At 64.1% G+C, this 107,045-nt stretch carries 121 protein-coding genes and 2 pseudogenes; 44 read left to right on the forward strand and 79 right to left on the reverse strand.

Annotated features, from left to right (window positions below):
- Positions 1-26 precede the first annotated feature (26 nt).
- Together dsbD and NDN16_RS13800 are read left to right on the forward strand one after the other, a co-directional pair.
- Positions 27-1,691 carry a protein-disulfide reductase DsbD gene (dsbD, locus tag NDN16_RS13795; RefSeq protein WP_251114165.1) on the forward strand — a complete coding sequence of 555 codons (1,665 nt, stop codon included), beginning with the start codon at positions 27-29 and terminating at the stop codon, positions 1,689-1,691.
- A gap of 1 nt (position 1,692) precedes the next feature.
- Entirely contained in the window at positions 1,693-2,493 is an 801-nt protein-coding gene (locus NDN16_RS13800) for a TlpA disulfide reductase family protein (protein WP_251114166.1), read from the forward strand.
- A 131-nt stretch (positions 2,494-2,624) separates the two neighbouring features.
- On the opposite strand, the gene NDN16_RS13805 is transcribed toward NDN16_RS13800, so the two are convergent.
- Genes NDN16_RS13805 through NDN16_RS13815 form a run of 3 tightly spaced genes read right to left on the reverse strand, consistent with a single transcriptional unit; the run spans position 2,625 to position 4,212 of the window.
- Positions 2,625-3,128, reverse strand: coding sequence for a DUF305 domain-containing protein (locus tag NDN16_RS13805; protein ID WP_012092688.1), 504 nt, complete (start codon positions 3,126-3,128; stop codon positions 2,625-2,627).
- A 22-nt stretch (positions 3,129-3,150) separates the two neighbouring features.
- Positions 3,151-3,918 carry a glutaredoxin family protein gene (locus NDN16_RS13810; RefSeq protein ID WP_012092687.1) on the reverse strand — a complete coding sequence of 256 codons (768 nt, stop codon included), beginning with the start codon at positions 3,916-3,918 and terminating at the stop codon, positions 3,151-3,153.
- Between the two features lie 18 nt (positions 3,919-3,936).
- A complete protein-coding gene (locus tag NDN16_RS13815; protein ID WP_028034411.1) occupies positions 3,937-4,212 on the reverse strand; it encodes a metal-sensitive transcriptional regulator in 276 nt (91 codons plus the stop codon).
- A 178-nt stretch (positions 4,213-4,390) separates the two neighbouring features.
- Between NDN16_RS13815 and NDN16_RS13820 the strand changes: the two genes are divergently transcribed.
- Positions 4,391-4,567, forward strand: a complete 177-nt coding sequence (locus NDN16_RS13820) for a hypothetical protein (RefSeq protein WP_156122387.1) — start codon at positions 4,391-4,393, stop codon at positions 4,565-4,567.
- Positions 4,568-4,671: 104 nt separating this feature from the next.
- Here the strand turns inward: NDN16_RS13820 and copM (NDN16_RS13825) are convergent, their stop codons facing one another.
- Together copM (NDN16_RS13825) and NDN16_RS13830 are read right to left on the reverse strand one after the other, a co-directional pair.
- The gene (copM, locus tag NDN16_RS13825) at positions 4,672-5,076 is read right to left on the reverse strand and encodes a CopM family metallochaperone (protein WP_012092685.1); all 405 of its coding nucleotides are present in this window, start codon (positions 5,074-5,076) and stop codon (positions 4,672-4,674) included.
- A 14-nt stretch (positions 5,077-5,090) separates the two neighbouring features.
- Positions 5,091-5,285, reverse strand: a complete 195-nt coding sequence (locus NDN16_RS13830; RefSeq protein WP_012092684.1) for a heavy-metal-associated domain-containing protein — start codon at positions 5,283-5,285, stop codon at positions 5,091-5,093.
- Between the two features lie 159 nt (positions 5,286-5,444).
- Between NDN16_RS13830 and NDN16_RS13835 the strand changes: the two genes are divergently transcribed.
- Genes NDN16_RS13835 through NDN16_RS13855 form a run of 5 tightly spaced genes read left to right on the forward strand, consistent with a single transcriptional unit; the run spans position 5,445 to position 10,092 of the window.
- Positions 5,445-8,003 (forward strand): heavy metal translocating P-type ATPase, encoded by a 2,559-nt coding sequence (locus NDN16_RS13835; RefSeq protein WP_028034409.1) that lies wholly within the window; start codon positions 5,445-5,447, stop codon positions 8,001-8,003.
- 52 nt (positions 8,004-8,055) lie between these two features.
- Positions 8,056-8,319, forward strand: coding sequence for a glutaredoxin family protein (locus NDN16_RS13840; protein ID WP_012092682.1), 264 nt, complete (start codon positions 8,056-8,058; stop codon positions 8,317-8,319).
- 11 nt (positions 8,320-8,330) lie between these two features.
- Positions 8,331-9,347 (forward strand): 2Fe-2S iron-sulfur cluster-binding protein, encoded by a 1,017-nt coding sequence (locus tag NDN16_RS13845; RefSeq protein ID WP_012092681.1) that lies wholly within the window; start codon positions 8,331-8,333, stop codon positions 9,345-9,347.
- A gap of 20 nt (positions 9,348-9,367) precedes the next feature.
- On the forward strand, positions 9,368-9,883 hold the full coding sequence (gene cueR, locus NDN16_RS13850; protein WP_012092680.1) for a Cu(I)-responsive transcriptional regulator: 516 nt from the start codon (positions 9,368-9,370) through the stop codon (positions 9,881-9,883).
- A 2-nt stretch (positions 9,884-9,885) separates the two neighbouring features.
- Positions 9,886-10,092: a hypothetical protein gene (locus tag NDN16_RS13855; protein ID WP_028034408.1), complete on the forward strand. Its 207-nt coding sequence runs from the start codon at positions 9,886-9,888 to the stop codon at positions 10,090-10,092.
- 106 nt (positions 10,093-10,198) lie between these two features.
- Here NDN16_RS13855 and NDN16_RS13860 read toward each other — a convergent pair whose 3' ends face one another.
- Positions 10,199-10,660 carry a c-type cytochrome gene (locus NDN16_RS13860; protein WP_028034407.1) on the reverse strand — a complete coding sequence of 154 codons (462 nt, stop codon included), beginning with the start codon at positions 10,658-10,660 and terminating at the stop codon, positions 10,199-10,201.
- On the opposite strand from NDN16_RS13860, the gene NDN16_RS13865 reads away from it, so the two are divergent.
- The 8 genes from NDN16_RS13865 (at position 10,659) to NDN16_RS13900 (ending at position 19,867) form a co-directional block, all read left to right on the forward strand.
- Positions 10,659-11,135 carry a hypothetical protein gene (locus tag NDN16_RS13865; protein WP_197057541.1) on the forward strand — a complete coding sequence of 159 codons (477 nt, stop codon included), beginning with the start codon at positions 10,659-10,661 and terminating at the stop codon, positions 11,133-11,135. The genes NDN16_RS13860 and NDN16_RS13865 overlap by 2 nt on opposite strands.
- A 118-nt stretch (positions 11,136-11,253) precedes the next feature.
- Positions 11,254-12,717 (forward strand): multicopper oxidase family protein, encoded by a 1,464-nt coding sequence (locus tag NDN16_RS13870; protein ID WP_435301105.1) that lies wholly within the window; start codon positions 11,254-11,256, stop codon positions 12,715-12,717.
- Between the two features lie 63 nt (positions 12,718-12,780).
- Positions 12,781-13,752, forward strand: a complete 972-nt coding sequence (locus NDN16_RS13875) for a cation diffusion facilitator family transporter (protein WP_012092677.1) — start codon at positions 12,781-12,783, stop codon at positions 13,750-13,752.
- Between the two features lie 105 nt (positions 13,753-13,857).
- The gene (locus NDN16_RS13880; RefSeq protein ID WP_012092676.1) at positions 13,858-16,245 is read left to right on the forward strand and encodes a heavy metal translocating P-type ATPase; all 2,388 of its coding nucleotides are present in this window, start codon (positions 13,858-13,860) and stop codon (positions 16,243-16,245) included.
- 300 nt (positions 16,246-16,545) lie between these two features.
- Positions 16,546-17,034: a DUF411 domain-containing protein gene (locus NDN16_RS13885; RefSeq protein WP_012092675.1), complete on the forward strand. Its 489-nt coding sequence runs from the start codon at positions 16,546-16,548 to the stop codon at positions 17,032-17,034.
- A 178-nt stretch (positions 17,035-17,212) separates the two neighbouring features.
- Positions 17,213-17,623: a hypothetical protein gene (locus NDN16_RS13890; protein WP_251114167.1), complete on the forward strand. Its 411-nt coding sequence runs from the start codon at positions 17,213-17,215 to the stop codon at positions 17,621-17,623.
- A gap of 313 nt (positions 17,624-17,936) precedes the next feature.
- On the forward strand, positions 17,937-19,295 hold the full coding sequence (gene copM / locus NDN16_RS13895) for a CopM family metallochaperone (protein ID WP_231771507.1): 1,359 nt from the start codon (positions 17,937-17,939) through the stop codon (positions 19,293-19,295).
- Between the two features lie 68 nt (positions 19,296-19,363).
- On the forward strand, positions 19,364-19,867 hold the full coding sequence (locus NDN16_RS13900) for a YqaA family protein (protein ID WP_012092672.1): 504 nt from the start codon (positions 19,364-19,366) through the stop codon (positions 19,865-19,867).
- Positions 19,868-19,948: 81 nt separating this feature from the next.
- On the opposite strand, the gene NDN16_RS13905 is transcribed toward NDN16_RS13900, so the two are convergent.
- Positions 19,949-20,164: a heavy-metal-associated domain-containing protein gene (locus NDN16_RS13905; protein ID WP_012092671.1), complete on the reverse strand. Its 216-nt coding sequence runs from the start codon at positions 20,162-20,164 to the stop codon at positions 19,949-19,951.
- A gap of 469 nt (positions 20,165-20,633) precedes the next feature.
- Here NDN16_RS13905 and NDN16_RS13910 point away from each other — a divergent pair, with 469 nt between their 5' ends.
- The 5 genes from NDN16_RS13910 to NDN16_RS13930 all read left to right on the forward strand — a co-directional run bounded on the left by NDN16_RS13910 (position 20,634) and on the right by NDN16_RS13930 (position 24,990).
- A complete protein-coding gene (locus tag NDN16_RS13910) occupies positions 20,634-22,139 on the forward strand; it encodes an MFS transporter (RefSeq protein ID WP_251114168.1) in 1,506 nt (501 codons plus the stop codon).
- Between the two features lie 156 nt (positions 22,140-22,295).
- Positions 22,296-23,342, forward strand: a complete 1,047-nt coding sequence (locus NDN16_RS13915; RefSeq protein ID WP_192388688.1) for a cation diffusion facilitator family transporter — start codon at positions 22,296-22,298, stop codon at positions 23,340-23,342.
- A complete protein-coding gene (locus NDN16_RS13920) occupies positions 23,339-23,653 on the forward strand; it encodes an ArsR/SmtB family transcription factor (RefSeq protein WP_012092668.1) in 315 nt (104 codons plus the stop codon). Before NDN16_RS13915 ends, NDN16_RS13920 begins: the two co-directional genes overlap by 4 nt.
- Before the next feature lie 213 nt (positions 23,654-23,866).
- Complete coding sequence (locus tag NDN16_RS13925) at positions 23,867-24,043, forward strand: hypothetical protein (protein ID WP_012092667.1); 177 nt, start codon at positions 23,867-23,869, stop codon at positions 24,041-24,043.
- Positions 24,043-24,990, forward strand: coding sequence for a LysR family transcriptional regulator (locus NDN16_RS13930; RefSeq protein ID WP_012092666.1), 948 nt, complete (start codon positions 24,043-24,045; stop codon positions 24,988-24,990). Before NDN16_RS13925 ends, NDN16_RS13930 begins: the two co-directional genes overlap by 1 nt.
- Here the strand turns inward: NDN16_RS13930 and NDN16_RS13935 are convergent.
- The 11 genes from NDN16_RS13935 to trbB are packed head-to-tail and all read right to left on the reverse strand — an operon-like array spanning position 24,944 to position 34,590.
- A complete protein-coding gene (locus NDN16_RS13935) occupies positions 24,944-25,183 on the reverse strand; it encodes a DUF2274 domain-containing protein (RefSeq protein WP_012092665.1) in 240 nt (79 codons plus the stop codon). The genes NDN16_RS13930 and NDN16_RS13935 overlap by 47 nt on opposite strands.
- Positions 25,184-25,185: 2 nt before the next feature.
- The gene (locus NDN16_RS13940) at positions 25,186-26,313 is read right to left on the reverse strand and encodes a TrbI/VirB10 family protein (protein WP_012092664.1); all 1,128 of its coding nucleotides are present in this window, start codon (positions 26,311-26,313) and stop codon (positions 25,186-25,188) included.
- Positions 26,310-27,338, reverse strand: a complete 1,029-nt coding sequence (trbG, locus tag NDN16_RS13945) for a P-type conjugative transfer protein TrbG (RefSeq protein WP_039194776.1) — start codon at positions 27,336-27,338, stop codon at positions 26,310-26,312. The genes NDN16_RS13940 and trbG overlap by 4 nt, the downstream gene beginning before the upstream one ends.
- On the reverse strand, positions 27,335-28,024 hold the full coding sequence (gene trbF / locus NDN16_RS13950; RefSeq protein ID WP_012092662.1) for a conjugal transfer protein TrbF: 690 nt from the start codon (positions 28,022-28,024) through the stop codon (positions 27,335-27,337). The genes trbG and trbF overlap by 4 nt, the downstream gene beginning before the upstream one ends.
- A complete protein-coding gene (trbL, locus tag NDN16_RS13955; RefSeq protein WP_012092661.1) occupies positions 28,021-29,379 on the reverse strand; it encodes a P-type conjugative transfer protein TrbL in 1,359 nt (452 codons plus the stop codon). The genes trbF and trbL overlap by 4 nt, the downstream gene beginning before the upstream one ends.
- 3 nt (positions 29,380-29,382) lie before the next feature.
- Positions 29,383-29,670, reverse strand: a complete 288-nt coding sequence (trbK-alt, locus tag NDN16_RS13960; protein ID WP_012092660.1) for a putative entry exclusion protein TrbK-alt — start codon at positions 29,668-29,670, stop codon at positions 29,383-29,385.
- A 16-nt stretch (positions 29,671-29,686) separates the two neighbouring features.
- A complete protein-coding gene (gene trbJ, locus NDN16_RS13965) occupies positions 29,687-30,469 on the reverse strand; it encodes a P-type conjugative transfer protein TrbJ (RefSeq protein WP_012092659.1) in 783 nt (260 codons plus the stop codon).
- Positions 30,466-32,976 (reverse strand): conjugal transfer protein TrbE, encoded by a 2,511-nt coding sequence (gene trbE, locus NDN16_RS13970; protein ID WP_012092658.1) that lies wholly within the window; start codon positions 32,974-32,976, stop codon positions 30,466-30,468. The genes trbJ and trbE overlap by 4 nt, the downstream gene beginning before the upstream one ends.
- Before the next feature lie 8 nt (positions 32,977-32,984).
- Entirely contained in the window at positions 32,985-33,266 is a 282-nt protein-coding gene (locus NDN16_RS13975) for a VirB3 family type IV secretion system protein (protein WP_012092657.1), read from the reverse strand.
- Entirely contained in the window at positions 33,266-33,595 is a 330-nt protein-coding gene (locus NDN16_RS13980; protein WP_012092656.1) for a TrbC/VirB2 family protein, read from the reverse strand. Before NDN16_RS13980 ends, NDN16_RS13975 begins: the two co-directional genes overlap by 1 nt.
- Positions 33,592-34,590 carry a P-type conjugative transfer ATPase TrbB gene (trbB, locus tag NDN16_RS13985; RefSeq protein WP_012092655.1) on the reverse strand — a complete coding sequence of 333 codons (999 nt, stop codon included), beginning with the start codon at positions 34,588-34,590 and terminating at the stop codon, positions 33,592-33,594. Before trbB ends, NDN16_RS13980 begins: the two co-directional genes overlap by 4 nt.
- A gap of 428 nt (positions 34,591-35,018) precedes the next feature.
- On the opposite strand from trbB, the gene NDN16_RS13990 reads away from it, so the two are divergent.
- The gene (locus tag NDN16_RS13990) at positions 35,019-35,384 is read left to right on the forward strand and encodes an ArsR/SmtB family transcription factor (RefSeq protein ID WP_012092654.1); all 366 of its coding nucleotides are present in this window, start codon (positions 35,019-35,021) and stop codon (positions 35,382-35,384) included.
- Between the two features lie 8 nt (positions 35,385-35,392).
- Positions 35,393-36,328, forward strand: a complete 936-nt coding sequence (locus NDN16_RS13995) for a bile acid:sodium symporter family protein (RefSeq protein WP_012092653.1) — start codon at positions 35,393-35,395, stop codon at positions 36,326-36,328.
- 7 nt (positions 36,329-36,335) lie between these two features.
- On the opposite strand, the gene NDN16_RS14000 is transcribed toward NDN16_RS13995, so the two are convergent.
- Entirely contained in the window at positions 36,336-36,752 is a 417-nt protein-coding gene (locus NDN16_RS14000) for a MerR family transcriptional regulator (RefSeq protein ID WP_012092652.1), read from the reverse strand.
- Between the two features lie 66 nt (positions 36,753-36,818).
- On the opposite strand from NDN16_RS14000, the gene NDN16_RS14005 reads away from it, so the two are divergent.
- The 6 genes from NDN16_RS14005 (at position 36,819) to lspA (ending at position 41,981) form a co-directional block, all read left to right on the forward strand.
- Entirely contained in the window at positions 36,819-38,951 is a 2,133-nt protein-coding gene (locus NDN16_RS14005) for a heavy metal translocating P-type ATPase (protein ID WP_028034401.1), read from the forward strand.
- A gap of 66 nt (positions 38,952-39,017) precedes the next feature.
- The gene (locus tag NDN16_RS14010; RefSeq protein WP_012092650.1) at positions 39,018-39,635 is read left to right on the forward strand and encodes a cation transporter; all 618 of its coding nucleotides are present in this window, start codon (positions 39,018-39,020) and stop codon (positions 39,633-39,635) included.
- Positions 39,628-40,131, forward strand: a complete 504-nt coding sequence (locus NDN16_RS14015) for a copper chaperone PCu(A)C (RefSeq protein WP_028034400.1) — start codon at positions 39,628-39,630, stop codon at positions 40,129-40,131. Before NDN16_RS14010 ends, NDN16_RS14015 begins: the two co-directional genes overlap by 8 nt.
- Positions 40,128-40,748, forward strand: a complete 621-nt coding sequence (locus NDN16_RS14020) for an SCO family protein (RefSeq protein WP_012092648.1) — start codon at positions 40,128-40,130, stop codon at positions 40,746-40,748. The genes NDN16_RS14015 and NDN16_RS14020 overlap by 4 nt, the downstream gene beginning before the upstream one ends.
- Complete coding sequence (locus tag NDN16_RS14025) at positions 40,748-41,491, forward strand: cytochrome c biogenesis CcdA family protein (RefSeq protein WP_012092647.1); 744 nt, start codon at positions 40,748-40,750, stop codon at positions 41,489-41,491. Before NDN16_RS14020 ends, NDN16_RS14025 begins: the two co-directional genes overlap by 1 nt.
- A 25-nt stretch (positions 41,492-41,516) precedes the next feature.
- Positions 41,517-41,981, forward strand: coding sequence for a signal peptidase II (gene lspA / locus NDN16_RS14030; protein WP_012092646.1), 465 nt, complete (start codon positions 41,517-41,519; stop codon positions 41,979-41,981).
- A 105-nt stretch (positions 41,982-42,086) separates the two neighbouring features.
- Here the strand turns inward: lspA and NDN16_RS14035 are convergent, their stop codons facing one another.
- A complete protein-coding gene (locus NDN16_RS14035; protein WP_012092645.1) occupies positions 42,087-42,584 on the reverse strand; it encodes a DUF6428 family protein in 498 nt (165 codons plus the stop codon).
- A 46-nt stretch (positions 42,585-42,630) separates the two neighbouring features.
- Here NDN16_RS14035 and NDN16_RS14040 point away from each other — a divergent pair, with 46 nt between their 5' ends.
- From NDN16_RS14040 to NDN16_RS14065, 6 genes are read left to right on the forward strand one after another with little or no spacing between them, the layout of a single operon-like run.
- Positions 42,631-42,990 (forward strand): ArsR/SmtB family transcription factor, encoded by a 360-nt coding sequence (locus tag NDN16_RS14040; protein ID WP_012092644.1) that lies wholly within the window; start codon positions 42,631-42,633, stop codon positions 42,988-42,990.
- Positions 42,983-43,531 carry an arsenate reductase ArsC gene (locus tag NDN16_RS14045; protein WP_012092643.1) on the forward strand — a complete coding sequence of 183 codons (549 nt, stop codon included), beginning with the start codon at positions 42,983-42,985 and terminating at the stop codon, positions 43,529-43,531. The genes NDN16_RS14040 and NDN16_RS14045 overlap by 8 nt, the downstream gene beginning before the upstream one ends.
- Before the next feature lie 8 nt (positions 43,532-43,539).
- Positions 43,540-43,965 (forward strand): arsenate reductase (glutaredoxin), encoded by a 426-nt coding sequence (gene arsC, locus NDN16_RS14050; protein ID WP_012092642.1) that lies wholly within the window; start codon positions 43,540-43,542, stop codon positions 43,963-43,965.
- A gap of 27 nt (positions 43,966-43,992) precedes the next feature.
- Complete coding sequence (arsB, locus tag NDN16_RS14055) at positions 43,993-45,081, forward strand: ACR3 family arsenite efflux transporter (protein WP_012092641.1); 1,089 nt, start codon at positions 43,993-43,995, stop codon at positions 45,079-45,081.
- Positions 45,078-45,794, forward strand: coding sequence for an arsenical resistance protein ArsH (gene arsH / locus NDN16_RS14060; RefSeq protein ID WP_012092640.1), 717 nt, complete (start codon positions 45,078-45,080; stop codon positions 45,792-45,794). The genes arsB and arsH overlap by 4 nt, the downstream gene beginning before the upstream one ends.
- A 26-nt stretch (positions 45,795-45,820) precedes the next feature.
- Positions 45,821-47,017 (forward strand): MFS transporter, encoded by a 1,197-nt coding sequence (locus NDN16_RS14065; protein ID WP_049768451.1) that lies wholly within the window; start codon positions 45,821-45,823, stop codon positions 47,015-47,017.
- A 152-nt stretch (positions 47,018-47,169) separates the two neighbouring features.
- On the opposite strand, the gene NDN16_RS14070 is transcribed toward NDN16_RS14065, so the two are convergent.
- From NDN16_RS14070 to NDN16_RS14185, 24 genes are all read right to left on the reverse strand, one after another.
- Positions 47,170-47,607, reverse strand: coding sequence for a hypothetical protein (locus NDN16_RS14070; protein WP_052095659.1), 438 nt, complete (start codon positions 47,605-47,607; stop codon positions 47,170-47,172).
- 130 nt (positions 47,608-47,737) lie between these two features.
- A complete protein-coding gene (locus NDN16_RS14075; protein ID WP_034658497.1) occupies positions 47,738-48,166 on the reverse strand; it encodes a hypothetical protein in 429 nt (142 codons plus the stop codon).
- Positions 48,163-48,612, reverse strand: coding sequence for a CopG family transcriptional regulator (locus NDN16_RS14080; RefSeq protein WP_012092637.1), 450 nt, complete (start codon positions 48,610-48,612; stop codon positions 48,163-48,165). Before NDN16_RS14080 ends, NDN16_RS14075 begins: the two co-directional genes overlap by 4 nt.
- A gap of 4 nt (positions 48,613-48,616) precedes the next feature.
- A complete protein-coding gene (locus NDN16_RS14085) occupies positions 48,617-50,602 on the reverse strand; it encodes a conjugal transfer protein TraG (protein ID WP_012092636.1) in 1,986 nt (661 codons plus the stop codon).
- Between the two features lie 24 nt (positions 50,603-50,626).
- On the reverse strand, positions 50,627-52,366 hold the full coding sequence (locus tag NDN16_RS14090; protein WP_251114169.1) for a relaxase/mobilization nuclease domain-containing protein: 1,740 nt from the start codon (positions 52,364-52,366) through the stop codon (positions 50,627-50,629).
- 243 nt (positions 52,367-52,609) lie between these two features.
- Complete coding sequence (locus NDN16_RS14095; RefSeq protein ID WP_012092634.1) at positions 52,610-53,374, reverse strand: lytic transglycosylase domain-containing protein; 765 nt, start codon at positions 53,372-53,374, stop codon at positions 52,610-52,612.
- 2 nt (positions 53,375-53,376) lie between these two features.
- The gene (locus NDN16_RS14100) at positions 53,377-53,712 is read right to left on the reverse strand and encodes a DUF736 domain-containing protein (RefSeq protein WP_012092633.1); all 336 of its coding nucleotides are present in this window, start codon (positions 53,710-53,712) and stop codon (positions 53,377-53,379) included.
- A 68-nt stretch (positions 53,713-53,780) separates the two neighbouring features.
- Positions 53,781-54,326, reverse strand: coding sequence for a S26 family signal peptidase (locus NDN16_RS14105; protein WP_012092632.1), 546 nt, complete (start codon positions 54,324-54,326; stop codon positions 53,781-53,783).
- Complete coding sequence (locus NDN16_RS14110; RefSeq protein ID WP_012092631.1) at positions 54,323-54,808, reverse strand: DUF2840 domain-containing protein; 486 nt, start codon at positions 54,806-54,808, stop codon at positions 54,323-54,325. The genes NDN16_RS14105 and NDN16_RS14110 overlap by 4 nt, the downstream gene beginning before the upstream one ends.
- The gene (locus NDN16_RS14115; protein ID WP_039194771.1) at positions 54,805-55,059 is read right to left on the reverse strand and encodes a hypothetical protein; all 255 of its coding nucleotides are present in this window, start codon (positions 55,057-55,059) and stop codon (positions 54,805-54,807) included. The genes NDN16_RS14110 and NDN16_RS14115 overlap by 4 nt, the downstream gene beginning before the upstream one ends.
- The gene (locus NDN16_RS14120) at positions 55,056-55,799 is read right to left on the reverse strand and encodes a DNA-methyltransferase (RefSeq protein ID WP_039194770.1); all 744 of its coding nucleotides are present in this window, start codon (positions 55,797-55,799) and stop codon (positions 55,056-55,058) included. The genes NDN16_RS14115 and NDN16_RS14120 overlap by 4 nt, the downstream gene beginning before the upstream one ends.
- A complete protein-coding gene (parA, locus tag NDN16_RS14125) occupies positions 55,796-56,449 on the reverse strand; it encodes a ParA family partition ATPase (RefSeq protein ID WP_012092628.1) in 654 nt (217 codons plus the stop codon). Before parA ends, NDN16_RS14120 begins: the two co-directional genes overlap by 4 nt.
- The gene (locus NDN16_RS14130) at positions 56,446-57,621 is read right to left on the reverse strand and encodes a replication initiator protein A (protein WP_039194769.1); all 1,176 of its coding nucleotides are present in this window, start codon (positions 57,619-57,621) and stop codon (positions 56,446-56,448) included. The genes parA and NDN16_RS14130 overlap by 4 nt, the downstream gene beginning before the upstream one ends.
- A gap of 18 nt (positions 57,622-57,639) precedes the next feature.
- Positions 57,640-57,921 (reverse strand): helix-turn-helix transcriptional regulator, encoded by a 282-nt coding sequence (locus NDN16_RS14135; protein WP_039194768.1) that lies wholly within the window; start codon positions 57,919-57,921, stop codon positions 57,640-57,642.
- A 139-nt stretch (positions 57,922-58,060) separates the two neighbouring features.
- Complete coding sequence (locus tag NDN16_RS14140; RefSeq protein WP_073469398.1) at positions 58,061-58,567, reverse strand: DUF2285 domain-containing protein; 507 nt, start codon at positions 58,565-58,567, stop codon at positions 58,061-58,063.
- Positions 58,524-58,832 carry a transcriptional regulator domain-containing protein gene (locus tag NDN16_RS14145; protein ID WP_073469400.1) on the reverse strand — a complete coding sequence of 103 codons (309 nt, stop codon included), beginning with the start codon at positions 58,830-58,832 and terminating at the stop codon, positions 58,524-58,526. The genes NDN16_RS14140 and NDN16_RS14145 overlap by 44 nt, the downstream gene beginning before the upstream one ends.
- Positions 58,833-58,944: 112 nt before the next feature.
- Positions 58,945-59,220: a DNA -binding domain-containing protein gene (locus NDN16_RS14150; protein WP_039194909.1), complete on the reverse strand. Its 276-nt coding sequence runs from the start codon at positions 59,218-59,220 to the stop codon at positions 58,945-58,947.
- Positions 59,221-59,316: 96 nt separating this feature from the next.
- Positions 59,317-59,568 (reverse strand): helix-turn-helix domain-containing protein, encoded by a 252-nt coding sequence (locus NDN16_RS14155; protein ID WP_012092622.1) that lies wholly within the window; start codon positions 59,566-59,568, stop codon positions 59,317-59,319.
- A 232-nt stretch (positions 59,569-59,800) separates the two neighbouring features.
- Positions 59,801-60,202 (reverse strand): single-stranded DNA-binding protein, encoded by a 402-nt coding sequence (locus NDN16_RS14160; protein ID WP_012092621.1) that lies wholly within the window; start codon positions 60,200-60,202, stop codon positions 59,801-59,803.
- 703 nt (positions 60,203-60,905) lie between these two features.
- Positions 60,906-61,322 carry a hypothetical protein gene (locus tag NDN16_RS14165; protein ID WP_251114170.1) on the reverse strand — a complete coding sequence of 139 codons (417 nt, stop codon included), beginning with the start codon at positions 61,320-61,322 and terminating at the stop codon, positions 60,906-60,908.
- Between the two features lie 160 nt (positions 61,323-61,482).
- Positions 61,483-62,418 carry a DUF2493 domain-containing protein gene (locus NDN16_RS14170; RefSeq protein ID WP_012092619.1) on the reverse strand — a complete coding sequence of 312 codons (936 nt, stop codon included), beginning with the start codon at positions 62,416-62,418 and terminating at the stop codon, positions 61,483-61,485.
- A gap of 338 nt (positions 62,419-62,756) precedes the next feature.
- Positions 62,757-63,800: a DUF7146 domain-containing protein gene (locus NDN16_RS14175; protein WP_192388690.1), complete on the reverse strand. Its 1,044-nt coding sequence runs from the start codon at positions 63,798-63,800 to the stop codon at positions 62,757-62,759.
- Positions 63,800-68,155 carry a strawberry notch-like NTP hydrolase domain-containing protein gene (locus NDN16_RS14180; protein ID WP_192388691.1) on the reverse strand — a complete coding sequence of 1,452 codons (4,356 nt, stop codon included), beginning with the start codon at positions 68,153-68,155 and terminating at the stop codon, positions 63,800-63,802. Before NDN16_RS14180 ends, NDN16_RS14175 begins: the two co-directional genes overlap by 1 nt.
- 158 nt (positions 68,156-68,313) lie before the next feature.
- Entirely contained in the window at positions 68,314-68,736 is a 423-nt protein-coding gene (locus NDN16_RS14185) for an antirestriction protein (protein ID WP_012092616.1), read from the reverse strand.
- A gap of 161 nt (positions 68,737-68,897) precedes the next feature.
- Between NDN16_RS14185 and NDN16_RS14190 the strand changes: the two genes are divergently transcribed.
- Both NDN16_RS14190 and NDN16_RS14195 read left to right on the forward strand, forming a co-directional pair.
- A complete protein-coding gene (locus NDN16_RS14190; RefSeq protein ID WP_028034381.1) occupies positions 68,898-69,155 on the forward strand; it encodes a type II toxin-antitoxin system Phd/YefM family antitoxin in 258 nt (85 codons plus the stop codon).
- Positions 69,152-69,535, forward strand: coding sequence for a type II toxin-antitoxin system VapC family toxin (locus tag NDN16_RS14195; protein WP_012092614.1), 384 nt, complete (start codon positions 69,152-69,154; stop codon positions 69,533-69,535). Before NDN16_RS14190 ends, NDN16_RS14195 begins: the two co-directional genes overlap by 4 nt.
- Positions 69,536-69,552: 17 nt before the next feature.
- Here NDN16_RS14195 and NDN16_RS14200 read toward each other — a convergent pair whose 3' ends face one another.
- The 18 genes and pseudogenes from NDN16_RS14200 to NDN16_RS14285 all read right to left on the reverse strand — a co-directional run bounded on the left by NDN16_RS14200 (position 69,553) and on the right by NDN16_RS14285 (position 82,471).
- On the reverse strand, positions 69,553-70,197 hold the full coding sequence (locus tag NDN16_RS14200; protein ID WP_039194756.1) for an antitoxin: 645 nt from the start codon (positions 70,195-70,197) through the stop codon (positions 69,553-69,555).
- Positions 70,190-70,606 carry a hypothetical protein gene (locus NDN16_RS14205; protein WP_012092612.1) on the reverse strand — a complete coding sequence of 139 codons (417 nt, stop codon included), beginning with the start codon at positions 70,604-70,606 and terminating at the stop codon, positions 70,190-70,192. The genes NDN16_RS14200 and NDN16_RS14205 overlap by 8 nt, the downstream gene beginning before the upstream one ends.
- Positions 70,607-70,672: 66 nt before the next feature.
- A complete protein-coding gene (locus NDN16_RS14210; protein ID WP_039194755.1) occupies positions 70,673-71,230 on the reverse strand; it encodes a hypothetical protein in 558 nt (185 codons plus the stop codon).
- A gap of 131 nt (positions 71,231-71,361) precedes the next feature.
- The gene (locus NDN16_RS14215) at positions 71,362-71,730 is read right to left on the reverse strand and encodes a thermonuclease family protein (RefSeq protein WP_012092610.1); all 369 of its coding nucleotides are present in this window, start codon (positions 71,728-71,730) and stop codon (positions 71,362-71,364) included.
- 39 nt (positions 71,731-71,769) lie between these two features.
- Positions 71,770-72,150 (reverse strand): DUF6915 family protein, encoded by a 381-nt coding sequence (locus tag NDN16_RS14220; RefSeq protein ID WP_012092609.1) that lies wholly within the window; start codon positions 72,148-72,150, stop codon positions 71,770-71,772.
- Between the two features lie 10 nt (positions 72,151-72,160).
- A complete protein-coding gene (locus tag NDN16_RS14225; protein ID WP_012092608.1) occupies positions 72,161-72,649 on the reverse strand; it encodes a DUF6878 family protein in 489 nt (162 codons plus the stop codon).
- A gap of 210 nt (positions 72,650-72,859) precedes the next feature.
- A complete protein-coding gene (locus NDN16_RS14230; protein ID WP_166507195.1) occupies positions 72,860-73,024 on the reverse strand; it encodes a hypothetical protein in 165 nt (54 codons plus the stop codon).
- A 424-nt stretch (positions 73,025-73,448) separates the two neighbouring features.
- Positions 73,449-73,745 (reverse strand): hypothetical protein, encoded by a 297-nt coding sequence (locus NDN16_RS14235; protein ID WP_012092597.1) that lies wholly within the window; start codon positions 73,743-73,745, stop codon positions 73,449-73,451.
- Entirely contained in the window at positions 73,742-74,008 is a 267-nt protein-coding gene (locus tag NDN16_RS14240; RefSeq protein ID WP_012092596.1) for a DUF6117 family protein, read from the reverse strand. The genes NDN16_RS14235 and NDN16_RS14240 overlap by 4 nt, the downstream gene beginning before the upstream one ends.
- Before the next feature lie 71 nt (positions 74,009-74,079).
- Positions 74,080-74,556 (reverse strand): hypothetical protein, encoded by a 477-nt coding sequence (locus tag NDN16_RS14245; protein ID WP_012092595.1) that lies wholly within the window; start codon positions 74,554-74,556, stop codon positions 74,080-74,082.
- Between the two features lie 98 nt (positions 74,557-74,654).
- Positions 74,655-76,805 (reverse strand): ParB/RepB/Spo0J family partition protein, encoded by a 2,151-nt coding sequence (locus tag NDN16_RS14250; protein WP_039194752.1) that lies wholly within the window; start codon positions 76,803-76,805, stop codon positions 74,655-74,657.
- Between the two features lie 123 nt (positions 76,806-76,928).
- Positions 76,929-77,324: a DUF2958 domain-containing protein gene (locus NDN16_RS14255; RefSeq protein ID WP_039194750.1), complete on the reverse strand. Its 396-nt coding sequence runs from the start codon at positions 77,322-77,324 to the stop codon at positions 76,929-76,931.
- Positions 77,321-77,551 (reverse strand): annotated as a pseudogene (locus NDN16_RS14260) (zincin-like metallopeptidase domain-containing protein); the annotation flags it as partial. The pseudogene NDN16_RS14260 and the gene NDN16_RS14255, both read right to left, overlap by 4 nt.
- Positions 77,552-77,783: 232 nt before the next feature.
- Complete coding sequence (locus NDN16_RS14265) at positions 77,784-79,193, reverse strand: dihydrolipoyl dehydrogenase family protein (RefSeq protein WP_285292715.1); 1,410 nt, start codon at positions 79,191-79,193, stop codon at positions 77,784-77,786.
- Positions 79,178-81,481, reverse strand: a complete 2,304-nt coding sequence (gene merBA / locus NDN16_RS14270; RefSeq protein ID WP_192388694.1) for a bifunctional organomercurial lyase/mercury(II) reductase MerBA — start codon at positions 81,479-81,481, stop codon at positions 79,178-79,180. The genes NDN16_RS14265 and merBA overlap by 16 nt, the downstream gene beginning before the upstream one ends.
- Positions 81,478-81,726: a hypothetical protein gene (locus tag NDN16_RS14275; protein ID WP_036742955.1), complete on the reverse strand. Its 249-nt coding sequence runs from the start codon at positions 81,724-81,726 to the stop codon at positions 81,478-81,480. Before NDN16_RS14275 ends, merBA begins: the two co-directional genes overlap by 4 nt.
- 1 nt (position 81,727) lies before the next feature.
- On the reverse strand, positions 81,728-82,024 hold the full coding sequence (locus NDN16_RS14280; RefSeq protein WP_012112816.1) for a heavy-metal-associated domain-containing protein: 297 nt from the start codon (positions 82,022-82,024) through the stop codon (positions 81,728-81,730).
- Positions 82,025-82,045: 21 nt separating this feature from the next.
- A complete protein-coding gene (locus tag NDN16_RS14285; RefSeq protein ID WP_039194744.1) occupies positions 82,046-82,471 on the reverse strand; it encodes a mercuric transporter MerT family protein in 426 nt (141 codons plus the stop codon).
- Positions 82,472-82,557: 86 nt separating this feature from the next.
- On the opposite strand from NDN16_RS14285, the gene NDN16_RS14290 reads away from it, so the two are divergent.
- Entirely contained in the window at positions 82,558-82,986 is a 429-nt protein-coding gene (locus NDN16_RS14290) for a MerR family transcriptional regulator (protein ID WP_012112818.1), read from the forward strand.
- 16 nt (positions 82,987-83,002) lie between these two features.
- On the opposite strand, the gene NDN16_RS14295 is transcribed toward NDN16_RS14290, so the two are convergent.
- The 14 genes and pseudogenes from NDN16_RS14295 to NDN16_RS14360 form a co-directional block, all read right to left on the reverse strand.
- Positions 83,003-83,929 (reverse strand): ArdC family protein, encoded by a 927-nt coding sequence (locus NDN16_RS14295; protein ID WP_012112819.1) that lies wholly within the window; start codon positions 83,927-83,929, stop codon positions 83,003-83,005.
- A gap of 216 nt (positions 83,930-84,145) precedes the next feature.
- Complete coding sequence (locus tag NDN16_RS14300; protein ID WP_012112820.1) at positions 84,146-84,586, reverse strand: hypothetical protein; 441 nt, start codon at positions 84,584-84,586, stop codon at positions 84,146-84,148.
- The gene (locus NDN16_RS14305; protein ID WP_012112821.1) at positions 84,583-86,748 is read right to left on the reverse strand and encodes a hypothetical protein; all 2,166 of its coding nucleotides are present in this window, start codon (positions 86,746-86,748) and stop codon (positions 84,583-84,585) included. Before NDN16_RS14305 ends, NDN16_RS14300 begins: the two co-directional genes overlap by 4 nt.
- The gene (locus NDN16_RS14310) at positions 86,745-88,586 is read right to left on the reverse strand and encodes a hypothetical protein (protein ID WP_012112822.1); all 1,842 of its coding nucleotides are present in this window, start codon (positions 88,584-88,586) and stop codon (positions 86,745-86,747) included. The genes NDN16_RS14305 and NDN16_RS14310 overlap by 4 nt, the downstream gene beginning before the upstream one ends.
- The gene (locus NDN16_RS14315; protein WP_012112823.1) at positions 88,583-90,001 is read right to left on the reverse strand and encodes a tyrosine-type recombinase/integrase; all 1,419 of its coding nucleotides are present in this window, start codon (positions 89,999-90,001) and stop codon (positions 88,583-88,585) included. The genes NDN16_RS14310 and NDN16_RS14315 overlap by 4 nt, the downstream gene beginning before the upstream one ends.
- A 266-nt stretch (positions 90,002-90,267) precedes the next feature.
- Positions 90,268-91,002: pseudogene (locus NDN16_RS14320) on the reverse strand (ArdC family protein); the annotation flags it as partial.
- 175 nt (positions 91,003-91,177) lie between these two features.
- Entirely contained in the window at positions 91,178-92,596 is a 1,419-nt protein-coding gene (locus NDN16_RS14325) for an IS1182 family transposase (RefSeq protein ID WP_039194741.1), read from the reverse strand.
- A gap of 469 nt (positions 92,597-93,065) precedes the next feature.
- Positions 93,066-93,899 carry a transglutaminase-like domain-containing protein gene (locus tag NDN16_RS14330; RefSeq protein WP_039194740.1) on the reverse strand — a complete coding sequence of 278 codons (834 nt, stop codon included), beginning with the start codon at positions 93,897-93,899 and terminating at the stop codon, positions 93,066-93,068.
- Between the two features lie 12 nt (positions 93,900-93,911).
- A complete protein-coding gene (locus tag NDN16_RS14335) occupies positions 93,912-94,187 on the reverse strand; it encodes a DUF1488 domain-containing protein (protein WP_009452373.1) in 276 nt (91 codons plus the stop codon).
- Positions 94,184-94,513 (reverse strand): hypothetical protein, encoded by a 330-nt coding sequence (locus NDN16_RS14340; RefSeq protein ID WP_039194738.1) that lies wholly within the window; start codon positions 94,511-94,513, stop codon positions 94,184-94,186. Before NDN16_RS14340 ends, NDN16_RS14335 begins: the two co-directional genes overlap by 4 nt.
- Entirely contained in the window at positions 94,510-94,752 is a 243-nt protein-coding gene (locus NDN16_RS14345) for a hypothetical protein (protein ID WP_039194737.1), read from the reverse strand. Before NDN16_RS14345 ends, NDN16_RS14340 begins: the two co-directional genes overlap by 4 nt.
- 36 nt (positions 94,753-94,788) lie before the next feature.
- Complete coding sequence (locus NDN16_RS14350; RefSeq protein WP_167387076.1) at positions 94,789-94,935, reverse strand: hypothetical protein; 147 nt, start codon at positions 94,933-94,935, stop codon at positions 94,789-94,791.
- Positions 94,928-95,230 (reverse strand): hypothetical protein, encoded by a 303-nt coding sequence (locus NDN16_RS14355; RefSeq protein ID WP_039194736.1) that lies wholly within the window; start codon positions 95,228-95,230, stop codon positions 94,928-94,930. Before NDN16_RS14355 ends, NDN16_RS14350 begins: the two co-directional genes overlap by 8 nt.
- Positions 95,227-95,490, reverse strand: a complete 264-nt coding sequence (locus NDN16_RS14360; protein ID WP_039194734.1) for a hypothetical protein — start codon at positions 95,488-95,490, stop codon at positions 95,227-95,229. Before NDN16_RS14360 ends, NDN16_RS14355 begins: the two co-directional genes overlap by 4 nt.
- Before the next feature lie 505 nt (positions 95,491-95,995).
- Here NDN16_RS14360 and NDN16_RS14365 point away from each other — a divergent pair.
- The 4 genes from NDN16_RS14365 to NDN16_RS14380 all read left to right on the forward strand — a co-directional run bounded on the left by NDN16_RS14365 (position 95,996) and on the right by NDN16_RS14380 (position 100,301).
- Complete coding sequence (locus NDN16_RS14365; RefSeq protein ID WP_050475053.1) at positions 95,996-96,313, forward strand: co-chaperone GroES; 318 nt, start codon at positions 95,996-95,998, stop codon at positions 96,311-96,313.
- Positions 96,314-96,355: 42 nt separating this feature from the next.
- A complete protein-coding gene (gene groL, locus NDN16_RS14370; protein WP_039194732.1) occupies positions 96,356-97,990 on the forward strand; it encodes a chaperonin GroEL in 1,635 nt (544 codons plus the stop codon).
- A 70-nt stretch (positions 97,991-98,060) separates the two neighbouring features.
- A complete protein-coding gene (locus NDN16_RS14375; protein WP_039194731.1) occupies positions 98,061-98,453 on the forward strand; it encodes a hypothetical protein in 393 nt (130 codons plus the stop codon).
- A 960-nt stretch (positions 98,454-99,413) separates the two neighbouring features.
- Positions 99,414-100,301: a hypothetical protein gene (locus tag NDN16_RS14380; protein WP_199259163.1), complete on the forward strand. Its 888-nt coding sequence runs from the start codon at positions 99,414-99,416 to the stop codon at positions 100,299-100,301.
- 64 nt (positions 100,302-100,365) lie between these two features.
- On the opposite strand, the gene NDN16_RS14385 is transcribed toward NDN16_RS14380, so the two are convergent.
- The 3 genes from NDN16_RS14385 to NDN16_RS14395 are packed head-to-tail and all read right to left on the reverse strand — an operon-like array spanning position 100,366 to position 105,741.
- Positions 100,366-103,545: an error-prone DNA polymerase gene (locus tag NDN16_RS14385; RefSeq protein WP_039194727.1), complete on the reverse strand. Its 3,180-nt coding sequence runs from the start codon at positions 103,543-103,545 to the stop codon at positions 100,366-100,368.
- Complete coding sequence (locus tag NDN16_RS14390; protein WP_039194726.1) at positions 103,542-105,065, reverse strand: Y-family DNA polymerase; 1,524 nt, start codon at positions 105,063-105,065, stop codon at positions 103,542-103,544. Before NDN16_RS14390 ends, NDN16_RS14385 begins: the two co-directional genes overlap by 4 nt.
- The gene (locus NDN16_RS14395) at positions 104,980-105,741 is read right to left on the reverse strand and encodes an ImuA family protein (protein WP_039194725.1); all 762 of its coding nucleotides are present in this window, start codon (positions 105,739-105,741) and stop codon (positions 104,980-104,982) included. The genes NDN16_RS14390 and NDN16_RS14395 overlap by 86 nt, the downstream gene beginning before the upstream one ends.
- A 163-nt stretch (positions 105,742-105,904) precedes the next feature.
- On the opposite strand from NDN16_RS14395, the gene NDN16_RS14400 reads away from it, so the two are divergent.
- Both NDN16_RS14400 and NDN16_RS14405 read left to right on the forward strand, forming a co-directional pair.
- Positions 105,905-106,594, forward strand: coding sequence for an SOS response-associated peptidase (locus NDN16_RS14400; RefSeq protein ID WP_039194724.1), 690 nt, complete (start codon positions 105,905-105,907; stop codon positions 106,592-106,594).
- 20 nt (positions 106,595-106,614) lie between these two features.
- On the forward strand, positions 106,615-106,977 hold the full coding sequence (locus NDN16_RS14405; RefSeq protein WP_039194905.1) for a hypothetical protein: 363 nt from the start codon (positions 106,615-106,617) through the stop codon (positions 106,975-106,977).
- Positions 106,978-107,045: the final 68 nt, after the last annotated feature.

A 107,045-nucleotide genomic window follows, 5' to 3' on the forward strand; every position in this document is an offset into this window, starting at 1 on the left:
TCAGGGGATAATCGCGCGCTCCGAAAATGTTTGCGACAGGCCCCTATTACCTCTATCGCGATCATCTGGAAGCGAAGGATGCCGCGACCGGCGAGCCGATCCCGCTGTCGACTGGACCGGGCGTCGTGGAGACAGAGGATGCCAACTTCGGTCCTTCGGAGGTCTATTATCTTGAAGCGGTGGCACGTCTCGGCACTGAAGCGCCCGGGCAGGTCGCAGTCACCTATCAGGGCTGCAAGAAGGATTCGATCTGCTATCCGCCGCTGACCCTGACGGTCAACACGGCAAACCTTCAGGTTTCCGAACCCGTTGTCGGCTTTGGCATAGGTCCAACTCCGGCCGCCCCTGCCGGAGGGACGGGAAACGGCGGCTTCAGCCTGGCTGAGGACACGCAGGACGGCGGCATGGTCGGCTCGCTTCTCGCCAGCGGCGGTGCGATCTGGGTGATCGTGAGTTTCCTCGCCTTCGGGCTGTTGCTCGCCTTCACGCCCTGCGTGCTGCCCATGTATCCGATCCTGAGCGCGACCCTGGCGCGCGAGGGCGAGGCATTGACGGCCCGGCGCGGCTTCATCCTGTCTTTGGCCTATGTGCTGGCAATGGCCGCAGCGTTTGGCCTGCTTGGCGTGGTTGCCGCGTGGTCCGGCCAAAACCTCCAGATGGTGCTGCAATCGCCCTACGCCATTGGCGCCGTCGCAGCGCTGTTCGTCGTGCTGGCGACGGCGATGTTCGGCCTGTTCGAACTGCAACTGCCGACCACCTGGGTCAGCCGGATGGCAGGGGTACAGGCCGGCACGCGCGGCTCGGTGGGCGGAGCCGCCGGAATGGGCTTCCTTTCCGCGCTGATCGTCGGTCCCTGCGTCACCGCGCCGCTCGCCGCGGCACTTCTCTATATCGCACATACGGGCGATGCCTGGATCGGCGCGAGTGCGCTGTTTGCCCTCGGGCTCGGCCAAGGCATTCCGCTGATCGCCTTTGGCACGATGGGGAGCCGCGCTCTGCCGCGTGCGGGGGCGTGGATGGTGCAGGTCAAATACGCGTTCGGCTTCGTCTTTCTCGGCGCGGCGATCTGGATGGTCTCCCGAATCCTGCCGCCGCAAGTGACGCTGGCGCTTTGGGCGGGCCTCCTCTTGATTGTTGCGGTCTTCATCGGCGTCGCTGATCGGCTCCTGGCCGATGCGGGTGCCTGGCCACGTTTCCGCAAAGCCGCCGGACTTGGGGTTTCCCTCGGCGGCGTCATCCTGGCGATCGGGGCGGCGTCGGGCGGGACCGACCCGCTACGTCCGCTCGCCCACTTCGTCATGACCGGTTCGGGCCAGCAGATCGCCCAGTCCGAGATGACATTCATCGAGGCAAACTCGACGCCGCAGGTCGAGCAAGCGATTGCCTCTGCCAACGGACGTCCGACATTGGTCTATTTCACGGCCGACTGGTGCGTCATCTGCAAGACGATCGAACGCGACGTCTTTTCGAGCACGGAAATCGTTGCCGCACTGAACGACTTCCAGCGTGTCAAGGTGGATCTGACCGGACTGGATGAGGCCAGTCAGGGTCTGATGCGCGATCTTGCTGTGGTCGGCCCACCGACCATGATCTTCTTCAACCGAAATGCCTCGGAGGCAAACGGCTCCCGCCTCATCGGCGATGTGACAACCGATACGTTGCTGACATCGGTCTCTCAGGCGAGGCAGTGAGATGAACGCAGTCGCCATCGGGCCTTTCGTCTTCGCACCCGACCGCTTCGCCGCGATCCTCGCCATCGCCGCCTTTCTCCTGCTGAGCGAGATCCTCGCCCGCAAGGTCGATCAGCGCTTTTCGTCCTGGGCCTGGGGCGCGACCGTCGCTTTCGTGGTCGGCGCGCGCGTCGGGCACGTCATCCAGCACGCGAGCAGTTTCCTCGCCGAGCCGCTGCGCGTATTCTACATGTGGCAGGGCGGCTTCATGATCGAAGCCGGCATTGCGCTGGCGTTCGCCTACACGTTCTTTCGCTTCCGGCGCGAATTGCGGCTCACATTGTGGACGGCCCTGCCGAGCGCCGCTGCGGCCTATGTCGCGTTCTTCGTACTGCAGCTCAGCGCCGGCGTGCCGGCGACACCGCTGCCGACCGGAGACATCTACCGCACGCTGGCCGGAGAACGGTTCAATCCAAATGAACTCGAAGGTCAACCTGTGGTCATCAACCTGTGGGCGACGTGGTGCCCGCCCTGCCGCCGTGAAATGCCGATGATGGCGGACGTTGCCGCAAATACGGACGCTGCCGAACTTGTCTTCGTCAACCAAGGTGAAGGCCAGGAGATCATTCAGCGCTACCTCACAGCCGAGAATCTTGAGCTTGAGCATGTGGTGCTCGACGGACTCGGTGAGTTCGGTCGTCATTACGAGGTACCGGGCCTGCCGGCTACGTTGTTCCTCAAGAGCGACGGGACGCTGCAATCGGTACACATGGGCGAGATCTCAAGAGAAGCCCTCGTGAGCGGCATTCAAGGTCTCGAATAGCCGCCGCAGGTCCGGCACGGCTGGCTTTTGCTGACGACCGTGACGAAGCTGCGACCATCCTCATGATGTTTTGTCATGCAATCCTCATTGAGCCTGCCATTCTCGGACGCTATTGGGCAAGGCAACAGGTCTTAGGGCCTTTGATCGAGACGAGCCTTAATTGTCTCCATCTGCTCGATCTCGCTGCGCTGGGCTGCGATGATTTCTTCGCAAAGCGTCAGCAATTCAGCATCGCGCAGGTCTGCTTCCCGGCACATGAGGATCGCGCCCGAGTGGTGCGGGATCATCGAATCGATGAACTGCCCGTCACCGATCAGGGTTTGGCTTCGTGTGGCTGCGAATGAGGCGATCGTCAAGACGAGGAAGACGGCGTAGAGGGTGATATTGAGCCCTTTTCGCGGAAACATGCCGGGCATCGTTGCCAGCATGAAGATGCCCATCGGCGCCCACATGGTCACGGCCATGTAGAACATGTTGAGATTGTTTCGGAAATCTTGAAATCCGTCGATCATCGAGAACATGACGACGTACATGACGATCAGGCCGAGCGCCATGTTGATCCAGAACATCAGGTAGGGACGTCCTTCGCCGTGATCGGCGTGTTCGTGCTTGCCATTATGGGACGATTGGGTCATCTCGTGGCTCCTTGGTTTTCGCTTAATGTCCGAGACCGATGCCCATGGGCTTGAGTAGCATCCAGATCGCCATTCCGACCATCATCAGGTTCTCCGTCAGCGAGACGAAGCCGAGCGGAACGTTGCTGTCACCGCCAACGCAGGCGCATTTGAGTTCGCGCTTGTCGATATAGACCGCCTTGAAGACCGATACGGCTCCGACAGTGCCGATGAAGAGGGCAACGGGGATCGACAGCCACATCAGCGCGCCGGCCATCATCAGGATGCCCGCCAGCGCTTCGGCGAACGGATAGACGTAGGAGTAGCGCACCCAGCGCTGGGCGAACAGATCGTAGTTGAGGAACATGGTAGCGAAGCTTTCCACGTCCTTGAGCTTCTGCAGGGCGAGCAGACACATGGCGATGGCAATGAACCATTCTGCCGCCGCAACGGTCGCAAGGGTACCGAACGCGGCCCAACTCGTCGCTAGCGCCATCAACGCAGCCATCGCGAACAACGCGATCACCGGCGTATAGGTGGTGGCGTCCTTGTCCTTTACCTCCTTGCCGAAGAAGGCGAGAAGATCGTCGTAGCCGCCGATGCGATTGCCGCCGATAAAGGTCTGCGGTGTGGTGTCGACGCCGTGCGTTTTCTTGAAAGCATCGATCTCGGCGCGCGACGTCAGCTCATGATCGTTGACCTCGTAGCCCTGCCGTTTCAGGAGGTCGAGCGATTTGAGACCGTAGGGACAGGTATGTTCGTGGGTCACCATCCTGTGCAGGTCGGCGCGTTTTGCGGTGGAAGTGGCCATGTCGTCAGTCCTTCGATTTCAGAGTTTTGCTTTTGCGAACACCTCGACCAACTCGCTGAATTTGCGGCGTTGCGCGTCCGCATCACCTGCCGCTATCGCTTCCTCGACACAGCAAGCGGCGTGGGTCTTGAGGATTTCGGTCTCGACCTTGGCCAGCGCCGCCTTGATGGCGTGGATCTGATGCAGGATATCGATGCAGTAACGGTCATCGGCCACCATCTGGCTGACCCCTCGCACCTGTCCTTCGATTCGCTTGAGCCTCGCGCGGAGGGCTTTGTTGTCCTTCTGGCACATGGCCGTAAAATACCCCGTATGGGTATATTTAAGGTTCGAGAGCCATCTTGGTTCCCTCCGATCAAAAAATCTCGCCGGCGCTTTCTGTCTGCTTTGCACCATTGTCGCGATCATCAGTGGGGTTGACCTTCCAATGGTTGGAACCCTCATCTTGGAGGGCCAAACGAAGGAGATGGACATGAAGATCAGAGCCGAGAATCTGATCGCCGCAGTTGGAGAGCTTCGGGTCGGGTTGCTTGCGGTCAGGGATCTGGCCGATACGCTGTTATCCCTGGTCGAGGCCCGCGGACGCATCACCATTTTCGAAACAGGGTTCCAGACGTGGTTCAGCGTCCACGCGAGCCGTTTGCCTTGACCGAAGGCGCACCGATGGGGCGCTTGTCGCCTTCGCGGTGGCAACCGTCCTCGTGCTGATGACCGGCAAAGGAAAAGGGCGGAATTGATCCGCCCTTCACCGTCTCATTGGCTGCGCTTGGCCAGCCATTCCTGCATCTGCGCGATTTCCGCCTCCTGGGCGGAGATGACCTCCTCAGCAAGTGCTCGCACCTCGGGGTCTGATCCGTGTTCGAGAACGACACGAGCCATGTCGATGGCGCCCTGGTGATGGGGGATCATGCCGCGCATGAAATCCTCATCCGCATCGCCCGTAAACTCGATCGCCATATCGGCATGCATCTTGTCGTTGACTTGCTGGTAGGCGCGAATGACAGGGTTATCCGAAGGCGCGGTGGCGCCGTGTCCGGCATGTTCGCCGTGATTCATGGTCGCTCCTTGGCCTTGCTCGTCCATCTGAGACTGTGCGTAGGCGAGTCCGCCAGCAATGACGAACGCGCCGGCAATGAAGATCGGGGTGAGCTTGTTCATGACACAGCTCCTGGTCAGTTTACAGTTGCAGGATAGCCGGCTTCTTCGAGAACCTGCTGAATAGCCCCCGCACTAGCAGTCGTCTCAACCTTGACCGCCCGCGCCTCCGGATTCGTCTCCACCCTGGCGGTGGGGTCGACTGACTGGATCGCCTTGGTGACGGATTTTGCGCAGCCACCGCAGGTCATGTTCTCGATTCTGAGTTCCATGAGAATTCTCCTTGTTTGGTCTCACGTTGCCAAATGTGGGGCTTCCAACCATGGGAAGGTCAATGGCGATTTTTCTCTGTTTGTCCTCTTGACCTTCCCATGGTTGGAAATCCCATCTTCTGTCCGAACTGGAATTTCGGGACAAAAAAGGAGGCGGCTATGAATGCCCCCGTTCGAGCAACAGACCTGTCTGGAACGATATCACTCCCCATTGAGGGGATGACCTGTGCATCCTGCGTAGGTCGTGTCGAAAGAGCCCTCAAGGCCGTGCCTGGCGTCGCCGATGCGGTCGTCAATCTGGCGACCGAAAAGGCGAGCATCACCACGAACGCTGCGGTCGATCCTGCCACTCTCGTCAAGGCCGTGGAGGATGTAGGCTATGAGGTTGCGGCAAGCTTCTCCGCGCCGACGGCAGCCTCGCTTGAAGTGGCGATCGAGGGCATGACCTGCGCATCCTGCGTGGGACGCGTCGAAAAGGCGCTCAAGGCCGTACCCGGCGTCACTAATGCCGTCGTCAACCTCGCGACCGAGAAGGCCACGATCCAGGGCAGCGCCGATGCGGCGGCTTTGGTGGCTGCCATCGAGGGCGCGGGATACGACGCCAGGGTGATCGCCACGGCGGCAGGAACCAGCCAGGGCGAGACGGATGATCGTACCGAAAAGAAGGAAGCGGAACGTCGTGAACTGACCCGCGATTTCACCATCGCGGCGGTGCTGACGGTGCCTGTCTTCATCCTGGAGATGGGCTCACACGTCATTCCGGGCATGCATGACCTGATCGCTTCAACCATCGGCATGCAGACGAACTGGTATATCCAGTTCGTGTTGACGACCATCGTCCTGTTCGTTCCGGGTATCCGCTTTTACGACAAGGGGCTGCCCGCCCTGTGGCGGCTCGCCCCCGACATGAACTCGCTGGTCGCGGTCGGCACGCTCGCCGCCTATGGCTATTCGCTGGTCGCGACCTTCGCGCCCGGTTTCCTGCCTGCCGGAACGGTGAACGTCTATTTCGAGGCTGCCGCCGTCATCGTGACGCTGATCCTGCTCGGCCGTTTGCTGGAGGCTCGTGCCAAGGGACGCACCTCCGAGGCGATCAAGCGTCTCGTCGGCCTTCAGGCCAAGATGGCGCGCGTGCGCAGGGACGGCAAGACGATCGAACTGCCGATCGACGCCGTGCTGTCGGGAGACATCGTCGAGGTTCGTCCCGGCGATCGCATCCCGGTGGATGGCGAGGTCATCGAAGGCCAGAGCTATGTCGACGAATCGATGATCACGGGCGAACCGATCCCGGTGTCCAAAACGAATGGCAGCGAGGTCGTGGCCGGAACGGTGAACCAGAAGGGCGCCTTTGCCATCCGTGCGACGGCGGTCGGCGGCAACACGGTGCTGTCGCAGATCATCCGCATGGTCGAGGAAGCGCAAGGCTCAAAGCTACCGATCCAGGCGCTGGTCGACAAGGTCACGATGTATTTTGTGCCGGCGGTGTTTGCGGTAGCGATCCTCACCTTCGCCGCATGGATGTGGTTCGGCCCGTCGCCCGCGCTGACCTTCGCTCTGGTCAATGCCGTCGCCGTCCTGATCATCGCCTGCCCCTGCGCCATGGGTCTGGCGACGCCGACCTCGATCATGGTGGGCACGGGCCGCGGTGCGGAACTGGGCGTGCTCTTCCGCAAGGGCGAAGCGTTGCAGCTGCTCAAGGACGCCAGGGTCGTCGCCGTCGACAAGACGGGCACACTGACCGAAGGCAAGCCTGCGCTCACCGATCTGGAACTGGCCATCGGATTCAACCGGGCAAATGTCCTCGGTTTGGTTGCGGCCGTCGAAGCGAAGTCGGAGCATCCGATCGCCCGTGCGATCGTGGATGCGGCCGCCGGGGAGGACATCCCGCTGCCGGCCGTGTCGGACTTCGAGTCGGTGACGGGTTTCGGCGTCAAGGCCATGGTCGGCGGCAGCCAAGTCGAGATTGGCGCTGACCGCTACATGGCAGACCTCGGCCACGACGTAGCTGCCTTCGCCAAGATTGCCGAACGTCTCGGCAATGAGGGCAAGTCACCGCTCTATGCCGCCATCGACGGCAAGCTCGCGGCGATTATCGCCGTGGCCGATCCGATCAAGGAGACGACGCCCGCAGCGATCAAGGCGCTGCACGATCTCGGCCTCAAGGTCGCGATGATCACCGGCGACAATGCCCGCACGGCAAAAGCCATCGCGGCTCGGCTGGGGATCGACGAGGTGGTGGCGGAAGTGCTGCCGGACGGCAAGGTCGACGCTGTACGCCGCCTCAAAGCCCAGCATGGCAAGGTCGCTTTCGTCGGCGATGGCATCAACGACGCTCCGGCGCTGGCCGAAGCGGATGTGGGCCTTGCCATCGGCACGGGTACGGACATTGCCATCGAGGCAGCCGACGTGGTGCTGATGTCGGGCAGCCTGCAAGGCGTGCCGAACGCGATCGCACTGTCCAAGGCGACGATCGGCAACATCCGGCAGAACCTGTTCTGGGCCTTTGCCTACAACACGGCTCTGATCCCCGTTGCCGCCGGTCTGCTCTATCCGGCCTACGGCATCCTGCTGTCGCCGGTCTTTGCCGCCGGCGCGATGGCCCTGTCGAGCGTCTTCGTCCTCGGCAACGCGCTGAGGCTCAAGACCTTCCGCGCGCCCGCGCAGGCGGAAAGCGGCGCAGTCCGGCCCCGTCAGCCTGAACTTGCGCCTGCGGAATGAGAAACAGGCGAGCCTGCTTCGGCAGGCTCGCCACATGTAAAGGAATGAAGCGATGACCAATACGGGAACTCCGTCAGTGGTGCTGTATACCACGCCAACCTGCCCCGATTGCCATGCCGTCAAGCGATGGCTTGCTGACCAGGGTGTCCCATTCGAAGAGCGTGACCTGTCAGATCCGCAGATCGCCGAAGAGGCGAAAGCGCGGACCGGCGTGCGCGTTGCCCCGATCACGATTGTCAACGAACAGGTCTTCTATGGCACCTTTGCTGACCAGAAACCTCGTCTGGCGGAAGCCCTGTCATCGGGCGCCGCCTGAGGGAGATTGTCATGGGAAGACAAATCGAAATTCGGCAGGCGGGGCGCATCATCGACGTGCCGGATGGCCGAACCATTCTGGAGAGAGCGCTAGAAGAAGGGATCGCATATCCTCATGGATGCCGTTCGGGCCGCTGCGGCTCGTGCAAGTCCCGACTGGTCAGCGGCGAGGTCGATCTTCTGCCGCACACGCGCTTTGCCCTGACGGACGATGAGCGGTCTCAGGGACTGATCCTTGCATGCCGCGCGCAGCCGCTCACGGATTGCACGGTCGCATGGCTCGATGAGGAGGAAGAACAGCTTGATCTTCCCGTCCGCACCTATCGCACGCGGGTTGTCGCGATCGATGACGCAACCCACGACATCCGGCAAATCAGGCTGGAGGTCGAAACGGGAGAGGCCGTCGCGTTCAAGGCGGGCCAGTATGCGCAGGTGACGTTCGATGGCGTTCCGGCGCGCGACTATTCGATGGCGAACCAGCCGGGTCGAGACCATCTCGAATTCCACATCAGGCATGTGCCCGGTGGAGCGACGAGCGAACACGTCGCCAGGTCACTCAAGGTCGGCGACGAGGTTTCGGTTCGCGGGCCGCTCGGCAGTTCGTTTCTGCGCGAACAGCATACGGGTCCAATTCTGGCGGTCGCCGGCGGATCGGGACTGGCGCCGATCAAGTCGATTGTCGAAACGGCGCTGGCAAGCGGCCTGCGGCAGCCGATCCATCTCTATTTCGGGGCACGGACGGAACGTGATCTCTATCTCGTCGATCATTTCAGTCTTCTGGCGAGCACCTACGACAACCTCACCTTCATGCCCGTGCTTTCGGAGGTGAGCCGATCCGATCACTTCCGAACCGGCCTGGTAACGGATGCGATCGTGAGTGACGTGCAGGACCTCAATGGCTGGAAGGCATATATGGCCGGACCGCCTGCCATGATCGATGCTTCCGGCATCATGCTTCGCGAACTGGGCTTGCGCGGCGAGGACATACATGCGGACGTGTTTTTTACGCCCGAAGAAGCGCCTACATAAGTCGAAGAAAGGAACCAGCGATGAACATCGGTAAAGCAGCGGCGGCATCAGGCGTCTCGGCGAAGATGATCCGCTACTACGAATCGATCGGATTGATCGCGGAAGCGTCGCGGACGGATAGCGGATACCGGGATTACTCCGATAAGGACGTGCATACGTTGCGTTTTATCAGGCGTGCGCGCGATCTCGGTTTCTCGGTCGAGAAAATGACGGAACTGCTTGCGCTCTGGCGAGACCGAGACCGGGCGAGCGCGGACGTCAAGCGCGTGGCGCTCGAGCATGTCGAAGAACTTGAACGGAAGGCGCGTGAACTCAGGGAGATGAGCATGACGCTCAAGCACCTTGCCGAGAACTGCCGGGGCAATGCCCGGCCGGACTGCCCGATCATCGATGAGTTGGCGACGACTGATGACCCTGAGACCAGCCCCACACACACCCGCGATCGTTCCGGCGCGACAGGGAACAGGTTCGAGCACACGAGGCCCGTCGTGTCGGCGAAGGCGGAAAGAAGCGGTCACGGTGCCAGGGAGCAATAGCCATGACGCTTGCCGGCGAAATCCTGCACCTGTTCAAACGGGCATGTTCGGACGGCGACATGGAAGTTGCCGAGAAGCTATTGCAGGCTCTTGAACTGATTGATGCGCGAGGGCTCGGCGTCGCAGCTTCGCACAAGCCGTTGTCTCAAGCTTATCTGGCTATCGGAGAACTTCCTGTGCCTCCGAAAAAATGTCAGCGGCATCACTAGGACATCATCCGTTCAATGAGGCCCAAGGATGGATGAGCCGGAAACGGGACGGGTCAATGCCGACTTCGCAGGTCAACAACTGCCCGCGTAGGCGGGACTCCGAAACTCAGCGGCGGCGGGAGACCTCCTCCTGATATCCGCGCTCTCGTTCCGGCCAAGTACTCTTAATAAAAGCGAGGACAGCCCGGATCTCGCCGTCGCTCAGGGCATCGGCAAAACCAGGCATGTCGCTCTCATAGCTCCCTCCGACGATGGCCGCTGTACCCTCCTTGACGATGCGGAACAGCATCTCATCGGCATGGTGCCAGGTGTGGCCGCTCTCGTCGTGCGGCGGTGCGGGCAGCCGACCGGAGGGAGGCGGCGAGCGCCAGTCCGGCTGCCCTTCGAGATTCGCACCGTGGCAAGACGCGCATTGATCCGCATAGACTTGTCGGCCCTGCTCGACGACCTCCGCTGATGCCGCAGCGATGGATTCGGAACGGGCGTAATGCCACCCAGCCAATGTCGCCACGATCGCACCTGCGAGGAGCGACCCTGCCCAGAATGTATTTAGGAGCTTCTTTCGCATGGCACGCATGTTCAGTAACGAGGAATTGCAACGCACGAGATGGCAAGGAGGATTTGCCAGTGGTGCGACACCATTTGCAATAGACATTCCGGTGAGTAGTACCTATCGTTCCAGTATGTTTGCGCGCGTTGTCTCCATGCTTGCCATAATCGGCGTCGCCGTCATGACGATGGCATTCTCCGCGCACGCGGCACGAATGAGCATACCGCCGGAACAGGCTGTGCATGTGGGCGAGATTACAAACTCTGCAGCCGGCATTGAGCCTGCATGCACCAGCAAACACTGCGGATCGGCAGACATGGATGCGGGAACCTGTGAACTGGTTTGTGCAGGTTTTTCAATCTTTCTCGTATCACCGAGCGGTGGTTCTGGAAACCAATACACGTCAACCGCCTATGTTCTGCCGCCTGATGCCAGCATTCCCGGTCGGGCGCTCGGACTGAACGAACGCCCTCCGAAGATCCGTCTCCTCTGATCGCGCCCGGGCATTCGGCCCGCGGCCTTCCGACAGCTTTGAGGAACGGGACTGCGGTCCCGAGGAGACGACCATGAATACCCTTTCACGACGCGGCTTTCTCGCCGCTGGCGCGGCCATGCTGGCCTACGCTCAGGTGCCCCGGATGGCGGCAGCGCAGGACGCCACGCCGCTATCGCTTCGCGCCGCCAGCCGCACGCTCGACATCGACGGACGCGCCGCCACTGTCTGGGGCCTTGCCGGGCCATCCGGACAGGGCCTGACACTCGATCCCGGCATGCCGTTCCGGGTGGATCTAACGAACGAACTCGACACCGCCACACTGATCCACTGGCACGGCCAGATCCCGCCCAATGCGCAGGATGGCGTGCCCGACATGCCCTTGCCGATGCTCGCCCCCGGCGAGACTCGCGCCTATGACTTCGCACCGCTGCCCGGCACCTATTGGATGCACGCGCATGTTCCGCTGCACGAGATGCGCCTTCTGGCCGCGCCCCTGATCGTGCGCAGCGCCGAGGATGTCGCCGCTGACCGGCAGGAGGTGGTACTGTTTCTGCATGATTTCTCATTCAAGGCACCCGAAGAGGTGATGGCGGAGATCAAGTCCGGCCATGGTGCCACGGGCAATCACGGAAGCGGCACAGGCACAGGCACGGGCGGAATGTCAGGTATGAACCACGGCGCGATGGGAAACATGCCGATGACTGGCATGGATCACGGCGCCAAGGGCGGCATGATGGGAATGGGGACCATGGACGGCATGACGATGGACCTCAACGACTACGACTGGGACGCCTATCTTGCCAATGATCGTACGCTCTCGGACCCGGAAGTGGTGCAGGTCGAGCGCGGCGGGCGTATCCGCCTGCGGGTCATCAACGCCGCTGCGGCGACGGTGTTCTGGCTCGACACCGGCGAAGCGCAGGCCCGGCTCGTCGCGGTTGATGGCCATGCCGTTCAGCCGCTCTCCGGCACGAGGTTCGGTCTGGCCATGGGCCAACGGCTCGACCTTGAGATCGACCTGCCTTCGGAGGGCGGTGCCTGGCCGATCCTCGCGCTGCGAGAAGGCGCGCGGGAGCGCACCGGTCTGATCCTTGCCACTCCGGGCGCCGAGATACGGCACATTGATGCTTTGGCAGAGACCGAAGCACCGGCCTTTGACACCGACCTTGCGCAGGAGACGCGCCTGATCGCTTCCGAATCCTTGCCGGAGCGGCCGGTGGACCGCAGCCACATGGTGATGCTAGGCGGCTCGATGCAGCCCTATGTGTGGACGATCAACGGTGCCGTCTGGGGCCAGCATCGCCCGGTTACCGCGAGGCGCGGCGAACGGATCGTGCTGTCCTTCCACAATATGTCGATGATGGGTCACCCGATGCATCTCCACGGCCATGTGTTCCAGGTCGTCGGGCTGAATGGACGTGCGGTCACGGGCGCGCAGCGGGACACGGTGTATGTGCCGCCGATGTCGATGGTCGACGTGGCACTCGATGCCGGAGAAGCCGCGCGCTGGATGCTGCATTGCCATCACATGCCGCATCTTGAAACAGGCATGATGACCGAATTCGCGGTCAGCGCATAGGCAGCGTGCTGGCAGGAGGACGCCGGCACCGGCGTCCTCCTGTGCAACAAGGAGGTGAACCCTATGTCAATGTCTCACGGCGGTCATGCCGGCCACATGCCGGCGAGTGGTGATCGCAAAGCGCTCGTCATTTCGGGCTGGCTTACCGGCCTTTACTTCATCGTGGAACTCGGGATCGGCATCTGGACGGGCTCAGTCGCCGTCATGTCGGATGCCTTCCACACCTTCTCGGCCGTGGGCGGCGTGCTCATTGCGCTGGTCGCCATGCGTCTGGGTGAGCGAAAATCCAGCCCCTCGCGCACCTTCGGCTACATTCGGGCGGAGATCCTGGGGGCCCTCTTCAACGGCCTCTTCCTCGTCGCCATGGCTCTCTACGTGCTGTGGATGGGCGCGATGCGCCTCATGGAGCCCATCGAACTGGCCACGACGCCGATGTTGATCGCCGCAGCGGGCGGCATCGCCACCGAGCTTGTCGCGCTCTGGCTCATGTACGAGCGCCAGAAGGACAACCTGAATATGCGGGGTGCGTATTGGCACATCCTGCAGACCTTCGTCGGCAGCTTCCTCATCATCGTCTCGGCGCTGGTGATCCGATTCACGGGCTTTGTGGCCATCGATCCGCTGCTTGGCATGGCCTTCGGACTGCTGCTGCTCTGGGCTTCCTGGGGTATTATGCGCGAGGCATTGCACATCCTGCTGCAAGGCACGCCCGAAGACCTCGACTTGGAGGCCGCCATCGAGGCCATACGGCAGCTAGAGGGGGTTACCGACGTGCACCACGTCCATGCCTGGAGTCTGACATCCGGGCGCAATGTATTCTCAAGCCACGTCTGCGTTGGGGACTTTCAGGAAGGCGAACGGGTGCTGCGACAAGCAAGCAATCTCCTGCGCGAGCGTTTCAACATCTACTTCTCGACGTTGCAGATCGAGGAATACTGCCTCGACGGCGAGGACTCTGCGGCCGAGATTGACATCATGCAGTCTCAGACGGGGCAAGAACGGACCAGCATCGGAAAGATCCACGACAATCACTGATTGGCAGGAACCCCGGATTCCGATCACCTCTTGACCTTCCAACGGTTGGAAGGCGCAGAATAGGCGAAGAGCAAGCTTAGGATAAGACGCCGAGGAGGCGTGAAAATGGCCAGCAAGACCGAACACGATCACCAGAATCAGAGTCACGCTCATTCCGCCCAAGGTCATGCGCATGATCACGGGGCCGTCGCGCAGGACGACACGCACAAGGTCAAGGACCCGGTCTGCGGCATGATTGTCGATCCCCACACGGCCCAGCACAAGGCCGAGCATGCGGGCCGGCCCTATTATTTCTGCTCGGCCGGGTGCCGCGCGAAGTTCCTGGCCGAGCCCGAAAGCTATCTCGATCCGGCGGCGGCGGAGGTAGTACCGATTCTCGAGGGGACGGTCTATACCTGCCCGATGCATCCTGAGATCCGGCAGGACGGCCCCGGATCATGCCCGATCTGCGGCATGGCGCTGGAGCCGGTACTGGTCAGCCTTGAGGCCGAGCCCAATGTCGAACTGATCGACATGACACGCCGCTTCTGGATCGGCCTCGTTCTGGCGATCCCGGTGTTCATTCTCGAGATGGGCGGGCATCTGTTCGGGCTGACTCATGCCATCGGGCAGCAGGTCTCGAACTGGCTGCAACTGATCCTCGCAACGCCGGTCGTTCTCTGGGCGGGCTGGCCGTTCTTCCAGCGTGGCTGGCAGTCGCTCGTCAACCGCAGCCTCAACATGTTTACACTGATCGCCATGGGCACGGGAACGGCGTGGATATACAGCGTCGTCGCCACGCTGGCGCCGGGCATCTTCCCAGATGCATTCCGCCAGCATGACGGCTCGGTCGCGGTCTATTTCGAGGCGGCCGCGGTCATCACTGTGCTCGTGCTGCTCGGGCAGGTGTTGGAATTGCGGGCGCGCGAGAGCACCAGCGGCGCGATCCGGGCGCTGCTCGACCTCGCCCCCAAGACCGCCCGGATCATTCGTGACGACGGCACCGAGGAGGAGGTTCAACTCGACACCGTTCGGGTCGGCGACCGCCTGCGGGTGCGTCCCGGCGAGAAGGTGCCGGTCGATGGCGAAGTTCTGGAAGGACGCAGCGCCGTCGATGAATCGATGGTGACTGGCGAGTCGATGCCGGTCACCAAGGAGGTCGGCGCCACCGCCATCGGCGGCACCATGAACCAGTCCGGCGCGCTGGTGATCGAGGCGAAGAAGGTCGGCCGCGACACCATGCTGTCGCAGATCGTCCAGCTCGTCGCCGAGGCGCAGCGTAGTCGCGCGCCGATCCAGCGCCTCGCCGATCAGGTGTCGGGCTGGTTCGTGCCGGCGGTGATCGTGGTCGCAATCCTTGCCTTCATAACCTGGTCGATCTGGGGTCCGGAGCCGCGCTTCTCCTTCGGTCTGATCGCGGCGGTTTCCGTGCTGATCATCGCCTGTCCCTGTGCGCTCGGGCTGGCAACGCCGATGTCGATCATGGTCGGCGTCGGGCGTGGCGCACAGGCGGGCGTGCTGATCAAGAACGCCGAGGCGCTGGAGCATATGGAGAAGGTCGATACCATCATAGTCGACAAGACCGGTACGCTGACCGAGGGACGACCCGCCGTCACCGCAATCGTGCCGGCGCCGGGGTTCACCGAGGACGAGGCTTTGCGGCTTGCCGCCAGCGTGGAGCGGGCCAGCGAGCATCCGCTGGCGCTGGCCATCGTTCGCGCTGCCGAGGAGCGGGGGATCGTGACCGCACCGGTCGCGGATTTCGACTCGCCGACCGGCAAAGGCGCCTACGGCACGGTCGAAGGCAAGCGCATTCCCCTTGGAAATGCCAAGTTCCTAGCCGAGCAAGGCGTTGATGTCGCCCCACTGGCGGATGAGGCCGACCGGCTGCGCGAGGACGGGGCAACCGCGATCTTCATGGGAGTGGACAACCGCATCGCTGCCATCTTCGCCATCGCCGATCCGGTCAAGCCCTCGACGCCCGAGGCGCTTGCCGCGCTGAAGGCGCAGGGAATCCGCGTTGTCATGCTTACGGGTGATAACTGGACCACGGCCAAGGCGGTCGCGCGCCGGCTCGGCATCGACGAGGTCGAGGCCGAGGTCCTGCCCGACCAGAAAAGCGCGGTCGTGCAGCGTCACAAGGCGGCAGGCGAGGTGGTGGCGATGGCAGGCGACGGCGTGAACGACGCACCGGCGCTGGCGGCGGCCGATGTGGGCATCGCCATGGGCACCGGTACCGATGTGGCAATGGAAAGCGCAGGCGTCACATTGCTCAAGGGCGATCTCACGGGCATCGTCCGCGCGCGCCGGCTCTCGGAGGCTGTCATGCGCAACATCCGCCAGAACCTATTCTTCGCCTTCATTTACAACGCGCTCGGCGTGCCGGTGGCGGCCGGGGTGCTCTACCCGTTCTTCGACATCCTGCTGTCGCCGATCATCGCGGCCGCCGCCATGGCGCTGTCGTCGGTGAGCGTCATCGCGAACGCCTCCCGGCTGCGGGTCACGAGATTGTAGGAGGCTGACGTGGGCGAAGGTCCTCCATCTGGAAAAATTGGTGACGATGGTGGCGCCAACAGCCCGGATACCGTCCCATCCTTGCGCTAAGTCAAAGTCTGCGGCGAAGGGGGCCGCTATGAGTATCTTTGCGACGGAAGGGCAGAACAGGCCATGATGCAATGTCATGATGTCGGGCGGGATGATGTGGGGCATCGTTCTTCTGGTGCTCGTGCTCCTTACCGCCGCCGCTTTGATCAAATACGTATTTTTCCGGTGATCCAGCTTTGACGAAGTTGCGGCCCAGATGGAGGAACTGAGATGCAAACCATCCATATGATCAGCAGGCGCTCCTTCCTCGCCAGCGCCACCGCGTTCCCCCTCCTGCTCTCAACGGCGGGAACGGTTCGCTCGGCAGGACTGCCTCTGGTGACCGTCACCAAGGATACGAATTGCGGGTGCTGCGGCGCATGGGTCGAGCATATCGAGGCGGCCGGCTTCCCGGTGAGCGTCGTGGAATCGAGCGAGGTCGAAAGCCTCAAGCAGCGGCTCGGCGTCCCGGCGGCGTTGTACTCCTGCCATACGGCCGAAGTGGACGGCTATGTCATCGAAGGACATGTGCCGGCCGCCGCGCTTCGCCGCCTCCTGGCCGCGCGCCCGCTCGCGACAGGGCTTGCGGTTCCCGGAATGCCCGCCGGCTCCCCCGGCATGGACTTTCCCGGCGTGGTCCCCGAGCCATACGAGGTGTTCCTGTTCGGCCCTTCCGTCCAGAAAACCTTCGGGCGTTTCCGCGGCGCGCGGGAGATCTGAGTGGAACGGTGCTCATGATCCATCCGGTCGCCATCAGTCCGATCCAGAACCGGGCCTGCGGGGCAGACCCTGCCTTTGTCAGGAGCTCTGGTTGCCTGGGCTCGGATACTGACGGCCGCAAGGATGTCATCTGGTGCGTGGCAACTCTCCATCCCGACCTCGACAAAGAAGCCAAGCCATGAGCAGGAGCTCGACTGCGGCTTTCGGATCGAAAGGCGACTGGCTCCGCCAGTTCCTGACAGGCCTGCTGCTGCTTGCGTTCAGCGCTTTTGTTTTCCTGGCAGCGGCGCATGCCAGCCCGGGCACACGCGGCTCGTATCAGGATCAGACCGTTGCGGGTGCACAGCATGAGGCCCATTCGAATTACTCCGACGACCGAAGCAAGGCTGCGGACGAACGATGCTGTCACACTGAAACGGCGCCGGACCGCGATTGCGGCCAGCTCTGCACCATTGTTGCCCTGCTACCCGAGGCGCCGCCTGTGATGCCATCCTCGGACGGCGAGCCATTGCTCGGTTTCCAGGCCAGCGATCTGGGCCGAAATCCTTCAGTCCTCCTGACACCACCGCGTCTGACCGCCCCTGCGTAGTGAACGCATCGGCCGGGAGGTGTTCTTCTCGGCACTCAAGCAGCAAACAGTCAGACGAAGCCACGGTAGGCGCGCGTCCAGAAATTAGACGCGGCTCTCCGGTGCCAAAGGATGAACCATGACGTACCGAACAATAGTTGCCCTTTCTGCCAGTCTCTTGATGGGAGTCTCCGGCGCTGCTCTGGCGCAGCAGGCAGAGCATGACGCCCATCACCCTCAGACGCCGCAGGCCCAGGAGGAACGGGCCCCTGCCTCCATGTCCCCTTCAGGACAGATGCCTTCGATGCAGGACATGCCGAAGGAATGCCGGGCCATGATGGAGACCATGCCCCAAGCGTGCATGGACGCCATGCAGCAGATGATGCAGGGCGGCATGATGCACGGTGGGATGGCCGCTCCCCAAGGCGGAGAGTCGGCTCCAGCCGACGCCGATGTCGCCGACTTCACCAAGGCCTATGTCGATGCGATGGAGGAGATGCACGGTCCGATGATGGAGGGCGTCATGGCCGAGGACCCGGACGTCGCTTTCATCCGGGGCATGATCCCGCACCATCAGGGTGCGGTCGACATGGCGAAGATCGTGCAGCGATACGGAGATGACCCGCAGACAAGAGAGTGGGCGTCTCAGATCATTGAAGCACAGGAACGTGAGATCGCCGAAATGCAGGCGTGGCTGGACAGGAATGCCGGCCAGCAGCCTGCCGGCTTGGTCGAGACAGGCGGAACCGTGTACTCCGCCAACGAGGGCGACAATTCGATCAGCGCCATCGAACTCGGCACGGGTTCGGTCGAGACGGTGCAGATCGGAGTCTCACCGCACAATGTCGATCGGACACCGGACGGGAGGCTGTTGCTCGCCGTCGGGAGCGCTGCCTCCGATCACGCTCACGGATCGGATGACCAGGGACATGCCGATGCCGGCAACGGGCTTCTGGTGGTGCTCGATCCGCAGCAGCTGTCACAACCCGTCGGCACTGTAGAAGTCGGTGCGCATCCGGCGCATGTCGTCGCCGATCGTAGCGGCCGCGCCTATGTTTCGCTGTCCGGCGGGAACGAGATTGCGGTCGTTGATCTCGCAGCGGCTTCGGTGATCGAGCACATCACGACCGGAGCCTATCCGCACGGGCTGCGCCTCAACCCGGATGAGAGCGAGCTCTATGTGGCCAATGTCGAGGACGGCTCGGTCTCCGTCATCGACACGCAGGAGCTGACCGAGGTTGCGCGCATTCCGGTGGGCGCAGCGCCTGTTCAGGTCGGGTTCACGCCCTCGGGCGATCAGGTCTACGTCTCTCTTCGAGACGAGAACCGGGTGGCCGTCATCGACACCGCATCCCGCGAGGTGACGAACAGGATCGACGTCGGGCCGAACCCGATCCAGATGTTCGCCACCCCGGATGGAGCCTACGTCTATGTGGCCAATCAGGGCACCGAGGCGGAACCGAACGACACGGTCTCCGTGATCGAGATTGAGTCCGGAAACGTGATCGAGACGATCACCACCGGGAGCGGCGCCCACGGCGTCTCGGCATCGGCTGACGGGGCATTCGTGTTCGTAACGAACATTGCCGATGACAGCGTTTCGATCATCGACGTGGCGAGCCAGGAAGTGCTCAAGACCGTGCCGGTCGGCGATCGCCCGAACGGCATAGTCTACGCCGGATCGAACCAGTAAGCAGCGCGGCGCCGGAGCGAAACAGCTCTGGCGCCAGACTTGAGAATTGAGAATAGCTATTGGCGTCGATGAGCAGAGCCGGCGTGCATGACGAACTTCGAGGCAGCACGGCATTGGTTGCAGACATCGGAACTGATCTTGTCGCATATGCCGCCCTTTTCGTAAGCGCGTTCACGTCGGCGACCCTCCTACCAGGGTCGTCCGAGGCAGCGCTCCTGACTCTTCTAACAATGGGACAGGCCAACCTCGTCACCCTAGTGGGCGTCGCAACGGCAGGAAATGTGCTCGGCTCCTTGGTGAACTGGGCGCTGGGCAGGTTCCTCTCAGGGTTTCGAGACCATCGCTGGTTTCCGATTGACGACAGGTCATTTAGCCGTGCATCAGATTGGTACGGACGTTATGGCGTGTGGTCTCTACTCTTGTCCTGGCTGCCGATTATCGGCGATCCGCTGACAGTTGTGGCAGGAGCACTGCGAGTTGACCTTTCTCGTTTTCTCATATTCGTGTCGATCGGCAAAGCGGCACGCTATCTCTTTGTCGCCGGCGCATTTCTCTGGTGGAGCGGTTCTTGAGTGTACTTGCACGTCGAGTCGAGCTGTTGAGAATGGCGGAGACGAAGGGGCGCAGCCGAGCCGCCACCGCGCCCAGAAGCCTCACGCGGCCGCCGACTGGTCCTTGCGTTCGGCCGGATAGCCTGCCTCGGTTAAGGCGGCGGGGAGTACCTGCTCGTCCACCTTCGTGGTGACCGTCACTTCGCGGGTGGGTGGATTGGTGGTGACATCAGCCGCCGGATCGACGCTCAGAAGCGCGTTGTTGACCCGGCGCGCGCAGCCGCCGCAAGTCATGTCGGGAGCAGTGAATCGGAACATGCGAACTCTCCTCTGTTGGGCGTTCACGGACAAATCTGGTCCTTGCCACGTTGGCAAGGTCAAGGGTCAACGAGGAAAAATGATATCGCGGCCAAGGCGGCCTTGACCTTCCCATTGTTGGAAGCCCCATCTGGGGTGCAATGGATCAGGAAGGAAGCATGTCAAGACGAACCTTGTTCCGGCGAATTTGCTGCTAGGACCGTCTGACCGCCGCCCGTTCCTGCCGCGCCAGGCCGCTCGGCCCGTCCGTGAACGACGAATCTGGTCATGTCATGGCCAGCTAGACCACTGATCGCCATTGCCTGATCGGCGCTTCTCGCATGCAAAATGTGGGCGATGTGCAGCTCATCGGCTTATAGATCAAGTTTCAGCGGATTTGGGAAGCAATTTGTTCTTGACCTTCCAGCCGTTGGAAGGATTAGGGGTCTGCGACATCTGAACGCCCCATGAAAAATAACAGGAACTCCGGATGTCTACGCTCTCCCCCCAAACGCCGAAGCCTCCGGTGGCTTCGTCACCTGCAAGCACGACATTGCCGCTGGCCGTCATTGCGACGGCTCAGCTCATGGTGGTGCTTGACGATACCATCGCGAACATCGCCCTGCCGACACTCCAGAACGAACTCGGAATGTCGGCTGCGAGCCTGCCTTGGGTGATCAACGCCTACGTTCTCGCCTTTGGTGGACTGCTGCTGTTCGGCGGCAGGTTGGGCGATATCTATGGCCGGCGGCGCATGCTGCAGGCGGGCATGGCGATCTTCACCATTGCTTCCCTGTTCGTCGGGCTTGCCCAGGACAGCATGAGCATAATCGCGTCACGCGGTCTACAGGGCGTGGGTGCGGCGCTGACGGCCCCCAATGCTCTTGCCTTGATCGCGACGACCTTCCCCGAAGGCAAGGCGCGCAACGGAGCGATGGCCGTTTACGGAGCAATGTCCGGCCTTGGTATCATCGCCGGGCTGATCCTCGGCGGGCTGCTGACGGGGCTGCTGGGCTGGCGCTGGGCCTTCTTCATCAACATTCCCATCGGCCTGGCTGTGCTGGCGGGGTCAAGAACGCTTGTCGAGGCGGAACTGCACAAAGGCCGCCCGGACTTCACCGGCGCGCTCACCAGCATTGTGGGCATGGCCGCGCTCGTCTATGGGATCACCCGTGGCGGCGAACATGGCTGGACGGACAGCATCACGCTCGCCTCGTTCGCTACCGCCGCGATCCTGCTGCCGCTGTTCCTGATCTTGCAGTCGCGCAGCAAAGACCTGCTTCTGCCGCCACGTCTGTTCAAGGAGCGCAACCGGGCGGGTTCCTACCTCGCCATGCTGCTGCTGGGCTTCGGTCCGATGGGGATGATCTATCTGCTGACGCTCTATTTGCAGCACATCCTCGGCTACAGCCCGATCATGACCGCGCTGGCGTTCCTGCCATTCGGTGCGGGTATTATCGTTGGGGCCATTGTCAGTTCCAAGCTTGTCACGCGGTTTGCGCCGCGCGAGGTGGCAGCGCCCGCCGCACTAATAGGCGGCGCTGCCTTGTTCTGGCTCGCCAATATCGGACAGGAACTCAACTATATGTGGCACTTCATGCCCGCGGCCTTCCTCACCGCTTTCGGTTTCGTGGGGGCCGTGATTGCACTGGCGCTGACCGCCGTCAAAGGCGTGCAGACACAGGAGACGGGCATCGCATCGGCGCTCTTCAACGCCTCGCAACAGATCGGCGTCGCCTTGGGGCTGGCCGTCCTTTCGACCATCGCAGTCTCTGCCACGGCTGGCAGGTTGCCGGGTGCACTCGCCGCCCTCTATCGCGGGCGGGAGACGGGTGACGCCGGGCTAGTGAGATCGGCCAGCGATGCGCTGATCCACGGTTATGGTCTTGCGCTTGCGGGAGCTGGAGCTGCCCTCGTGATTGCCGCAGTCATTGCCGCGGTTCTGGTCAACGCTAAGAGGGGACAGGTTTCTACCGGCACGATCGCTGTCCATTGACAGGATAGTCATTAAGCCTACGGCGCGGTTCCGTGGCGCGCTACCCGCCGTAGGCCTTGCGCAGACGCCTGCTTGGACGAATTGCAAGCGGAGCGGTTGACATACAACATATGAACACATATTCATGTGTTGTATGTCAACCGCATGAGCCCTGAAATGTCCCATTCACACAGCCATGGTCATTCTCATGATGACCATTCCCATGATCACTCCCATGCGCCGACCGTCACGAGCGATAATGAGCGCAAGGTCCTTCTCTCGTTCTTCCTGATCCTCACGTTCATGATCGTGGAGGTGATCGGCGGTCTGATCTCAGGATCGCTGGCGCTGCTCGCCGACGCTGGACATATGCTGAGCGACGCGGCTGCGCTGGCGCTAGCTTATGCCGCCTTTCGGTTCGGACGGCGGGCGGCAGACTCCAACCGGACCTTTGGCTATCTGCGTTTCGAGGTCCTTGCCGGTTTTATCAACGCAATCACGCTATTCGCGATCGTCGTCTGGATTGTCTATGAAGCCTGGCAGCGCTTTCAGGAACCGCATGTTATCCTCGCGGGTCCGATGCTTGGCGTCGCCATTGCGGGGCTCCTCATCAATATTCTCGTGTTCTGGATTCTGACGCGCGGAGATACCGAGCACGTGAACATCAAGGGTGCCATCCTTCATGTGTTGGGCGACCTCCTCGGCTCTGTGGCAGCGGTTTCAGCCGCCATCGTGATCATGTACACGGGTTGGACGCTGATCGATCCTATCCTCTCGGTGTTTGTCTCCCTGCTGATCCTGCGCGCCGCGTGGAATCTCCTCGGCAAGTCGATACATATCCTGCTTGAAGGTGCGCCAGATAACGCGACGCCCGAGAAGATCGAACGCCATCTTGTCGAGAACATCGCTGGCGTGGCGTCGGTGAGCCACATCCATGTCTGGTCGATCACGTCCGGGCGGACCTTGGCCACCCTACATGTGCGGCCGAAAGCCGATGTCGATGCTCGCTCGGTGATGCGCGCGGTCGAGCGTGAGTTGAAGTCACAGTTTAAGATCGAACATCCGACCATCGCCATCGACTGGAATGACGATGCGGACGCGTGCAGCCTGTCGCAAGCCTCTGCCTTGACGGGGCACGCGCATGGGGATCGACACGACCATGATGGGCATCACCACAACCATGGGCCTGAGCATGTCCACAGCAAGCAGGAGCATGAACGTTGAAGCAAGCCCCGTCCCTGTCGCAGAACGACGTAACCGTACTGGCAGAGACTTTTCGCCTGCTGGGCGATCCTACACGGCTGAGAATTCTGCTCTTTTGCCTGCCGGGTCCAAAGTCCGTCGGCGACATTGTTGAGAGCCTGGGACTGTCGCAGACACTGGTTAGCCACCATTTACGCCTGCTCAGAGGTGCACGGCTCGTCAGGGGGGAGCGTCGGTCAAAGCAGGTTTTCTACGAAGTGGCAGACAGTCACGTGAGCGACATGCTGATCGACATGGCAACCCACATCGACGAGGAGCACTTTGATGACTGACAAACAAGGCTTCTTGGCGATGTGATGCCTGTACCGCTGAAGAGCGGGCCGCTAATGCGTTCGTTGAAGCAGGCAGCAGCACTTATCGCCGACACGGCAATCTTCACGCTGCGGTTAAGACCGGGACTTAAGCAATTTCGGTCTTGACCTTCCAATGGTTGGAGGCTGCACGATCTTGCTTGATACCCGTTTCGTCAATGCAAGGCGGCAGAAATGAAGGACCAAGCGAAGAACCGTTCGTCCGTCGACAAATTATTCGGCTCGCTGATCGCGGAAGGGTACGTTTATGCAGATGATGCCGCGGACCTCGATGATGGTGCCGACATACGGATTCGTTTGGGCTTTCTCCAGACATTGATGTTGGCGACCAGAAGCAAGGTGGCCGCATAATGCGGAAAGGGGTCAAGTGTTCGGATAAAGTCGAGCTTCGCCATCTCCGCTATTTCGTGGCTGTGGTCGAGCATGGCAGCTTTCGCAAAGCAGGAGCTGCGGTTGGACGGTCGCAAGCTGCAATCAGTCGGTCCATTGCCAAGCTGGAAGACGAGATTGGCGCCTCCTTGTTTCACCGGCATACATGGGGCGTATCGCAAACCTATGCCGGCCAGCGATTCCTCGTACACGCCCGCAGGGTCATCAGGACTGTTGGAGAAGGCGCTCGAGAGGTTGCCTCCGCAGGTCGTTCTGAAAAGGGACGTGTCCGGATCGGTATTTATTCCTCGATCGCTTCCGGCTTTTTGGCGGAGTTGCTGGAAGTTTACGGCAGGCGACATAGCGCGGTGAGAATCGAAGTGGCTGACGGGAACCCCGCAGAGCATGTCGCAGCGATCCGGCAACTCAATCTCGACGTCGCCTTCATCACTGGAACACGAGACTGGCCGGATTGCGAACGCGTCCTCTTGTGGTCGGAGCGTGTGTTCGTGGTCTTGCCTGACCATCATGCCTTAGCCAACAGGGAGGAAGTCGTATGGCGCGATCTGGCCGACGAGTCCTTTATCGTCAGCGAGACTGCTCCGGGACAGGAAATTTACGATCATCTGGTGCGGCGGCTGGCGGATCTCGGCAGGCATCCCGAGATCCAGGTGCAATATGTCGGTCGGGATAATCTGGTGCCGCTTGTCGCCCTCGGCCGAGGGCTGACTTTGGTGAGCGAAGCCATCACCGTCGCACAATTTCCGGGTGTGGTTTACCGACCGATCCTCGGCGAGGTTCTGCCCTTTTCGGCCGTCTGGTCGGCGAGCAACGACAATCCCGCCTTCCGTCGCTTTCTCAGTCTGGCGAAAGCAATGGCCGTCAGACCTGCGACTTCGGAGACAGGACGGAGCGCCGTGCTTTCGTGAACCCCCTGTCAGTGGCGATAAAGCGCTCCAACATTGGCACGATCAGCCTGACAGGATCAGCGGCGGGTTGGCCGGTCTCGCGGGCCAGCACCTCGGCATAGGTCGCAAGATCGCGATGAAGCGGCCCCGGCAGCTCTACCGTAACCTTGACGGGCTTGTCCTCGACGATGGGACCGAGTTTCAGTTTTGTCATGCTCAACCTCCTGCGGGCTCGAATACCAGGTCGCGGGTCACAATAATCCTGACCGGAAAGCCGGGCCGGATGGTGAGCGTCGGCGCGACCTGCAATTGGCGCTGGACGATCTGCTGCCCGGCCTGATTGACGGTATCCTGTGCGCCGTCGCGAATGGCGCGGATCAACCGGTCCTCGTCGCTGGTCGCCAGCTCTGTACCGACCGCGAGCAGTGTGGAAAGCCCTGCCGCTTTCATCAGATCCCACCAGTGATAATCGACGCCATCCTCAAGCCCGGCGTAACCGGAAGCGTCCGCGCCCGGCAGGCGCTCCAGAACGATGGAGCGGCCGCCCGGCAGGATCAGGCGATTCCACACCAGCAGGACGCGGCGCTGGCCGAAGGTCACGCCGTCATCATATTGGCCGATGATGCGCGTTCCCTGCGGGATCAGAAGCAGCGAGCCGGTCGGGCTGTCATAGACGTTTTCGGTGACCTGCGCGGTGATCTGGCCCGGCAGATCGGAGCGGATTCCGGTGATGAGTGCGGCCGGAATGACGGCTCCAGCCTGAAGGATGTAGGGCGATGCCGGCGGCGTGACGCGATCTGGCGCAACCGTCTGTCGGTCGACCGGGCTATTGAGGAAAGCCGCGTGCCTGTTCTGCCCTGTGCCGTCCGGCTGCAAGCCTATCCCGGCTATTCCTGGCATGGCCGTTCCCGCTGTCCCGCCAGAACGCGACCCGGACTGGAAGAACACGTTGCTCAAGCGCGCGGCCTCTTCCTCGGCGCGGCGGCGCTCCTCTTCGGGATCGACGGCTGGTGTGGTGATTGCCGGAGGCGCGACTGGCTGCCCCCGGTTCTGCGCGTCGAGGATCGGACGGCCAAGGTCGCCCGGCAATGCCGGTCCCAGGACGGGGCCGGTATAGTCGCGCGGCAGACCGGCGAGGCCGTCAGCCGTGGGTCGGTTTTCGGTCGAATAGAGTTCGCCGCCACCCGGCCCCGCATCGCGGGTCTGGAGCGCATAGATCAAGGTTCCGGCGATGCCGAGAAGCGCGACCGCGCCAACGCTTGCCAGCAACTTTCGGGACAGGCGGGTGACACGAGGCGGCTCGGCGCGCAGGCGCATGGGGGCGGCGGTATCGGTATCGCTCATGACGACGATCCTCCCGTGGTCGTGCTGGCTGGTTCTGCTGCGGCCTGCGTCGGGTTGATGCGGACGATCCTGACCACTTGCTGCCGATCGCCGCTGCCAAGGCGCAGTTCGGCCGCACCGAACAGGCGGTCCACGATCAGGACATTCTGGTGGACACGGCTGTTGACGATCTGCGTTTCTCCGTCCGACCCGATGACGAACAAAGGCGGCATTTCGCCCTGCACGATGCCGCGCGAGAAAATGACATAGACGCGGCGGCCATCGTCGAAGACGGAGAGCGGCCGCCATGGCGGGCTGTCGCCCCGCACCTGCAATCCGTAGCGATAGTTCCGCGCCGCCTCGGCGGGGATGATGGGCGCGGCGGGCGTGGTGGCACGGCTTCCCGCCGGCGCCGCGGGATAGGCCCATGCGACGGAAGGCATGTAGAGCGATTCCCGCGCGCGCAGCTCGATCATGTAGGTGCGCCGGTCGGTGGTCACGACAAGGTTGGTGGAAATGTCCGGGCGTGTCGGCTTCACGAGGATGTGGACGCGGCGGTTCGCGCCCGAACCGGATTCGGTGTCGCCAATGATCCATCGTGTCGTATCCCCGGCCGCAATAGGTCCCGCGCCGGTCAGGCTTTCGCCCGGCGCCAGCGCGATATTTGTGATCTGGCCGGGGGCCGCATAGACCTGATAGAGCGCGCCTTCGCTCCACGGATAAATCTGGATGGCGTTGTAATAGCCCTCACGGCGAGGTTCGACACGGGCGGCGGCATTGGCGTTTTCGACACGGCCGTCCGGAGTGCTGGCAGCAGGTCCGCCCCGCGCGACCGTCCAGGCCGGCGGCGTGTGAAGCGGCCGGGGCCGGTCGTCGGTGGCGACCGTCTGCACGGTGGGCAGCGGCGGCACGTCGGCGTCATAGTTGAATTGCGGCGTCCGGTTGGTCGCGCAGCCGGCCAACATGGTCGCGGAAAGCAGCAAAGCCGCGAAAGCGGGTTTACGGAAAACCGGAAAACCGGCTCTACGGAAAGTCGTGCGGGTCATTGGCTCATCTCCCGCGACCATGAAATTGCGTTGATGTAGATTCCCAGCGGATTGGCGCGTAATCGTTCGGCATCGCGCGGGGGCTGGATCACGACAGTCAGGATCGCGGTCCATCGCTCGGTCGTGGAAAGCTGGCCGTTCTCGAAATGGCGTTCGGTCCAGGCGACGCGGAAACTGTCCGGCGAAGCCCGGATGACGCTCGACACCTCGACGGCGATCTGCTGGCGGCCGACCTTGGTGAAGGGATCGTTGGCCCGCGCATAATCGTTCAAGGCCGCCGCGCCCCGGTCGGTGGTGAACTCGTAAGCCCGAAGCCAGTTCTGCCGGACGATGATCGCGTCCGCCGGGATCGCGCGGACCTGCTCGATGAAGCGGCCGAGATGGAAGGCGATCTGCGGATCGGTCGGGCGATAATCGGCGTTCGCGGGCGCGACAGCCTGCGCCTGACCGAGATTGTCCACCTGCACCACCCAGGGCACGACGGTTCCACGCGCCGATTGCCAGACGAGCGCGGCGGCAAAGCCGGCCGAGAGGATCAGACAGCCGAACGCCATATAGCGCCAGTTCTTCGCCTGCACGCGGGCCGAGCCGATGCGTTCGTCCCAGACCTGTGCGGCTTTTTGATAGGGAGTCTCGGGTTCCGGCACCTTGCCGTAATGGGTCGTCGGTCGTTTGAAGATGTTCATGTGCGGTCACTTTCGGAAAGGCTGACGGAGGAGCCGCCGCCGTGGCTGTCGCCGGATCGGACAGCATGAGCAGCAGCCGTGACGCCGTGGCTCATGGCCCGGCCACGCCGCATCTGCTGCGCCCAGGCCGGCGGCCCATCAGGGGTTGAGGGGGTTGACGGCGCAGGCGACGAATCTCTGCCGACGGTGCCCATGGTCGACGTGCCGCCGGATGCCGCGAATCCGGCTTTCGCACCATCGGAATAGCTGGATTTCAGGCTGTCGCTGGCGCGGGAGGCGGCGCGCTTGAGTGGTGAAACGGCGGCGGAGGCTCCGGCGCGCGCCACACCGCCAAGGCCGGAGGCGACCCCGGCCGTGCCGGACCCGCCCAAGGAGCCGAGGGTATAGGCGGACGAAGCCGCACCGGCGGCCGAGGCACCGCCGCGGGCAAGTGCTGCCCCGCCCGAGAGTGCGGCTGCGCCACCCCGCGCCGCGAGCATGGTCGCGCCACCGGCTGCGATCGCAGCGCCGCCAACCGCAAGGCCAGTCCCGACGGCGGCGCCGGCACTGAGTTGCGGGCCTCCGGAGACGAGGCCGGTGGCGATGCCGGGGCCGAAGATGCCGAGGCCGAGAAGGGAAAGGGCTGCCAGCACGATCGCCATGGCGTCGTCGATTGTCGGGGTCGCACCGCCGAAGCCTGCGGTAAACTGGCCGAAGAGCGTGGAGCCGATGCCGATGATGACGGCGAGGACCAGCACCTTGATACCGCTGGAGATCACATTGCCCAGCACCCGCTCGGCCATGAAGGCGGTCTTGCCGAACAGGCCGAATGGAATCAGCACGAAGCCGGCCAGCGTGGTCAGCTTGAACTCGATCAGCGTGACGAAAAGCTGGATTGCCAGGATGAAAAAGGCCAGCACCACCAGCGCCCAGGCGAACAACAGGCACGCGATCTGGATGAAGTTCTCGAAGAAGGCGATCCAGCCCATCAGGTCCGAAATAGATTCCAGCAGCGGGCGACCGGCGTCCAGCCCGGTTTGGGCAACGCGGCCGGGGCGCAGCAGATCGGCAACCGAGAAGCCAGTGCCGGACGCCATGAGCCCGAGCCCGGCGAAGCTCTCGAAGACGATCCGTGCGAGATTGTTCCAGTTGCTGATGAGATAGGCGAAGACGCCGACGAACAGCGTCTTTTTCACCAACCGCGCAATGATGTCGCCGTCGGCGCCCCAGGCCCAGAACAGTGCGGCGAGCGTCACGTCGATGACGATCAGCGTCGTGGCGATAAACGCCACCTCGCCGCCGAGCAGGCCGAAGCCGGAGTCGATATAGCTGGTGAAGATGCCGAGAAAATTATCGATGACCCCCGTTCCGCCCATGGCTCACGGTCTCCCGTTCTGTGCGGGGGTCGCTGGCGCGGGTGTCTTGCCGAGGAAGCGATCGCGGGTCTCGGCCCAGGTTCGGAGGCAGTCGGCATCATTGGCCGCCGCCTCGCCCAATGCCTGGCAACGCCGCTGTTCCAGACGCAGCGGATCGGTGGCGGGCTGAAGCGCTGGGACGGAAGGTGCTGGCGCGGGGCCTTCCTCACGCGACATCTCGATGATCGCCGCCGTGATGGCCACGGCCACGAACACAATGGCCGCGATCCGGGCCAGCACCTTCCCCTCCATACTCCGCCTCCTTTCCTCAGTTGAACATTCGCGCGTTGCCGGGCTGATAGCCTGACCCCGGCGTCAGGAAACGCTCGCGCTGAATGCGTCCCTGTTCGGCTGCCGTGGCGCGTTCGGCCTCGGTCAAGGCATTCGCCCGGCCATTGGCCGAGATGACAGCGATCAGGTCCGAAAGCTGCTGCGACTGGAGGGCGAGAAGCTGGTTGCCAGCCTGGGTCGCCTGAAGCGCGCCGGTCGCCCCCTGGCTTTGGCCGACAAGCTCCGACATTTGCGTGCGATTGCTGTCGATATTGCCGACGACGCCGGCCTGGACGCGCATGGCGTCCTGCAGGCCGCCGACGGTGTTTTCCCAGCGCGAGCGCGCATCGGCGATCATCTGGGTGTCGGTCGCGGTCAAAGACAGCTTGCCGTAGTCCTGCTGGAACATCTGATCGATGTTCTGAACGTCGAACGCAATGTTCTGGGCCTGCCCGAGAAGCTGCTGGGTCCGCTGGACGTTCTGCTGAAGCGCCTGAAGCGAGCTGTGAGGCAGGCTCGCGAGATTGCGGGCCTGGTTGATCAGCATCTGCGCCTCGTTCTGAAGCGAGGTGATCTGGTTGTTGATCTGCTCCAGCGTACGGGCGGCGGTCAGCAGATTCTCCGCGTGGTTGGTCGGATCATAGACGATCCGGCCGAACCCGCCGAAGAAGGCATGGGCCGGGGTGATGAAGTCCGGCGCGAGCGCCAGCGGCGCGGCAAGCGAAAGGGCGAGCGCCGAAGCGCTGGCCATGCGGGAAATCCGGGTCTTTGTGCGCGTCATGGGGTACTTTCCTCTTCTTCCAGGGTGAGCTCGAACGCGTCCTCATCGAAAATGACGGACGGCAGATCCTCGCTTTCGGTCGCGAGATTGCTGAGGTCCGGGATCAGTTCTGCGGCCCATTCGACGCCACGCGCCTTGAGCCAGGCGGCGAGGAACCCGTCGCGGCCATGCTCGGTGAGGATTTCGCTGATCAGGGCCTGATCGGATTTGGCCGATGCGGCGCAAAGCGCCAGCCCGACTTCCGACAATCCGAGGTCAAACAGGCGGTTGCCGCGCCGCGACTGGCAGTAGTAGTCCCGCTTGGGCGTGGCCCGTGCGAGGATCTCGATCTGCCTGTCATTGAGGCCGAAACGGCGATAGATCGCGGTGATCTGGGGTTCGATGGCGCGCTCGTTGGGCAGCAACAGCCGCGTTGGGCAGCTTTCGATGATCGCCGGCGCGATGGCTGAATTGTCGATGTCGGACAGTGACTGCGTGGCGAAGATGACGCTGGCGTTCTTCTTTCGCAGGGTTTTGAGCCATTCCCTGAGTTGGTCCGCGAAGCCTTCGTCGTCGAGCGCCAGCCAGCCCTCGTCGATGATCAGCAGCGTGGGCCACCCGTCTAGCCGGTCGCCGATGCGGTGGAAGAGATAAGAGAGGACCGCGGGCGCCGCGCCGGTCCCGACAAGGCCCTCGATTTCGAATGCCTGCACGTCTGCTGAACCAAGATGTTCGGTCTCCGCATCGAGCAGCCGGCCATAGGGACCACCGACGCAATAGGCGCGGAGCGCCTGTTTCAGATCATTCGACTGGAGCAGCACGGCGAGGCCGGTGATGGTGCGTTCCCCGACCGGGGCGGAGGCGAGCGAGGTCAGGGCCGTCCAGATGTGCTCCTTCACCTCCGGGGTGATCTGGATGTTCTCGCGCGTCAGGATCGCCACGATCCAGTCGGCGGCCCAGGCGCGTTCGGCCGTCTCGTGAATGCGCGCCAGAGGTTGCAGCGAGACGGATGTTTCGGAAGCGTCGGTCAGCTCGCCACCAAGATCGTGCCAGTCACCTTGCATCGCGAGGGCGCAGGCCCGGATCGAGCCGCCGAAATCGAAGGCAAAGACCTGTGAGCGCGCGTAGCGCCGGAACTGCAAGGCCATTAGCGCCAGCAGCACCGATTTGCCGGCACCCGTCGGCCCGACGACAAGCGTATGGCCGACATCGCCGACATGGAGGGAAAACCGGAACGGGGTCGATCCTTCGGTCCTGCCATACAGCAGCGGGGGCGCGCCGAAGTGATCGTCCCGTTCCGGTCCCGCCCACACGGCGGACGAAGGGACCATGTGGGCAAGGTTGAGCGTCGAGACCGGCGGTTGCCGGACATTCGCATAGGCATGTCCGGGCAAGCTGCCGAGCCAGGCGTCGACGGCGTTGACCGTTTCGACCATGACGCTGAAATCGCGGGACTGGATGATCTTCTCGACCAGCCGCAGCTTTTCGTCGGCGCGGCGGGCGTCCTCGTCCCAAACGGTGACGGTCGCCGTGACATAGGCCATGCCCGCCATGTCGGCGCCAAGTTCCTGCAGGGCCATGTCGGCATCGGCCGCCTTGTTGGCGGCGTCGGTGTCGACGAGCGCGGATTGCTCGTTGGTCATCACCTCTTTCAGGATGGCGGCAATCGACTTGCGCTTGGCGAACCACTGGCGCCTGATCTTCGTCAGCAGCCGGGTCGCATCGGTCTTGTCCATGAGGATGGCGCGGGTCGACCAGCGATAGGGAAAGGCCAACCGGTTCATTTCGTCGAGCAGGCCGGGGGTGGTGGTTGCCGGAAAGCCGGTGATCGTCAGCACCCGGAGATGCTGATTGCCCAGGCGCGGCTCCAGCCCGCCGGTCAGCGGCTGATCGGCCAGCAGCGCATCGAGATAGGTCGGGGTTTCGGGCACGCGGACGCGATGCCGGTTGATCGAAATCGTCGAATGCAGGTAAGTCAGCGTCCCGGCGTCATCGAGCCAGCGGCATTCCGGCATAAAACCGTCGAGCAGCGCCAGCACGCGGTCGGTGCGGTCGGCAAAGCCGCGCACCAGTTCCCAAGGGTTCACGCTCGACGTTTCGCGGCCCTCGTAAAGCCAGGACTCGGAGCGGGCGGCATCCTCGGCGGGCGGAAGCCAGAGGAAGGTCAGGAAATAGCCAGAGACGAAATGGCTGCCTTTCTCCTCGAAATCGGCCTTGCGCTCGGCATCGACCAGCGCCGATGCGGGATCGGGGAAGCGGCTCGCCGGATAGGTGGCGGCTTCCGACCGCTGTGCTTCGACGAAGATCGCCCAGCCGGAGCCGAGGCGACGGAAGGCATTGTTAAGGCGGCCAGCGACCGCGACCAGCTCGGCCGCGACGGCGGAATCCAGATCGGGACCGCGAAACTTCGCGGTGCGCTGGAACGAGCCGTCCTTGTTGAGGACAACGCCGAAGCCGACCAGCGCTACCCAGGGAAGGTAATCGGCGAGGCGGGATGCGGTACGGCGGTATTCGGCGAGATTCATCATGGGCTTCCTCACACCGAAAGATGACCGGGGATGCGGAGGTGGCGGCGCGCGACCTCGACGAAGAGCGGATCGCGCTTGGCGGCCCAGACGGCGGCGATGTGACCGACGGCCCAGATCAGGATGCCGGCCAGCCAGAGCTGGAGGCCGAGGCCCACGGCTCCGGCCAGCGTGCCATTGAGGATCGCGACGGAGCGTGGCGCTCCGCCAAGCAGGATCGGTTCGGTCAGGGCGCGGTGAACCGGCACACTGAATCCCGGAACCGCGTCGAGCGCCTCGAAACTCACCGCCATCAGACCAGCGCTCCGCCGCCGAAGCTGAAGAACGAGAGGAAGAAGCTGGACGCCGCGAAGGCGATGGAGATACCGAAGACGATCTGGATGAGGCGACGGAAGCCGCCGCCGGTATCGCCGAATGCGAGCGTCAGGCCGGTGACGATGATGATGATCACTGCCACGATCTTGGCCACCGGGCCTTCGACGGATTCAAGGATGGATTGCAGCGGCGCTTCCCAGGGCATGGAGGAGCCAGACGCTTGGGCGGGGGCAGTCATCAGGCTCGCCCAGGTGAAGGCGGCGGCGGTCGCCAGATGATGACGGATACGAACGGCGCAACGGATCATGCAGGTTCTCCTGGAACGTGAGGGATTGAGGTGTCGGGAAAAGCGAGGGAAATCCGGTAATCGCCGTCGGGGCCGAGCCCTTCGACGCAGGCAAGTTCGGCCAGCCGGCGCGCGGAGCCGCGGCCAGCGAGGACGGCCACGAGGTCGATGGTCTCCGCGATCATCGCGCGCGGCACAGTGACGACGGCTTCCTGGATGAGTTGTTCGAGGCGGCGCAGGGCGCCGATGCCGGAACCAGCATGGATGGTGCCGATGCCGCCCGGATGGCCGGTGCCCCAGGCTTTGAGGAGATCGAGCGCCTCGGCGCCGCGCACCTCACCGATCGGAATGCGGTCCGGACGCAGGCGCAGCGAAGACCGCACCAGTTCCGACAAGGTGGCGACACCATCCTTGGTGCGCATCGCCACGAGATTCGACGCTGCGCATTGCAGTTCGCGGGTGTCCTCGATGATGACGACCCGATCCTGCGTCTTCGCCACCTCGGCGAGCAGCGCATTGGTCAGCGTCGTTTTACCGGTGGACGTGCCGCCTGCGACAAGGATGTTGGCGCGGGACGCGACGGCCGCGCGGAGCGTTTCCGCCTGATCGGCGGACATGATGCCGGCGGCCACATAGTCGTCTAGCGTGAATACTGCGACCGCGGGCTTGCGGATGGCGAAGGCGGGTGCGGACACGACCGGCGGCAGCAACCCCTCGAAGCGCTCGCCGGTTTCGGGCAGTTCGGCCGAGACGCGCGGGCTGCGCGCATGGACTTCGACGCCGACATGGTGGGCGACCAGCCGCACGATGCGCTCACCGTCAGCGGCGGACAGTATTTCGCCCGTATCGGCCAACCCTTCGGACAGCCGGTCCACCCAGATGCGTCCGTCCGGGTTCAGCATGACCTCGACGACAGACGGGTCTTGCAGCAGGGTTGAGATGGCAGGCCCGAGCGCTGTCCGGAGCATGCGCGCGCCGCGGTCCACATTTGCCTGTTTGTGGTTGATGCCTGGCATCTCGTCCCCGTTCCACCGGGGAGGCGAGAGACGATCCCCGGATGGGGATCACTAAAAGAGACACAAAACAGGTCGTTTCAACAAGTTTCGGTCGTCGTAGTAGTGTGGGATAAAATTACAGGAGAACGGCGGTGTGCCTGACCAGTCGGATGATCTGCAGGCACACCGGCATGCTCTCGACTGATTCGACCGGCCCGTGGCGTCAGGCCGCCTCGCCGGGACCGAGCCGACGTTCGCCCCAGGTGGTCCGCTCTCGGAAATCATGTCGCAAGTGGCTTAGCACTTGCGATAAAGTCTTGTGAAACGAATAGCCGCGACTTTCCGGGTGCAGCCGATCTATTGCGGGTTTCAGGAATTGCGCGAGATTGAGGCGCGCGCGCTCCATCTATAAGCAATAATTTCAACAAAACATGAAACGTTGAAATGATATGGACGAAAACGACGCGCTCGCGGGCTTCGCCGCGCTCTCTCACAAGGACCGCTTGCGGATAATCCGCATGTTGGTCGTCGCGGGGGCTGACGGCATGGCCGCTGGTGCCATCGCCGGCGCGCTCGATGATGCGCCGCCGTCGCGCGTCTCCTTCCATCTCAAGGAACTGGAGCGTGCCGGACTCGTGCAGGGGCGGCGAGATGGCAAGTCGATCATCTACAGCGCCAACTGGCCGGCGCTCTCCGATCTCGTCGCCTTCCTCATGCACGACTGCTGCCAAGGTCACTGCAAATATTGCGATCAAGCGATTGCCCTGTTCGCGAAATGCGAGGGCCGCCCAACCGGTACGATCCGCTGCGAATAGGACTGCCGATGCAGAAAGCCCTCGCCTTTGTTGAAAACAATCTCCTGCTGCTGGCCGTTGTAACGGCCGCGCTTGGCCTGCTCGTCCCTTCGCTCGGCATGGTCCTTGAAAGCGGCATAAGCCCGCTTCTGGCATTGCTGATGCTGGTCATCAGCCTGACATTCGACGCTCACGCCGTGAAGCTGGTTTTCCGGAAGCCGAGCCGGCAGCTTTGGGCGCTTGGCCTCGTCTATGGTCCCATGTCGCTCGCCGGATGGCTCACCGGGCGGCTGTTCTTCGGCTCTGGGCCGCTGGCCGCCGGTCAAACCCTTGTCGGCACTCTGCCGACTGACGTTTCCGCTCCGTTGCTGGTCCTGCTCGCACGCGGCAATGTCGCCCTCGCGGCGGTCCTCAATGCGGTCAACACAGTGCTTTCGCCCTTCATCGTGCCGATCCTGTTCCTGCTTCTCACCGGAATCGAGCTGCAAGTTCCCATCGGGGCGATCATCATGGAATTAGTGCTGATCGTGGTGCTGCCGACCGTGATCGGGGTCTACCTACGCACGCGATACCCGGAAGCGGTCGGCCGACACGATGGCCTCTATCCCTCTCTTGGTTCGGTGCTCTACCTGCTCCTGCTTCTGGCGGTCGTGGGTCCAAACGCCGAAACAATCCTCGGCTATGGCTGGTTCGCCCTCCTAATCGCGCTGGCCGCGCTCACGCTGAACCTGATCGGCTATGCGGTCGGGTCCATCGCAAAAGTCTTTGTGGCCGACCGGCAAGAGCTGATCGCCTACCTGTTCACGGTGAGCAAAAAGGAGTTCTCCATTGCGGCGGCGTTCGTAGCGGCGTCCGGGTTGCCCTCGGAAATCGCCGTGCCTGCCGCCTTCTTCGCTGTGATCCAGATGATTACGTCACCGATCGCCGCAAAGATTTTGGCATCGAGAGGCCCGGCGCTGCGGTGAGCAGTCATTAGGTTCTGGCTGGCAGCGGAGACAGGCTCTCTATTATCCTACAATCTGCGACCAGCCCGCATCCACACTGGTCTATCATCCTGTCCAGTTCCGACTTGAGCGCAGTTAGGTCTTCGATTTTTCGCTCGACTTCCTTCCGGTGCTCCTTTGCAATCGCATCAATCGCCGCGCAGGACTGCGAACGATCGTCGGCCAGCTTGAGAAACTCCCTGATCTGATCGAGCGAGAAACCAAGCTCGCGCGCACGCCTGATGAAGCTGAGGCGGTTGAGGTGGCCCGGCTCATATGCACGGTAGTTGCCATCGGTACGCGAGGGTGCGGGCAGGAGACCGTTCTTCTCGTAGAACCGGATCGTCTCGACCTTGGTCCCCGTTCGTCTAGCCAATTGGCCGATCATCAGAATTCTGTCGTTCATCTCTTGACCCTATAGTTACTACAGGGTCTATCTACAATGTCACATCGGGAAAGTCGAGGTGACATCATGGCGGCAGCGAGCCCTTACAGACTGCGTGTAGAAGGCATGGACTGCGCCTCCTGCGCGTTGAAAATTGAAACGGTGATGCAACGCCTGCCGGGCGTTAGCGACATTCATGTCAGCTACGCCAACGAGACGCTCGCATTGCAACTGGATGAGGACCGTACGGCTCTCGGCACCATTGAGCAAAAGATCCGAGCGCTCGGCTACACACCAGTGATCGAGCAGACCGAGGCAAAGGCGAGCCCACCTCGGAAACGCAGCACGGAGGCGTGGTGGAAAGGCAGCAAGGGTCGGCTTGTGCTCCTTACCGGCGCGTTGTTCATCCTTGCCTTCGCCCTCGCGCGTGTCCTGCCCGAATCGGAGCAATGGCTATACTCGGGCGCTGCATTGATCAGCATCATCCCGTTCGCGAGGCGGGCGGTCGCCGGCGCGATGTCCGGCTCCCCCTTCACCATCGAGACGCTGATGACGGTCGCGGCACTCGGCGCGGTCGCCATCGGCGAGGCCGAAGAAGCTGCTGTCGTGATCTTTCTGTTCGCAGTGGGCGAATTGCTTGAAACCGTGGCGGCCGGCCGTGCGCGCGCTGGCATTGAAGCACTGATCGATCTCGTGCCTCGGGCCGCGTTCCGCGAGCGTGATGGTGTTGTTGAGAAGGTCGCCGCAGAAGATCTGGCCGTCGGTGATGTTGTCGTTGTTCGGCCTGGTGACCGTGTGCCGTCTGACGGCACGGTGATTGACGGCGTTTCTGAGGTCGATGAGGCCCCGGTGACAGGCGAATCCGTGCCCGTGCTGAAAGAAGCCGGCGCAAACGTCTATGCCGGCAGCATCAATGCAAATGGCGAGTTGCGGGTGTCGATCAGCCATGTCGCGGCCGACAACACCATCGCCCGTATCATCCACATGGTCGAGGAAGCCCAGGAATCAAAGGCCCCGACGGCGCGTATGATCGACCGTTTCAGCCGCTGGTACACGCCGGGCGCGATGGTCGTCGCGGCTCTGATCGTTGTCGTGCCGCCGCTCGCCTTCGGCGGTGACTGGATGACATGGGTGTATCGGGGTCTCGCGACGTTGCTGATTGCTTGTCCCTGCGCGCTCGTGATTTCCACACCGGCGGCTATTGCTTCGGGTCTTGCCGCCGGTGCGCGTCAGGGACTGTTGATCAAGGGCGGCGCGACGCTGGAAACACTTGGCAAGGTCGTAACCGTTGCCTTCGACAAGACGGGAACGCTGACGCGTGGCCACCCCCAGGTGACGGACATTGTGCCGATCAATGGTGATGAGAACTCCGTCCTTGCCATCGCGGCGGCCGTCGAGCGCAGCACCAGCCATCCTCTCGGGATTGCAATCGTGGAGGCGGCAAAGGTGCGGGGGCTCGAACTGCCCGCCACCTTCGGGGGCGGCGTTGCCACACCCGGCAAAGCGGTCACAGCGCGGTTGAAGGACGGCTTCGCTTCGGTCGGGTCTCCCCGTCACGCCGCCGAACAAACGGGCCTCGAAGAGAGCATCGTTGACACGATCACCGGGCTGGAGAGCCAGGGCAAGACGGTCGTCGTGCTCATCAAGGGCAAGACCATCGAGGGATTGATCGCCTTGCGCGACGAGCCGCGCGACGACGCTATCGAAGGTGTGAAGCGGCTGACAGATCGCGGCGTGCGCCCTCTGATGCTGACCGGCGACAACAAGCGCACGGCCGACGCCATTGCGGCTCATCTCGGCCTTGAGGCGAGCGCCGAACTTCTGCCCGACGCCAAGCTCGCCGAGATCGGCCGCCTCAGGGCTGATGGACCGATTGCCATGGTGGGAGACGGTATCAACGACGCTCCGGCGCTCGCTGCTGCCTCCGTTGGCGTTGCCATGGGTGCGGGCACCGACGTCGCGCTGGAAACCGCTGATGCCGCGCTGCTCAGAAACCGGGTGACGGGTATCGCTGATCTCATCGGATTGTCGCAGGCGACGCTCGGCAATATCTGGCAGAACATCGCAATAGCGCTTGGTCTGAAGGCTGTCTTCCTCGTGACGACTCTATTCGGCATTACCACGCTCTGGATGGCCATCCTCGCCGATACGGGCGCTACTGTCCTCGTTACGGCCAATGCGCTGCGCCTGCTGACCTGGCGCGGCACCCGCGACAAATGAGCTTGAACAGTGCGCACATGCAGGTCGCGGCTTCCACTTCTCGCCAAGAAAGCCGAGGTATAATTTATGAGTAATCAGTCCCAGGGCAGTGCCAATTCATCCGAGAAGAGCGAACAATGGGCGCTCGCATGGGTACTTGCGATTAATACTGCCCAGGCAGCCATTGTGGGAGGATTAGGTTGGTGGGCTCAGTCAACAGGATTGATGGGCTCTGCACTCGATAATCTTGGCGATGCCGGTGTCTACGCCATCAGCCTTTTCGTCGTAGGTCGCGGTTTGGCGGCGAAGGTTCGCGTTGCGCGGCTGTCGGGTATGCTCCTGATAGTATTCGCCGGTTTGCTTCTGTTTGAGGTTGGCCGACGCTTCTTCACTGGCTCCGATCCGATCGGGCCGGTCATGATCGCCGTGGCAATCGCGAGCGCGCTTACGAATATGATCTGCATGTGGTTCCTGAAATCACATCGGGAAAGTGGCGTGCATCTGCAAGCCTCATGGATATTCACGACAAACGATATGCTCGTGAACTCGGCGATCGCTGTTTCTGGTCTTGCAGTAATTCTTTTCAATTCGCCTTATCCGGATCTGATCATTGGCTTGGGTGTGGTTGTAGTCGTTGTCAGAAGCGGCTTCGAAATCCTTGAGAAGGCCGGCGAAGCTGGAAAAGGAGAAAAGGAACATGACTAGTTTGCGAGCCCTATCCGCCGCCTTCCTTGCCCTTGCAGTGTCGATCTCTCCTGCTGTGGGTCACGACTTCCAAGCTGGTTCGATCACCATCAATCACCCGTGGTCACGCGCGACTCCGCCGGTCACGCCGGTAGCCGGCGGCTATCTGACGCTGACAAACGATGGCGATATGGCCGATCGCCTGGTTTCAATCTCATCACCTCTGTCAGACCGGGTGGAAATCCATGAGTCGACCGTGAGCGATGGGGTTGCCAGCATGAGGCCTGTGCAAAATGGCATCGAAATTGGAGCTGGCGAGACCGTCGAGCTTCAACCTGGCGGTATGCACATCATGTTCTTGAAGCCATCGCGCCCTTTGAAGGATGGGGAGCGGTTTGCCGCGACTCTTGTGTTCGAGCAGGCCGGTGCGATCGACGTTGAGTTCGTTGTGCAGAACATGGGCGCTCGTCCGGAATCTGCGAACGAACATGACGGACACGGAGAGGCTGTCCAATGAGCGGCGTCAAACTTTTCCGCCTTGTTGCATGGGTTGCCGTCGCCGCTGTCGGCGGGCTTTTCATCGGCCTGTCCGTATCCAAGCCTTGGCAACAGCAAACCGTGGCGGTCGCGTCCTCGACAGGCACGGCAGCCATCGGCGGCCCGTTCCAGCTCACATCCCATCGAGGCGAAACGATCGACAATGCTGCGCTGGCCGGAAAGCCTTATCTCGCCTTCTTCGGCTTCACCCATTGTCCCGATGTGTGCCCGACGACGCTCTATGAACTGAGCGATCTCATGAACGAGCTCGGGCCGGTGGCCGACCAGTTCAACGTCCTGTTCTTCACCGTCGATCCCGAACGGGACACACAAGAATTGCTGGCTCAGTACATGACAGCCTTTGATAACCGCATCCTCGCACTGCGGGGAAATCGACAGGAAACGGACGCTGTGGTGAAGGCCTTTGCGGCCTATGCGCGAAAAGTGCCTCTGGAAGGGGGCGAATACACAATGGATCATACCGCCGGCGTTTACCTGATGGATGCCGAGAGCCAATTCGTCGGCACGCTCGACATGCACGAGCCGCGTGAGATTCGATTGCAGAAGCTCCGCCGCCTGGCGGGCGAGATTGGCTGATGGAGTTCTCCAGTATCGGAATAGCGACGGCTTTCGCCGCAGGTGTCGTATCCTTCCTGTCGCCCTGCGTCCTTCCGCTGGTGCCGGGCTATATCTCCTACGTCGCAGGCCGCACGATTAGCCCGGATGGCACTGCGGCCGATGCCGAATTCAAGGCGGCAAGCCGAACTCTCGGCCTCAGCCTCTGCTTCGTGCTCGGCTTTACGACCGTGTTCGTCCTCCTTGGGGCCAGCGCAACCGTGTTGAGCCGGCTCCTGCGCATGTATCTTTTCGAAGCGAACCTGATCGGAGGCGTAATCGTCGTCCTCTTCGGTCTGTTCACGACAGGCCTCGTACCAATGCCCTGGCTCAATCGTGAAGCGCGGTTCCATGCCAATCCGGGCAGCGGAAGCGCCGGCGCGGCTTATCTCCTCGGTCTCGCTTTCGCGTTCGGCTGGACTCCCTGCATCGGACCAGTGCTGGGCGCGATTCTGACCCTGTCCGCCGCCAACGCCACGGTCGCAAGCGGAACGACGCTGCTCGCCGTCTACTCGCTCGGCCTTGGCCTCCCTTTCATCTTGGCCGCTTTGTTCATGCGCGGGTTCATGGCGCGGATGATGTCGATGCGCCGTACTGGCCGGGTGCTCAAAATCGTCGCTGGTGGGGTGATGGTGGTGATGGGCATCGCCATGATCACCGGCCATCTAACCAGCTTTGCGATATGGCTGCTCCAGACTTTCCCGGCCCTCGGCCGGATCGGCTAAGCCGGAGTTTAAAGGACATTTGGACATGCTCAGGCTCGGCCTTCCCATCGCCCTTGGCGGATTTTTCCTTGATCAGGCGACGAAGTGGTGGGTCCTGAACCATGTTATGAACCCGCCTCAGGTCATCCCCGTCACCGGCTTCTTTAATCTCGTGCTCGGCTTCAATACCGGCGTGAGCTTCGGATTGTTCGGCCAGGCGCCGGCTTGGCTCCTGATGGCGTTCACGCTCGCTATAGTCGCTGGCCTCCTTGTCTGGATCCATCGAAGCGACAGCCGCCTGACGGCATCCGCCCTCGGGCTCGTGGTTGGGGGGGCGCTCGGCAATCTGCTCGACCGGCTGCGGCAGGGTGCGGTGGCGGATTTCCTGGATTTTTACATTGGCAGCTATCATTGGCCCGCCTTCAACCTTGCCGACGTGGCGATTGTCTGTGGGGTCGGGCTTTTGCTGGTGGAGAGCGTTCTGGCACGAGGCAAAACAAAGGCTGCATGAACAGAAGTCCTCGCCAGCTATCCGAAACTATCGCCGCAAAATTCCCGGAACCTGCAACGTAGCGGGCTTTAGAAGTAGTGCGACATGGCAATGGCTCGGGCGGGCTTAGCCGCAGCAGGCAGACGCTCTCGTCTGCTGCGCGCGATGCCTCGGCTTGCAGATTGCGGGGCGCGGGCTGAGACGCACAATCGTCCGGTCTTTCTCGATCTCGATTCCGGCCCCGTCATAGACCTGCATCGGCTCACCGGGCCGGCTCACCTCCCATGTCAACCGCGCGTCCGTGTCAAGCTGGACCCTGCTGCCGACCTTTCCCAAGATTGACCGGAACTTGGCGACGGTCATCGGCATGCTGCCTTCGGTCGGGGGAATATCCTCGACCTGCAAGACCGTCTCCCGCCACGCATCGGGATTGCCGCCGCAATCGAGCGTGACGAAGGAACCGGCCTTGACCTCCGTGATGTGATAGCCGGCCTGCACCTGCTGCCCGTCGCCATAGGCGAGCACAAGAACCTTGTCGGCATGGCCCTCCAAAATATCGAGGATCGCCCCGAGCGAGGCAACATCAGGAAATTCTGTGATTAAGGGGCTGGCGTAAGCGTTCATGTCCGTGTATCCATGATTCAACTACTCTTGAGATGTTGAGGCATACATGAACGAAAAGCAAGCCCTCTCTGCCTTCGCGGCGCTCTCGCAGGAAACCCGGCTGCGCATCGTGCGCCTGCTGGTGACGGCCGGCCCGGAAGGGATGCCGGCCGGCGCGATCGGGGAAGCGATGGACGGCGCATCGTCGTCGCGCATGTCCTTCCACCTGAGCCACCTTGAACAAGCCGACCTCATCGAGTCGCGGCGCGACGGGCGCTCGATCATCTACAGCGCCTCCTATCCGGCGCTGTCCGGCCTGCTCGAATTTCTCATGCGCGATTGCTGCCAAGGCCACCCGGACGTGTGCAACCCGGCAGTCGCCGCGCTGTCCTGCTGCAAACCGACGAAAGGCGTCACCCATGCCTGAGCCTATGGCCAATCACTCCGATAGAATCTTCAACGTGCTGTTTCTTTGCACCGGAAATTCCGCCCGCTCGATCCTTGCCGAAAGCATCTTGAACAAGGATGGTGCGGGTCGCTTCCGGGCCTATTCGGCTGGAAGCCAGCCCAAAGGCGAAGTGAACCCGCTCGCCCTGAAGGTACTCGAAAGCTACGACTACCCGGCTGAAGGCTTCCGATCGAAAGGATGGGAAGAATTCTCCGGCCCCGACGCGCCGGTGATGGATTTCGTGTTCACCGTCTGCGACAACGCGGCCGGCGAAGCCTGTCCGGTCTGGCCGGGCCAGCCGATGACCGCGCATTGGGGTATCGAAGACCCCGCCACCGTCGAGGGCACCGAGATTCAGCGCATGGCGGCTTTTGTCACGGCGTTTCGCTACATGAAAACCCGGATTTCGGTCTTCGTGGCCTTGCCCGTCGCCAGCCTCGATAAATCGTCGCTCAATATGAAGCTCAACGAAATCGGTCAATCCGAAGGGGCAGCCTCGCCCCGCTCTGGCGCGGCGTGAGGCAATCCATGGATGTCATTGTCTACCACAATCCCGATTGCGGCACCTCGCGCAATACGCTCGGCCTGATCCGCAATTCCGGCGTCGAGCCGCATATCATCGAATATCTGAAAACCCCGCCCTCACGGGCGCTGCTCGCGCAACTCATCGAGCGCGCCAGCCTGACGGCCCGCTCGATCTTGCGGGAGAAAGGAACGCCCTATGCCGACCTCGGCCTTGGCGATCCAGAATTGAGCGATGACGCATTGCTCGACGCCATGATGGCGCACCCGATCCTCATCAATCGCCCCCTCGTCGTCACCCCCCAAGGGGTCAAGCTCTGCCGACCGTCCGAAGCCGTTCTTGATCTGCTGCCCCCACAACGGGGCGAGTTCGTCAAAGAGGATGGCGAGCGGATCATTGACGAACATGGACGGCGCGTTGCTTCCGCCTGACTTTCAGCCTGCGATTGGAGAATACTGATGGCTTCCCTCAAGCCAGCTTCCCGCCTTGGTTTCCTCGACCGCTATCTGACGGTGTGGATTTTCGCCGCGATGGCACTCGGCGTCGTGCTGGGCACGATATTCACCGGCTTGCCGGAAGCTCTCAACGCCATGTCGGTCGGCACCACCAACATACCGATCGCCATCGGCCTGATCCTGATGATGTATCCGCCGCTCGCCAAGGTGCGCTACGAAGAACTGCACCGGGTCTTTTCCGACAAGCGAGTGCTGATCCTTTCGCTGGTACAAAACTGGATCATCGGCCCGACGCTGATGTTCGCGCTGGCCGTGATCTTCCTGCGCGACCACCCGGAATACATGACAGGACTGATCCTGATCGGACTCGCCCGCTGCATCGCTATGGTGCTGGTCTGGAACCAACTCGCGCGCGGCGACAATCAATATGTCGCCGGTCTGGTTGCCTTCAACTCGATATTCCAGATTCTGTTCTTCTCCACCTATGCGTGGTTTTTCCTTTCCGTCTTGCCACCCCTCTTCGGCCTTGAGGGCAGCGTCATAGACGTGAGCTTCTGGACCATTACCGAAGCGGTGCTGATCTATCTCGGCATTCCCTTCCTCGCCGGGTTCCTGACGCGCCGCATCCTCATCGCTCGCAAAGGCGCGGGCTGGTATGAGCACGAATTTCTGCCGCGCATCAGCCCCATAACGCTAGCCGCGCTGCTGTTCACCATTGTCGCCATGTTCAGCCTCAAGGGCGCGGACGTGGTGTCGCTGCCTCTCGATGTCCTGCGCATAGCCATTCCCCTGGCGCTTTATTTCGTCATCCAGTTCCTCATCAGCTTCGCGATGGGCCGGCTGATCGAGGCGGATTATCCGCGCACCACGGCCATCGCCTTCACCGCTGCCGGCAATAATTTCGAGTTGGCCATCGCGGTCGCCATCGCGGCATTCGGTCTCGCATCGCCGGTGGCCTTCGCCGCCGTCATCGGCCCGCTCGTGGAAGTGCCCGCACTGATCCTGCTCGTTCATGTCGCGCTCAGGCTCGGCGCGAAGTGGTTTCCCGAGAAAGGGACGCCCGTTGCCGTTCCGGCCGAGGCCAAGCCATGACGGTTTCCGACCTTCCTAATGTGGTCCGCGCGGTGCTCGACAGCCCATCGGCTGAACGCCTACGAACGACGCCCTCTGCTCATCCGCCGCGCATTCTCCTGCTCTACGGCTCGTTGCGTGAACGCTCCTATAGCAAGCTGCTCACGCTCGAAGCCGAACGGCTCCTCAACCACTTCGGCGCGGAAACCCGTGTGTTCGATCCGCACGGCCTGCCGCTGCCTGATGGTGCGCCCGTTGATCATCCGAAGGTGCAGGAGCTTCGGAAACTTTCGGAATGGTCCGAAGGGCAGGTCTGGACCAGCCCCGAACGTCACGGTGCCATGAGCGGAGTCCTCAAGGCGCAAATCGACTGGATACCGCTCGCGGTTGGCGCAGTTCGCCCCACCCAGGGCCGCACATTGGCCGTGATGCAAGTCTCTGGCGGCTCGCAGAGTTTCAACGCCGTCAACCAACTTCGCGTCCTCGGCCGCTGGATGCGGATGATCACCATCCCCAACCAGTCCTCGGTCGCCAAGGCATATCAGGAGTTCGACGAAGCGGGTCGAATGAAGCCTTCATCCTATTACGACCGGGTGGTCGATGTGATGGAGGAACTGGTGAAGTTCACGCTTCTGACCCGCGACGTCGCTCCTTACCTCACCGACCGCTACAGCGAGCGCAAGGAAACCGCCCAAAAGCTGGAAGAGCGTATGGCGCTCAAGCGCGTCCGGTGACGACAAACCTGCCGGCTCAAACGGGCCTGTCTCCCGACGCGAGAAGGTGGCCCGTCATCTCCGCGCTCGGCATCGTACAGATATTTGCATGGGGCAGCTCCTATTACCTGCTCGCCGTTCTCGCCGCCCCGATCGCGGCCGATACGGGTTGGCCGCTTTCATGGATCGTCGGCGCTCTCTCCATTGGCCTGCTCGCGGCCGGCGTCGTTTCCCCGCGCGTGGGTGACGCCATTGGCCAGCACGGCGGGCGTCCCATCCTTGCTCTGGCTTGCCTGCTGTTCGCTGCCGGCCTCGTCATCCTTGCGGCTGCGCCGTCCCTATGGGTATTCGTCGCCGGATGGATCGTGCTCGGTATCGGCATGGGGGCCGGCCTTTATGATGCGGCATTTGCCACGCTCGGGGGCTATTATGGCCGTTCCGCGCGATCCGCCATCACTACACTGACCTTGTGGGGCGGCTTCGCAAGCACGGTCTGCTGGCCGCTCTCGGCCTTGTTTCTGGAGCATCTGGGATGGCGCGGGGCCTGCATGGCCTATGCCGGCATTCATCTCGCGATCTGCCTGCCGCTCGTGCTGCTGGTCCTTCCGAGCAACGGCAAGCCCAGGCCGATCGGTGGCAAAGACCAAGCTCCTGCGATCAAGCTGCGCGACCATGAGCGCCGGGCCTATCTGATCATGATGGCGATCGTGGTGCTGGCCGGATTGGGCGTCACCATCATATCGGTGCATCTGCTGACCCTGTTGCAGCAACGCGGGCTGTCGCTGGGCGAAGCTGTAGCCCTCGGCGCGCTGATAGGCCCGGCCCAAGTCGCCGGCCGAATTGGCGAAATGGCGAGCGGGGGGAGGCATCATCCCTTCTGGACACTCGCCGCCGCCTCCGTCCTGAGCGCGGCAGGGGTGACGATGCTCGCGGCAGGTTTTCTCATCATCGGCCTGTCGCTCATCCTCTACGGGGCCGGCAATGGCATCTTCTCGATCGCCAAGGGTGCGCTCCCGCTCGCCCTGTTCGGACCTTCCCGCTATGCGCCGATCATGGGGCGGCTTGCCCGGCCCAGTCTCGTCGCCCAAGCTGCCGGCCCAACCGTGGGTGCGATCCTGCTTTCGGTCGGGGGCACCGATCAAACTCTTGTGGCGCTGGCAGCTCTCGCCATCGCCAATCTCGCCCTCGTCGCGCTGTTATGGGGGCCGATCAAAGGAGAAGCGGGAAGCAACGATAAGTTTTGAGAAGCCGTCACGAAGATCCCTGATTTTTGTAGCAGGTCAGGCCAACGTTGAATTTTCAGGGGAATTTCTGTCGCAAATGTCGCGTGCGAAAGTCAAAATTGTGCGACTGATTTTTGCGACACGTCGCGGCCCGGAATCCGGGCCGCAATGGATTACCGCTCTTCCCGCTGCTGTGGTGCTGGACCGATTGTAGCGGGTTCCCCTTCGATGATGCGGATCGGCACGCCCAAAGCAGCCGAAAGGGATGCTTCGCTGCCACCGGCAAGCTCTGTTCCGGGGAGAACCGTAAGAACCACATATCCGGTGCGCTCATCGACATATCCGCCGTAGCCATCGGGAAGAACGCGCGTAATCATCTGGCGGTCATCCAACGCGGCGACCAGTTGATCGACGGTATGGGATGCGCCTGTCAGGACTTCGACACGCACCCGATCTTCGCCCAATTGGTACTGAAGCGTGCCCGCATCCCGGTCTCCCGTTAGCCTGACGACGACATGGAAATCGGGCTCGCGCTCGATGAAGATACCGGCGATACGGTCGCGGAAACGCTCCTGTAGGGCGGCCGAAAGCGGGCCGGTGTCCGGCTCCATCTCATGCGAGGGGATTTCAGGAACATAGTTCTCAGGCAACCCGGCCGGTCTGGCGGACGTGGGCGCCTCCGCGCCTGCCACGGATGCTGCCGCGACAAACACCGTTGCGCCAAAAGCCCCCGCCCATACCCTATTCATTTGTGGTTTTGCCGCGTGCTTCGAAGAGCGCGGCCTTGTCTTCCGCGGGGCTGATGAAACCGTCGCCATCGGTGTCGATCTGGTCGAAGACTTCATCGGTCATGTTCGGATTCCCGGCTTTCGCCTCTTCCCGGCTCAGCTTGCCGTCGCCATCCGTGTCGCCCGCGTCCCATTCGGCCTGCCATGCGGCTTCGTCAAAATCTGCGGGCGGTTCCGTCTGGGCGAAGGCAGGGACGGCGAGACCGATGGCGAACAGGCTGGCAATGGCAAGTCTCAAGGCTGTTCCTCCAAAGTCGAGTGAATATACAGCCATCACCTTAGGATAATTCGCGAAAATCCCAAAGACCGCGACAGTCGCGAAGGCCGCTTCCGGCGGATCCTTGTTACTGCTCAGCCAACCGGGAGCGGGAACTCGTGTCAACGACTAAGGCGGCCAAATTCAACTCTCTGATCCGTCACATCCTCCGACACCTCCTGCCGCAGCTTCGGTCCCTGTGCGAGGCGGCGACCGAGCGCGGTGATGAACGCCTCGTATCGCTCCGCTGATTTGGCCTTCGCGGCCTTTGCCGCCGGCTCAGGCAAGGCCGGTGTGGTGTTGACCCAGAAGCGGATGAAGACCGCCAGGCTTTCGACGGCGATGCCGACGTCTCGTTCAAGCCGGTCCATGCGGCGATCGAGTCGATCGAGGCGCTTGGCGATTATCGCCTCTCGGCGTTCGGCATCGTCGGGAGACAGGAATGAGGCGATGGCCGCCTCGCCGATCATCGACTGCGACCGGTCCCGCCGCGCGGCAAACTCGGTCAGGGCTTTTTCGACATCGGGGTCCAGATAGACGGTGAGTTTTTTCTTCTTCCGGAGATTGGCCATGGCGCTACAGCTCCATGCCGTCGTTCGGGTCCATGGCAACCTGCCGGGCAATGCCCTGCACCTGGCGGATCATGCGCCGATTTTGCATGGCCTCTTCCTCAACTTCATCGGGCGGCGCGATCTCGAATTCGTTCTCGAGGGGCTTTTTCTTCTCCACGGGCTTTACGCGGCTGAGTTCAGGCTGCAATCGGCGTTCGGATTCGGTCGGATCTTCGTCATTGGTTCTCTGGTCGCCGTGATCCGTGGCGCCTTCCGGTCGCGCCGGGATCGGAAGCTTGGTCCAGTCGTCGGGCCGCGTTTCTTCGGGACCTTTCAATTCAGGCGGTGACAGAACGCGCTCGCGAAACCGGGCGTCCTCGTAATAGCGCGCCTTCGTCGCCCGGATCGGGGGGATGCCCGCCACCATGACGATCTCCTCATGTGGGGGAAGCTGCATGATCTCGCCCGGCGTCAGCAACTGGCGCGCGGTTTCCGAGCGCGAGACCATAAGGTGCCCGAGCCAGGGCGACAGGCGATGGCCGGCATAGTTCTTCATCGCCTTCATCTCGGTGGCGGTGCCGAGCGCATCCGACACCCGTTTCGCCGTGCGCTCGTCGTTGGTGGCGAAGCTGACGCGGACATGGCAGTTGTCGAGGATCGAGTTGTTCGGCCCGTAGGCTTTCTCGATCTGGTTCAGCGACTGCGCGATCAGGAATGATTTCAGACCGTAGCCGGCCATGAAAGCCAGCGCGGTCTCGAAGAAATCGAGCCTGCCCAGCGCCGGAAACTCGTCCAGCATCAGAAGGAGCCGATGCCGCCCGGCGTTCGCCTGCAGGTCTTCGGTCAGGCGACGGCCGATCTGATTGAGCAGCAATCGCATCAGCGGCTTGGTGCGGTTGATGTCGGAGGGCGGCACGACGAGGTAAAGCGTGACCGGCTGATCGCCTCCCACAATATCGCTGATGCGCCAGTCGGAGCGGCGTGTGACTTCGGCCACGACCGGATCGCGATACAGGCCGAGAAACGACATCGCCGTCGACAACACGCCGCTGCGCTCGTTCTCGGACTTGTTGCGCAGCTCGCGCGCGGCGCTGGCAACGACCGGGTGCGGCCCCGCTTCGCCCAGATGCGCGGTCTTCATCATGGCGCGCAACGTGGAATCCACCGGGCGCTTCGGATCGGACAGGAATTTGGCCACACCTGCCAGGGTCTTGTCGGGTTCGGCGTAAAGCACATGCAGGATGGCGCCCACCAGCAGCGAATGGCTGGTCTTTTCCCAATGGTTGCGCTTGTCGAGACTGCCTTCCGGATCGACGAGGATGTCGGCGATGTTCTGGACGTCGCGCACCTCCCACTCGCCGCGGCGCACTTCCAGCAGCGGATTGTAGGCCGAGGATTTCGGGTTGGTCGGGTCGAAGAGCAGCACGCGGCCGTGCTGCGAGCGGAAGCCGGAGGTGAGCTGCCAGTTCTCACCCTTGATGTCGTGGACGATGGCCGACCCCGGCCAGGTCAGCAGCGACGGGACGACGAGGCCGACGCCTTTGCCCGAACGTGTCGGGGCAAAGCACAGGACATGCTCCGGCCCGTCATGGCGTAGATAGTCCTTCTCGTAACGGCCGAGAACAACACCATCGGGATCGAGCAGGCCCGCCGCCTTGATCTCTCCTTTCCCGGCCCATCGCGCCGAGCCATAGGTGGCGACGTTTTTCGCCTCGCGCGCCCGCCAGACCGACATGCCGATGGCGACGGCAATGGCGATGAAGCCGCCCGATGCCGCGATGATCCCGCCCTTGGCGAAGATCGGCGGCGCATAGGCTTCGTAGAAATACCACCACCAGAAGATCGCGGGCGGATAATAGATCGGCACGCCGAACATCACGAACCAGGGCGGCCCGAGTTGCGCCTGATAACCGAGGCTCGAGGCGACATACTGGGTCGCGCCCCAGGTGGTGGCGAGGATGATGAGGAAGACGATGGTGATCTGTCCCCAGAGGATCTTGGTCGCGGACATTGCGATGGTCCTTTCTGGTTGAGGCTAAAGGCCGAGGGAGCGCTTGCGCCCGAAGTCCCAATCTACGCCGCCATCATCGCGGGCTACGCCGGAGACGTGACGGCCGATCTGTTTTTCGAGAGAGGGCGACCAGGGCACGAGCTGGAAGCCGAGGCCGTCGTCGATCATGGCGAAGCGGCCGGAGGCGAGCGCGAAACGCTGGCGATAGGAGCCGGCGACATATTCGCCGCTGGCTGCGCGCTCGAAGGACATGCCGGTCTCGGTTGCGAGCTTCTCGCCGAGGTTGTCGAGTTCGCGTTGGCGCAAGGTGCTGAGCAGCCGGCGCGCGAAGACGACGCGACCGCCCTGCCGCTCGGCAAAGCCCTCGCCGATCAGATGTTCAGCGCGTTCGTCCAGAGCCTGACGGACCTCAGCGCCGAAACCGCTGTCCGACAGCGCGATCGGATCGCGGGCGATGGCCTGCCGGTCGAGCCAGGTCGCGCCCGAGGCGCCGACTTGCGCACCAAGATCGAGATCGGCGCGGACGGTGAGCGCGACGCGGCGCTGCCCCTGCGGGTCCTCCCAGGATCGCAACTCGACGATGGAACCGGGCGGACTGTCGCCGGCGGCGTCGAGATGCGGCAGCTTGATGTGATGGGTCCGCCCGTCGGTGCCGTCGACCACGGCATAAGCGGTGCCCTTCAACTCGTCGTCGAGGCCGCGCTCGACCAGGCGGCCGATGACGGGAACGTCAAGGCTTTCGCCGGCGAGGACATAGCTGGCCGAGCCGCGTTCGATGCCGCGTTCGGTCAGGGCACGGTGCATGCGCTTGATGATGTCGCCGCGCTCGCCCAGTTCACGCAGGACCGCTTCGGCTTCGGGCTTGATGAACCATTGCGAGAGGCCGATCTCTTCGGCAAGCCCGCGGATTTCAAGGGTTCGCAGCCGCCCCACCTTCAGAGTATGAAACTCGTCCGGCTGGCGGTCGGGAAGCGGGGCAAGGTCGATGATGCCGGACTTGCCGGCGTCGCGCACAAGCTGCCGGTCGAGCTGCGTCCAGCGTTCCGCCTCGACCTGCCGCTCCAGATTGCGGTGGATCTCCAGATCGGTGCGGGGCCCGAGTTCCTGCGTGACCAGATCCTGCGCACGGGCGCGCATGCCCTCCTTGATGTAGTCGCGGGAAATCACCAGGTCCTGGCCATCGTCGGTGCGGCCGCGCAGGATGATATGGATATGGGGATTGTCGGTGTTCCAGTGATCGACGGCGACCCAATCGAGGCGCGTGCCGAGATCCTTCTCCATCTGCCCCATCAGCTCGCGGGCGTGATCCTTCAGATTGGCCATGTCCACCGCGTCTTCGGGCGAGACGATGAAGCGGAAATGATGCCTGTCGTCCTGGCACTTTTCCGCGAAAGCGCCGACATCCATGTCGTCCCTTTCCGGGCCGAACATCCGCGCCTTTTCCCCGTCGCGGGTCACGCCATCGCGGCGCAGATAATTAAGGTGTGCGCCGAGCGGAGCCGAGCGTGCCGTTTGGCGAACCACGCGGGTCTTGATGACGGCGATGCGCGAGCGTCCGGTGAGAAGCCGGTTGGCCTGGATGCTGGCGCGCTGACCGCGCCCGAAGCGTGAGCGGTTGCCCGAGGTGATCTTGCCGGAGCGCGAGACGCGTCCGCCGGCTTTCTGGGCGGCGGCGAGCGCCTGGGCGACAAAGGGCCTCGCCTGTTGCGCGCGGGTCGAGCGGATACGGCCCGGACGGATGCGGAACTCGTTGTCATCGGACATGGGGCGCCCCCGCACGGTGCAAATCATCAAGGAAAATCAGGAAGAGGAGCGCGCAGCGCACGGTGCGCGCCAGCGCCGCACGGTGCGGGACGCGCCGGAAACCTGAACAAAAACAACCGCCCGCCACAGCCGCACCGTGCGGCCTTTTATCTCGCCATCTTTCGGTCGTGGTGCCTGCCGCCACCCTCTGCGCCCTCCATGACACGCCAGCGCCCGATGGGATGCGAATTGCGGTGCCGCTGCTCATGGCCGGTCCCCACCGGCATCGCGGGCGACGAACAGCCCCTCCGACTGCAAGGCGGTGAGTGCGTCCGGTGCCGCCGGGACGAGCGAAGGGGCATCGTCCGGCGTGCGGTCGGGGGACGCGGGATCGGCAGCGGAAGCGCCGATTTCACGCGCGACGAAGAGCGCCGCCTCGCGCCAGTCGGGCGGCGGAGCGACCGTCGAGCCGCTGCCGGAAGGCCGCTCGCCGAGCAGGATCGGCGTCAAAGCAGCGACATAGGCGCGCGTCTCGGCAGGCAGCGGACGAGCCGTCGCGCGGTATTCATCGTAGCGACCGGGACCGGCATTGTAGGCCGCGAGCATCGCGGCAACATTGCCGTAGCGATCCCACATCTCGCGTAGGTAGGCGGTGCCCGCGAGGATGTTGTCGCGCGGCTCGAAGGGGTCGCGGCCGAGAGCATGGCGGATGCGCAGCTCCGCCCAAGTCGAGGGCATGACCTGCATCAGCCCCATCGCGCCGGCAGACGATATGGCGTGCATATTGCCCGCGCTTTCGACCTGCATCACGGCGATGATCCATGCCGCCGGGATGCCGAACCGCTGCGAAGCCTCTTCGATATGGGCGCCGTGCGGATGCACGGCGACGGCACGACCCATCACGGCGATCTGCGCCAGGCCGGGCAGCGGGGCAATGGCTGTGACGAACAGGCCGGAAAGAAGAAGGAGGAGGATGCGGCGGCGGGCGCCACATCTCCCCGAGGCGGGACGGATGCAGGACGTGACCATGATCACTCCTGCTCGTCGCGCTTCTTTTGGCGGGTCCAGTGCAAGCCCCAGTCGCGGCCGTCTTCGTCCGACTGGAACAGGCGGGCGCGGATCGGCTGCTGGAAAACTGGATCGTCGAGAAGCACGGAGACGAACGGTCCCGCGCGCTCGCCGGAATGTTTCCAGCCTGCGCCGACTTCCGGCCCATACTCATCGCCGAGATGGATGCGATAGGCAGGCGCCTTGTCGGCGTCCGCATTTTCCGACGGCGTGAAGGTCAGCTCGACGTCCAGCGAGAGCGTGCGGAGTCGCCCGGAATAGCCGGACGGGGTGCGGGTAAACTGGCCGATCTGTGCCATGGAAGGCTCCTTTCCTATGCGGTGGAGAAGACGCGGGACGGCTCAACGGCCCCGCTCTGGACGCGCTGTCACCGCATCGGCGCGCGCCAGACAAAGCGGCCCTCGCCGTCTTCGTCGGTGAAAAGCGGGATCGCGTGGCCGATCACCGCCGAGGCGGGGAACGGGCCGAAATAGCGGCCGTCGAGGCTGTCGCCGACGTCCGGGTTCATCAGGAACACTTCGCCCTCGGCGATGACGCGACAGCCCTGCCAGACCGGCAGGTCTCGGCCGAAGCTGTCGTGGTCGCGCGCCTCGCCGAGCGGAACGCCGTCGACGATAATGGCGCGGCCATCGCGGCACAGGCGCTGTCCGGGCAGGCCGAGAACGTGCTTCAGAAGCGGCACGTCGCGTGCGACGTAGCCGCGCTCGACCATAAACGAGGCGAAGGGTTCGGGTGGGATGACGGCGACCAGATCGGGCACCGCGATCCGGTCGTCGGGTGCGACAGTATAGAACCCGATCGGCACGCTGGCCGATGCGTTCCAGACCAGCCTTGGCGCAGTCGGAACGAATCCGGCAAAGGCGATCCCGAGCGTGGCAACCGTCGTCACCATGACATAGCGAAAGCGCGTCATGGGGCGATCTCCCGCCGCCAGAGCCATGCCTGATGACGCTCCGCGGTGTAGGGACGCGGCGCTTCGCCTGCGTTTATCCAGTGGGAGACGTGCCGCCAATGATCGGGATCGACTTGGGCCGGATCGACACCTATGGCCTCGATCCCGTCGACATGGCGAAGGACAGCCTCGACCTTCGGCCAGCCTTCGATCTTCAGCAGGATTTCGCCGCCTGGACGGACGAAGGGCAGCGTCTGATAGGACTGGCCCGGCGCAACCGCGCGCAGGATGTCGAGGCGCGAAATGATCGTGCCGTGGTCGTTCGCCGCCCAGCGGACGAACGCAAACACCGTGCCGGGATGGAAGAATACAACACGCCGGTTGCGATCGAGGATCTGCTCACCAGTCGCATGGCCGAATCTGATCCAGTATTCGGTCTTGCCTTCCACCCAGGTCAGTTCCGCGCGGGTCAGATCGCCGTCATGGGCGTCGATGCCGATCATGGGCGGTCTCCCCCTATGTCGGGAAACTCGCGCGCCAGCAGGTCGCGCAGCATGTCGGCGACGGTGATGCCGCGCTGGAAGGCCGCGATCTTGATGCGGCCGCGCAGCGCCGGCGTGATGTCCACGGTCAGCCGCGCCGAATAGGCGTCGGCGGTATCCGTGCGCTTTGGCGGCGCGTCGCCGGCCTTGATCCAGCTATCGGGATCGGCCGGGCGCGTAGCGAAGCTGCGCTTCTCGGTGCGCGCCGTCATGACGAAATTCCGTCATGGAATGGCAGCACGGTGGCGATGCGCGCCCGCGCGCACTCGGCCATGTCGGGGTCGATCTCGCAGCCGAGATAGCGCCGGCCGGAAAGCCGGCAGGCTTCCCCGACCGCGCCGGAACCGGCGAACCAGTCGCCGACCAGGCCGCCTTCGGGGCAGCTCGTGCGGATCAGGATCTCCAGGAGCGCCGACGGCTTTTCGGTCGGATGGATGGCGCGGCCGTGGCAGTTGCGCAGGTAGATGACCGAGCGCATGAGGCGCGGCCCGCCGTCATGGCTGACATAATGGCCGGCGTCGATCTGGCCGGTATGGGGCGGGCGCTGCTTGCGCCGCACCGTGCGGGCCGTCGCGTCGGGCGTGGTCTGGACGTCGTTGTAGATGTCACGCCAAGCGGTCTCGGCGGGATAGAACTGGACGGCCAGTTCATGCACCCGCTTGAAGCGGTCGGCATGAAAGCCGGTGCCGTTCTGCTTTTCCCAGACGATCTCCTGCGCGATCCGCAAGCCGGCGTCAGTGAAGCGGTCGGCGGTCGCCATGAAGCTGCGCAGCGAGCCGAAGACCCAGAGCGAGCCGGTCGGCCTGAGGGCGGCGCGCGCCAGCACGACCCAGCCCTCGACGCGCCGATCCCAGGCGAGCGAAGTGTCGCCATAGGGCGGATCGGCGATGATCATGTCGTAGGGTGCGTGCCAGGGCATTTCTTCGCGGCAGTCGCCGGTAAGGATCGTCATGCCGATACCCTCCCGATCCCCAGCAGGCCGATCTCGGCGGCCAGGGCGGCAATCTCGCGCGCGGCGGGTGATCGGCGCCCGATCTCGCGGACGAGCCGCCCGGTCTGCGCGGCGTCGGCGAAGACGACGCGCTGGCCGATGGCGCTGGTGAGCACGGGAGGATCGTGGTCCGCCAGCGTCTCGGCGGTCTCGCGGGCGATGACGGTGCGGGCACCGCAGCGGTTGAGCACGAAGCGGGCAACGAGCTGGGGCCGGTAGATGCGCGCCTCCGCCAGGAGGGCGAGCATCTCCGCCGAAGCCCAGCCGTCGAACGGCGATGGCTGCACCGGGATCAGCACGAGATCGGCGGCGAGCAGCGCGGAGCGCATGAGGCCGGCGACGCGCGGTGGCCCGTCGATGACGATGCGATCGACATCGCGGGCGAGTTCGGGCGCTTCGCGATGCAGCGTGTCGCGGGCCAGGCCAACGGTGCCGAAGGCGCGTGGCAGGCCCTCACGCGCGCGTTGTTGCGACCAGTCGAGGGCGGAGCCTTGCGGATCGGCGTCGATCAGGGTGACGCGCTTGCCACCCTGAGCCAGTTCACCGGCAAGATGCAGCGCCAGCGTCGTCTTGCCGACACCGCCCTTCTGGTTGAGGAGCGCGATGATCATTTGCACCCCCCCGGCAGATCGAGAGGCAGGCGGGGTCTTTCTGCAGATTCAGGAGCCTCGGTTGCGCCTCGATCAGATGCCGGTCGAGGCGATGCCGGGGCGTCGGATGCCCTCTTCTTAGCGGCTCTACCAAGGCTTCTGGCGGTGTCGCGGATGAGGTTTTCCACATCGCGCGCGCGCTCTTCAAAGTTAGACTCTTTGTTAGACTCTAAGTTAAGGGCGCGATTTCCTGAATGGGTTCCGGGTGTTAAGCCCGGTTTCGGTTCCTGATAGCACGAGCCTCCGGTTCCCGATAGCACGATAGTCCGGGTTCCTGATAGCACGAGGCCATCCACAGGTTTTCCACAGGGCGCGACCGGCTCGAAGGCCAGCAGCATCCGCCCGCCAACCTCAGCTTCGAGAAACAGCGAATAGCCCGGCAGAGGCTGGCGCCGGATGATGTCGCGCAGCTCGAAGGCGAAGCGCTTGAACGGCGACAGGCTGCCGGATTTCTGGTGAAGGTGACGGAAATCGAACCGCCAGCCATCGCGCTGGCGGCCGCCGTGCTTGCGCACCAGGCGGTAGAGCCAGCGGTCGAGGCCGCCGGTGAGATCGAAATAGGTCCGGTCGATGGTCAGCACGAGCGCATCGTCGAGGACGGCTTGGTAGAACCAGTCCGGCACGATCATCTCGATGCCGTCGGGTCGGCCGTTGCGGTCGGTGCGCTCCTGCCATTCGTTGATCCACGAGAAACGATGACGGCGGCCTTCGGTCGGCTGGCGGATCGAGGTGGAAATCGTGGTCGATTGCAGCCGGTCGAGCGCCGCCTTCAGCCGCTGGTAGTCGCGAAGCGACGTGCCGCGCCCGACATAGGTGAGAATCTCATAGGGCGTGGCGGCCATCAGCCGGGAGGTGCGAAGCCCGGCATCGCGGGCTTCGACGATCTGGCTCGCGGCCCAGATCAGGATGTCGGCGTCCCAGATCGTGGCCATGCCATGATCGGGAACCGCCTCGACCCGGATGGTCACGCTGCCGGCAGCGAAGTCGATGGGCGCGATGCGCTTCGACTTGGCGAGGGAGAAGAAGGGATAGGCCATGAGATCCTGCGCGTCTCGTGGCGCGAAGTCGCCGGGGAGCGCCCGGAACAGGTCGAGCTGCCCGCGCTCAGAAAGGGATCGGCGTCGCACCGTCATGAAGGGAACCGGCTGCGATCAGCGGGCGTAACGACCGGCCTGCGGGCCGGACGGAAGCGACTGACGCTTGGCGGGCAGCACTGAGCCACGCGGATCGGAGGTGGAGGTCACCGCGCCGCGCTCGGTCCAGGCCTCGAGATCGTCGATGGCATAGACCACACGGCCGCCGAGCTTGCGATAGGCAGGCCCGGTTCCGTAGGTGCGGTGCTTTTCGAGGGTCCGGGCCGAGAGGCTGAGAAAGGTCGCGGCCTCCTTGGTCCGTAGAAAACGCGGCGGCAGGACGACGGGTTCATGTGGCATGATCGGGCCTCCGTGGGGTTGCAAGCGGCCGCTGCGGATCAGCGGCGGGCAATGACCACGGTGGCGCAGGAAGAGCGGCGAGTTGCAGGGCGAAGTTGGGGGGTATCGAAATCGCCCACCATCAGGGCAAAGGATCGCGTTATCGTGGGCGGCGATGACGAAGGAGTTTCCGATAACCGCCGGCGACCATGGAACGGGCGTCGCGCAGGAGTGCCTTGATGGCATGACGGGCCGAGGACGCCTGCCATTCGTCCCGCTCAAGCCGGCCGGTGTTCAGAAGAACCCGCGCGATCTCCTGCTGCGTGACGCCGGCCCGATGGCCATCGAAGGCCCGCAGCATCCGTCGGAGGCGTGCGCGTTGCTGGCGTGTCAGGCGCGTATCCGGCGGGATCGCGCGACCATGCAGGGCCGAAAGGAAGCGTTGAATGGCCTCGATCCGGTCGAAACCGGCGAGGCTGAGAGGGACGATGGCGACCGCGATCGCGTCCCCCTTGATGGCACCGTCGAAAATCTGGAGCTTCTGCCCGTTGCCGAGCGGAAAGTGAAACTCCGCACCTGCATTCTCGACCGCGTAGTCGATGCGCCAGTTCTGCGGAGTGACGTCAGCGCTGTCGCCAAGTTCCGAAGGGACCCCGGTCAGCACCACCACACTTGTGTCCTCCGCCGGGAGCCAAAAGACCGGCGCATCGGGTGGCGGGACCAACGGATCGACAGGGAAATCGCAACCCCCATCGCTGCCGGATCCGTTCGGTCAGCGGTTGGGGGTCTCCATGGTCGGCAATTGAGGCTTCAAAATCTGCGTCATAATCGTCATTGCGGCGCAGCCATTCCCAGGCCAGATCGGATGCCGTCAGTTCATCCAGATGGTCGTATTGCGCCGACGAACGCCAAGTCGATGCGTCAGGGGTCATCGCGGCCTCCCGGGTCTACTCAAACGAATTGAGAAGGGTCAGGATTCCCGCACGCGTTGAATTGAGGAAGTCAGGCGATGGTCAACAGGTGATGCGCGGCACGCATCACGCGTCAGGAATTGCGCTGGCTTTCGCGGACCAGCTCGCGGTAGCCGTGTTCGGTCATCCAGTGCGCGCGGGCGAGGTGAGCGTCATGGATGGACCGGCAATGCTCGGGGTCATGTTCGGGATCGAGGCCAAAGAGAACCTGCACAGCTTCGCGCCAATCGGCGCCATCACGCTCGGCATCGAGCAGGCGCATGTAGAGTTTCATATGCTCGCGATCATAGGACGTCAGCGTCTGGCTGGACGGTGGCTTGTCGAGGAAAGTCTGTGTCGGGCGTCCCATCATTCGCTCACGTTTGGGTAACGTATTTGTTAACCATCTTCGGCGGAAGACAGCCATTCCTTTTGACGAGAACCTGACATCACGCTGGCCGCTGTTTCACCGTTTGTCGGTGTTGACCGTATCGTGTTGCAGCAACACGCCCTCGCCCTTATCCGTCGACAAGAAAACGATCCCGGCCGCTTCGAGAGCGCGGCGCACCTGGTCGCGGGTGGACTCGAACACCTCGAGCCCGCTTTGGGATTCGAGGCGTTTGAGTGCGGTCAATGCGACCTGGGCCTTGTCGGCGAGCGTCTCCTGTGTCCATCCCAGTAACGCGCGCGCAGCCCGAGATTGGCGAGCGGTGATCATACATGATCACCTCCCACCGGGATACGCACGCACTCCAGAACTACGGCTATAATAGTCGTTCTCGCTGTGAGCACCAGCCGAAATTCAGGTGCAATTATCAAGGATGGAGAGACGACGCTCCCGTCCATGCCCGTCTGATTCGGTCGCTGGACCTTGCCAGAAGCGGCGGGCGCGATCCGGTGAAGCAGGAGGGAAACCCGGCGGCTTGCGCCGCCGGGCCTCGGGTTCCCGATCAGAACGGAATGTCATCGTCGTCGATGAACTTGCCGTCGTCGTTCTGGGTCTGCTTCGCCCGGCTCAGGAAATCGACCGTCTCGGCGATGATCTCGCAGCCGTAGCGATCGACCCCGGCGGCATCGGTCCATTTCGTGTAGTGGATGCGGCCGCGAACCAGAACCTTCATGCCCTTGTCGCAATGCTGCTGGACCGTCTTGCCGAGGCCGTTGAAGCAGGTGATGCGGTGCCATTCGGTGTCCTGGACCCGATAGCCGTTCTCGTCGCGCAGGACGCGGCCTTCCGAATAGCGGGGGCGCGAGGTGGCCAGGGTGAAGTGGGTGATGCCGGTGCCGCCCTGGGTGGTGCGGGTTTCGGGGGCCTGGCCGATGTTGCCGGCGAGGATGACGATGTTCTGCATTGTAGGTCTCCGTTGCTCCTCGGAGGGACCGTCCCTCCGACGAGACCCGGCCAAGGCCGTCGGAAGACTCCTGCAACTGCCGCCCTTGCTGCAGCTTGCCCCCAAGGCCCCAGGTGGGGCGGGCAGCCGCGTTTGCGCGGCAACACGGCTGGGAGCCGCGGGGGTTGCTGGTGGAAGCCGAACGGACTTAGGGGATCAGTCAGGCGGAGGGATGGTGCTTTCGAAAGCAGATCGGGGACGCACAGCAGAACCATCGTCCTTGCTGGCGACAGCGACCAGGCAGGCCCCCATGCGAACCGAGACCACCGGCATGGCACTCCTTCAACCGTCTTTGCCGGTCACCGTCGTGTCCGCCGCCGGAAGGCCATGTCATCCGCGATGTGATCGGACAGGCTATCGGGTTCTCAGGTCCGGTATGGCGCCGCCCTGCTTCATCGGCCAAAGGCTCGGTCCCTCAGCATCGTGAAGGGACAAGGAAGGTGTTCGCGAAGGCCCCACGAAACGACGTGGACCGATGCAGCGGGGCATCGACCGCACGGGACCACGGTTCGCACCGCAGACCATTTCAAGCGCCGCGAGAAGCAGACCGGGTGCGATGGTGACATGCTGCGACGAACTGCTTTTCCGTCTTGGGCGAAACGACCGGGGCTCGGCGGCGCAAGCTGCCGGCCTTCCTCAGAAGTGGCTGATCGCGTCTGCCGTTTCAGCGCGAGAACACCGACTCGCCGAGGGCGTTCAGATTGACGATGGCCGAGATGCCGATGACGAGACCGCCCATGTCGCCGAACAGGTTGAGAACCAGCCCCGAGTCGATGGCGTTCTTGGTGATGCCATAGACAAGGGCATAGCCGGCGATGACGGCGGGCACGGCGAAGAGAGCGAGCGCAATGAGCCGCAGGGCCGGGTTCTTCGCGAAGCCAAGAGTCACGATCACAAGCGCGATCGAGAGCACGGCGGCGCCGATGGCCATGAGGCCGGACATCACGACCCCGGCGCCCGCGCCCCAGGCATATTGCGCGGCCGTGATGGCTGCCATGACGGGCAAGGCATAGATCGCGAGATTCCAGGCGATCACGCAGGCCGCGATGGTGAGCGAGATGGCGAGCAGGATCAGCGTCATGGAAACCTCCAGAGAACGGTTGGGGATCACGACAGGCTGCCGGGAGATGCGCTCCGCCTGCGACTATGCTGCTTCGCCGGTTCTGCAAGGATGTTCCATCAAAGGCGCGGCCTTGCATCTTGTCAAGTATCGGCGGCCGAAAGCCGCCAGGCGGCGGCGCTTACGCGCCGCCGTCGAACTTCATGACCGGGATGCCGAGCTTGCGGGCCTTGTCGGCGAGATTCTCCTGAATCCCGGTGCCGGGGAAGACGAGGACGCCGACCGGCAGCACGTCCAGCATGGCATCGTTTCGCTTGAACGGCGCCGCCTTGGCGTGCTTGGTCCAGTCGGGCCGGAAGGCGACCTGGGGCACCTTGCGGTGATCTGCCCAACGGGAAGCGATCAGTTCGGCTCCCTTCGGCGACCCGCCGTGCAGCAGCACCATCTCGGGGTGCTTGGCATGGACCTGATCGAGCTTCGCCCAGATCAGGCGGTGATCGTTGAAGTCCGCGCCGCCAGTCACGGCAACCTTCGGGCCGGCGGGCAGCATCACCTCGGTCTCGGCCCGGCGCTTCGCGGCAAGGAAGTCGCGGCTGTCGATCATCGCGGCGGTCAGGTTGCGATGGTTGACCATCGAGCCGCTGCGCGGCCGCCAGGCACTGCCGGTGTGGTGCTCGAAAGCCTCGGCCGCGAGGTCGCGGAAGAGTTCCATGCTGGCGCGCCGTTCGATCAGGGTCTGCCCCTCGGCCGTGAGGCGTTCGAGTTCGACCGACTTGACCTCGCTGCCGTCCTGTTCCCGCTGAAGCCGGCGCTGCGCCTGCTCGTTGTCGTCGAGATCGCGCTCCACCCGGCCGGTGGCGCGGTGGAAGAGATTGACGGTCCCCCAGAGCAGCTCTTCGAGGTCGGGCTCTAAGCGGGTGTCGCCGAGCGTCGCGACGAGGGCGTCGAAGATGTCGGTGACGGCGGCGGCGACGGTGTTGCCCTCGGGCAGCGGCCTCGGATCGGGTTCGTCCTGGAACGGGCGCCAGCCGTAGAGCTGGAGTTCGGTGAGGGTGTGATCGGTCTGGGAGGAGGTGTGGACCGGCTCGTCGCCTGCGGAATAGGTTTCGTTCGTCATCGGGAGCGTCCTTCGTCTGGAGACCGCGCCCATCGCGGCCTTCGCAGGCGTCGAAGCGCACGGGCGGGACGGGTTGGCAGCCCTCGCCCGCTCCGCGAGGGCCTTGATGGCCGGGGGTGGGCTATTTTGACTTTCGCGATGCAAAGGCGGGGTTCGTCCCCGCCGGCGGAAAATAGTCCAAACCCGGCCATTGCCTGCCCGGCCCGTTTGTGCGCCGATCGCCCTCTCCGAAGGCCGTGGGCGCGGGACTCTCCGACGATGGATGCACCTGCCGATGGCGAAAGACTGAAACCGGCAGAGGATGACGCTGGGCCGCGCCTCCGGGACCGATCACGACCTCACCTCTCCATGAACCGGCGGACGTCTTCAGGATGAAGCTGATCCTTCAGACGCGCCCGGAGGGCATCGGCGCCGTGGCGTCGCAGATCATCGTTGAAATCGCCGTTGAGCGGCGTGAGCGACATCGCCTCGATCCCGAGGCTCTCTGCTCTGGCGGCCAGGCCGTCTCTTGCACCGTCCCCGGCCGGGTCGCGATCCCTGACGACATAGAGCCGGCGCAGCGACGGCGGGAACAGGATGGCAGCGAGGTGAGCGGCCGAAAGCGCCGCCAGCATCGGCATGCGGGGCAGAACCTGACGGGGCGACAGCACGGTCTCGATGCCCTCGCCGGCGGCGAGAACCTCAGCGGCGGTTCCGAAGCGGACAGCGTGCCCGAGAAGGACGCCCATCGCCCGCCGCGGTGTTTCGACAGCCGCCTTGCCGGAACCTTCCGGGGCGAGCCAGGTGCGATGCGCGCCGGTCTGCTGGCCCGCAAGATCGGTGACGGCGGCAACGAGTGCCGGCCGGATCTCGGTGGGTGAAGACTCGTCGGGTCTATAGTAGCACCTCGGATGGTAGCGCAGCGCGGTGGTGTCCGAGAGGGAGGTGATCGCCCGCCCGTTGAGGTAGATCGCCGCAAGGGTGCCGTGGATCGGCTGCGCCATGGCGAAGAGGCGGCGCGACGCTTCAGGCGAACCGGGCACGCTGCTGGATGTGCTGCCGGTCGGCGTCCTCGTCTTCTCCGGTTCAGGATGCGGGAGGGCAAGGAAACGGCGCGCTTCCTCGGCCACTTCCTTGAAGTCGACAAGGCCAAGCGCCTCGCGGATGACGTCGAGCAGATCGCCATGCTCCCCGGTGGCCATGTCGGTCCATTTCCCCGCCGCGCCCTTGCCGGAACCCGGGCCGGTCAGGCGCACGAACATCGAGCGGCCAGGAGTGTTCTGCACATCGCCGACCAGCCAATATCGCCCGGCGCGGTGGCCGGACGAGAGATAGTGGCGGCAGACCGCCTCGGCCTCTCGGCCGAGACGGGTCGCCAGTTCGGAGGCGTCGTGACGCGGCATCAGGCTGCCTCCCGTTCACCGATGCGCTCGACCGGCCAGCGGTCGAAGAGCTTGGCCAGCACGGCGGGTCCGCTGGCATCGACTGGCACGAACATGCGCAGCTTCCAGGAGATGATCTCGTGGAAGAGGCCGTATGCCGTGAGACGCTGGCGCATGGTGTCGGTGAAGCCGGAAAGCTCGATGCGGTTCACCCCCATGACGCGGACCCGGCGAAGCTGGAGGCCCTCGGAGAGATCGAGGATCGTCCGGCCTTCCATCAGCGCCGCGAAAGCATCCTTCGGCGTGACCTTCGCGATGCCGGTCGTGGTCGCGTTCGCGGCCCAGGCCGGGGAGACCTTGCGGCCGATGATGCGCTCGCCCGCGTCAGACTGGAGGCGATAGACGCGGGTGGACTCGTTCGGCAGCCGTTTCCAGATCGGCAGCAGCAAGCCCGTCACCATATGCAGGGTGCTGTCTGCGAACTCCGGCACCTCCGCAAGTTCCGCATTCCAGGCCGCAGCGAATGCGTCCCGGTCGGCCTCGACCCAATGGGTCTCGCCCATCATCCTGATGGGGATATTGTGTGCTTCCATCGGCCGGATCAGCCTGACGCGGCGCTCGATCTCGCCATCGTCCAGCATGACGCTGGTGGTGGGGATTTGCACCGCCGCGCGGCCTGAGCGCCCGTTGATCAGGAGCTTCGCGCGCGGATCGTCGAGTTCCGCTAGGGCGGCATCGAGCATGACGGGCCGGTTGCGCTTGCGTTCGGTGATCGTCAGCAGGCTGGTCTCGGCCCCGGTGCGGGGATGGGTGTAGATCACCTGACGGTCGGTGACGGTGAAGCTCTCGGCGCGCAGCGTCTCCAGCCCAGCGTCATAGATGCCGGACGCGATGGCGCCCTCGATCCGCGCGGTCAGAAGCTGCTCGAAAGCGCTGAAGAGAACGCCCTGAAGCTCGACGGTCAGCGCCAGCAGCCGGTTCAAGAAAGTCGTGATGGCGGGCAGCTCGTCCTTGATGCCGTTCGCGTCCATCAGTTTCAACCCGGTGGCGGATTCGAAGCGTTCGAGCGAACATCCCTCGACCTTGCCGCGCACCAGCAGGAGATAGAGCTGGCGCAGCGCGTCGCGGGCGTAGGGACTTTCCAGATTGTCCTCGGGCCGGAACAGGCCCTGGCCGCCGGTCTGGCGCTGGCCGCGCGTGATCGCGCCCAAAGTGTCGAGGCGGCGGGCAATCGTGCTGAGGAAGCGCTTCTCGGCTTTCACATTGGTCGAGATCGGCCGGAACAGCGGCGGCTGCGCCTGATTGGTGCGATGCGTCCGGCCAAGGCCCTGGATGGCGGCGTCCGCCTTCCAGCCGGCTTCGAGCAGGTAATGGACGCGCAGCCGGGTGTTCTTCGCTGACAGTTCGGCGTGATAGCTGCGCCCGGTGCCGCCGGCATCGGAGAACACCAGCACCCGCTTCTGATCGTCCATGAAGGCTTGCGTCTCGGCCAGGTTGGCCGAACCGGCGCGACTTTCCACGACGAGCCGGTCGATGGTAACGCCGCCGCCGCGCTTGCAGACGATACGACGCGAGCGGCCCGTGACCTCCGCCACCGTGTCGGTGCCGAAATGCTGGATGATCTGGTCGAGCGCGCCGGGAACCGGCGGCAAGCTGGCGAGGTTGGCGATCATCTCGTCGCGCCGGGCCGCGGCCTCGCGGCTCTCGACCAGCTGGCCATCACGATAGACCGGGCGCGACGACAGGTTGCCCTCCGAATCCGTGAACGGCTCATAAAGCTGCACCGGGAAGGAATGAGCGAGGTAGTCTAGGACATACTCGCGCGGCGACAGGTCCATTTTCAGATCGCCCCATTCCTCGGTGGGGATCTCTGCCAGCCGCCGTTCCATCAGCGCCTCGCCGGTCGAGACGATCTGGATGACGGAAGAATGTCCCGCTTCCAGATCGGCCGTGATGGACCGGATCAGCGTCGGGGTTTTCATCGACGTCAACAGGTGCCCGAAGAACCTCTGCTTGGCGCTCTCAAAGGCCGAGCGGGCGGCGGACTTGGCCTGCCGGTTCAGCGTGCCGGACCCGCCCTCGCCGCCGGTGATGTTGGCGGCCTGCATCGCCGCATCGAGATTGTTATGGATGATGGCGAAGGCATCGGCATAGCTGTCGTAGATGCGGACCTGTTCAGGGGTCAGTTCGTGGTCGAGCAACTCGTATTCCACGCCTTTGAAGGACAGCGAGCGGGCGGTGTAGAGGCCAAGCGCCCGCAGGTCGCGCGCCAGCACCTCCATCGCCGCGACGCCGCCGGCCTCGATCGCCTCGACGAACTCCGCCCTGGTCGAGAATGGGAAATCCTCGCCGCCCCAGAGACCGAGCCGCTGCGCATAGGCGAGATTGTGGACGGTGGTGGCGCCGGTGGCCGAGACATAGACCACGCGGGCCTGCGGCAGGGCGTGCTGGAGGCGCAGCCCGGCACGGCCCTGCTGGCTGGCGGCGACATCGCCGCGTTCTCCCTTGCCTCCTGCGGCATTGGCCATTGCGTGCGCCTCGTCGAAAATCACCACTCCATCGAAGTCGGAACCCAACCATTCGACGATCTGCCTGACCCTGGAAATCCTTTCTCCGCGGTCGTCGGAGCGCAGCGTGGCATAGGTTAGAAATAGGATGCCTTCGTTCAGGGTGATCTTTGCGCCTTGCGGGAATCGCGACAGCGGCGTGACCAGCAGCCGCTCCATGCCAAGCGCCGACCAGTCGCGCTGCGCATCCTCCAGCAGCTTGTCGGACTTCGAGATCCAGACCGCCTTGCGCCGCCCCTGCATCCAGTTGTCGAGGATGATCGCTGCGGATTCCCGGCCCTTGCCGACGCCGGTGCCATCGCCGACCATGAACCCTTGGCGGAAGCGGACGGCGCCCTTGGCGTCCTCCGGCGTGGCAGCAAGATTGTCGAGCGTGTCGTCCACCGTCCAAGCCCCGGCGAGGAATCCCATATGGGCCTCGCCGGCATAGATCACCGTCTCCAACTGCGCCTCGGACAGCCTGCCGAGAATGTCTTTGGGCAGCACCGGACGATAGCTCGGCTTCGGCGGCGCGATGCTCGCCATCGAGGCCGACTGCACGAGCTGGGTCGGATGCGCCTGCGCCCCGGCGATGCGGATGGTCTGAAGACCGTATTCCTCGTAGATCGCGTCGGAGAGGCGGCCGCCCTCGGCCGGTTCCCAATCCACGATCTCGTAGGCGACCGGCACGGCCTCCGGTTCCGCAAGGGGCGCGTCGGGCGCGGATCGCGCGGCGCGGTTGACATAGCCGCGCACGGTGCGCGGCGCGGTCGGTCGTGCCACCGGCACGGCCAGGCCGGGATCGACGGGAAGCCTGGCCGGAAGCTGCTCCGCCAGCCAGCCCATCAGGGTGGCAACATCCGACGCCACACCGGGCGCTGCCGGGAACACCGCCGGGTCTTCGGCGGGCAGCTTGTCGATGACGGTCAGCCGCGTGTCGATGGTGGTGCCGTGCTTGGCATAGACCGATCCATCGATGACGGCCGAGAAGACCACGCGGCCGCGCTCCTGCAGCCGTTTCCAGTTAGCCGTCCAGGCCGGATTGTCGGGGGCGAAGCTCGCGCCGGTGATGGTGACGAGCCGCCCGCCGGGCGCAAGGCGCGCCAGCGTCGAGGCGACATGGCGGAAGGCGGCATCAGCCACGCGGCCCTCGACATGGGCCATGACCGAGAACGGCGGGTTCATCAGCACCACTGTCGGGATCAGGCCGGGATCGAGATGATCGTCGATCTGGGCGGCGTCGAAGCGGGTGACGGACAGGGCCGGAAAGAGGGAGGAAAGCAGGCCGGCGCGGACCTCGGCCAGTTCGTTGACGAGCAGCGCACCGCCGGCGATCTCGGCCAGGATGGCGAGGAGCCCGGTGCCGGCCGAGGGCTCCAGCACGCGGTCGGCGTGCGTGATCGCCGCCGCCGTCACCGCAGCGAAGCCGAGAGGGATCGGGGTGGAGAACTGCTGGAAGGTCTGCGCTTCCTCGGAACGCCGGGTGTGGGTCGGCAGGAGCCCGGCAATTTTCGTAAGCTGCGGCAGGATTGCCGACGGAGACCCGGCTTTGCGGAAAAGTGCATTGCCGTATTTGCGCAGGAAGAGGACGGTCGCCGCCTCGCAGGCATCATAGGCGGTCTTCCAGTCCCAAGCGCCGGTGGCATCGGACGTGCCGAAGGCGGCCTCCATGGCGCCGCGCAGCGTGGCGGCGTCGACACGCTGACCGCGTTCCAGATGCGGCAGCAGCAGACCGGCAGCGGTGAAAACGCAGGCCGCGGTCTCAGCGTCATGGTCGAACGGAAGCGGCGCGGTGGCGGATGCCGCCGCGGATGCGGAAATCATGTTCATCGGGGATTCCTCGGGAGAGCAAGTCAGGATCAAGCCGGGCAGCGCTCTCTCTCGACCGCACCGGCTCAAACCCCTTCCGGCCCATCTCTCGCTCTGAAGCCGTGGCGAAAGCAGGCATGAAACAAGCGCCCGACCGTCAGGCTGGGCGCTTGTGGGTTTCAGTCGATGGCCTGGAAAATCGCCGCCGCCTCCGCGTGATCGGCGGCATGCTCGTAGAGGCGACCATAGCCCTCGGCGAGTTCGTCGTCATCGTAGCGGAAGGAAAGATGCGAGAAGGCGAAGAGCGTGGCGATGATCCCGGCGGCATCGCTTGAGACCTCGCCCTCGAAGCCGTTGCCTTCGCAGAACAGGCGGCAACGGGGCTTTGAGGTCGGCGCGAGATAGAGCGGCTGGCCGGCGCGTTCGTAGAAATCCCAGAGCCCGCCGCCGTAATCGCCGGGGCTGAGTATCTCCATGAAGCGAAAGACGGTATGCTCGCCGATGATGAGCAGGCGCCGGCCAAAAAGGCGCGGCAGGAAGTCCATGCGGCGCTCGTCGGGGACGCGGATTGCGGATTGGGAAGCAAGTTCGGGCAAAGCCATGATCGGTCTCCGAGAGGGAAAGGGGCACCTGCCGGACGACCCTCTCTCAACCCGTCCGGGGGCACCTGTTCCCGGCCGTCCTTTCGCTCTGGGGGCTTGAAGTGGACCATTATCTGGACCATCTTGTGCAGAATAGCGGAGAACATCTGGAGTGATATGCGATGAGGGTTTCTGTCACCGAGGCGAAGGGGCAGCTCACCGAACTGGTGAAGCGGGCCGAAGCCGGCGACGAGGTGATCCTGACGCGGCGGGGCCACGAGGTCGCCCGCCTCGTGCCGGTTGCCGTGGTGGCGACCCCGAAAGGCCGGCGCGCGCTGATGGAGCGGGTCCGGGCCACGGCGCGGGGCAAGGCATTGCCCGGCGCGGCTGCCGCGCGCAGCCAGGATTTCCTCTACGGGGATGACGGGATGCCGGCATGATCGCCGTCGATACCTCGGCGCTGATGGCCATCGTGCTGGACGAGCCGCAGGCCGAGACCTGCATGGTGGCGATCGAGGCGGCAGACGGCCTGCTGATCTCGGCCGGAACAGTGGCCGAGGCGCTGATCGTCGCCGGGCGGCGCAATGTCGGTGAAGAGATCGCCGCCCTGGTCGAGGGCCTTGGGTTCGAGGTGGTCTCCGTCACTGAAGCCTCGGCACGCAGGATCGCCGAAGCCTATGCCCGCTGGGGCAAGGGCGTTCATCCCGCCGGACTCAACTACGGGGATTGCTTCGCCTATGAGGTCGCCAGCGAACGCGGCTGCCCGTTGCTCTTCGTCGGCGACGACTTCTCACGGACGGACCTGCTGTCGGTTCTGTGAGGCAGCGCAGAAGGGTTTCAGCCGAAGCGCTTTCCATCAACTGTGAAGCTGTATTCGTTGGCAACGATGGCCTCATCGACCGCCTCATCCGAAGTCAGGTAGTCGTATTCGCGCTCAAGCTGGCGATAAAGCCAACGGGCGAGATCGCGCAATGCCTCCATGACGGTCTCCTCGGCATCGGCGGTCATGTCCTGCCAGGTCGGGCTGTCGCGGGTGACCGAGATCGCCATGCAGTATTCGTGATAGTATCGCCCCCGATGGGTCGCCTCGGCGGTCAACTGGTAGAAGTTGCGGCGTTGCGCCTGGTGCAGGGCATCCGCGATGCGGTGCAGCTCCACATCCTTCGGCGCATAGGTACGGATTTCCGCCGCCGTGCCTTTGCGATAGGAATAGTGGCCTTCGAACGCGGCGCCATCGCCCTGCGACCAGAAGCCCGTAAACCAGATGCAAGGCTCTTGTCGCACGCCGCCGCCCATGAGGCGGACGGTGCGGGTCTTGATGCGGATGCCGAGGATGTCCGCGATCCGCCGGAAATCCTCATAGACGGCATCGTACCAATCGTAGTCGAAGCCGCCCTCGCGATACCAGGCGCGGGCATTGTCTTTCGCGGCTTCGGAAAGCTCGTCGAGCCGATAGACCGTGGTTTCGATGACGTCAGGCATTGGGGTCGCCCCCGTCCAGAACGGTGGAAAGCCAACCGTCGGTGTAGATCCAGTCCACCGTCTCGCCGGTGGCGAGGTCGAGGACATGCGCGCCGCCCCCGAACCCGTCGATTCTCGGACGTGAGCAGGTATTGGCGTATTGCATCCCCCATAGCCCGGTCAGGCCGAACGCGGCGGCACAGCGTTTGACGAACTGGATGACATGCTCGGGATCGCCGGTGCCGTCATCGCGCATCCAGAGCTGGGTGCCGCCATGTTCGGGCTGGATCGAAAGCATGAAGCCGTCCGAGGGCGGATCTTCGGCGGCGTTTTCGCGCGCCAGCGCGTTGTAGAGATCAAGCGCGCGGGCGGCGTTCTCGGGGCTGCCCACGTCGAGCAGGCAGGAGAAATGGGTGAAGTAGTCGGCCATGTCAGGCTCCTGAAACGAGAAGGCCCGGCGCGGGGCCGGGCCTAGTGGATGGAAAGGGGCGACAGGTCAGGCAGCTTGTGGCAGCCGCAGCAGATCGGCAGTCGTCTCGCGCCAGAAGGGATCGACCAGCCGCGCCTCGAGCAGGCTGGCGCGGTGGCGGAGATCACGAGCCGATACCGCATCGCCGCGCCCGGATGCCGTGAAGGCCATGCCCCGCAGACGGCTGGCCTCCGTGACGGTGCGGCGAGCCTCGGCGTCGGAGGCGACCGGATGCTGCCAGAGCACGATCCCGGCCCGGACCTCACCGGCAAGGACAAGGCCCAGTTCGTTGTCCTGAATGACCATGACGCGGGGGCGAAAGCGCAGCGCATCGCCCTGTCCAACGCGGAAATCACCGCGCGCAACGCGCTGGCTGGCGATGATCAGCGCCTCTTCGGGGGATTGGCACTGGCCGATGACGAGCGTGCGGTCGAAGCCGCCGACGTCATCGCTTTCGTCATCGCTGGCGATACCGATGCAGGAGATGCGCAGCGGCAGCTTCTGGGCATGACGCAGCCGGGGCAGGATCTGTCGCGCGACAATTTCGCCGATCGAGGCGAAAGTGGTGTGGTGGGAAAGGCTCATGGGGAATGCTCCGCGACGGACGGCGGAAGCCCCTCTCCCGCCTCACAATCCGTCACGGCCAACCGGCCCGCACTCTTACTCTCCCGTCCCGACGGTGGATCGTCCCGCACCTCGGCGGGACGATCCGGCGATCAGCACCAGGGCTCACGCCGCCCGGCCCAGGTTCTCGCCAGCCCTTCATCGACGAGAATATCGCCGACATCGCGGCCTTCGACGCGTATCGCCGCCAGGGTCCGGCCATAGCGGTCGGTCCCCTGACGCAGGATTTCGACCCGCCGACCTTGCAGGATTTCCGCCAGCCTGATCTTCGCTTGCCGGGCAAGGTCGGTTTCATGGATGCAGCGGCCCTCCATTTCGGGAGCGTCGATGTTGAATATCCGAACAGCTTCGGACTGCTGTCCCATACCCAGCCGGATCGAGTCACCGTCCCAGACGCGGATTTCCGCCGGTTCGCAGGAAGCCGTGCAGAGCAGGACGGAGATGACGATATGGCTGAGCATGGCAAGAGGCTTTCATAAGGGGGAGGCTGACGCGACTGCTCAGACTTCTTCCTGAAGTCGGCCATTGACGCAATGCGGATCGACCTCCGCCTCGATCCGCTGCGTCCGCCCCATCCAAGGCGCCGGGTGGATTGCCCGCGCCCAATCGGCGAAGGACGGGATACGGCCCAGATCCTCGCGGACATGCTGCTCCCCGACCCATCGGGCCGGGATCACCCTGCCGGTGGACAGGGTGATCGTCGCCCCGAAAATGGTCTCGGCCATGAAGATGCCCTCGGCATGGTGGCGAAGCGCGCGATGACGAAAATCGGCCAGGATCTCCTTGCTGGCATCGAACCAGCTATGGATGGGCAAGTAATCCTCGACCGTGCCGCCCCATTTCTTCACCGACGAGAGCGCATGATGATAGGGATGTGCCATTTCCGCCCCCTCAGAACTCGTGACTGTAGAATTCGGTGGCGGTGTAGCGCTCGTTGTAGTCGAGCGTGATGGTGCGCGCCGCCACATCGAAGCTGAACTCGCCATAGGCGCCATCATTGTTCTCCCAGCCGCCATGGGTTTCCGAGAGGAAGTCATAGGCGAGCTGTTCGATGGCCGCCTCAACGCCCATTGAGATTGCGGTCACCTTGTCGGTTCCCCATGCCACCGTGGCAATGGTGATCTCGCCCTGCGGCAGGTCCACGGTCCGGTCGTCCGATTGCGCGGTGATGTCCTCGATCTGGCCGCTGTCGCCAGAACCGTCGAAGGTGACGGTCACGAGAGTGATGCCTGCGGCGGCCAGCGCATCGAACAGCGCCGTCTTGTTGTCGGGACGGACCGCTTCAGCGCGACGGTTGCGCTCATCGCGCTCGGCGAAGAAGCGCGCGACGCTGGCGGCCATGTCGAATTCCGGCGTGGCTGGTTTGTCGGTATCGGTCATTGGATGATCCTCCAGGAGAGCGGGATGATATGGCCCGGCGGCGCTCTCCTCTCCTTCCGCCAGGCTCGCCCCGATCCCGGCCCAACTCTCCCTTTCCAGAGCCGAGGCGAGGCCTCGGCACCGCCGCTGGCGATGCGCAGCCTGCGCATGGCACAAGGCCCGGCTGCGCCTGACGCGGGCCGGGCCGTCGGGCGGAGGCGCTTTCGCGCCTCAGCCGAAGGGATCGAGTTCGAGCTTCACCATCTCTTCGTCGCCGTCGAACTCGTCGGCGGGCATGGCGCCGTGGGTGCCGTCCCCGGCCTGGAACACGACGATCACGACCATCAGCGTGGTGGCGAGGCTGGCGGCGAAAGCGGTGGCATCTGCGTAGGACATGGGTTCCGGCTCCTGTCTTTGGAGGCGGGGGACCATCCCCCGCGCGACAGGCGCCCGAAGTGTCTGACCGGATCTGCAATCACCCTCGGGCGTTCGGATTCTTTCCGAATCCCCGAGGGCGGCACGCGCGCGTAAGCCGACCCCACCGGGGTTGAATGCAAAGAGACGGTCGGACCAAGGTTAGCGAATGGAAGCGGGGGATGGTGCTTTGCGTCGAGCCGGTGCCGGAAACCCGTCGCAGATGCTTTGCTGCGCCAGCCTCGTTGCCGGCGGATATTCAGGGTGTGTTTCAGGCCGGGGACGGAACCCGTTGCCCCCACAACACCAAGGAGTTGGCGCAATGGTGAAGCTCGAACTCGATCCATCGCTGCTTGTGCAGCGATACCCGATAGCCCCGTGTGCAAGGTTCGGCTTTCAGGGCCGGTCAGTCCCAGAACCCATCGGCGATTTCGCGGGCGATCATGGCGCGGGCCTTCATCATCACATCGTCGCCGGAGGTGTCGATATGACCGAAAAAGCGCGTCCGGGCGCCATGGGCCGTCCAGTCGGCATAGCGGCAGTATTCGCGGGCATCGAGCCGGAAGGCGCGCATGTCCTCGGCCCAATGCGGTTTCGGTTCCACGATGACGGTGACGCCGTTGCGGGTTTCCTCCCAGGGAAGCGAGCGCTCCGATGGCGGATTGCGGCGGTCATCGGCGAAGATTTCATCGACCGTCATCATGATGCGCCCCCATCTTCGGCCTTCTCGACAAAGCCGGCAGGATCGTCGGGATCCGGCGGCAGATAGGCGTCATAGGGGTTGCCGCTTGCGAGATGGCCGAACGGCGTGAAGACGTAATCACCCCCGTCGCGGCCGACCGCGCACAGGACATAGCGTGTCTCACGGGTCGCGGCGTCGAGGCATTCCATAAGGGCGAGATTGCCGTCATCGGCAGCACGAAGCAGAGTGTCGAAGTTCGTTCGAACGGGATCGGGAATGGCCATTGTGTTCTCCTGAAACGAAGAAGGCCCGCCGTCACGGGACAAGCGGGCCGGATGAACGGGATCGGCGATGGTCACGCGGCAGCTCGACCCTCGACGGCATCGGCGCCTGCCTCGTCGGCGGTGATCTCCTCGAGGCGCGCGCGGCTGTAGCCGTTCCTGGCTAGCCAGAGTTCGGCCGCCTCGTGGTTCTCCGCGAGGTGCAGCAATTCGACGTTCTCTCCGACATCCTGCACAACACGGACCTGACCGATCTTCGGGCGTTCGACAACCCGGAAGCTCAGATCGCTGTCGATGCCGTAGCTGCGCATGATGGTGATGAGGATGATGCCGCCTTCGCCGAAATCACCCTCATGCAGGGTGAAGGACGGCGGCGTCGTGTAGGTCGGGCGCTCGCGGCCCGGTTCCTTGCGCACGAGGCGACCGGCCCCGTTGCGGGATTTCCACGCGGCGAGCTTCTTGGTGAAACGTGCGGGCGGTTTCGGCTGGCCGTCGCTATAGGCCACGAGCGAGCCGAGAGGCGCAATGTCGAAAATGAGGGAAGCGGACATGATCTTGCTCCTGAAACGAAAGCGGCCCGGCGAGATGCCGGGCCTTCAGATGGAAGGGATGGAATGCGGGGCGGCGGAGGCCGCCCCGCTGCTGCGCGTCACTCGGCGGCGACGAGGGCCTCTGGATCGTCGGCGGCCTCGGCCGTGTCCTCATGGCCACCGGCGAGGAAGTCGGGCAGCGCCACGCTGTCCTCGTCCTGATCGGTCGCGCCATCCACGGCCTGCGCCTCGATGGCGGGGCGCAGCGGCTCCGGCAGCCAGCCGGTATCGGCCAGGAGCCGTTCGGCCTCCTTCGCCATATCGCCCTTCTTGAGATGCGCGATGAGATCGGCCGCGCGATCGCCGGCGCCCTCGCGCACCGCCTCGATGATGCGGGTCTTGGTCACGCGACCCAGGTAGTTCTCGACCGTGGGCCTCCAGCCCGCTTCGACGAGATCGAGGCCGGTGGCCTGTGCCAGCCGTTCGGCCTCGGCCATGCGGCGGTCGAGACCGTGCTGCGAGATGCCATTCCCCGAATAGGGGTTGGGCCGCTCGTAAAGCGCGTTGACCCCGAAACTGACGCAATGGGCGAGCAGCGCCAGGCGGCTGGCATCGTCGAGACCGTCGATCCAGTCCCAGAGCCGGTCGTCATCGCCAGCGGGGATGTCGCCCCGCCAGGCGTCCGCGCGCTCGTCGATCATCTTCGCGGCGGCGCTGTCAGCGAGCCCGGTCGCATCCGTGGGAAGATAGATGTGACGCACGGCGGCATAGAGGCTGGTTCCCGAGGTGGCGGTGCGCTCGAAAGTATCGAGAACCAGCTTGTGCAGCAGCGCCGTCATGGCGACGCGCGGATTCTCGGCAAGCGCATTGCGCAACGCCAGCGTCCGCCAGGCGGTCAGGTCGGTCACCAGCCGCTCGGGCAGCGGCTTGACGGCATCGTCCTCCTCTTCATCGCCGTCCGGGACCGGCTCGCCGCCGACGGTGATAACCGCGCGCTGCACCGCATCGGGATCGGACGGGTCGGCACCTTCGCCCGCATCCTCACCATCGACGCTCTCGGGTTGTTCGTCCTCGGGGCGGACATAACCGGGACTGACGATCAACTCGCCATCGCGGTCGATGCTGACGAAAACACCGGCACGGGCGATGTCTTCCGGCGCGAAGGTGACGGGCCGGTTCTCGAAGCCTTCCAACTCGGCTTCGATCTCCCCGAGCCGCTGGTCGATCTCATCGGGCAGGTCGTCGGCTTCTGCATACTGCGCTTCGAGTTCGTCATACTCGTCGCGCAGCGCCTCGCGGGCGGTGCGCTCCTCGTCGGTCAGCTCCTGGGTCACACCGACCAGCCTGCGCAGGCCGTTGGCGTAGCCGTAGGGAAGTTCGACTGCCGCGTCGATCCACTTCCAGCCCTGTCCGGCGATCTCGTCGGCGACAGTGCGCAGCTTCTCGTCAACCAGGCGGTCGAGCAGCGTGACGTCCTGCAACCAACCGCCGTTCTCGTCGGAGAAGAGATCGCGCAGCACCGGGCCGCCCGCCGCCTCATAGGCGTCGATGCCGATGAAGCGGGCGCGCTTGTCGGCAGCCGGAACCGTGGTCTCGGTCAGCAGGCTGCGGATGTGCCAGGGCTCTTTCTGCCACGACGTGCTGATCCGCTCCCAGACCTGCTGCTGGCGCTCGTGGTCGGGATTGACGGTGAAGGCTTCCAGCATCGCCAGCGTCATCTCATTCCGCGCATAGGCGTCGTGCAGCGCCGGCGCGACCGTCGCGAGACGAAGGCGCTGCATGATGTAGCGCGGCGTGGTCCGCCAGGCGTCGGCGATCTCCTCCTTCGACATGCCCATGTCGAACATCCGCTTGAACGCCTTGAACTGGTCGAGCGGATGCAGGGCGAGGCGCAGCAGGTTCTCGGCCAGCGAGTCGTCGACTGCCGAGGTCTTGGCATCGGCCTTCTTGACGATGCAGGGGACGAGGCCATCGGCCGGGAAGCGACCGGCTTCGACGAGGCGCGCGATGGACCTGTAGCGGCGGCCGCCGGCCGGGGTCTCGAAATCGCCGGTCTCAACGCCGTCCGCGTCGAGGATGGCGCGAACGTTGAGGCCCTGCACGAGATCCTCGCGCCGGTCGATGTCATGGGTAAGTTCGTCCAGACCCGCCTCGACGTCAGCCTCGCGAACATTGCTGTCCGACAGCCTGATCCGGTTGAACGGAATGTCGCGCGCCCGTGAAAAGACGATCATCGGGGCGACGGGCTTCTTCCTGGCAGCTTTGGCCATGGTGATTTCTCCGCGACGGGCGGCCGGGAGCCACTCTCTCGACCTCCAACCCGTCACGAAGCGAAGCGCCGCCCTCTTCCTCTGAAGAGTGCGACGCCAGGCCACAAAGCCGGCAACCGGAAATCAGGATTCCCGGCTTTCCGTATCTGTGGATGTGCGGGTGAATGCCGCACCGGCGCGGTAGAGGGCTCGTTCCGCCGCCTGGATGCTGCCGGTTTCCCACGCAGCCTCCGCCCAGACCGAGATCGGGAAATCCCCGGTGAAGAGCAGATCCCGCTCGATCCCCATGCCGAAGGGCAACCGGACCCCACGCAGCTCTTCCAGGCTCCACGAGCCGAGTTCGGGGTAGCCGATATCGGCCAGGCCGAACATGATGTCGCCGCCCTGATCCAGCTCGGTGGCGAGCCAGACGCCCGCGCCGAAGGGATTGAAGAATTTGACGACGGGGACGTGATCGGCGCCGCGCTGCCGGCCATTGGCGAGGAGCTGCGCACGCTGGGTACGGGTCAGGAGGATCATGCCGCCACCCTCCGCTCGGTCGAGGCCGCAACCGATTCAGCGCCGTCCTCGTCGGGCAGATGCGACAGCAGCCAGTCGGCCGCCTTGCTCGCCTGCGAAGCGGCGCGGACGATGGCGCGGTTATCCTCGCGCAGCACCTCCAGCCAGGAGCCGATGTAGTCGGCGTGGCGCACGGTCGGCACGATGCCGAGCGAGGCGCAGCAGAAGGCCGCGTTCATCTCGGCGACTTATCTGAACAGTCAAGCTGTCTCAGCGGACTTTCATCAGCCGAAACCAGCCGATCTGGCGGCGTTGCGCGGTTTTAGAACGGGTGAGACACTCGGGAGTATCTGGAGGGCTGCTCTTCGCATTGCGGTTCGTGGTTTTTACGACTGCTCAGCGAACCGAATGCGACTGGTGAAGGGATTTCTTTCGTGCAGACTGCTCCGCGGCCGTACCGGTCGACCACCTCACTTACGCTCAAAGCATCTCGCCGATATCTGACGCGCCGCTGGGATATGCGAACATGGTGGTCTTCAACTGCTCTGCCGTCAGCCCTTGCCTGATCGCCAGTGCAAAGATGTTGATCACTTCGTCAGCGTGCGGACCGACAAGATGGGCGCCGAGGATGCGGTCAGTGTCCGCGTCGACCAACGTTTTGAAGCCATACACCGTCTCGGCCTGCTGGCGTGCGGTGAACCAGCCGTCCACGCGCTCGGTCTTTACGCGAACGTTCAGGCCTTTCTCACGCGCCTTGGCTTCGCTCATGCCGACGGCTGCGATCGGCGGGATGGTGAAGGCGACACTCGGAACGCCTGTGTATTCAGGCCTGACCGTGTTGCCGTTGAGCAGGTTCGCCGAGACTACCTTCGCGTCATGGCTTGATACCGGAGTGAGCGGCGGTCCTAGGCCGGCGGCATCACCTGCTGCGTAGACCGCGGGGTTGGAGACGCTTTGCAAAAATCCGTTCAACGCCAGCCGCCCGTTATGGTGCTTTACGCTCCCGGCATCGAGATCGAGCGTCGCGAGCGCCGGCGCCCGACCCGCGGCATGGACGACCAGATGTGCGTCCATATCGAGTTCGCCGTCAGGACAGTCCGCCCGGACGCGATAGCCGTCTGATACCTTCTCAATGGCGGTCACCCCTGCCTGTGTGCGGACATTGATGCCGCGCTCGCTGAACTTGTCCATCAGCCAGCCGACGAGATCGGGGTCGAATTGCTTGAGCATTCGCTTCCCGTGCTGAAGAATTGTGACCTGTGCTCCGGCGCGCGCCGCGATGTGCGAAAACTCGGCCGCGATATAACCGCCGCCGACAAGGACGATGCGTTCAGGCAGGCTCTCCAGTTCCAGGAAGCCTTCATTGGTGATCAGGTGCTGCTCGCCCGGAATGCCGAGCGGCACGGCCTCGGCGCCGGCGGCGATCACGATACGGTCCGCCTCGATCCTCTCTCCTCCGAACTCGAGCGCATTCGGGCCGATAAAGCGAACGTGACCGTGGAAGGCGTGAATCCCTTTGTCGGCAAAGGCTTTCTCACGCTTCTGCGGTACCGGATCGGTGAAGCTGCGCTTGAAGGCCATCAGTCCCGTCCAATCGAGCGTCGCGTCCCCTTCGATTCCACGTCCGCTCATGCGCCAGGCGTGATCAGCCGCCTCGGCGCCGCCGACCATCATCTTCTTCGGATCGCAACCGCGCAAGGCGCAGGTGCCCCCGAAGGGCCGGAAGTCCGCGACGGCGACGCTCCAGCCAGCCGCACGAACCCTGTGTGCTGTTACGATCGCAGCCGTTCCCGTGCCGATGATCGCAAGGTCATATCTCTTCGCCACTAGATCTCCTCCAACATTGTCACGTTCGACATCCGAGCCTTCACGGCTCAGCCGGCGCAGCATGAGAGCTTCGCCACGTCCTTGTCGAAGGCAAGAGCCGCGAGCTTCAGGCCCTCAACGGTGGTGAGATACGGAAAGAGCGTATCCGCGAGGTCGTCGACGGTGAGGCCGTGCCGGATTGCCAGGGCCGCCGTCTGGATGCTGTCGGCTCCCTCCGGTGCGAGGATATGCGCCCCGAGCAGCCGGCCGCTGCCAGCGTCGGCGACGAGCTTGATGAGCCCGCGTGTGTCTCGGGCGGCAATCGCGCGCGGCACCTGGTCGAGACCGATCGTGGAGACACGGACGGCGTGGCCGGCGGTCCGCGCAGCCGCCTCTGTCAGCCCGACGCTCGCCACCTGCGGATCGGTGAAGACGATGGCCGGCATGGCACTGTTGTCGTAGCGCAGGCTGTCGCCGTTGAGGGCGTTCTTCGCCGCGAGCTTGGCACCGTAGGCGGCCATGTAGACGAACTGATCGTGACCGGTGACGTCGCCGGCAGCGTACACGCCCGATCTTGTCGTGCGCATGCGGTCATCGACGAAGATGCCGCCCTTCGGCGAGAGAGCGATCCCATGCTCGGCGAGCCCGAGACCTTCGATATTGGGCGCGCGGCCCGTCGCCACGAGCACCTGATCGGCGTCGATCGTGACGTCCTTGCCGTCGCGATGGACAGTGAGTGCAACACCGTCCGCGGTCTTGCGGATCGTCCGGTACGTGATGCCGGAAATCACCGCGATGCTCTCGTCCATGAAATACCCCGTCAGCGCCGTGCCGATTTCGGGTTCGGCCTCCGGAAGGAGACGCGAGCGGCACACCAGCGTCACCTCGACGCCGGCGCGGGCGAACATCTGGGCGAGTTCGGCCCCGATATAGCCGCCGCCGATCACGAGCAGAGATCGGGGCAGCGCCTCGAGATCAAGCGCCGTCGTGCTCGTCAGGTATGGCACGGTCTCGATGCCGGGGATGACAGGGACGGCCGGTCGCGCGCCGGTCGCGATGATGATCTTGCCGGCTGAGACAAACGTGCCGTCCACCTGGACGCCGCCGTCCACGATGCGCGCCGGCCCTTCGCGATAGGCGATGCCGTTGTAAGCCGGGAGCAGGTCGGCGTACTTGGCCTGACGTAGCTCCGAAACCAGCGCGTCCTTCTGACGGACGGTTCCGCCCCAGTCGGTCAGTTCGGCCTCGGCCGTGATGCCGGCGAAACGTGCCGCGGCTCGGGCATTGTGGAGCGTCTCGGCGGCGCGGATCAGCGTCTTCGACGGCACGCAACCGATATTGACGCAGGTGCCGCCGATGGTGCCGCTGCCGATGAGGGCCACCTGGGCGCCCTGATCGGCTGCCGTGATCGCGGCCGAGAAGCCGGCCGAGCCGGCGCCGATGATGGCAAGGTCGTAGGAACCATTGTTGCGGCCATTCGTGCCAAGGCGCCGATGCGTCACGGGCCTGTCCGGCGATGCCGTATCGCCCGACGATTGAGGCTCACCTTGTGTCTCGGCCGCGTTGTTGCCGTGGCCGGCGATTGTGCCGATTCCGGCAAGGCTGGGCCCGAAGATCGCCCGACCTGCTTCGAGAGCTTCCTCGATCGACAGCCGGAATCCCGGCTCGTCTGCAGGACGCTGCCGGCGCCACGCGGCGAGGTGATCGTCGGAACAGAAGAAGGATGTTGCAGTGCACAGCGAGTTCGCAGCGCATCCGCCTTCGTAATGGACGCTGAGCCATACGACGGCCGTCGTCGGCTCAACGTCGGCCAGAGCCCGGCCCCGTTCCTGCGTGGTGATCCGGACCGGCGCGCCGCAGTGGCGGCAGCGCGAGACGATCGAGATGTCTTGGTCGGTCATAGCGCCGATGCCGAGCGCGTCGACCGCGCACATCGCAGTAAGAGTGCGTCCGTCCAGTGTGACCCGGTGGCCGGTGTCGCGGTCGGTGAAGGGATACGCGCCGACAATCATGTCGCCATCGAGTACGACGAGGTCGCGACGGCGGAGCTCTTCGAGCAGCGCACGGACGGCTTCCTCGCTCAGCCCCGCACGCTTGGCAAGCGCGCTTGGGGTCGGGGCTCGCCCGTGTTCGGCGTAGAGCTGTAGCAACGCAACGCGCACGCGATCCGTGGCCGCCTCGTAGCCGCTCCAGCGGTTGAGCACATGGTCGGAGCCGACCATGGCCAGCAGGGCCTCCTTCACCACGGGTGACGAAACCACCGACCAGTCCGGAAACGTCACACCCGGCCGCACGGCCAAGCTCGGCACCGTTGCGGATGTAGAAACCGTCACCTTGTCGCGGGACGCGGAGGATGTGCAGCAATCGTTCATGGCTTCAGGCCTTCATTCAGAATCTTCGTGTTGGAACAGACGACCTTTGCACGGCGATGATGGATGCCGCAGGCGACAAGCCCGAGGCCCGCGGCGATCAGGGAAAGCACGACCAGACCCGAACCCGTCAACCACGCGCCGAGGCCGGCCAGCGGCGGGGGCACGGCAAGGAGTGGCGCCGCGCAGCAGATCGCAACGACAATGGCGCCTGCGGCGCCGGTGCGGATCAGGGCGCGGTCATGCATGTCAACTGCCTTGCTCCTGCGTCGGGCGGGCCGGATAGCCGGCATTCATGCTGGCGGCCGCGATGGCATCCGGGGTCGTCTGCGCGTCGTCGAAGGTCACGGTCGCGGTCTTGGCTTCGAACGAGACGGCCACCGTCGAGACCCCGGGGACCGCCGCCATCGAGGTCTTCACGATGTAGGGGCAGGAGGCGCAGGTCATGTTGTCGATGGCGAAGGTGACTGTGCGTTCGGTAGCGAACACGGCAGGCGCGGTCATCACCGACATGATCAAAGCAAGAGCACTCAAACTCTTCTTCATGGGACGGGTCTCCTCTTGGTGTCAGGCGGAAAGCAGCAGCGGGGCGACGTAGTCGAATGCGAAGGCGGCCGCGACGAGCACCGTCGCAAACCAGAGCGCGATCTGGACAATGCGGCTGGGGATCGGGCGCGCGCAGGCAGCATCCTCGGCGCAGGCCCGCCTCGGCTTCCAGTAGACGAGATAGAAGCCGTAGCCGAGAACGCCCGTCGTCCCGGCGACGAAGAGCGGCTTGTAGGGCGCGAGCGCCGTCAGATTGCCGATCCAGGCGCCACCAATGCCTAGGCTAAACAGGATGAGCGGGACGATGCAGCACGAGGAGGCGGCAAGCGCGCCGAGAATGCCGCCGACGGCGACCAGGCGCTGCCGTCCGACTTCGGCTCGGTCCGACGCGAGCACGTCGGTCGTGGCGGACGTCATGCCCGCCGTGCTGGGTCGCGATATATCCATGTCCGATCTCGCTTTCCTTGCCGAAATCCTCATTGCGCAGTACCATGCGGTCTGTAGCAACTACAGGGTCAAGAGGGATTTTTGCGATGCGCGATCACGCTGGCGTGAAGGGCCTGCAGCGGGCTGAGCTCGCCCGGCGGACGGGCAGCAATCTGGAGACTGTGCGCTACTACGAGAAGGTCGGGCTCCTGCCCGAGCCACCGCGCACGGCGGCCGGCTACCGCAGCTACGACACGACGCACGAGCGGCGCCTTCGCTTTGTGCTGCGGGCACGCGAGCTCGGCTTCTCACTCGACGAAATCCGCGAGCTGTTGCGCCTGGTCGACGAACGCGACCAGCCCTGCGCCGAGGCAAGCGCGGTCGCCGCCGCGCATCTCGACGATGTGCGGGCGAAGATCGCTGACCTGAAGCGCATGGAGCGGGTGCTCAAGGACGTCGTCGCGCAATGCGCCGACGGCACGCGGCCGGAATGTCCGCTGATTGAGGCGCTGTTCCGGGAGCGAACTGTCAACTGATCGGGTCGAGGAGCGCCTATGCGGCGCCCCTGACGTCGTTCCGGCAAGCGTTGCCCTGCTGGGCGTGCAGCCAGTCGGCGATCTGCTGCGCCTTGGCTGCGGCGGTGAAGATCGCGCGCTTGTCGGAGCGAAGCACCTCGAGCCAGGAGGCGATATAGCTGGCGTGGTCGGGCCGCGGCTCGACGCTGAGATGGAGGTCGGCGCAGATCATGGCGCTCAGGAGCTCGACCGTGCATTCCTCCATAGCATAGGCGGCCGAGCCGAACCGTCCGGAGAGATCACGGTCGAGGCGATGCCTGGCGCCGGAGGCGTGCCCGCATTCGTGGAGCAGCACGGCGTAATAGGCTGCGGCATCGCGGAAGCAGGCGAAGTCGGGCATCTGCACGTGGTCGGTGGATGGGCGGTAACAGGCCTGCGATCCGCCGTGGCGGATGTCGATGCCGAGCGCTGCGCAGAACCGTTCGGCCCGCTCGATGCGCTCGGCCTCGGGTAGCACCGGTATCTCGGGCGGCGTGTAGCCGTCGACCTGCGCGCAGTTGAAGACCGTGTAGCCGCGGGCGAACATGCGCCGGGCGGGCTCGTCGCGATCCTCGTCGCCGTCCTGTACGTCTGCCTTGCCGTGGCGATCGACGGTCTTCCAGAACACGACGAGGTGCCCGCGCTCGCCCTTGCGGACCTGGGCGCCGAGCGCCTGCCACTGGCGATAGGTGCCCCAGATGCCGGCGGGAAAGCCGGCGGCGTGCGCGGCGGCCCAGAGTGCGATGACGTTGACGCCACGATAGGCCTTGCGCGAGGCGACGTTGACGGGCGTAGTGATGGCCGATCCGTCGTGGTGCCAGGGCATCCGGTACTGGTCGGCGCCGGCCTCGATGGCGGCGATGATCTGGCTGGTGACACGCTCGTAGATGTCGTTCCGGGGCTGGGGTGTGCGATCGGTGGTCATGGCTGCCTCCTGTGTTCGCCCTCTCCGTCGAGGGCGAGGCGGCAGGGGCAGACGCGGGAAGCCGGGCCGTCACACCCTGTTCTCGGTGCTGGTGCGGAACAGGGTTGATGGGCCGGCAGCGTCTGCCACAACCCGAGCCCTGCCTCGACGGGCGAGCACGGGAGGCAGCCATGACCGGCGAGCGGCGCCTGGACCGGTCAGGATGAAGCGCGGCTGTCAGCCGGTGCCGTCCAGAGGCGGACGCCGCAACGGGACGACCCTGGCGTCCACGGATCGAGACAGCTCCGCTCGCAGACCTTCGATGACGGCATCTCGCTCGGCGAGCTGCAACGTCAGCATCTGGATGTGCTGCGCGAGCGTCCGGGTGAGCGCCCGCAGCTCCGCCATCTCGGCACCACGCACGGCGCGTAGTTCCGCTTCCAGAGCATGGATGCGTTCCTTGAGGGCCCTGGGCGACGATCGCCGCAGGCGGGCTTCGGCCGCGCGGAGCTCGGCGAGAAGATCGCCGGCCCGGTTCGCCGTCGCTCGGCTGACGCCGGCCTCGCGCGCCAGGTTGGCGACGGTCAGCGCCCCGTCGGTGCGTTCAGGGCGGCCGTCGAGCAACCGCTTCATGGCAGCCCTTAGCGCCGCTTGGCTCTTCGGCCCGAGCGCGGTCATGCGTCACCGTCCATGAGAGGCGCGATCAGCCGGCACTTGCGCTCGTTGTCCCGCAGGATCGCCGTGCGCTGCAGCGGCGATAGACGCCGGTCGGCCAGAAGCGCTTCGCCCTCGACGATCGAGGCCTGCCACGGTTCGCGGTGCCGGGCGGTCAGGCAGGCGTTCGGGCACCGGTCGGGGCTGCAGCGCGATAGGGCCGGCGCCGTCCGCTCGGCATCTGGCGCGCCGGTGAGGCAGAGCGCGGTCGCTGCATCGAACAGGCAGTCGTTGAGGAAACCGACATGCAGGGTCCGCCCGAGATGGGCAACCATGGTGCGCAGCCGCTTGCGGTCCAAGATCCGGCCGGGAAGATCGCCAAGTTCCTCCTGCACGCGGCCGAACTCGCGTCGCAGTCGCGCAGCACCCGGTCCCGCCGGGCCTTCACGGCGAAGATAGGCCTCGTAATGGGCGACAATGTCGTCGAGCTGGCCGAGTGCACGTTCGCGCTCGATCGCCAAGCGGAAGTCGGCCTGCGCCGATCCGGCATAGCCTTCGAACATGGCGACCGAGGCGTGCTTGTACTGGATCTTGCCGGCGACCGTGCCGAACGGCCGGTTGGCGATGTACCAGGCGATCGTGCGTCGGAGCTGCCGGGTCGTAAACTTCCAAGGCTCGTCGCCGATGCGCGGAATCGCCGGCGCGGCCTCCGAGCGCGTGTCGAGGCCCTCGCGGAAAAGGTTGAGTGTCGGCGTTGCACCCATCCCGAGATGATCGTTGCTCCAGGGCCAGTCCTTCAGCGCCACCCACAAGGATGACAGTTCCTTCTCTCGGCGATTGCGTGCCGAGAGAACCTCCATCACCGCGACGGCGCGAGCGACGGGCTCGATCGTGATCCAGTCGGCCGTGACGCCGCGCGCGCCATGGCGCTTGTACACCGTGCTGCGCAGCCGGTACCGCTCGACCAGGCCGTCGGCGCTGCGCACCGGCGACACGCAACCCGGCTGCATCGCCTGCACCTCGCTGTCGCGCATGCCGGTGAGGTAGGCGCAGACGAGATAGCAGGCGCCCTGCAACATCCGTTCTTCGCGGGCGAGGCTGAGGCCGTCGAAGCGCTCGCGCCATGGCAGTCCGGTGTCCGGATCGATCGAGATCGGCGTATCGAGCCCGCCGATCTCGGTTCCGAGCTCGGCGGCTGCCTTCTCGATCAGTCGTGCAGTCGGCTCGGACTGGCTGATGCGGCCGCTCTGCGGAGCGCCGGCGTGAAGGCGCATCAGATGGAGATTGTAGGGCGGGGTCTCTTCGCCGGTGAGCGGGTCGATGCGGCGGGCCACATTGGGCGCGTGCTCCCAGATCGGCACGCCTCGGCCCATGGCCCGGCGCACGTCGAGCCACTTGGCCACGCGGGCGCGATAGTTCTTGGCCACGGCCCGTCCGGCCCGCGCGTCCCGCGCCATCAATCGGGCGCAGCGGGCTTCGAGAGCGTCAAGCTCGGCCCGCGCCGCGAGGATATCGGGCGCATAGACCTCGACATACTTGAGCGCCCAGCGCAGCATGGCGCCGATGACCGGCTCGGGAATGCGCGGCGTGGCGTTCTCGGCGGGCGCTGGCGGCCGGCCGGCAACGCGGTGCGCCGCACGTCCACGCCACGGCAGGAAACCGATGCCGCCGCCGGTTAGCCATGGCGCCAGGTGATGCAGGTCGATCGGCACCTCGACATACTTCACCGTCTCGTGAGGCGTTCGCCGTCCGCCGTCACGGGCATACGCCAGATAGGCGTCGAGCAGCGCCTGATCGATCCGGCTGAGATCGACGGCGCCAGTCCTTGCGCGGAGGAACGCGGCGAAATGCTGGATGTAGCGCAGCAGGCGGATCGCCGAGGTCGCGCCGCAGGGCGCCCGATATCCCGGCACATGGATGCGCAGGCGGGCGATCACGTACTCCTTCGCCAGCCGCCGCGTGACGGGATCGGCGATGCGGGCGAGGTTCAGCCGGTAATTGCTGTAGCGGGCGTTCACCCGGAAAATGGCGGCGCCCAGGTCCCAAAGATCGTCACCGAAGCGCGGAAGTCGCGTGCGGTCGGCATCGTCCCTGACCGCCACGCCGGCAAGCACGGGCTCGTCGTTGCCATAAATGGCCGAAGGCAGCGACGCGTGCTGCGGCAGCTTGATCGGTGCCGGCATCATGGCGCTCTCGCTTCGGGCGGCAGGTAGAGGAGCGCGGGGTCCGATGACCCAATCCGACGGGCTTCCTCGATCTCGGCGTCGGCGAACCGGGGCAGAATCTGTTCGGCGATGCGTCCGTGAACCCGGCCGAACTTGGCGATCCAGTCGGCTTCGCTCAGCACCTGCCGCTGCGCCCGGATGAAGTTGAGGAAGGCCAGGAGCGCGGGCACCTTGCGGGCGGTGACCACGGCATTGCTGCATTCGAGACACCCCCAGAAGGGGGACGGACAGGCCTCTCCCTCCGAGCCGAACGGGCTGTTGTAGAAGCCGCCGCAACTGGCGAGCCAGACGTCCTGCTCGCCGCCGAACAGCGCCTTGACCGCGGCGGCGCCGACAACGGGAAGGCCGGTCGCCTTGTCGGGATCGGTCTGGACGGCCGCTTCCTCCTCCGACGACAGGACACAGGGGGGGAACGCGGCGTCGAGCGCATCGGTCATGGCGTCGGCAATTGTCGCCTCGTGCAGATGACGAAGCGCGGGAATGTCGGCGTAGTGGTCGGCCGCGACCGCGACAGTGTGGCCGACGGCGAAGCGGTCGAGCTGGCCGCCCGTGCGCCGGTACCATGCCGCCTTATGCGTCTTGCGCAGGCGCGTCAGATTGAGGCGAAGGCGTTGGCCCCGCTCATCAAGGATGCCGTGCCGGCGCGTCCATGAAGCCGCGAGCTCCTTCATGCTGAGCACCCGAGGGGTCAGGCGGCCCCAGGCACAGTGCGCCCAGAGCGTGTCGGCGCCGAGCCGGCTTCTCGCCGGACCGGTCCACTGCAGCGCCTTGCGGATCAAGCCGCCCGGCGTCGAGGAACCGCCGTCGCGCACACGCAGCCGCTTCCACTCGGCGCCGCGCGCCCGACGCTTGCAATACTCGATCTCGACATAGCCGCCCGCCGGGTTCTTCAGGCAGTCCGCTCGCAAGCCCTTGATCGCTTCGATCTCCATGCCGGTGTCGAGCGAGATAAGCACGATGAGCGGCACGAGATCGGCGGCGATGAGATGCCGGCGGCCATGCAGATCGTGGATCAGGCGATCGTTCGGCAGGCCACTCTCGCGGCGGAGCGTGTAGAGTCGCTTGAAGAGAGGGTGCCTGTGCCCGATGACGCCTTCCGCGTCGATCACTTCCATTACCTGTTTGTGGGTTGCTGCCAGCGCCTTGCTCCGATCGGAATCCTCGACCGCCGGAATACGATCGGCCTCGCCCAAGCGGCGGATGATGGCGGCGAGATCGGTGCGCGCCGCCTTCCGCAATGCCGCGGCGACATCATCGCCATAGGCATCGCGCGGCCTGGCGCGCACGCCGGGCCGATCGCTCGTGTACATCAGCCGGCGTGAGGCATCGGGCGGCAGGTGGCTGGGCTCCGCGGCCTCGGCAAGCCGCAGCAGGTTGAGCACCTTGCTCATGCGGTGCAGGCGGTGATTGGGATGCAGGCCGCTCCCCTCCATCCAGGAATCGAAGCCGTCGATGCAGACGGCACTGACGTCGGAGAGACGGGCGACGTGCGATCCGGCGGAATCGAGATAGCGCCAAAATGTCTTGAGCGCATTGGCATAGGCGTAGGCCGTCGAGATCGAGCCGGCCGGACCACCGACCTGGCAGGCGCGCCAGAGCGCGCCGGCAAAGGTCCGCGCCAATGCCTTGCGGCCGGCGAGCATCGTCAGGTCGATCGTCTTGCTGCGATCCGCCAGCGTGACGGTAAAGCGCAGCGATGCGATCGCAGCGGCGGCCTCGCCCTCGGGATCGGGCAGCGCCTCGGGAAAGAGGGCGCGGCGACCCGGCCGCCGCACCGATGGAGCCGCCGCGGCGGTCATGCCGCGCCGCCAGCCGTGTCTTCGGCCCAGCGATCCGCGGCGGCCTCGACCAGCTCCTGCGCCTCGGCGAGGCTGTCGAGATAGATGTAGGTGCTGGTGATACTCGCATGCCCCAGCAGGTGCTGGAGCTTCTGCAGAGGATCGCCGAGAATCCGCCGATAGGCTGCGCCGTGCTGGTCCTGCGGATCGAACACGGATCCGATCTGCTCGCGGATCAGCATGGAGAGCATGTTGACGGCGAAGGTGTGCCGCAGCGTGTGTGGCGTCACCTCGACCTCGATGCCGAAACGGCGGCAGCGGGTGCAGGCCCGCCGAAAGGCAGCTTCCCAAGTCGCCGAGGGCACGGGCTTGCCGCCTTCAGTCAGCCAGAGCAAGGCATGCTGCGCCTGGCCGGGCGTGCCGACCAGCACGCGGCGGCGTTCGCCCAGCGTCAGACGGTCGAGCCGGACACGCTTGCCCGCCGCGTCTGTTGCCTTCCCGTCCTCCAGCATCAGCCAGAGCGGATCGGACACCGAAGGCTCTGAGCGCGCGGCAGAGACCGTGCGCTCGAGATCGACATAGTCGCCGATCAATCTCAGTACCCGGCGGGGAACGCGGATGCGCCGTGGTCGTCCGCCCTTGGCGATCGGACCGGGGAGATCGAACGGCACCGAGCGCGATTCGGGATCGGTCAGGCGCGGCAGCTCACTCAGCAGCAGACTGCCGGCCTCTGTCAGCCGCAGGCCGGTCGTGACGAGAAGCTCGGCAAACAACGCATTGCGCTCGCCGTTGCGGCCGCGCCACGTCGCGTCCTCCGAGCCGTCGGGAAGCCGGCCGCGCAATCCCACCTCGCGGAACAGCAGGTAGCGGCCAAGATCGATGTAACGGGTATCGTGGCGCCGCGCGGCGCGCTCGCGGGCACGGTTCGTCGTCACAGCGAGCACTGCGCGGCTACCGCCGGCCCTGCGAAGGGTGGCGCCGTAGCTGAAGGGCGAGATCGCAATGATTCCTTCCTCGACAGCCCAGCGATAGAGCTTGTCGAGCGCGGCAACGCTCCGGTTCCAGCTCGCAGCCGAGATGCGGTAGGGAGCTGCCGACAGCCGACGCGCCCGGTGAAAGGCCAGGACATCGTCGCGGCCGGCCTGCCAGACCGTCTTGCCGCCGCGCCGTTCGACAAGAAAGCGCGCCCAGACGAGAATGTCGCGGGCGTAGGAGCGCCACGTGTTCGGCGATCGCGCTCCCATAGCAGGACAGGCACGAAAGAACCGGTTGAGAGCGAGATCGTAGCTGCCGTCATCCATCAGGATGAACGGCATGCCGTGAATCAGCCCGGTGCGCTCGACCGCGTCGAGCGCACCGGGCGCGAGGCTCACTGCAAGGTCATCAAGGAAAAGCGGACGCGAAATAGTGTCAAGATCGGTAAAATACAAATGCACGCACGATACCCAAGCGGAGCGCCTTCGGCGCAACTTCATTGTTTAGAATGCGAGGGGTTCCCCTCGCGCTCTCCCGCTCGCCGCGTGGCAGGGGTGCAGGACTTAGCCTGCACCCCATGAACAGCTTGTCGTGCCGCCGCCGCGTCAAGCGTTGTCCTCGCTACGCTGCGGGAACGCTTGACCCGGACGTCTGAAGAGCTTCACCGGAGCCGTGGTGAGGCGCCTCCAATGCATGATTCTGAGACAGGATCACAGAGTCAGGATAAGGCGACCAGCTCCTCGAAGGCGTATTTCTTCGTGCCGAAGCTGCCCGAAAAATCCCGCCCCAAGCGCGAGGCATGGCCTGTGGCATGCCCCATCTCGTGGAGCGCCGTCCTGTGCCAGTTGATCGGCTCGAAATAGGCGGCCGGAGGCGGCACCTGCACGTAGTCGAGCGCCGGAACATAGAAGGCGCGATCCCCGCCGATGCGGAAATCGATCCCGGTCGCCTCGATCAGCGCCTCGACCTTCGGCTCGATCATGCCGGGCGGCGGTGGCGGGGCCTCGAAGGCGATGTCCTCGGGCAGGCCCTCGCATTGCGCCGCGTTGAACACGGTGAAGCGCTTCAGGAACGGAATGCTGCTGGCTTCTTCGCCCGACTCCTGGGCGCGGCGCTTCTCGTCCTCCGGCGTGAAGCGGTCGGCATAGACGACGGTGGTGCCGCGCTCGCCCTTGCGGACATTTCCGCCCAGCGAGAGTGCTTGCCGGAAGGTGAGCCAATGCTGGGTCGGATAGCCGTGCTGGACCACTGCGCCCCAGAGGATGAGGACATTGATCCCGGAATATTGCCGCGCGGTCGCGGCATTCCTCGGCATGGCGAGCGGCGCCTTCGCCGCCGCCGTCCCCCAGGGCTGGACCCAGGGCAGCCGCCCTTCCTCCAGCTCGGCGATGATCTTGTCGGTGATGTCGTCATAGAGATTGCTGCGGGCGCCGCCTGGGCGAGCGCGGTCCTTTCTGGCCATCGGGATGATCTCCGCGACGGGCGCCGGAGGCCACTCCTCCAGCCCTCAACCCGTCACGGAAAACCCGTCCGCACTCTCCCTCTCAGGGGGCGTTGCGGGGCAGGCTGTGCCAAAACGTCAGCCGTCGGAGCCGCAGCGCCTGCCAGGTGGAGCCGAAGCGAAGCGCCGCCTCGCGTCAGCTCGGGGTAACAACCCTCGTTCCGAATGTGTTCGCGGCGTGTAGGATGTTGAAGGCTAGGATCGACAGCGCCGCCTCCGCCTTTACCGCCCTAAGTCCTCTAGTTAGGAACCTTCCGCCACCCGACATTCGCTTTATGGTGCCGAATGGATGCTCGACCGTGCATCGCCTGATCGTCATCAAGCTGGGATTGGCATGGATTCGGGCCTCCATGCGATCGAGGGCACCTTGATCGACAAGCCGGTGAATTGTGCGCTGGGCTCCCGGCGTGCATCTCGGCTTCAACGCACAGGTCGCGCAGGCCGAGGTACGGTAGCGCATCGCCCGATTGCGAGTATGGATTCCGGACGGGCGTAGAGTTTGCCCGCCGGGGCAACGGACCGTGTCGCTGTCCTCGTCGTAGAGGAACTGTACCGGTCGAAAATGTTCGGAATTCATCGCGCCGCGCTTGATCGGCGCAGCGACCTCAATGTTCTCGCGTTCGCAACGGGCGACTTCTTCGGCGTTTGAGTAGCCGCCGTCGGTCAACACCTGGAGCTGATCTACCTCCAGCACGGCCTTAGCCGCGACTGACATCGGATGAAGAAGGTGGCTGTCGTTCGCGTCATTGTAGACGTCATGGTGGACGATCAGACCACTCGCAACATCGACGACGCTTTGCAGATTGTACGAGGGAAGCTTCGGCGCGTGGGCATATCCCATCGGTTTGGCCTCCGGCTCGCCAAACACGAGCACCTTCTCGACCCGTCGATCGAGTTCCTGCTGTCGCCTGGCCAGCCGGTCCTTCCGACGCTGCAGGGAGGCAATGGCGGACTTGAAGCCTTCGCGGTGCAGTGGTTGATCATCAAAGCCCCGCGCGACGGTCTCGTCGATTATGTCCAGGCGGTCGAGATAATAGGCGATCTCTTTTTCGGTATGCGCGATATCGCGCGCGAGCCGCTCCGCCCCGGCGATGTTCTTTGGACTGGCGACCGCTCGCATCTTGGTGCCGTCGAGTGCGACCGACCGGCCGCCTACCAAATTCTGCTCGCGACAGAACAGCACGAACGCGGCGCTGGCGGCGACGATCGCGTCGGGATAGTCGTGCCGGAAGGCGGCAATGGTCCGATAGTCCGGCGCGAGTTGCCGCATCAGCCACATTGCTTCAAGGTCGCGCTTGCAGGAGCGCTCCAGATGTCGCGATGAACGGGCTTGATTGAGGTAGCCCCAGATATACAGCCGGAGCATGTCGCTGGGATGATAGCCTGGTCGTCCGGTCGAGGCCGCAATGGCGCGTGTGAAGCCAAGCTCAATCATATCCAGACTGTCGACGAAAGCATCGACGACGCGGACGAGCGCGTCAGGCCCAACATAGTCATCGACACATGGGGGAAGCAGATTGGCCTGATCTCGCGCTATTCCCTCAATGAAGCTCATAGACACCTCGGCAAAGCAGATCAGGAGAGTCTGATTCTACACTTGTTTGCTCATAGGGAAAGGCTTTGTATTGGGTCTCGAATAACTACCCAGAGGCAGGATCGCGGCACCTCGCTGACCCTCCAAACTTCCGAGAAAAGGTGGCTTCCTGCTTTCGGCACTTTGGGCGACGAACCTGCGAAAGCTGTCATTCAAACAGTCTTCGCACTTCGACTGGATGCGCCTGACGTCAGCCACAGGCCCGACTTTTCCGTTTGCTGAAAGTGGGTATTACGAGGATGGAACATTAGGTCGCGGCCGCACCGGCTCAAGGGATTGGAATCGCGCCAACCTAACGTCGGGAACCGGTCACAGTCAGCGGACCATGGCGGGTGCCTGACTAAAGTGGGTTATCTTCGAAAAGGTCTGCGGCGCTTCCGGTATGCCTTGCCGTATCGCCTGTAGCCTTGGTGTCCGGTCCCAAGGCGCCTTACTCGCGATGCTCTTGCGCCTGTTGCAAGCCCGATACCTCGTAAGTCCATACTCGGAACGCCTTCAGAACATGCGGGCCGAAGGAGTTGACGAGCGGTATGTCGGCTGCGTCGCGGCCGCGCGCCACCACGATCCTGCCGATCCGCGGGACGTTGTTGCGCGGATCGAAGGTGTACCATTCGCCATCGAGGAACACTTCGATCCAGGCGCTGAAATCCATCGGATCGACGACCGGCACGCCGATGTCACCGAGATGGCCGTTGATATAGCGAGCGGGGATGTTGAGGCATCGGCAGAACGTGACCGCAAGATGCGCGAAATCGCGACAAACGCCAACGCGCTCATGGAACGCCTCGAAAGCCGTCCGCGTAGATCGAGCCTGCATGTAGTCGAAGCGGATGTGGTTGTGGACGAAATCGCAGATCGCCTGCACCCGGCTCCAACCGGGCGGCATCTTGCCGAACAGGTCCCAAGCGGTCTGGCTGAGACGGTCGGTTTCGCAGTAGCGGCTGCCCATGAGGTAGACGAGGCAATCGTCCGGCAAGTCCGGCACCGGCAGTTCCCGGGCACCCGGCACAATCCCGTCCGGCCTGCCGTCGTCCTCGATCGTGGCATCACCCCACATCGTCAGGTCGCCCGCAGGCGCGACCAGCCGCCGGCATTTGTTGCCGAAGAGATCGCGGTAGGTCGATACGTGCACATCGGGTGTGGTGAACGTCGTCTCCGGCACCCGTATGTCAGCCGCGCGATCCTCGTGCACCGACAGCAGACACACCAAGGCTGTCGGCTGCTGGCAGGTCAGTGTGATCTCATACCCGTAGCGGATCAGCATTGAGTGGTGTCTTTACCGGAAATCGGCAGCGGTCAGCGTATAGGAGGTTTGGCGACGATGCGAGTAGGCCTCGCGGGCGACATCGTGGATCGAACTGCGCGTCGCATCGAAGGTCGAGAGATACATCTCTTCCGACACCTCAGTGCTGCGCAATTCAGCAGGGGACCTGGCGAGCGCTTCCACTTCGACAAAGAACGGCACTTCGAACATGCCGTCGTGCCCGATAAAGCGAATGGCGTTGCGCACTTCGTCGAAGCTGCGGCTGGGGTTCAGGAATTCAAGGGTCATCGTTGATCTGCCCTTGCCGTTTGCAGCAGCAGTGGTACACGCATAAACCCGTTCATGTGCTCCTTGCGTCGCACATCATTCCGACGATTGAGGGAAAGCATCCCGTCGGTTGCGGCCGAGTGGCTAAGGCCGATCATCTCCTGCCCTTCGCGGCTGGCTGGAACGCCGGTGAAGACATGGTAGATGGTCCAGGACCGGTCGGCTTCGATCCGGCGGCCATATTGTTCGTCGCCTGGTGCGCGGGCGGATGCACCGCCTTCATTGTCCCAGACGCCGATCGCGCGGTCGTGCCGCTCCCGTTCGATTTCATCTATGTATCGGGTCATGATCGTGGCCTTTCTCTAGTGGTCACGTCGGCATCAATGATGCCGGAAAATAGCGCGTTACCGGATAAGTCGGTGATCGCGATGGCGTCGGGCCGTTGAGGCATATCGAGCGTCTGCGAAAGCAGTTGCGCAATCTCAATGGCGTTGGCGAGATCGACGGCTTCCACCGCCTCTCGGCCCACGACAGCATGGGCGTCATCCGTCTCCCGCGTGCGGTAGAACTCGATGACAACTTTCATGGCGCTACTTGCTCTTTCAGCCGGAGCAGCACTGCCTCAGTGCTTGCCTTTGCCTTGGGAAGCATTGGCATCATTGGCGGCAAACTTGATCTGGTTGCCGAAGGTGCTTTCAGGCTTTGGCGGGGCCTTCTCCTGTTTCGGCTTTCTGATCTCGCGATTGCTTCGTTTCTGGCCTTTAGCCATGTCCGAACGTCCTTTCGATGAGGGTTGCGCCATTACCGGATTGCGACATGTCGACCGGCTCGAGGCTGTCCTGCGTCGTCACTCGCTCATGGCGTTCGTCGTCGTTGCGGATGCGATATTGCAGTGAATCTCCCCGTGCCGGCAGTCTGCCGGTTATGCGGTAGATATCGGCGGGTAATGCCGGCCTCACGAAACCGCCCTTGAGCCGGACAGCCTGTCCGATCGCGAAGAGATGAGCAGGAGCCTCGTGGCGGGCGGGACGGTTCGTGCGCCGGATTGGGTTGGTTGATATCATGGCTGTTGGTGATCCTTTTCGAGGGCGGCGTCGAGATCGGCGGGATCTATCGGCGCCATCTGATACGTGTGGCCATCAATGCCGATGGCGGGCAGGTGGATGAAGGCGCCTACACGTCTCCAGGCAAGGCGGGAGGATCCCTCCAGCAGTTCCTCATCCTGGTCCACGCGATAGTCGCCGGCAGGCTGCGCAGCGTCGAAGCCGGACAGCATGAAGGGTGCGGAGAACCGGACGATTTTCTGCGTGGTGCGCGTTGTCATGGGTCGATACCTCCGCAGGAGCACGCAAACGCGCCTCCTGCATCATTCCCATTCGAACCGGAACGAACTTCCGTGCTGCCAGTACATCCGTGGTCAGCGGCGCGTTCATTCCAAGGTTCGAACAGAGCGATATGCGCGCCAGGTCGGCGCGTGATGCATTCGCTATCGAGAATTCGGTGGTGAATGGCGGGTCTCTGACACCGCAAAAAGCCAAGTCGGCCAAATCAACGAGTTTTATATATGGGCTGTCCCCACCCGGTAAACAAGGAGCGGGTCGCTATTATTTATCTAGAATTGAATAAATGGCTCTTCCATAAAAATAAAAATCCTTAAAAAGGCAGGAAATACGTATTGAAAACAACAAACATCGCATTGGTAGAAGTGATATAAATTTTCGCAATTCCACCTTTTCAACGAAATACGTTTAGCACTCCTATCATTCGAGTGCCAAAGTCGCTATCTATCCGAGGTGGTCGCCCTATGCGCCGGCCTCAGAAAGAACCCCATGAAATTCCGGCCCCTCCACGACCGCGTCGTCATCCGACGGGCGGAAGGCGATCTCAAATCCAAAGGCGGGATCATCATTCCCGATACCGCGAAGGAAAAGCCGCAGGAAGGCGAGGTGATCGCCGTCGGCCCGGGTTCGCGCGACGAAGCCGGCAAGCTGGTTCCACTCGACGTCAAGGCGGGCGACCTCATCCTGTTCGGCAAATGGTCCGGCACCGAGGTCAAGCTCGACGGCGAGGATCTCCTGATCATGAAGGAATCCGACATCATGGGCATCGTCGAGAAGACAACGGCGGCCGCCAGCAAAGCCGCCTGACCGGCCGATACCTGATAATCAAGCCCGAACTGGACGAACATCATGTCTGCCAAGGAAATCAAATTCGCCGGCGAAGCCCGCGACCGCATGCTGCGCGGCGTCGAACTGCTGAACAACGCCGTCAAGGTGACGCTCGGGCCAAAGGGACGCAACGTCGTCATCGACAAGGCCTATGGCGCGCCGCGCATCACCAAGGACGGCGTCACCGTCGCCAGGGAGATCGAACTCGAAGACAAGTTCGAGAACATGGGCGCGCAGATGGTGCGCGAGGTGGCCTCCAAGACCAACGACCTCGCCGGCGACGGAACCACGACGGCGACGGTGCTCGCGGCCTCCATCCTGCGCGAGGGCGCCAAGCTGGTCGCCGCCGGGATGAACCCGATGGACCTGAAGCGCGGCATCGACATTGGCGTCGCGGCCGTCGTCAAGGAAATCCAGGCGCGGGCCAGGAAGGTCAAGTCGTCGGCTGAGATCGCGCAGGTCGGCACGATCGCCGCCAATGGCGATGGCACCATCGGCGGGATGATTGCGAGTGCGATGGACAAGGTCGGCAACGAGGGTGTGATCACCGTCGAGGAAGCCAGGACCGCCGAAACCGAGCTCGACGTGGTCGAAGGCATGCAGTTCGATCGCGGCTACCTCTCTCCATACTTCGTCACCAACGCCGAAAAGATGCGCGTGGAACTGGATGACCCCTACATCCTCATCCACGAGAAGAAGCTCGGTAATCTTCAAGCCATGCTGCCGATCCTGGAGGCGGTGGTGCAAAGCGGCAAGCCGCTGCTGATCATCTCCGAGGACGTCGAGGGCGAGGCGCTCGCCACGCTGGTCGTCAACAAGTTGCGCGGCGGCCTGAAGGTCGCGGCCGTGAAAGCTCCGGGCTTTGGCGACCGCCGCAAGGCCATGCTCGAGGACATCGCCGTGCTGACCGCCGGCCAGGTGATCTCCGACGATCTCGGCATCAAGCTGGAAAATGTCACGCTCGACATGCTCGGCAGCGCCAAGCGTGTTGTCGTAGACAAGGACACGACAACGATCATCGACGGTTCCGGCGACAAGGCCGGCATCGCCGCTCGTATTGCCCAGATCAAGGCGCAGATCGAGGAAACGACCTCGGACTACGACAAGGAGAAGCTCCAGGAGCGGCTGGCCAAACTCGCCGGAGGCGTCGCGGTGATCCGCGTCGGCGGCGCGACCGAGACCGAGGTCAAGGAGAAGAAAGACCGCATCGACGATGCGCTCAACGCCACCCGAGCTGCGGTCGAGGAAGGCATCGTGCCCGGCGGCGGTGTGGCGCTGCTGCGCGTCAGGACCGTGCTGGCCTCTCTGACAGGCGCCAACGCCGATATAACCGCAGGCATTTCGATCGTGCGTCGGGCGCTCGAAGCGCCGGTCCGGCAGATCGCCGAGAATGCCGGCGTCGAAGGCTCGATCGTGGTCAGCAAGCTCACGGACAGCAAGGACCACAACCAGGGCTTCGACGCCCAGACCGAAACCTATGTCGACATGATCGAGGCCGGTATCGTCGACCCCGCCAAGGTCGTCAGAACCGCCCTGCAGAACGCCGGCTCGATCGCAGCGCTCCTGATCACCGCCGAGGCGATGATCGCCGACATTCGCGCGAAGGAATCCACCCCGTCGGCCGGCAACGGCGGCATGGGCGGAATGGGATACTGAGAACAGTGCCTGAACCGTTCGGCCGACGCCCAGACAAAGCAATCTGCATTCCAACCTGGAAGGAATCTCCATGGCCACACAAAGCACGACCAAACCATCTCTCTCCCGCCGCTGGGAAGACTATCAGCCTTCAAAGACCATTCTGGTCTGGGCATGCATCGCGGCGATGATCGCAACGATCGTTATAGGATTCAGCTGGGGCGGCTGGGTCACTGGCGGCACTTCGCAGACCATGGCGAAAGCGGCCGGCGACACGGCGCGCGGGGAGCTGGCATCCGCCATATGCGTCGAAAGGTTCAACGCGGCCCCAGATGCGGCGGCGAAACTTGCCGAGTTCAAGGCGATACCCGACAGCTACAAGAAGCGTCAGTTCGTGGAAGCCGGCGGCTGGGCGACGATGCCGGGGCAGACGACTGCCGACCGGCTTGGAGTCCAAGGCTGTGTCACCGGGCTTGGCGCATAATACCCCGTTTAAAGCGCTCAGGCAGGCGCCAGGGCGTTTCCACCCGCCACCGGAAGGAACTTCAGCAATGATCTCGTTTGTGAAGAAGACAGATACGCATCCGACGCTCAAGCAGGTCGAAGAAAATCGCTTCGAGCAGATCCGCAAGGCGGCGGCTGAACGGCACCGCAAATAGGATACCGACGGCACCCGCCGCCGCGCCCGCCAGAAGGCCGAGGACAACAGGCTGATCTGAGATGCATGTGCTCTACTCGAAAAGGCAGCATCCGATGCGATATCTTGATCGAATAAGAACGGAACCGTCCCTCTGGCTCCTGATACTGATGGTCGGTGGCTTGGCCGCCACGATCCTTTACGTGGTTCTGACTAGCATCACCTATTGAGTGAAGTGCAAGCCAGCTTCACCGATCCGACGTTGGGATGATGGATGGGCATGGGGATGCGATCAGCGTATCTCCGGTATCCAGCCGCCTGGGGAGCTTGCTCTGCTGATCGCAGAGGCATTAAGGGAAGGAGCAGGCTGACATGCCGAGGCTGTCCGACTTGGGTGCGGAATAGTTCCTCCGAGGCGGACCAATAAGGGCCAAGCAGCGGTCAGCCGCAGCGGCTCAACGGCAGCTTTCGGGATTTTGCGATCTCATAGCCGATGATGACAAAGAGGTCTTAAGCAGCCAAACGCTCATATTCCATAGAGCGGGCAAAATCATTCGCTGCGCTCGCACGATTGGTGGGTTTTAGCACAGCCTGGGGGTCTCCCCGCTGAAGGGGGTGCGCCGGCAACGATAGTGCCGGCCAGGGGGGAAGGCCTTCCCCCTTCAGGCCCACGGCAAGATGCGCGTTTATTCGCGGGAACAATAAAACGAGCCCGCGCGAAGGAAGAATCAGAAGCGAATAGCCGTCGCCGGTGTTGGCGTCTCCCGGTATGATGAGGTGAGTTTGGCGCTCAGGCTTGGAAAACTAATGACGCAGCATGACCAGCACATCGCCGCGTGGCGGGATGCTTTTCGCGACGAGACAACGGGCATCCACAGAGCCATTCAGGATCTGCTCTGGAACTACGCCGCCTTTCGCACGACGGTTCGGATCGTCCGTCTTGCAAATGAGAAGAGAGGCTCGAGACCCCCGCTTAACCAGATGATGTTCAATCTCGTTTCCGAGGGATACTGGTCAAGCCTGCTTCTCGGCACTCGCCGACTTCTCGATAAGGCCCCGATAAAAGGCCCCAAGGGAGTTTACTCGATCCGATCTGTCGTCAACGACGTGAAAGCGAGCCAAAACTGGTTGACCAGGAGAATCTACGTCGAGAAAGTGCTTGACGCGCAATACGATCTCGATCGCCTGCATCAAGAACAACATGACCACCTCGTCGCCGCGAAGGGGCGTCCGGTGTGGGGCGATCCAGAGCTCATGAAAAGTGAGGCCGCGCATCGGCATTTCGATGTTTTGAGCGGCGTTTCTGCGTCAGAGCGTAACCCGAGCAATCTGATCTCGGACACGGTCTTCGAGAAGATCGAAACTCGGCTTGCCCGCCTTGATCGAATTGCCGAGCACGTTAACTCGCATGTTGCCCATGCCGGGAACAAGCAAAGTCGGCAGGACAGGGAGCTTGGTGATTTCGACATTCGCGATGCTGAAAAGACTCTCAGGCAGTTGAAGGAAATCGCGGATCTGGTCGGAGTGTGGTTCGCCAACGAAGGCGGTGCGGGCCTCGCCACATATCTCGGTGACCAATTCGAGGGCCTCGATCATCCTGTTGTAGACACCGCCGACCTTGCCGACCTTGCAGAACAATGGCGATTGATCGATAGAGAAATCGCAGAATGGTCGATCGGGCCAGAAGATCTGTGATCCCCGAGAGGCAAGCCGATTCCTTGGTTCGAACCGATACCGCCTTCTGTCAAAGCCACCGGCTTTACCGGAAATCCCGCGCCTTCACCCTGATGCCGCCGGCCACCGGCCCCTGCTTCTCGGCCGCAGCCGCCTCGCGCTGCCCGACACTCGCCAGATCCCGCGACAGATCGACGATCCGATGGGCGACAAGATGCACGACCTCGCCCTCGCGCTGAACGCGGCCCCTCACGGCGATCATGCTCGATGAGAGAATGACCCGCCGATAGCGCTCGAAGACCTTTTGCCACACGACGAGATTGGCGATGCCGGTCTCGTCCTCGAGCGTGACGAACATGACGCCATTAGCCGAGCCGGGGCGTTGGCGCACCAGGACGATCCCTGCCGCCTCCAGCCAGCGCCGGTCGCGCGCCGCCATCGCCTCGGCGCAGCTGACGATCCGGCGCTTCGCCAGGTCCTCGCGCAGGAAGGAGACCGGATGGCGGCGCAGCGACAGGCCGATATGCCCGTAATCCTCGACCACCTCGCGACCGGCGGGCATCGCTCTCAGCGCGATCGCAGGCTCGTCGAGTTCCGGAACGGTCCGCCCCTCACGGTCCGAGGCGGCGGCGAAGAGCGGCAGTTCCTCGTCGCGCAGCCCCTTGATGGCCCATTGCGCCTCGCGCCGGGCGAGGCCGAAAGCCGGACGGAATCCATCGGCCGCGGCGATCTGATCGAGCGCCGCGACGGGAACGCCGGCCCGCCGCCAGAGATCGGCGATCGAGGTGAAATTCTCATCGCCCCGCGCCGCCACGATGGCGGCGGCATGGGCATTGGCGAGGCCCTTGACCATTCGCAGTCCAAGACGGACCGCGAGACGGCTTTCGTCGCCGGTCGGCTCCAGCGTGCAATCCCAGCGGGAGGCATTGATGCAGACCGGGCGGACCTCCACCCCATGCTCGCGGGCGTCGCGCACGATCTGGGCCGGCGCATAAAAGCCCATGGGCTGGGCGTTGAGGAGCGCGGCGCAGAAGACATCCGGGTGCCAGCATTTGAGCCAGGCCGAGGCATAAGCGATCAGCGCGAAGCTCGCCGCATGGCTTTCGGGAAAACCATAGGAGCCGAAGCCTTCGAGCTGCTGGAAGGTCCGGGCCGCGAACGGCTCCTCATATCCGCGCGCGATCATCCCCGAGATCAGCCGGTCGCGGAACTTCGAGACGCCGCCGGTATGTTTGAAGGTCGCCATGCTCTTGCGCAGGAGATCGGCCTCGCCCGCGGTAAAGCCCGCGCATTCGATGGCGACGCGCATCGCCTGTTCCTGGAACAGCGGCACGCCGAGCGTCTTTCCCAGCACCTTCTCCAGCTCGGGCCGGGGATAATCGACCTCTTCCAGGCCCTCGCGCCGGCGCAGATAGGGATGAACCATATCGCCCTGGATCGGCCCCGGCCGCACGATCGCGACCTGCACCACCAGGTCGTAATAGGTCCGGGGTTTCAAGCGCGGCAGCATCGACATCTGCGCCCGGCTCTCGATCTGGAAGGTGCCGAGCGTATCGGCTTTGCGGATCATCGCATAGGTGCGCGGATCCTCGGCCGGGATCGACGCCAGATCGAGGTGGATATCCTTGTGCTCGGCCAACAGGTCCAGCCCCCGGCGCATGCAACTCAGCATGCCGAGCGCCAGGACATCGACCTTCATGAAGCGCAGCGCGTCGATATCGTCCTTGTCCCATTCGATGATCTGGCGCCCCTCCATCGCCGCGGGCTCGATGGGCACGAGATCGTCGAGCCGGTCATGGGTCAGCACGAAACCGCCCGGATGCTGCGACAGATGCCGCGGCGCGCCGCGAAGCTGGGCGGCCAGTTCGAGCGTCAGGCGCAACCGGCGATCCTCCGGATTGAGGTTGAGATCGCGGAGCTGCTGCTCGGTGACACCAGCCTCGGACCCGCCCCAGAGCTGGCCGGACAGCGTCTGGATCAGGTCTTCGGGAAGCCCCAGGGCCTTGCCCACGTCCCGCAGCGCGCCCTTGGAGCGATAGCGGATGACGGTGGCGGTCAGAGCGGCGCGCTCGCGGCCGTAATGCTCATAGACCCACTGGATCACCTCCTCGCGCCGCTCATGCTCGAAATCCACGTCGATATCGGGCGGCTCGCGGCGCTCCTCGGAGACGAAGCGCTCGAACAGGAGATCGTTGCGGCCGGGATCGATCGCGGTGATGCCGAGCACATAGCAGACGGCCGAGTTCGCCGCCGATCCGCGCCCCTGGCAGAGGATGCCGCGCGACCGGGCGAAGCGGACGATGCTGTTCACCGTGAGGAAGTAGGGCGCGTAATCGAGCTTGCCGATCAGGGCCAGCTCATGCTCCAGCGCGGCGGTCACCTCCTCGGGCACGCCCTCGGGATAGCGGTGTGCGGCGCCCTCCCAGGTCAGCCGCTCCAGGGTTTCCTGCGGGGTCAGCGCCTGGTCGTCGCGCTCTTCGGGATATTGATAGCGCAGCTCGTCGAGCGAGAAGCGGCAGCGATCCGCGATCTCACGCGTCCGGGCCAAAGCCTCGGGCCAGCGCGCGAAGAGCCGGTGCATTTCGGCGGGCGGCTTCAGATAGCGGTCGGCATGGCGCTCGCGCCGGGCGCCGAGCGCATCGACGGTGACATTGTGGCGGATCGCGGTGACGACATCCTGCAGGATGCGGCGGCCGGGTTCGTGGAAGAGCACGTCATTGGTCACCACGGTGGGCACGCCGATCCGCGCGGCGAGCGTCGACAGCTCCCAGAGGCGCATCTGGTCATTGGGCCGCCGCCGCAGCGTCAGGCCGAGATAGGCGCGATCGCCGAAAGAGTCGCGCAGGCGCCTCAGGCGCAAACCGCAGGTCTCGTCGGCAAGGTCCGGCACGAGGACCGCGATCAGCCCTTCGCCATAGGCGGTGAGATCGTCCCATTCGAGATGACAGCGCGCCTTGCCCGCCCGCCCCTTGCCCAGCGACAGGAGTCGGCAGAGCCGCGACCAGGCCGCCCGGTCGGTCGGATAGACCAGCGCCGACATGCCGCAGACGAGATCGAGGCGGCAGCCGACGATCAGCCGCACGCCCGCCTCCTTCGCCGCCTCATGGGCGCGCACGATACCGGCCAGCGTGTTGCGATCGGTCACGGCCATGGCCTCGATCCCCATCGCCGCGGCGGCAGCGAGCAGCTCCTCGGCCGCGGAGGCTCCGCGCAGGAAGGAGAAATTCGACGTCACCTGCAATTCGGCGTAGGCGGGCGCGCTCATCCGAAAATCCCGTGCAGGAACCAGCGATGCGAGCCGGTGGCGGCATCCTCGCCATCGCCGGAGCGGAAGATCCAGAAGCGTTCGCCGGCATCGTCCTCGACCCGGAAATAGTCCCGCACCGCGATCAGCTCGGCATCGCGCTTCCACCATTCCCCGAAGATGCGCTCCGGTCCGTCGGCCCGTCGGACCCGGCGACGCACGCCCTTCCAGGAGAACCAGTTCGGCGGATGGTCCGGCAGGAGCGCCATGGTCTCGATCGGCTCCGGCCGGGAGAGCAGCCGCGAAGGGCGCGGCCAATGGTCGGGCCAGCCCGCACCCGTATCCTCGGCGAGTGCCGGCAGACGACGGACCGAGCGCTCGGGCACATCGCTCGCCACCGGCGCGAAACGATAGACCGCCCGCGCGCCGACCCGATTGGCCAGCGTGTCGATCAGGCCGGACAGATCCGGCGCGCCCTCCTCGATCAGGCTGCTGGCCGCCTGCCGCAAAGGCAGGGGTTCGGCAAGGGTGGCGGTCAGCGACATGATCTCGATGCCGAAGCCCGGCGCGATGGTCTCGATCCTGTCGCAGAGAAGCCGGGTCAGGCGCGCGGAATCCCGCACCGGCATGGCCAGGCCGATGCGCACCGTCTCGATCCGGTTGTCGACCCGGTGGCAGAGCAGGTCGAGACGGCGCGCGCCAAGACCCCGCCCCTCGAGCGCCTCGCAGAGCGCCATGACCAGCTTGCGAATATAGCGCGCGATGGTCTCGGCGGCGCCGATGGGCTCTGCGAAGACGCGGCGAACCGAGACCAGCTCCTCGGGCCGGATCGGTTCGATGGGTTCGGCGATCTCGCCCAGGGCCTGATCGAGACGCCGGCAGAGCTCCGGGCCGAAGCGCCGGGTCAGAGGCGCGCGCGGCTGCCCGATCAGGTCGCCGATGCGGACAAAGCCGAGGTCGTTCAGCCCCGCCGCGATCGCGGGTGGCAGGCGCAGGGCTTGCAGCGGCAGCGGTGCGAGTCCTGGGATGGTTTCGCCGGGAGGAGTGACAAACAGCGGATCGGCCGCGTAGCGCGCCAGCGCATGGGCCGCGCCCCAGCTATCGGCGATGGCTGCGCGGGCGGTGACGCCGGACATGACAAGCCGCCCGGTCAGCGCCTCCAGCATGGCCGCCTCACCGCCATGCAGATGGTCGGCGCCGGTCGCGTCGATGACGATCCCGTCCGGCGCGTCGGCGGCGGCGATAGGTGAGAAGCGTTGCAGCACCCAGAGCGCGAGGCGTTCGAGGCTGTCCAGGTCGGCCCGCGGGTCGGCGGGCTCGATGTGGAGGCCGGGCACCATCGCCTGGGCCTTGGTGACAGGCATTCCGGCGCGCAGGCCGAGCGCCCGCGCGGCCGGATCGGCCGCCGTCACCACCCGGCGGTTCTTCTCCCTTCCGGCGATGACCAGCGGCGCCTCACCGGGCGGCGCTGCGTCGCCCGCCTTCCGCCGCAACCGGTCTGTCGGCCAGTTCGGCAGGAAGACAGAGATGACCCGAGCCATCGCACGCCTCCAGTTCGATATCGAGACATTCGCCCGCCCGCGCCCGGATCAGCTCGACCAGCCAGCGCGGCCGCCCGACGCCGGGAACTGGAAGGGACGAGGACGGCAGCGCCGAGATCCGCCAGCGGGTCATCGCCGCCGTCGGCTGCCCGAAATCGCTGGCCTCCGCCTGTCGCCGCCAGCGGCGCAACGCGATGCAGATCGTCGCCGAGCCTTTCGCGGCCAGATGCAGCCGCCGCGAGGCGGTCATCGGCAGGCGCGCGACGTCGCCCACGACCGCCCCCAGCCCGCCATGCCGCAGCCCTTCCTCCATACAGGCCAGAACGGCCTTGTCGTCTCCGGCTTCGACGAAGATCACCCGGCCGGGCGGCAGTCCGGCCTGCTCCAGCCCCGGTGCGAAGAGATCCTGTAGCGCCACGCACCAGAGCACCTGCCCGGTGGTGCGGGCGGCGATCCCGGCCGTGAAACAGGCCGCAGCCGCGCCATCCACCGCCCCGTTGCCGCCTCCGGCGACTTCATGGAGGCATCCGAGCGCCAGCCCGCCACCGGGCAGCTTGCGATCCAGCGGCGCGATCCCGAAGGGCAGCACCTCGTGCGGATGCGCGCCATCGCCTTCGAGCCGCGCGATGCGCGCCCGAAGGTCGGCAATGGCTGGGCTGTCGGCACGGCTGGGCATATGAGGATGGCGTCTCCGGGGCTTTGCACTGGTCGATTCCGTTGCTATGTTCTTTATTTGTTCTCTTACAGGTCGAGAGTCAATCTCGGCCATCCCGGAAGTGATCGACGGGGTGCAATGCCCTATGGTGACGTAAAGTATTCGCAAGGAGAGTGGCGGGGCGATGTGCAATCTCTATCGCATTACGACCAATCAGCAGGCGATCCGGGATTTCGTGGCAGCCACCCATGACAGTATCGGCAATCTCGAACCGTCGATGGACGTCTATCCCGACCGGCCGGCGCCGGTGGTGCGCAACACCGACGGCGGGCGGGAACTGGCCTCATTGACCTGGGGTATGCCCACGCCCGTCGAATATCTGAAATCCCGCGACGCGCCGGACACCGGCGTCACCAATATCCGCAACACGGCCAGCCCTCACTGGCGCAAATGGCTCGGGCTCGAGAATCGCTGCGTGGTCCCGGCCACCGCCTTTTCCGAATATGGGCAAAAGCCCGATCCAGTCACGAAGCGCAAACCGCTGCACTGGTTCGCCCTCGATGAGACCCAGCCCCTGTTCTTCTTCGCGGGAATCTGGACGCCGTGGCGCGGAACCCGCGGCTCGAACCGGACCCCGCGTCCGGGCGATCATCAACTGTTCGCCTTCCTGACGACCGAGGCCAATGGCGTGGTGAAGCCGATCCATCCGAAGGCCATGCCCGTCATTCTGACGAGCCACGAAGAAGTCGAGACCTGGCTGACCGCCGACTGGAACGAAGCCAAGACGCTGCAGCGGCCGCTGCCCGATGATCGGTTGGTGATCCTGGAAACGCCAGCCAATACAGCCGCCGATGGCATGTTGCCGGGCATCTGACAATGATCCGGAGGACGAACATGGGCCGGAAGGAAGAAGAACAGTTAGCGGCGACGCTCGCCAAGGCGATGGCGATGATCTGCGTCCGCAACAGCATGCTGGAGGACCTGCATGCCGGCCCGGTCCCGGTCACGAAGACCGGCGACTATTCCGATGTCTTCGTCATCGACGCCGACGGCAATCGCATTCCCTGGAGAACCGTGTCGAGGTTCGACGATGACGAGATGCGCGACCTGATGCGCCAGGTGGTCAATCGGCTCTACACGTTCCAGACCTGCTTCGCCGAGCCGCAGTTTCAGGCGTTGATCGACAAGTGGCTCGATGTTGCGCGCCACTGGGACGAGCCGGTCATCGACGAGCGCCTCGCGGGAAGGCCCAGCTAGCCGATCGTACGGACTGTCGGTGGGACGGCTGAGGTGATAGCCGCAGCGCGATTTCCCAAAGCGGCCCT

Origin of the sequence: Aureimonas altamirensis, assembly GCF_023702225.1 — a bacterium.
GTDB lineage: Bacteria > Pseudomonadota > Alphaproteobacteria > Rhizobiales > Rhizobiaceae > Aureimonas > Aureimonas altamirensis_B.

What these genes read in the sequence shown, in the direction of transcription:
- dsbD (WP_251114165.1), top strand. Translation starts at nt 27, where the DNA reads ATGTTTGCGACAGGCCCCTATTACCTCTATCGCGATCATCTGGAAGCG.
- NDN16_RS13800 (WP_251114166.1), top strand. Translation starts at nt 1,693, where the DNA reads ATGAACGCAGTCGCCATCGGGCCTTTCGTCTTCGCACCCGACCGCTTC.
- NDN16_RS13805 (WP_012092688.1), bottom strand. Translation starts at nt 3,128, where the DNA reads ATGACCCAATCGTCCCATAATGGCAAGCACGAACACGCCGATCACGGC.
- NDN16_RS13810 (WP_012092687.1), bottom strand. Translation starts at nt 3,918, where the DNA reads ATGGCCACTTCCACCGCAAAACGCGCCGACCTGCACAGGATGGTGACC.
- NDN16_RS13815 (WP_028034411.1), bottom strand. Translation starts at nt 4,212, where the DNA reads ATGTGCCAGAAGGACAACAAAGCCCTCCGCGCGAGGCTCAAGCGAATC.
- NDN16_RS13820 (WP_156122387.1), top strand. Translation starts at nt 4,391, where the DNA reads ATGAAGATCAGAGCCGAGAATCTGATCGCCGCAGTTGGAGAGCTTCGG.
- copM (WP_012092685.1), bottom strand. Translation starts at nt 5,076, where the DNA reads ATGAACAAGCTCACCCCGATCTTCATTGCCGGCGCGTTCGTCATTGCT.
- NDN16_RS13830 (WP_012092684.1), bottom strand. Translation starts at nt 5,285, where the DNA reads ATGGAACTCAGAATCGAGAACATGACCTGCGGTGGCTGCGCAAAATCC.
- NDN16_RS13835 (WP_028034409.1), top strand. Translation starts at nt 5,445, where the DNA reads ATGAATGCCCCCGTTCGAGCAACAGACCTGTCTGGAACGATATCACTC.
- NDN16_RS13840 (WP_012092682.1), top strand. Translation starts at nt 8,056, where the DNA reads ATGACCAATACGGGAACTCCGTCAGTGGTGCTGTATACCACGCCAACC.
- NDN16_RS13845 (WP_012092681.1), top strand. Translation starts at nt 8,331, where the DNA reads ATGGGAAGACAAATCGAAATTCGGCAGGCGGGGCGCATCATCGACGTG.
- cueR (WP_012092680.1), top strand. Translation starts at nt 9,368, where the DNA reads ATGAACATCGGTAAAGCAGCGGCGGCATCAGGCGTCTCGGCGAAGATG.
- NDN16_RS13855 (WP_028034408.1), top strand. Translation starts at nt 9,886, where the DNA reads ATGACGCTTGCCGGCGAAATCCTGCACCTGTTCAAACGGGCATGTTCG.
- NDN16_RS13865 (WP_197057541.1), top strand. Translation starts at nt 10,659, where the DNA reads ATGGCACGCATGTTCAGTAACGAGGAATTGCAACGCACGAGATGGCAA.
- NDN16_RS13860 (WP_028034407.1), bottom strand. Translation starts at nt 10,660, where the DNA reads ATGCGAAAGAAGCTCCTAAATACATTCTGGGCAGGGTCGCTCCTCGCA.
- NDN16_RS13870 (WP_435301105.1), top strand. Translation starts at nt 11,254, where the DNA reads ATGCTGGCCTACGCTCAGGTGCCCCGGATGGCGGCAGCGCAGGACGCC.
- NDN16_RS13875 (WP_012092677.1), top strand. Translation starts at nt 12,781, where the DNA reads ATGTCAATGTCTCACGGCGGTCATGCCGGCCACATGCCGGCGAGTGGT.
- NDN16_RS13880 (WP_012092676.1), top strand. Translation starts at nt 13,858, where the DNA reads ATGGCCAGCAAGACCGAACACGATCACCAGAATCAGAGTCACGCTCAT.
- NDN16_RS13885 (WP_012092675.1), top strand. Translation starts at nt 16,546, where the DNA reads ATGCAAACCATCCATATGATCAGCAGGCGCTCCTTCCTCGCCAGCGCC.
- NDN16_RS13890 (WP_251114167.1), top strand. Translation starts at nt 17,213, where the DNA reads ATGAGCAGGAGCTCGACTGCGGCTTTCGGATCGAAAGGCGACTGGCTC.
- copM (WP_231771507.1), top strand. Translation starts at nt 17,937, where the DNA reads ATGATGGAGACCATGCCCCAAGCGTGCATGGACGCCATGCAGCAGATG.
- NDN16_RS13900 (WP_012092672.1), top strand. Translation starts at nt 19,364, where the DNA reads ATGAGCAGAGCCGGCGTGCATGACGAACTTCGAGGCAGCACGGCATTG.
- NDN16_RS13905 (WP_012092671.1), bottom strand. Translation starts at nt 20,164, where the DNA reads ATGTTCCGATTCACTGCTCCCGACATGACTTGCGGCGGCTGCGCGCGC.
- NDN16_RS13910 (WP_251114168.1), top strand. Translation starts at nt 20,634, where the DNA reads ATGTCTACGCTCTCCCCCCAAACGCCGAAGCCTCCGGTGGCTTCGTCA.
- NDN16_RS13915 (WP_192388688.1), top strand. Translation starts at nt 22,296, where the DNA reads ATGTCCCATTCACACAGCCATGGTCATTCTCATGATGACCATTCCCAT.
- NDN16_RS13925 (WP_012092667.1), top strand. Translation starts at nt 23,867, where the DNA reads ATGAAGGACCAAGCGAAGAACCGTTCGTCCGTCGACAAATTATTCGGC.
- NDN16_RS13930 (WP_012092666.1), top strand. Translation starts at nt 24,043, where the DNA reads ATGCGGAAAGGGGTCAAGTGTTCGGATAAAGTCGAGCTTCGCCATCTC.
- NDN16_RS13935 (WP_012092665.1), bottom strand. Translation starts at nt 25,183, where the DNA reads ATGACAAAACTGAAACTCGGTCCCATCGTCGAGGACAAGCCCGTCAAG.
- NDN16_RS13940 (WP_012092664.1), bottom strand. Translation starts at nt 26,313, where the DNA reads ATGAGCGATACCGATACCGCCGCCCCCATGCGCCTGCGCGCCGAGCCG.
- trbG (WP_039194776.1), bottom strand. Translation starts at nt 27,338, where the DNA reads ATGACCCGCACGACTTTCCGTAGAGCCGGTTTTCCGGTTTTCCGTAAA.
- trbF (WP_012092662.1), bottom strand. Translation starts at nt 28,024, where the DNA reads ATGAACATCTTCAAACGACCGACGACCCATTACGGCAAGGTGCCGGAA.
- trbL (WP_012092661.1), bottom strand. Translation starts at nt 29,379, where the DNA reads ATGGGCGGAACGGGGGTCATCGATAATTTTCTCGGCATCTTCACCAGC.
- trbK-alt (WP_012092660.1), bottom strand. Translation starts at nt 29,670, where the DNA reads ATGGAGGGGAAGGTGCTGGCCCGGATCGCGGCCATTGTGTTCGTGGCC.
- trbJ (WP_012092659.1), bottom strand. Translation starts at nt 30,469, where the DNA reads ATGACGCGCACAAAGACCCGGATTTCCCGCATGGCCAGCGCTTCGGCG.
- trbE (WP_012092658.1), bottom strand. Translation starts at nt 32,976, where the DNA reads ATGATGAATCTCGCCGAATACCGCCGTACCGCATCCCGCCTCGCCGAT.
- NDN16_RS13975 (WP_012092657.1), bottom strand. Translation starts at nt 33,266, where the DNA reads ATGGCGGTGAGTTTCGAGGCGCTCGACGCGGTTCCGGGATTCAGTGTG.
- NDN16_RS13980 (WP_012092656.1), bottom strand. Translation starts at nt 33,595, where the DNA reads ATGATCCGTTGCGCCGTTCGTATCCGTCATCATCTGGCGACCGCCGCC.
- trbB (WP_012092655.1), bottom strand. Translation starts at nt 34,590, where the DNA reads ATGCCAGGCATCAACCACAAACAGGCAAATGTGGACCGCGGCGCGCGC.
- NDN16_RS13990 (WP_012092654.1), top strand. Translation starts at nt 35,019, where the DNA reads ATGGACGAAAACGACGCGCTCGCGGGCTTCGCCGCGCTCTCTCACAAG.
- NDN16_RS13995 (WP_012092653.1), top strand. Translation starts at nt 35,393, where the DNA reads ATGCAGAAAGCCCTCGCCTTTGTTGAAAACAATCTCCTGCTGCTGGCC.
- NDN16_RS14000 (WP_012092652.1), bottom strand. Translation starts at nt 36,752, where the DNA reads ATGAACGACAGAATTCTGATGATCGGCCAATTGGCTAGACGAACGGGG.
- NDN16_RS14005 (WP_028034401.1), top strand. Translation starts at nt 36,819, where the DNA reads ATGGCGGCAGCGAGCCCTTACAGACTGCGTGTAGAAGGCATGGACTGC.
- NDN16_RS14010 (WP_012092650.1), top strand. Translation starts at nt 39,018, where the DNA reads ATGAGTAATCAGTCCCAGGGCAGTGCCAATTCATCCGAGAAGAGCGAA.
- NDN16_RS14015 (WP_028034400.1), top strand. Translation starts at nt 39,628, where the DNA reads ATGACTAGTTTGCGAGCCCTATCCGCCGCCTTCCTTGCCCTTGCAGTG.
- NDN16_RS14020 (WP_012092648.1), top strand. Translation starts at nt 40,128, where the DNA reads ATGAGCGGCGTCAAACTTTTCCGCCTTGTTGCATGGGTTGCCGTCGCC.
- NDN16_RS14025 (WP_012092647.1), top strand. Translation starts at nt 40,748, where the DNA reads ATGGAGTTCTCCAGTATCGGAATAGCGACGGCTTTCGCCGCAGGTGTC.
- lspA (WP_012092646.1), top strand. Translation starts at nt 41,517, where the DNA reads ATGCTCAGGCTCGGCCTTCCCATCGCCCTTGGCGGATTTTTCCTTGAT.
- NDN16_RS14035 (WP_012092645.1), bottom strand. Translation starts at nt 42,584, where the DNA reads ATGAACGCTTACGCCAGCCCCTTAATCACAGAATTTCCTGATGTTGCC.
- NDN16_RS14040 (WP_012092644.1), top strand. Translation starts at nt 42,631, where the DNA reads ATGAACGAAAAGCAAGCCCTCTCTGCCTTCGCGGCGCTCTCGCAGGAA.
- NDN16_RS14045 (WP_012092643.1), top strand. Translation starts at nt 42,983, where the DNA reads ATGCCTGAGCCTATGGCCAATCACTCCGATAGAATCTTCAACGTGCTG.
- arsC (WP_012092642.1), top strand. Translation starts at nt 43,540, where the DNA reads ATGGATGTCATTGTCTACCACAATCCCGATTGCGGCACCTCGCGCAAT.
- arsB (WP_012092641.1), top strand. Translation starts at nt 43,993, where the DNA reads ATGGCTTCCCTCAAGCCAGCTTCCCGCCTTGGTTTCCTCGACCGCTAT.
- arsH (WP_012092640.1), top strand. Translation starts at nt 45,078, where the DNA reads ATGACGGTTTCCGACCTTCCTAATGTGGTCCGCGCGGTGCTCGACAGC.
- NDN16_RS14070 (WP_052095659.1), bottom strand. Translation starts at nt 47,607, where the DNA reads ATGGAGCCGGACACCGGCCCGCTTTCGGCCGCCCTACAGGAGCGTTTC.
- NDN16_RS14080 (WP_012092637.1), bottom strand. Translation starts at nt 48,612, where the DNA reads ATGGCCAATCTCCGGAAGAAGAAAAAACTCACCGTCTATCTGGACCCC.
- NDN16_RS14085 (WP_012092636.1), bottom strand. Translation starts at nt 50,602, where the DNA reads ATGTCCGCGACCAAGATCCTCTGGGGACAGATCACCATCGTCTTCCTC.
- NDN16_RS14090 (WP_251114169.1), bottom strand. Translation starts at nt 52,366, where the DNA reads ATGTCCGATGACAACGAGTTCCGCATCCGTCCGGGCCGTATCCGCTCG.
- NDN16_RS14095 (WP_012092634.1), bottom strand. Translation starts at nt 53,374, where the DNA reads ATGGTCACGTCCTGCATCCGTCCCGCCTCGGGGAGATGTGGCGCCCGC.
- NDN16_RS14100 (WP_012092633.1), bottom strand. Translation starts at nt 53,712, where the DNA reads ATGGCACAGATCGGCCAGTTTACCCGCACCCCGTCCGGCTATTCCGGG.
- NDN16_RS14105 (WP_012092632.1), bottom strand. Translation starts at nt 54,326, where the DNA reads ATGACGCGCTTTCGCTATGTCATGGTGACGACGGTTGCCACGCTCGGG.
- NDN16_RS14110 (WP_012092631.1), bottom strand. Translation starts at nt 54,808, where the DNA reads ATGATCGGCATCGACGCCCATGACGGCGATCTGACCCGCGCGGAACTG.
- NDN16_RS14115 (WP_039194771.1), bottom strand. Translation starts at nt 55,059, where the DNA reads ATGACGGCGCGCACCGAGAAGCGCAGCTTCGCTACGCGCCCGGCCGAT.
- NDN16_RS14120 (WP_039194770.1), bottom strand. Translation starts at nt 55,799, where the DNA reads ATGACGATCCTTACCGGCGACTGCCGCGAAGAAATGCCCTGGCACGCA.
- parA (WP_012092628.1), bottom strand. Translation starts at nt 56,449, where the DNA reads ATGATCATCGCGCTCCTCAACCAGAAGGGCGGTGTCGGCAAGACGACG.
- NDN16_RS14130 (WP_039194769.1), bottom strand. Translation starts at nt 57,621, where the DNA reads ATGACGGTGCGACGCCGATCCCTTTCTGAGCGCGGGCAGCTCGACCTG.
- NDN16_RS14135 (WP_039194768.1), bottom strand. Translation starts at nt 57,921, where the DNA reads ATGCCACATGAACCCGTCGTCCTGCCGCCGCGTTTTCTACGGACCAAG.
- NDN16_RS14145 (WP_073469400.1), bottom strand. Translation starts at nt 58,832, where the DNA reads ATGACCCCTGACGCATCGACTTGGCGTTCGTCGGCGCAATACGACCAT.
- NDN16_RS14150 (WP_039194909.1), bottom strand. Translation starts at nt 59,220, where the DNA reads ATGGGACGCCCGACACAGACTTTCCTCGACAAGCCACCGTCCAGCCAG.
- NDN16_RS14155 (WP_012092622.1), bottom strand. Translation starts at nt 59,568, where the DNA reads ATGATCACCGCTCGCCAATCTCGGGCTGCGCGCGCGTTACTGGGATGG.
- NDN16_RS14160 (WP_012092621.1), bottom strand. Translation starts at nt 60,202, where the DNA reads ATGCAGAACATCGTCATCCTCGCCGGCAACATCGGCCAGGCCCCCGAA.
- NDN16_RS14165 (WP_251114170.1), bottom strand. Translation starts at nt 61,322, where the DNA reads ATGACGCTGATCCTGCTCGCCATCTCGCTCACCATCGCGGCCTGCGTG.
- NDN16_RS14170 (WP_012092619.1), bottom strand. Translation starts at nt 62,418, where the DNA reads ATGACGAACGAAACCTATTCCGCAGGCGACGAGCCGGTCCACACCTCC.
- NDN16_RS14175 (WP_192388690.1), bottom strand. Translation starts at nt 63,800, where the DNA reads ATGCCGCGTCACGACGCCTCCGAACTGGCGACCCGTCTCGGCCGAGAG.
- NDN16_RS14180 (WP_192388691.1), bottom strand. Translation starts at nt 68,155, where the DNA reads ATGAACATGATTTCCGCATCCGCGGCGGCATCCGCCACCGCGCCGCTT.
- NDN16_RS14185 (WP_012092616.1), bottom strand. Translation starts at nt 68,736, where the DNA reads ATGGCTTTGCCCGAACTTGCTTCCCAATCCGCAATCCGCGTCCCCGAC.
- NDN16_RS14190 (WP_028034381.1), top strand. Translation starts at nt 68,898, where the DNA reads ATGAGGGTTTCTGTCACCGAGGCGAAGGGGCAGCTCACCGAACTGGTG.
- NDN16_RS14195 (WP_012092614.1), top strand. Translation starts at nt 69,152, where the DNA reads ATGATCGCCGTCGATACCTCGGCGCTGATGGCCATCGTGCTGGACGAG.
- NDN16_RS14200 (WP_039194756.1), bottom strand. Translation starts at nt 70,197, where the DNA reads ATGCCTGACGTCATCGAAACCACGGTCTATCGGCTCGACGAGCTTTCC.
- NDN16_RS14205 (WP_012092612.1), bottom strand. Translation starts at nt 70,606, where the DNA reads ATGGCCGACTACTTCACCCATTTCTCCTGCCTGCTCGACGTGGGCAGC.
- NDN16_RS14210 (WP_039194755.1), bottom strand. Translation starts at nt 71,230, where the DNA reads ATGAGCCTTTCCCACCACACCACTTTCGCCTCGATCGGCGAAATTGTC.
- NDN16_RS14215 (WP_012092610.1), bottom strand. Translation starts at nt 71,730, where the DNA reads ATGCTCAGCCATATCGTCATCTCCGTCCTGCTCTGCACGGCTTCCTGC.
- NDN16_RS14220 (WP_012092609.1), bottom strand. Translation starts at nt 72,150, where the DNA reads ATGGCACATCCCTATCATCATGCGCTCTCGTCGGTGAAGAAATGGGGC.
- NDN16_RS14225 (WP_012092608.1), bottom strand. Translation starts at nt 72,649, where the DNA reads ATGACCGATACCGACAAACCAGCCACGCCGGAATTCGACATGGCCGCC.
- NDN16_RS14230 (WP_166507195.1), bottom strand. Translation starts at nt 73,024, where the DNA reads ATGTCCTACGCAGATGCCACCGCTTTCGCCGCCAGCCTCGCCACCACG.
- NDN16_RS14235 (WP_012092597.1), bottom strand. Translation starts at nt 73,745, where the DNA reads ATGATGACGGTCGATGAAATCTTCGCCGATGACCGCCGCAATCCGCCA.
- NDN16_RS14240 (WP_012092596.1), bottom strand. Translation starts at nt 74,008, where the DNA reads ATGGCCATTCCCGATCCCGTTCGAACGAACTTCGACACTCTGCTTCGT.
- NDN16_RS14245 (WP_012092595.1), bottom strand. Translation starts at nt 74,556, where the DNA reads ATGTCCGCTTCCCTCATTTTCGACATTGCGCCTCTCGGCTCGCTCGTG.
- NDN16_RS14250 (WP_039194752.1), bottom strand. Translation starts at nt 76,805, where the DNA reads ATGGCCAAAGCTGCCAGGAAGAAGCCCGTCGCCCCGATGATCGTCTTT.
- NDN16_RS14255 (WP_039194750.1), bottom strand. Translation starts at nt 77,324, where the DNA reads ATGATCCTCCTGACCCGTACCCAGCGTGCGCAGCTCCTCGCCAATGGC.
- NDN16_RS14265 (WP_285292715.1), bottom strand. Translation starts at nt 79,193, where the DNA reads ATGCTGCGCCGGCTGAGCCGTGAAGGCTCGGATGTCGAACGTGACAAT.
- merBA (WP_192388694.1), bottom strand. Translation starts at nt 81,481, where the DNA reads ATGAACGATTGCTGCACATCCTCCGCGTCCCGCGACAAGGTGACGGTT.
- NDN16_RS14275 (WP_036742955.1), bottom strand. Translation starts at nt 81,726, where the DNA reads ATGCATGACCGCGCCCTGATCCGCACCGGCGCCGCAGGCGCCATTGTC.
- NDN16_RS14280 (WP_012112816.1), bottom strand. Translation starts at nt 82,024, where the DNA reads ATGAAGAAGAGTTTGAGTGCTCTTGCTTTGATCATGTCGGTGATGACC.
- NDN16_RS14285 (WP_039194744.1), bottom strand. Translation starts at nt 82,471, where the DNA reads ATGGATATATCGCGACCCAGCACGGCGGGCATGACGTCCGCCACGACC.
- NDN16_RS14290 (WP_012112818.1), top strand. Translation starts at nt 82,558, where the DNA reads ATGCGCGATCACGCTGGCGTGAAGGGCCTGCAGCGGGCTGAGCTCGCC.
- NDN16_RS14295 (WP_012112819.1), bottom strand. Translation starts at nt 83,929, where the DNA reads ATGACCACCGATCGCACACCCCAGCCCCGGAACGACATCTACGAGCGT.
- NDN16_RS14300 (WP_012112820.1), bottom strand. Translation starts at nt 84,586, where the DNA reads ATGACCGCGCTCGGGCCGAAGAGCCAAGCGGCGCTAAGGGCTGCCATG.
- NDN16_RS14305 (WP_012112821.1), bottom strand. Translation starts at nt 86,748, where the DNA reads ATGATGCCGGCACCGATCAAGCTGCCGCAGCACGCGTCGCTGCCTTCG.
- NDN16_RS14310 (WP_012112822.1), bottom strand. Translation starts at nt 88,586, where the DNA reads ATGACCGCCGCGGCGGCTCCATCGGTGCGGCGGCCGGGTCGCCGCGCC.
- NDN16_RS14325 (WP_039194741.1), bottom strand. Translation starts at nt 92,596, where the DNA reads ATGAGCTTCATTGAGGGAATAGCGCGAGATCAGGCCAATCTGCTTCCC.
- NDN16_RS14330 (WP_039194740.1), bottom strand. Translation starts at nt 93,899, where the DNA reads ATGCTGATCCGCTACGGGTATGAGATCACACTGACCTGCCAGCAGCCG.
- NDN16_RS14335 (WP_009452373.1), bottom strand. Translation starts at nt 94,187, where the DNA reads ATGACCCTTGAATTCCTGAACCCCAGCCGCAGCTTCGACGAAGTGCGC.
- NDN16_RS14340 (WP_039194738.1), bottom strand. Translation starts at nt 94,513, where the DNA reads ATGACCCGATACATAGATGAAATCGAACGGGAGCGGCACGACCGCGCG.
- NDN16_RS14345 (WP_039194737.1), bottom strand. Translation starts at nt 94,752, where the DNA reads ATGAAAGTTGTCATCGAGTTCTACCGCACGCGGGAGACGGATGACGCC.
- NDN16_RS14350 (WP_167387076.1), bottom strand. Translation starts at nt 94,935, where the DNA reads ATGGCTAAAGGCCAGAAACGAAGCAATCGCGAGATCAGAAAGCCGAAA.
- NDN16_RS14355 (WP_039194736.1), bottom strand. Translation starts at nt 95,230, where the DNA reads ATGATATCAACCAACCCAATCCGGCGCACGAACCGTCCCGCCCGCCAC.
- NDN16_RS14360 (WP_039194734.1), bottom strand. Translation starts at nt 95,490, where the DNA reads ATGACAACGCGCACCACGCAGAAAATCGTCCGGTTCTCCGCACCCTTC.
- NDN16_RS14365 (WP_050475053.1), top strand. Translation starts at nt 95,996, where the DNA reads ATGAAATTCCGGCCCCTCCACGACCGCGTCGTCATCCGACGGGCGGAA.
- groL (WP_039194732.1), top strand. Translation starts at nt 96,356, where the DNA reads ATGTCTGCCAAGGAAATCAAATTCGCCGGCGAAGCCCGCGACCGCATG.
- NDN16_RS14375 (WP_039194731.1), top strand. Translation starts at nt 98,061, where the DNA reads ATGGCCACACAAAGCACGACCAAACCATCTCTCTCCCGCCGCTGGGAA.
- NDN16_RS14380 (WP_199259163.1), top strand. Translation starts at nt 99,414, where the DNA reads ATGACGCAGCATGACCAGCACATCGCCGCGTGGCGGGATGCTTTTCGC.
- NDN16_RS14385 (WP_039194727.1), bottom strand. Translation starts at nt 103,545, where the DNA reads ATGAGCGCGCCCGCCTACGCCGAATTGCAGGTGACGTCGAATTTCTCC.
- NDN16_RS14390 (WP_039194726.1), bottom strand. Translation starts at nt 105,065, where the DNA reads ATGGCTCGGGTCATCTCTGTCTTCCTGCCGAACTGGCCGACAGACCGG.
- NDN16_RS14395 (WP_039194725.1), bottom strand. Translation starts at nt 105,741, where the DNA reads ATGCCCAGCCGTGCCGACAGCCCAGCCATTGCCGACCTTCGGGCGCGC.
- NDN16_RS14400 (WP_039194724.1), top strand. Translation starts at nt 105,905, where the DNA reads ATGTGCAATCTCTATCGCATTACGACCAATCAGCAGGCGATCCGGGAT.
- NDN16_RS14405 (WP_039194905.1), top strand. Translation starts at nt 106,615, where the DNA reads ATGGGCCGGAAGGAAGAAGAACAGTTAGCGGCGACGCTCGCCAAGGCG.